The organism is Methylobacterium sp. Leaf361, assembly GCF_001424445.1.
Taxonomy (GTDB): domain Bacteria; phylum Pseudomonadota; class Alphaproteobacteria; order Rhizobiales; family Beijerinckiaceae; genus Methylobacterium.
In genome coordinates this window covers 111,674-222,006 of sequence record NZ_LMPY01000045.1, presented here as the reverse complement: position 1 = coordinate 222,006, position 110,333 = coordinate 111,674, and the positions used below count along the sequence as shown (strand labels likewise).

Annotated in this window: 107 protein-coding genes, 3 tRNA genes, 1 other RNA gene and 3 pseudogenes (1 of these 114 cut by a window edge); 54 read left to right on the top strand and 60 right to left on the bottom strand. The window is 71.7% G+C overall.

Features of this window, described 5'->3' with window-relative positions:
- The first annotated feature begins 12 nt into the window (after window positions 1–12).
- Both ASG32_RS24800 and ubiA read left to right on the top strand, forming a co-directional pair.
- Complete coding sequence (locus ASG32_RS24800; RefSeq protein ID WP_020090668.1) at window positions 13–492, top strand: hypothetical protein; 480 nt, start codon at window positions 13–15, stop codon at window positions 490–492.
- Window positions 493–579: 87 nt separating this feature from the next.
- Window positions 580–1,527 (top strand): 4-hydroxybenzoate octaprenyltransferase, encoded by a 948-nt coding sequence (gene ubiA, locus ASG32_RS24795; protein WP_056531696.1) that lies wholly within the window; start codon window positions 580–582, stop codon window positions 1,525–1,527.
- A 15-nt stretch (window positions 1,528–1,542) separates the two neighbouring features.
- Here the strand turns inward: ubiA and ASG32_RS24790 are convergent, their stop codons facing one another.
- Complete coding sequence (locus ASG32_RS24790; protein ID WP_056531694.1) at window positions 1,543–1,998, bottom strand: DUF6101 family protein; 456 nt, start codon at window positions 1,996–1,998, stop codon at window positions 1,543–1,545.
- A 420-nt stretch (window positions 1,999–2,418) separates the two neighbouring features.
- On the opposite strand from ASG32_RS24790, the gene ASG32_RS24785 reads away from it, so the two are divergent.
- Complete coding sequence (locus tag ASG32_RS24785) at window positions 2,419–3,234, top strand: 3'(2'),5'-bisphosphate nucleotidase CysQ (RefSeq protein WP_056531692.1); 816 nt, start codon at window positions 2,419–2,421, stop codon at window positions 3,232–3,234.
- Between the two features lie 42 nt (window positions 3,235–3,276).
- Here the strand turns inward: ASG32_RS24785 and ASG32_RS24780 are convergent, their stop codons facing one another.
- A complete protein-coding gene (locus ASG32_RS24780) occupies window positions 3,277–3,513 on the bottom strand; it encodes a hypothetical protein (RefSeq protein ID WP_026604544.1) in 237 nt (78 codons plus the stop codon).
- A 216-nt stretch (window positions 3,514–3,729) separates the two neighbouring features.
- The gene (locus ASG32_RS24775) at window positions 3,730–3,939 is read right to left on the bottom strand and encodes a cold-shock protein (protein WP_012322269.1); all 210 of its coding nucleotides are present in this window, start codon (window positions 3,937–3,939) and stop codon (window positions 3,730–3,732) included.
- Window positions 3,940–4,256: 317 nt separating this feature from the next.
- Between ASG32_RS24775 and ASG32_RS24770 the strand changes: the two genes are divergently transcribed.
- Window positions 4,257–4,646 (top strand): hypothetical protein, encoded by a 390-nt coding sequence (locus ASG32_RS24770; RefSeq protein ID WP_020090673.1) that lies wholly within the window; start codon window positions 4,257–4,259, stop codon window positions 4,644–4,646.
- A 30-nt stretch (window positions 4,647–4,676) separates the two neighbouring features.
- Here ASG32_RS24770 and ASG32_RS24765 read toward each other — a convergent pair whose 3' ends face one another.
- Window positions 4,677–4,880, bottom strand: coding sequence for a hypothetical protein (locus tag ASG32_RS24765; protein ID WP_012322267.1), 204 nt, complete (start codon window positions 4,878–4,880; stop codon window positions 4,677–4,679).
- A gap of 165 nt (window positions 4,881–5,045) precedes the next feature.
- Here ASG32_RS24765 and ASG32_RS24760 point away from each other — a divergent pair, with 165 nt between their 5' ends.
- Window positions 5,046–5,624: a type 1 glutamine amidotransferase domain-containing protein gene (locus tag ASG32_RS24760; RefSeq protein WP_056531689.1), complete on the top strand. Its 579-nt coding sequence runs from the start codon at window positions 5,046–5,048 to the stop codon at window positions 5,622–5,624.
- Window positions 5,625–5,657: 33 nt separating this feature from the next.
- Here the strand turns inward: ASG32_RS24760 and ASG32_RS24755 are convergent, their stop codons facing one another.
- Complete coding sequence (locus tag ASG32_RS24755) at window positions 5,658–7,322, bottom strand: calcineurin-like phosphoesterase family protein (protein WP_056531687.1); 1,665 nt, start codon at window positions 7,320–7,322, stop codon at window positions 5,658–5,660.
- A gap of 215 nt (window positions 7,323–7,537) precedes the next feature.
- The gene (locus ASG32_RS24750) at window positions 7,538–8,836 is read right to left on the bottom strand and encodes a L,D-transpeptidase family protein (protein ID WP_056531685.1); all 1,299 of its coding nucleotides are present in this window, start codon (window positions 8,834–8,836) and stop codon (window positions 7,538–7,540) included.
- Between the two features lie 229 nt (window positions 8,837–9,065).
- On the opposite strand from ASG32_RS24750, the gene ASG32_RS24745 reads away from it, so the two are divergent.
- The 5 genes from ASG32_RS24745 to ASG32_RS24725 all read left to right on the top strand — a co-directional run bounded on the left by ASG32_RS24745 (window position 9,066) and on the right by ASG32_RS24725 (window position 13,827).
- Window positions 9,066–9,443, top strand: a complete 378-nt coding sequence (locus tag ASG32_RS24745; RefSeq protein ID WP_056531683.1) for a hypothetical protein — start codon at window positions 9,066–9,068, stop codon at window positions 9,441–9,443.
- 42 nt (window positions 9,444–9,485) lie between these two features.
- Window positions 9,486–10,460 (top strand): DUF1775 domain-containing protein, encoded by a 975-nt coding sequence (locus tag ASG32_RS24740; protein ID WP_056531681.1) that lies wholly within the window; start codon window positions 9,486–9,488, stop codon window positions 10,458–10,460.
- Window positions 10,461–10,497: 37 nt separating this feature from the next.
- Window positions 10,498–10,938, top strand: a complete 441-nt coding sequence (locus tag ASG32_RS24735; RefSeq protein WP_244492171.1) for a hypothetical protein — start codon at window positions 10,498–10,500, stop codon at window positions 10,936–10,938.
- Window positions 10,939–10,981: 43 nt separating this feature from the next.
- Window positions 10,982–13,117, top strand: coding sequence for a TonB-dependent receptor (locus ASG32_RS24730; RefSeq protein ID WP_056531678.1), 2,136 nt, complete (start codon window positions 10,982–10,984; stop codon window positions 13,115–13,117).
- Window positions 13,118–13,296: 179 nt separating this feature from the next.
- The gene (locus ASG32_RS24725; protein ID WP_020090682.1) at window positions 13,297–13,827 is read left to right on the top strand and encodes a DUF1465 family protein; all 531 of its coding nucleotides are present in this window, start codon (window positions 13,297–13,299) and stop codon (window positions 13,825–13,827) included.
- A 66-nt stretch (window positions 13,828–13,893) separates the two neighbouring features.
- Here the strand turns inward: ASG32_RS24725 and ASG32_RS24720 are convergent, their stop codons facing one another.
- The gene (locus ASG32_RS24720) at window positions 13,894–14,676 is read right to left on the bottom strand and encodes a MetQ/NlpA family ABC transporter substrate-binding protein (protein WP_056531675.1); all 783 of its coding nucleotides are present in this window, start codon (window positions 14,674–14,676) and stop codon (window positions 13,894–13,896) included.
- A gap of 355 nt (window positions 14,677–15,031) precedes the next feature.
- Window positions 15,032–15,280 carry a 50S ribosomal protein L31 gene (gene rpmE / locus ASG32_RS24715; RefSeq protein WP_012322259.1) on the bottom strand — a complete coding sequence of 83 codons (249 nt, stop codon included), beginning with the start codon at window positions 15,278–15,280 and terminating at the stop codon, window positions 15,032–15,034.
- 240 nt (window positions 15,281–15,520) lie between these two features.
- Here rpmE and ASG32_RS24710 point away from each other — a divergent pair, with 240 nt between their 5' ends.
- A complete protein-coding gene (locus tag ASG32_RS24710) occupies window positions 15,521–17,365 on the top strand; it encodes an ABC transporter transmembrane domain-containing protein (RefSeq protein WP_020090684.1) in 1,845 nt (614 codons plus the stop codon).
- A 72-nt stretch (window positions 17,366–17,437) separates the two neighbouring features.
- Here ASG32_RS24710 and ASG32_RS24705 read toward each other — a convergent pair whose 3' ends face one another.
- From ASG32_RS24705 to ASG32_RS24680, 7 genes are all read right to left on the bottom strand, one after another.
- On the bottom strand, window positions 17,438–17,884 hold the full coding sequence (locus ASG32_RS24705; RefSeq protein ID WP_056531673.1) for a methyl-accepting chemotaxis protein: 447 nt from the start codon (window positions 17,882–17,884) through the stop codon (window positions 17,438–17,440).
- Between the two features lie 279 nt (window positions 17,885–18,163).
- Window positions 18,164–19,177: a peptidoglycan -binding protein gene (locus tag ASG32_RS24700; protein ID WP_020090686.1), complete on the bottom strand. Its 1,014-nt coding sequence runs from the start codon at window positions 19,175–19,177 to the stop codon at window positions 18,164–18,166.
- Window positions 19,177–20,166 carry a MotA/TolQ/ExbB proton channel family protein gene (locus ASG32_RS24695; protein WP_020090687.1) on the bottom strand — a complete coding sequence of 330 codons (990 nt, stop codon included), beginning with the start codon at window positions 20,164–20,166 and terminating at the stop codon, window positions 19,177–19,179. Before ASG32_RS24695 ends, ASG32_RS24700 begins: the two co-directional genes overlap by 1 nt.
- 207 nt (window positions 20,167–20,373) lie before the next feature.
- Window positions 20,374–21,192 (bottom strand): TIGR00282 family metallophosphoesterase, encoded by an 819-nt coding sequence (locus tag ASG32_RS24690; RefSeq protein ID WP_012322254.1) that lies wholly within the window; start codon window positions 21,190–21,192, stop codon window positions 20,374–20,376.
- A 3-nt stretch (window positions 21,193–21,195) separates the two neighbouring features.
- On the bottom strand, window positions 21,196–21,813 hold the full coding sequence (locus ASG32_RS24685; RefSeq protein WP_056531671.1) for a 5-formyltetrahydrofolate cyclo-ligase: 618 nt from the start codon (window positions 21,811–21,813) through the stop codon (window positions 21,196–21,198).
- A non-coding RNA gene (ssrS, locus tag ASG32_RS32910) (6S RNA) lies at window positions 21,803–21,959 on the bottom strand. The genes ASG32_RS24685 and ssrS overlap by 11 nt, the downstream gene beginning before the upstream one ends.
- Before the next feature lie 69 nt (window positions 21,960–22,028).
- Window positions 22,029–22,283: a hypothetical protein gene (locus ASG32_RS24680; protein ID WP_056531670.1), complete on the bottom strand. Its 255-nt coding sequence runs from the start codon at window positions 22,281–22,283 to the stop codon at window positions 22,029–22,031.
- Between the two features lie 434 nt (window positions 22,284–22,717).
- Between ASG32_RS24680 and ASG32_RS24675 the strand changes: the two genes are divergently transcribed.
- The gene (locus ASG32_RS24675) at window positions 22,718–24,823 is read left to right on the top strand and encodes an exopolysaccharide transport family protein (RefSeq protein WP_056531668.1); all 2,106 of its coding nucleotides are present in this window, start codon (window positions 22,718–22,720) and stop codon (window positions 24,821–24,823) included.
- Window positions 24,820–26,118, top strand: coding sequence for a VpsF family polysaccharide biosynthesis protein (locus ASG32_RS24670; protein WP_056531666.1), 1,299 nt, complete (start codon window positions 24,820–24,822; stop codon window positions 26,116–26,118). Before ASG32_RS24675 ends, ASG32_RS24670 begins: the two co-directional genes overlap by 4 nt.
- 34 nt (window positions 26,119–26,152) lie before the next feature.
- Here ASG32_RS24670 and ASG32_RS24665 read toward each other — a convergent pair whose 3' ends face one another.
- Both ASG32_RS24665 and ASG32_RS24660 read right to left on the bottom strand, forming a co-directional pair.
- Complete coding sequence (locus ASG32_RS24665) at window positions 26,153–27,397, bottom strand: cellulase family glycosylhydrolase (protein WP_056531662.1); 1,245 nt, start codon at window positions 27,395–27,397, stop codon at window positions 26,153–26,155.
- Window positions 27,391–28,575: a DUF1972 domain-containing protein gene (locus ASG32_RS24660; protein WP_056531660.1), complete on the bottom strand. Its 1,185-nt coding sequence runs from the start codon at window positions 28,573–28,575 to the stop codon at window positions 27,391–27,393. The genes ASG32_RS24665 and ASG32_RS24660 overlap by 7 nt, the downstream gene beginning before the upstream one ends.
- Before the next feature lie 106 nt (window positions 28,576–28,681).
- Here ASG32_RS24660 and ASG32_RS24655 point away from each other — a divergent pair, with 106 nt between their 5' ends.
- Together ASG32_RS24655 and ASG32_RS24650 are read left to right on the top strand one after the other, a co-directional pair.
- Window positions 28,682–29,941 carry a glycosyltransferase family 4 protein gene (locus tag ASG32_RS24655; protein WP_056531658.1) on the top strand — a complete coding sequence of 420 codons (1,260 nt, stop codon included), beginning with the start codon at window positions 28,682–28,684 and terminating at the stop codon, window positions 29,939–29,941.
- A gap of 359 nt (window positions 29,942–30,300) precedes the next feature.
- Entirely contained in the window at window positions 30,301–31,299 is a 999-nt protein-coding gene (locus ASG32_RS24650) for a GNAT family N-acetyltransferase (protein ID WP_056531656.1), read from the top strand.
- A gap of 12 nt (window positions 31,300–31,311) precedes the next feature.
- Here ASG32_RS24650 and ASG32_RS24645 read toward each other — a convergent pair whose 3' ends face one another.
- Entirely contained in the window at window positions 31,312–32,649 is a 1,338-nt protein-coding gene (locus tag ASG32_RS24645; RefSeq protein ID WP_082558039.1) for a hypothetical protein, read from the bottom strand.
- A gap of 138 nt (window positions 32,650–32,787) precedes the next feature.
- Window positions 32,788–33,930 (bottom strand): aminotransferase class V-fold PLP-dependent enzyme, encoded by a 1,143-nt coding sequence (locus tag ASG32_RS24640; protein ID WP_056531654.1) that lies wholly within the window; start codon window positions 33,928–33,930, stop codon window positions 32,788–32,790.
- Between the two features lie 139 nt (window positions 33,931–34,069).
- On the opposite strand from ASG32_RS24640, the gene ASG32_RS34140 reads away from it, so the two are divergent.
- The gene (locus ASG32_RS34140) at window positions 34,070–34,210 is read left to right on the top strand and encodes a hypothetical protein (RefSeq protein ID WP_157862058.1); all 141 of its coding nucleotides are present in this window, start codon (window positions 34,070–34,072) and stop codon (window positions 34,208–34,210) included.
- Window positions 34,211–34,276: 66 nt separating this feature from the next.
- A complete protein-coding gene (locus ASG32_RS24630; protein WP_056531650.1) occupies window positions 34,277–35,149 on the top strand; it encodes a 4-(cytidine 5'-diphospho)-2-C-methyl-D-erythritol kinase in 873 nt (290 codons plus the stop codon).
- A 19-nt stretch (window positions 35,150–35,168) separates the two neighbouring features.
- Here the strand turns inward: ASG32_RS24630 and ASG32_RS24625 are convergent, their stop codons facing one another.
- Window positions 35,169–35,648 (bottom strand): hypothetical protein, encoded by a 480-nt coding sequence (locus ASG32_RS24625; RefSeq protein WP_056531648.1) that lies wholly within the window; start codon window positions 35,646–35,648, stop codon window positions 35,169–35,171.
- Window positions 35,645–37,462, bottom strand: a complete 1,818-nt coding sequence (locus ASG32_RS24620; protein WP_056531647.1) for a chloride channel protein — start codon at window positions 37,460–37,462, stop codon at window positions 35,645–35,647. The genes ASG32_RS24625 and ASG32_RS24620 overlap by 4 nt, the downstream gene beginning before the upstream one ends.
- A gap of 136 nt (window positions 37,463–37,598) precedes the next feature.
- Between ASG32_RS24620 and ASG32_RS24615 the strand changes: the two genes are divergently transcribed.
- Entirely contained in the window at window positions 37,599–38,027 is a 429-nt protein-coding gene (locus ASG32_RS24615; protein ID WP_056531645.1) for a helix-turn-helix domain-containing protein, read from the top strand.
- Between the two features lie 68 nt (window positions 38,028–38,095).
- Here the strand turns inward: ASG32_RS24615 and ASG32_RS24610 are convergent, their stop codons facing one another.
- Window positions 38,096–39,115, bottom strand: a complete 1,020-nt coding sequence (locus ASG32_RS24610; RefSeq protein WP_056531643.1) for a polyprenyl synthetase family protein — start codon at window positions 39,113–39,115, stop codon at window positions 38,096–38,098.
- A gap of 168 nt (window positions 39,116–39,283) precedes the next feature.
- Here ASG32_RS24610 and ASG32_RS24605 point away from each other — a divergent pair, with 168 nt between their 5' ends.
- Both ASG32_RS24605 and ASG32_RS24600 read left to right on the top strand, forming a co-directional pair.
- On the top strand, window positions 39,284–39,508 hold the full coding sequence (locus tag ASG32_RS24605) for a DUF2007 domain-containing protein (protein WP_026604550.1): 225 nt from the start codon (window positions 39,284–39,286) through the stop codon (window positions 39,506–39,508).
- Window positions 39,505–40,263, top strand: a complete 759-nt coding sequence (locus ASG32_RS24600) for a methyltransferase (protein WP_056531640.1) — start codon at window positions 39,505–39,507, stop codon at window positions 40,261–40,263. The genes ASG32_RS24605 and ASG32_RS24600 overlap by 4 nt, the downstream gene beginning before the upstream one ends.
- A 9-nt stretch (window positions 40,264–40,272) precedes the next feature.
- Here the strand turns inward: ASG32_RS24600 and ASG32_RS24595 are convergent, their stop codons facing one another.
- Both ASG32_RS24595 and ASG32_RS24590 read right to left on the bottom strand, forming a co-directional pair.
- Window positions 40,273–40,584 (bottom strand): hypothetical protein, encoded by a 312-nt coding sequence (locus ASG32_RS24595; protein ID WP_056531638.1) that lies wholly within the window; start codon window positions 40,582–40,584, stop codon window positions 40,273–40,275.
- Window positions 40,585–40,617: 33 nt separating this feature from the next.
- Complete coding sequence (locus tag ASG32_RS24590; RefSeq protein WP_056531636.1) at window positions 40,618–41,292, bottom strand: hypothetical protein; 675 nt, start codon at window positions 41,290–41,292, stop codon at window positions 40,618–40,620.
- A 405-nt stretch (window positions 41,293–41,697) separates the two neighbouring features.
- Here ASG32_RS24590 and ASG32_RS24585 point away from each other — a divergent pair, with 405 nt between their 5' ends.
- Genes ASG32_RS24585 through ASG32_RS24575 form a run of 3 tightly spaced genes read left to right on the top strand, consistent with a single transcriptional unit; the run spans window position 41,698 to window position 43,260 of the window.
- Complete coding sequence (locus ASG32_RS24585; RefSeq protein WP_056531634.1) at window positions 41,698–42,495, top strand: heme ABC transporter permease; 798 nt, start codon at window positions 41,698–41,700, stop codon at window positions 42,493–42,495.
- Window positions 42,496–42,505: 10 nt separating this feature from the next.
- Window positions 42,506–42,649 (top strand): heme exporter protein CcmD, encoded by a 144-nt coding sequence (ccmD, locus tag ASG32_RS24580; protein ID WP_056531632.1) that lies wholly within the window; start codon window positions 42,506–42,508, stop codon window positions 42,647–42,649.
- Complete coding sequence (locus ASG32_RS24575) at window positions 42,646–43,260, top strand: DsbE family thiol:disulfide interchange protein (RefSeq protein ID WP_020090709.1); 615 nt, start codon at window positions 42,646–42,648, stop codon at window positions 43,258–43,260. Before ccmD ends, ASG32_RS24575 begins: the two co-directional genes overlap by 4 nt.
- Window positions 43,261–43,263: 3 nt before the next feature.
- On the opposite strand, the gene ASG32_RS24570 is transcribed toward ASG32_RS24575, so the two are convergent.
- Window positions 43,264–43,878, bottom strand: a complete 615-nt coding sequence (locus ASG32_RS24570; protein ID WP_056531630.1) for a septation protein A — start codon at window positions 43,876–43,878, stop codon at window positions 43,264–43,266.
- An 87-nt stretch (window positions 43,879–43,965) separates the two neighbouring features.
- Between ASG32_RS24570 and ASG32_RS24565 the strand changes: the two genes are divergently transcribed.
- Together ASG32_RS24565 and ASG32_RS24560 are read left to right on the top strand one after the other, a co-directional pair.
- The gene (locus tag ASG32_RS24565; protein ID WP_042674895.1) at window positions 43,966–44,226 is read left to right on the top strand and encodes a type II toxin-antitoxin system VapB family antitoxin; all 261 of its coding nucleotides are present in this window, start codon (window positions 43,966–43,968) and stop codon (window positions 44,224–44,226) included.
- Window positions 44,223–44,609 carry a type II toxin-antitoxin system VapC family toxin gene (locus ASG32_RS24560; protein WP_348271899.1) on the top strand — a complete coding sequence of 129 codons (387 nt, stop codon included), beginning with the start codon at window positions 44,223–44,225 and terminating at the stop codon, window positions 44,607–44,609. The genes ASG32_RS24565 and ASG32_RS24560 overlap by 4 nt, the downstream gene beginning before the upstream one ends.
- Here ASG32_RS24560 and ftsY read toward each other — a convergent pair.
- Window positions 44,606–46,006, bottom strand: a complete 1,401-nt coding sequence (ftsY, locus tag ASG32_RS24555; protein ID WP_056531628.1) for a signal recognition particle-docking protein FtsY — start codon at window positions 46,004–46,006, stop codon at window positions 44,606–44,608. The two genes, ASG32_RS24560 and ftsY, sit on opposite strands and share 4 nt — an antisense overlap.
- Before the next feature lie 57 nt (window positions 46,007–46,063).
- Between ftsY and ASG32_RS24550 the strand changes: the two genes are divergently transcribed.
- The gene (locus ASG32_RS24550; protein ID WP_056531626.1) at window positions 46,064–46,738 is read left to right on the top strand and encodes an RluA family pseudouridine synthase; all 675 of its coding nucleotides are present in this window, start codon (window positions 46,064–46,066) and stop codon (window positions 46,736–46,738) included.
- Window positions 46,739–46,920: 182 nt separating this feature from the next.
- Here the strand turns inward: ASG32_RS24550 and mtaB are convergent, their stop codons facing one another.
- Both mtaB and dapF read right to left on the bottom strand, forming a co-directional pair.
- Window positions 46,921–48,147: a tRNA (N(6)-L-threonylcarbamoyladenosine(37)-C(2))-methylthiotransferase MtaB gene (mtaB, locus tag ASG32_RS24545; RefSeq protein ID WP_056531624.1), complete on the bottom strand. Its 1,227-nt coding sequence runs from the start codon at window positions 48,145–48,147 to the stop codon at window positions 46,921–46,923.
- Window positions 48,147–49,034: a diaminopimelate epimerase gene (dapF, locus tag ASG32_RS24540; protein WP_056531622.1), complete on the bottom strand. Its 888-nt coding sequence runs from the start codon at window positions 49,032–49,034 to the stop codon at window positions 48,147–48,149. Before dapF ends, mtaB begins: the two co-directional genes overlap by 1 nt.
- A gap of 195 nt (window positions 49,035–49,229) precedes the next feature.
- Between dapF and ASG32_RS24535 the strand changes: the two genes are divergently transcribed.
- The 5 genes from ASG32_RS24535 to tam all read left to right on the top strand — a co-directional run bounded on the left by ASG32_RS24535 (window position 49,230) and on the right by tam (window position 53,581).
- Window positions 49,230–49,997: a GyrI-like domain-containing protein gene (locus ASG32_RS24535; RefSeq protein WP_056531620.1), complete on the top strand. Its 768-nt coding sequence runs from the start codon at window positions 49,230–49,232 to the stop codon at window positions 49,995–49,997.
- A gap of 161 nt (window positions 49,998–50,158) precedes the next feature.
- Window positions 50,159–50,920, top strand: a complete 762-nt coding sequence (locus ASG32_RS24530) for a Fe-S cluster assembly protein HesB (RefSeq protein WP_056531618.1) — start codon at window positions 50,159–50,161, stop codon at window positions 50,918–50,920.
- A 93-nt stretch (window positions 50,921–51,013) separates the two neighbouring features.
- On the top strand, window positions 51,014–52,078 hold the full coding sequence (gene trpS / locus ASG32_RS24525) for a tryptophan--tRNA ligase (RefSeq protein WP_020090717.1): 1,065 nt from the start codon (window positions 51,014–51,016) through the stop codon (window positions 52,076–52,078).
- A complete protein-coding gene (locus tag ASG32_RS24520; protein WP_056531616.1) occupies window positions 52,075–52,776 on the top strand; it encodes a haloacid dehalogenase type II in 702 nt (233 codons plus the stop codon). Before trpS ends, ASG32_RS24520 begins: the two co-directional genes overlap by 4 nt.
- A 22-nt stretch (window positions 52,777–52,798) precedes the next feature.
- Window positions 52,799–53,581, top strand: coding sequence for a trans-aconitate 2-methyltransferase (gene tam, locus ASG32_RS24515; RefSeq protein ID WP_056531614.1), 783 nt, complete (start codon window positions 52,799–52,801; stop codon window positions 53,579–53,581).
- Window positions 53,582–53,602: 21 nt separating this feature from the next.
- Here tam and ASG32_RS24510 read toward each other — a convergent pair whose 3' ends face one another.
- The 11 genes from ASG32_RS24510 to aroQ form a co-directional block, all read right to left on the bottom strand.
- Window positions 53,603–55,678 carry a methyl-accepting chemotaxis protein gene (locus ASG32_RS24510; protein ID WP_056531611.1) on the bottom strand — a complete coding sequence of 692 codons (2,076 nt, stop codon included), beginning with the start codon at window positions 55,676–55,678 and terminating at the stop codon, window positions 53,603–53,605.
- A gap of 220 nt (window positions 55,679–55,898) precedes the next feature.
- Entirely contained in the window at window positions 55,899–56,552 is a 654-nt protein-coding gene (locus ASG32_RS24505; protein WP_020090721.1) for a pyridoxamine 5'-phosphate oxidase family protein, read from the bottom strand.
- A gap of 166 nt (window positions 56,553–56,718) precedes the next feature.
- Window positions 56,719–57,738: a ketol-acid reductoisomerase gene (gene ilvC / locus ASG32_RS24500; protein ID WP_056531609.1), complete on the bottom strand. Its 1,020-nt coding sequence runs from the start codon at window positions 57,736–57,738 to the stop codon at window positions 56,719–56,721.
- Window positions 57,739–57,750: 12 nt separating this feature from the next.
- The gene (locus ASG32_RS24495; protein WP_107351996.1) at window positions 57,751–58,407 is read right to left on the bottom strand and encodes a TetR/AcrR family transcriptional regulator C-terminal domain-containing protein; all 657 of its coding nucleotides are present in this window, start codon (window positions 58,405–58,407) and stop codon (window positions 57,751–57,753) included.
- A gap of 83 nt (window positions 58,408–58,490) precedes the next feature.
- On the bottom strand, window positions 58,491–59,135 hold the full coding sequence (locus ASG32_RS24490; protein WP_056531604.1) for a glutathione S-transferase N-terminal domain-containing protein: 645 nt from the start codon (window positions 59,133–59,135) through the stop codon (window positions 58,491–58,493).
- 125 nt (window positions 59,136–59,260) lie between these two features.
- Window positions 59,261–59,803, bottom strand: coding sequence for an acetolactate synthase small subunit (gene ilvN / locus ASG32_RS24485; RefSeq protein ID WP_020090724.1), 543 nt, complete (start codon window positions 59,801–59,803; stop codon window positions 59,261–59,263).
- Between the two features lie 56 nt (window positions 59,804–59,859).
- Window positions 59,860–61,635, bottom strand: coding sequence for an acetolactate synthase 3 large subunit (locus tag ASG32_RS24480; RefSeq protein ID WP_056531601.1), 1,776 nt, complete (start codon window positions 61,633–61,635; stop codon window positions 59,860–59,862).
- 435 nt (window positions 61,636–62,070) lie between these two features.
- Entirely contained in the window at window positions 62,071–63,516 is a 1,446-nt protein-coding gene (locus ASG32_RS24475; RefSeq protein ID WP_056531599.1) for an amidase, read from the bottom strand.
- Between the two features lie 207 nt (window positions 63,517–63,723).
- Window positions 63,724–64,803 carry a dihydroorotase gene (pyrC, locus tag ASG32_RS24470; protein ID WP_056531597.1) on the bottom strand — a complete coding sequence of 360 codons (1,080 nt, stop codon included), beginning with the start codon at window positions 64,801–64,803 and terminating at the stop codon, window positions 63,724–63,726.
- A 13-nt stretch (window positions 64,804–64,816) separates the two neighbouring features.
- Window positions 64,817–65,518 (bottom strand): orotate phosphoribosyltransferase, encoded by a 702-nt coding sequence (locus ASG32_RS24465; RefSeq protein ID WP_056531596.1) that lies wholly within the window; start codon window positions 65,516–65,518, stop codon window positions 64,817–64,819.
- A 143-nt stretch (window positions 65,519–65,661) separates the two neighbouring features.
- Window positions 65,662–66,111 (bottom strand): type II 3-dehydroquinate dehydratase, encoded by a 450-nt coding sequence (gene aroQ / locus ASG32_RS24460; protein WP_056531594.1) that lies wholly within the window; start codon window positions 66,109–66,111, stop codon window positions 65,662–65,664.
- Window positions 66,112–66,286: 175 nt separating this feature from the next.
- On the opposite strand from aroQ, the gene ASG32_RS24455 reads away from it, so the two are divergent.
- From ASG32_RS24455 to ASG32_RS24445, 3 genes are all read left to right on the top strand, one after another.
- Entirely contained in the window at window positions 66,287–67,129 is an 843-nt protein-coding gene (locus ASG32_RS24455) for a 3-keto-5-aminohexanoate cleavage protein (RefSeq protein ID WP_056531592.1), read from the top strand.
- A 49-nt stretch (window positions 67,130–67,178) separates the two neighbouring features.
- Complete coding sequence (locus ASG32_RS24450) at window positions 67,179–67,700, top strand: hypothetical protein (RefSeq protein ID WP_056531590.1); 522 nt, start codon at window positions 67,179–67,181, stop codon at window positions 67,698–67,700.
- Window positions 67,701–67,798: 98 nt separating this feature from the next.
- A tRNA-Gly gene (locus ASG32_RS24445) sits at window positions 67,799–67,872 on the top strand.
- Between the two features lie 44 nt (window positions 67,873–67,916).
- On the opposite strand, the gene ASG32_RS24440 is transcribed toward ASG32_RS24445, so the two are convergent.
- The 3 genes from ASG32_RS24440 to ASG32_RS24430 form a co-directional block, all read right to left on the bottom strand.
- A complete protein-coding gene (locus ASG32_RS24440; protein WP_056531588.1) occupies window positions 67,917–68,669 on the bottom strand; it encodes a helix-turn-helix transcriptional regulator in 753 nt (250 codons plus the stop codon).
- 92 nt (window positions 68,670–68,761) lie between these two features.
- Window positions 68,762–69,352 (bottom strand): class GN sortase, encoded by a 591-nt coding sequence (locus tag ASG32_RS24435; RefSeq protein ID WP_056531586.1) that lies wholly within the window; start codon window positions 69,350–69,352, stop codon window positions 68,762–68,764.
- Window positions 69,349–71,538: a marine proteobacterial sortase target protein gene (locus ASG32_RS24430; RefSeq protein ID WP_056532069.1), complete on the bottom strand. Its 2,190-nt coding sequence runs from the start codon at window positions 71,536–71,538 to the stop codon at window positions 69,349–69,351. The genes ASG32_RS24435 and ASG32_RS24430 overlap by 4 nt, the downstream gene beginning before the upstream one ends.
- Before the next feature lie 249 nt (window positions 71,539–71,787).
- Here ASG32_RS24430 and ASG32_RS24425 point away from each other — a divergent pair, with 249 nt between their 5' ends.
- From ASG32_RS24425 to ASG32_RS24395, 7 genes are all read left to right on the top strand, one after another.
- Complete coding sequence (locus ASG32_RS24425; RefSeq protein ID WP_056531584.1) at window positions 71,788–72,519, top strand: NUDIX domain-containing protein; 732 nt, start codon at window positions 71,788–71,790, stop codon at window positions 72,517–72,519.
- Window positions 72,520–72,592: 73 nt separating this feature from the next.
- The gene (locus ASG32_RS24420; RefSeq protein WP_056531582.1) at window positions 72,593–73,579 is read left to right on the top strand and encodes an SPFH domain-containing protein; all 987 of its coding nucleotides are present in this window, start codon (window positions 72,593–72,595) and stop codon (window positions 73,577–73,579) included.
- A gap of 11 nt (window positions 73,580–73,590) precedes the next feature.
- Window positions 73,591–74,484, top strand: coding sequence for an NAD(+)/NADH kinase (locus ASG32_RS24415; protein WP_056531580.1), 894 nt, complete (start codon window positions 73,591–73,593; stop codon window positions 74,482–74,484).
- A 536-nt stretch (window positions 74,485–75,020) separates the two neighbouring features.
- Window positions 75,021–76,073, top strand: a complete 1,053-nt coding sequence (locus ASG32_RS24410) for an ABC transporter substrate-binding protein (RefSeq protein WP_056531578.1) — start codon at window positions 75,021–75,023, stop codon at window positions 76,071–76,073.
- A 4-nt stretch (window positions 76,074–76,077) separates the two neighbouring features.
- Complete coding sequence (locus ASG32_RS24405) at window positions 76,078–77,007, top strand: ABC transporter permease (protein WP_020090739.1); 930 nt, start codon at window positions 76,078–76,080, stop codon at window positions 77,005–77,007.
- Window positions 76,997–77,803, top strand: coding sequence for an ABC transporter ATP-binding protein (locus ASG32_RS24400; RefSeq protein ID WP_056531576.1), 807 nt, complete (start codon window positions 76,997–76,999; stop codon window positions 77,801–77,803). Before ASG32_RS24405 ends, ASG32_RS24400 begins: the two co-directional genes overlap by 11 nt.
- Window positions 77,804–77,829: 26 nt before the next feature.
- Window positions 77,830–79,371, top strand: a complete 1,542-nt coding sequence (locus tag ASG32_RS24395) for an amidohydrolase family protein (RefSeq protein ID WP_056531575.1) — start codon at window positions 77,830–77,832, stop codon at window positions 79,369–79,371.
- Between the two features lie 22 nt (window positions 79,372–79,393).
- Here the strand turns inward: ASG32_RS24395 and gudD are convergent, their stop codons facing one another.
- From gudD to kdgD, 3 genes are all read right to left on the bottom strand, one after another.
- Window positions 79,394–80,743 carry a glucarate dehydratase gene (gudD, locus tag ASG32_RS24390; protein WP_056531573.1) on the bottom strand — a complete coding sequence of 450 codons (1,350 nt, stop codon included), beginning with the start codon at window positions 80,741–80,743 and terminating at the stop codon, window positions 79,394–79,396.
- Window positions 80,744–80,837: 94 nt separating this feature from the next.
- Window positions 80,838–82,193 carry an MFS transporter gene (locus ASG32_RS24385; RefSeq protein ID WP_056531571.1) on the bottom strand — a complete coding sequence of 452 codons (1,356 nt, stop codon included), beginning with the start codon at window positions 82,191–82,193 and terminating at the stop codon, window positions 80,838–80,840.
- A gap of 98 nt (window positions 82,194–82,291) precedes the next feature.
- On the bottom strand, window positions 82,292–83,206 hold the full coding sequence (gene kdgD, locus ASG32_RS24380; protein WP_056531569.1) for a 5-dehydro-4-deoxyglucarate dehydratase: 915 nt from the start codon (window positions 83,204–83,206) through the stop codon (window positions 82,292–82,294).
- A 107-nt stretch (window positions 83,207–83,313) separates the two neighbouring features.
- On the opposite strand from kdgD, the gene ASG32_RS24375 reads away from it, so the two are divergent.
- A complete protein-coding gene (locus tag ASG32_RS24375; protein ID WP_056531568.1) occupies window positions 83,314–84,216 on the top strand; it encodes a LysR family transcriptional regulator in 903 nt (300 codons plus the stop codon).
- Between the two features lie 110 nt (window positions 84,217–84,326).
- A complete protein-coding gene (locus ASG32_RS24370) occupies window positions 84,327–84,614 on the top strand; it encodes an MTH1187 family thiamine-binding protein (RefSeq protein WP_056531566.1) in 288 nt (95 codons plus the stop codon).
- Between the two features lie 153 nt (window positions 84,615–84,767).
- Here the strand turns inward: ASG32_RS24370 and ASG32_RS24365 are convergent, their stop codons facing one another.
- Window positions 84,768–84,941 (bottom strand): metallothionein, encoded by a 174-nt coding sequence (locus ASG32_RS24365; protein WP_020090747.1) that lies wholly within the window; start codon window positions 84,939–84,941, stop codon window positions 84,768–84,770.
- Window positions 84,942–85,097: 156 nt separating this feature from the next.
- Here ASG32_RS24365 and ASG32_RS24360 point away from each other — a divergent pair, with 156 nt between their 5' ends.
- Together ASG32_RS24360 and ASG32_RS24355 are read left to right on the top strand one after the other, a co-directional pair.
- Entirely contained in the window at window positions 85,098–87,416 is a 2,319-nt protein-coding gene (locus ASG32_RS24360) for an FdhF/YdeP family oxidoreductase (protein WP_056531563.1), read from the top strand.
- Window positions 87,417–87,461: 45 nt separating this feature from the next.
- Complete coding sequence (locus ASG32_RS24355; protein ID WP_056531561.1) at window positions 87,462–88,832, top strand: pentapeptide repeat-containing protein; 1,371 nt, start codon at window positions 87,462–87,464, stop codon at window positions 88,830–88,832.
- 21 nt (window positions 88,833–88,853) lie between these two features.
- Here the strand turns inward: ASG32_RS24355 and ASG32_RS24350 are convergent, their stop codons facing one another.
- A complete protein-coding gene (locus ASG32_RS24350) occupies window positions 88,854–89,324 on the bottom strand; it encodes a MarR family transcriptional regulator (protein WP_056531559.1) in 471 nt (156 codons plus the stop codon).
- A 123-nt stretch (window positions 89,325–89,447) separates the two neighbouring features.
- Window positions 89,448–90,902, bottom strand: a complete 1,455-nt coding sequence (gene selA, locus ASG32_RS24345) for an L-seryl-tRNA(Sec) selenium transferase (RefSeq protein ID WP_056531557.1) — start codon at window positions 90,900–90,902, stop codon at window positions 89,448–89,450.
- 192 nt (window positions 90,903–91,094) lie between these two features.
- Between selA and ASG32_RS32905 the strand changes: the two are divergent.
- From ASG32_RS32905 to ASG32_RS24325, 6 genes and pseudogenes are all read left to right on the top strand, one after another.
- Window positions 91,095–91,688 (top strand): annotated as a pseudogene (locus ASG32_RS32905) (sugar phosphate nucleotidyltransferase); the annotation flags it as partial.
- Between the two features lies 1 nt (window position 91,689).
- Window positions 91,690–92,292: pseudogene (locus ASG32_RS32900) on the top strand (sugar phosphate nucleotidyltransferase); the annotation flags it as partial.
- Window positions 92,293–92,331: 39 nt separating this feature from the next.
- A pseudogene (gene cpsB, locus ASG32_RS32895) lies at window positions 92,332–92,769 on the top strand (mannose-1-phosphate guanylyltransferase/mannose-6-phosphate isomerase); the annotation flags it as partial.
- 1 nt (window position 92,770) lies between these two features.
- The coding region (locus ASG32_RS35365; RefSeq protein ID WP_157862125.1) for a cupin domain-containing protein at window positions 92,771–92,983 on the top strand (213 nt) is incomplete at its 5' end.
- 125 nt (window positions 92,984–93,108) lie between these two features.
- Window positions 93,109–94,122 carry an SDR family oxidoreductase gene (locus tag ASG32_RS24330; protein WP_056531553.1) on the top strand — a complete coding sequence of 338 codons (1,014 nt, stop codon included), beginning with the start codon at window positions 93,109–93,111 and terminating at the stop codon, window positions 94,120–94,122.
- Window positions 94,123–95,046: an alpha/beta hydrolase gene (locus tag ASG32_RS24325; RefSeq protein WP_056531551.1), complete on the top strand. Its 924-nt coding sequence runs from the start codon at window positions 94,123–94,125 to the stop codon at window positions 95,044–95,046.
- A 36-nt stretch (window positions 95,047–95,082) separates the two neighbouring features.
- On the opposite strand, the gene ASG32_RS24320 is transcribed toward ASG32_RS24325, so the two are convergent.
- Window positions 95,083–96,045: a phytanoyl-CoA dioxygenase family protein gene (locus ASG32_RS24320; protein WP_056531549.1), complete on the bottom strand. Its 963-nt coding sequence runs from the start codon at window positions 96,043–96,045 to the stop codon at window positions 95,083–95,085.
- Between the two features lie 364 nt (window positions 96,046–96,409).
- Here ASG32_RS24320 and ASG32_RS24315 point away from each other — a divergent pair, with 364 nt between their 5' ends.
- Window positions 96,410–96,727 (top strand): hypothetical protein, encoded by a 318-nt coding sequence (locus tag ASG32_RS24315; protein WP_170855074.1) that lies wholly within the window; start codon window positions 96,410–96,412, stop codon window positions 96,725–96,727.
- A gap of 556 nt (window positions 96,728–97,283) precedes the next feature.
- Window positions 97,284–98,024 carry a class I SAM-dependent methyltransferase gene (locus tag ASG32_RS32890; RefSeq protein ID WP_082558038.1) on the top strand — a complete coding sequence of 247 codons (741 nt, stop codon included), beginning with the start codon at window positions 97,284–97,286 and terminating at the stop codon, window positions 98,022–98,024.
- A 307-nt stretch (window positions 98,025–98,331) separates the two neighbouring features.
- On the opposite strand, the gene ASG32_RS34135 is transcribed toward ASG32_RS32890, so the two are convergent.
- The 10 genes from ASG32_RS34135 to ASG32_RS24270 all read right to left on the bottom strand — a co-directional run bounded on the left by ASG32_RS34135 (window position 98,332) and on the right by ASG32_RS24270 (window position 107,162).
- Complete coding sequence (locus ASG32_RS34135) at window positions 98,332–98,577, bottom strand: hypothetical protein (RefSeq protein ID WP_157862057.1); 246 nt, start codon at window positions 98,575–98,577, stop codon at window positions 98,332–98,334.
- A gap of 148 nt (window positions 98,578–98,725) precedes the next feature.
- Window positions 98,726–99,034: a hypothetical protein gene (locus ASG32_RS24310; RefSeq protein WP_157862056.1), complete on the bottom strand. Its 309-nt coding sequence runs from the start codon at window positions 99,032–99,034 to the stop codon at window positions 98,726–98,728.
- A gap of 77 nt (window positions 99,035–99,111) precedes the next feature.
- Window positions 99,112–99,333, bottom strand: coding sequence for a hypothetical protein (locus ASG32_RS24305; protein ID WP_056531546.1), 222 nt, complete (start codon window positions 99,331–99,333; stop codon window positions 99,112–99,114).
- Window positions 99,334–99,690: 357 nt separating this feature from the next.
- Window positions 99,691–99,766: transfer RNA gene (locus tag ASG32_RS24300), tRNA-Val, on the bottom strand.
- A 61-nt stretch (window positions 99,767–99,827) separates the two neighbouring features.
- Entirely contained in the window at window positions 99,828–100,547 is a 720-nt protein-coding gene (locus ASG32_RS24295) for an aspartate/glutamate racemase family protein (RefSeq protein ID WP_056531543.1), read from the bottom strand.
- 83 nt (window positions 100,548–100,630) lie between these two features.
- Complete coding sequence (lon, locus tag ASG32_RS24290; RefSeq protein ID WP_056531541.1) at window positions 100,631–103,057, bottom strand: endopeptidase La; 2,427 nt, start codon at window positions 103,055–103,057, stop codon at window positions 100,631–100,633.
- A 246-nt stretch (window positions 103,058–103,303) separates the two neighbouring features.
- Window positions 103,304–104,575, bottom strand: coding sequence for an ATP-dependent Clp protease ATP-binding subunit ClpX (gene clpX / locus ASG32_RS24285; RefSeq protein WP_020090762.1), 1,272 nt, complete (start codon window positions 104,573–104,575; stop codon window positions 103,304–103,306).
- Window positions 104,576–104,759: 184 nt separating this feature from the next.
- The gene (locus tag ASG32_RS24280) at window positions 104,760–105,386 is read right to left on the bottom strand and encodes an ATP-dependent Clp protease proteolytic subunit (RefSeq protein ID WP_012322036.1); all 627 of its coding nucleotides are present in this window, start codon (window positions 105,384–105,386) and stop codon (window positions 104,760–104,762) included.
- 126 nt (window positions 105,387–105,512) lie between these two features.
- Complete coding sequence (gene tig, locus ASG32_RS24275; protein ID WP_056531539.1) at window positions 105,513–106,946, bottom strand: trigger factor; 1,434 nt, start codon at window positions 106,944–106,946, stop codon at window positions 105,513–105,515.
- A 131-nt stretch (window positions 106,947–107,077) separates the two neighbouring features.
- A tRNA-Leu gene (locus ASG32_RS24270) sits at window positions 107,078–107,162 on the bottom strand.
- A 148-nt stretch (window positions 107,163–107,310) separates the two neighbouring features.
- On the opposite strand from ASG32_RS24270, the gene ASG32_RS24265 reads away from it, so the two are divergent.
- Window positions 107,311–108,813, top strand: coding sequence for a multicopper oxidase family protein (locus tag ASG32_RS24265; protein ID WP_056531536.1), 1,503 nt, complete (start codon window positions 107,311–107,313; stop codon window positions 108,811–108,813).
- A 28-nt stretch (window positions 108,814–108,841) separates the two neighbouring features.
- Here the strand turns inward: ASG32_RS24265 and ASG32_RS24260 are convergent, their stop codons facing one another.
- Window positions 108,842–110,333 carry the 3' portion of a bifunctional ADP-dependent NAD(P)H-hydrate dehydratase/NAD(P)H-hydrate epimerase gene (locus ASG32_RS24260; protein ID WP_056531534.1) on the bottom strand. It continues 11 nt past the right edge of the window, so only the last 1,492 of its 1,503 coding nucleotides appear in the window; its start codon lies beyond the right edge, outside the window — the gene reads right to left on this strand; it ends in the stop codon at window positions 108,842–108,844.

Here is a 110,333-nt window from a genome sequence, read left to right as displayed (position 1 = left end):
GGGAGTCGCGGAATGGCGAAGGGGAGTCTGAAGCTGGGGGCGGCGGTGCTGGTCGGCACCGTCCTGTTCGGCACGGCGGCGTTCGCGCAGAGCGCGGCACCGGAATGCGGTGCCATCCAGAAGACCCTGGCCGAGCGCAAGGCTCTGGTCGGCCGCGCCAATGCGGCGTCGCAGTCCAAGAAGAAGATGACCCCGCAGGAGGCCTGCGCCCTGTTCGGGAAGCTCCAGTCCAACGGCGCGGAGGGCATCAAGTGGATCGCCGCCAACAAGGAATGGTGCTCGATCCCCGATTCCTTCGCCGAGGGCTTCAAGGCCGACCACGTGAAGGTCAGCGGCATCCGCACCAAGATCTGCAGCGTCGCCGCCCAGGCGACCAAGATGGAGGCGCAGGCCCGCGCCCAGGCGCAGGCCCAGGCGGGTGGCGGCGGCGGCGGGCTGCTCGGCGGCCCGGGCTTGACCGGAAGCTTCAAGCTGCCGCAGGGCGCTCTCTGAGATCGTCTGAGAGGATCGCGGATCCGGCGCGGGTCCCCCTCGGCAGCGGCGGGGGACTCACGTGCGGGACGACCGGAGATCCGACCGATGAACGGCACGGTGTTTGACGACGGGCGGCCGGCCGACGCGGTCTCCGGGCACTGGGTCGACCGGCGGGCGCCCCGGCCCTGGCGCCCGTACCTGCGCCTGGCCCGGATCGACCGGCCGATCGGCTGGTGGCTCCTCCTCCTGCCCTGCTGGTGGTCGGCCGCCCTGGCGGCGATCGCCGCGGACCAGGCCTTTCCCGACCCCTGGCACTGCCTGCTCTTCCTGATCGGCGCCGTGGCGATGCGCGGGGCGGGCTCAACCTACAACGACATCGCCGACCGCGATCTCGACGCGCAGGTCGAGCGCACGCGCCTGCGCCCCCTGCCCTCGGGCCAGGTGCGGCCGCGCCACGCCGCCCTGTTCCTGGTGATCCAGGCCCTGATCGGGCTGGCCGTCCTGCTGCAGTTCAACGCGGAGGCGGTGATCATCGGTCTCTGCTCGCTGCTGCCGGTGGCGATCTACCCGTTCATGAAACGGGTCATGCCGCTGCCGCAGGCGATCCTGGGACTGGCCTTCGCCTGGGGGGCTCTGATGGGCTGGGCCGCGGTGTTCGCCCGCCTCGATCCGCCGGCGCTCCTGCTCTACGCGGGCGCCCTGTGCTGGGTGATCGGCTACGACACGATCTACGCGGTGCAGGATATCGAGGACGACGAGATCGCGGGGATCCGCTCCTCGGCCCGCCTGTTCGGCCGGCACATGCGGCTCGCCGTCGGGCTCTGCTACGCGCTGGCCGCCCTGTTCGTGGTGCTGGCCGCGCGCGGGGCCGGAGCGGGGCTCGTCGGGTATCTGGGGGTCGCCGCCTTCGCCGGGCACCTCGCCTGGCAGGTCCTGTCGCTGCGCGAGCGCGACGGGCGCGGGGCTCTCACGCTGTTCCGGTCGAACCGGGATGCGGGCCTGATCCTGTTCGTCGGCCTCACCGCCGACGCGCTGCTGCGCAACTTGTTCTAGGGGCCGTCGGCACCCTCAGGTGCGGGCGATGATCTCGTTCTCGCCGCGGAAGATCTGCGGGCGCGCGGGGAGCCGGCCGGTCTTGCGGCGGGCCAGGAAGCGCGGGCGACGGCGGCCGAGACCGGCGTGGCGGCGACGGATGCGGACCTGACCGAGAATCAGCCGGCCGATCTGCTGGGAGACCGGGACGAGGAGGCCGTCCTCCCGGACGATCATCCGCACGAGGCCCGCCCGCGCCGCGATGTCGCGCCACAACGCGACCACATCGTCCTCCTCGAAGCTGCCGAGGCGCTGCAGCACGTCGCCTTCGGCGTCGACGAGGATCAGGCTGAACCGGTCGGCGCCCACGATCTCCGCGTCCTCGGTGGCGTAGGCGAGCGCGATCCCGACGGCCCGGCGCGCGCCGGGGGCGCGGCCGATCACCGGCAGCGGCGAAGCGACGAAGCGGGGCGCGGTGTCGGCACCGTGCATCGGGTGTCCTGCGTGGCTTTTGTCCGTGGCCGGGGAAGTGTTCATCGGTCCGAGTCCCTGGAGCAAGTGGCGACCCCTGTCGGGCCGTCCGTTATGCCAAGCAAAATCGCACCCGAACTCCTCCGCACCGCTTAAGAGCCGTCGTTAAGCGAATCTGGACAGCGCTGTCATTTGCGGAATGCTCAATGCTTCCTTGAATGCTCAACGTTTCCTTGCGCAGATCGGTCGTTATCGATCGATGAACCAGCATCCTTGTGGCGCTGCGGGCGCCGCCGTACAACGGGGCGACCGGGCGCGCGATCCTCCGCGCCGGGTCTTCTCAGCCCGACCGGGTGAGCCCAAGCGGGCCCGGACGTCCGCCCGCCGGACGGGCGGGCCGGCGGGGCCCTCGCGGGCCGCACGGATTCCACGCGGAGCGCGATGCCAGAGCCTCTCACCGACGATGCCGTATCCGCCCTGATGCCGGAGTTGCGCGCCGTGATGCGCGAGGCCGCCGACATCGCGCGGCCGTTCTTCAGGCTCGGCGGGCAGACTTCGGCCCGCATCTGGTCGAAGGCCGGCGGCTCGCCTGTGACCGAGGCGGACGTCGCGGTCGATGCCTTCCTGAAGGTGCGTCTGAGCGCCCTCGTGCCGCGGGCGGCATGGCTGTCGGAGGAGACCGCCGACGACCCGGCGCGCCTCGGCCACGACCTCGTGTGGATCGTCGATCCGATCGACGGGACGCGGGCGTTCCTGTCGGGCCATCCGGACTGGTCGATCGCGGTGGCGCTCCTGTCGGGCGGCGAGCCGCTGATCGGCTTCGTCCACGCGCCGGTGGGCGACGCGGATTACGAGGCCGTGCGCGGGCGCGGCGCGACGCGGAACGGCGAACCGATCCGCGTCGATACCAGGCAGAGCCTGCCCGGCGCCCGCGTCACCGGCCCGAAGCCGATGCTCGACCGCCTGGCCCGGGGCGCCGGAGCGGACCCGGATTTCGAGGTGATCGCGCGGATCCCGTCCCTCGCCCTGAGGCTCGCCCGCGTGGCGGACGGGACGGTCGATATCGGGATGATTTCCGGGAATGCCCGCGACTGGGACCTGGCCGCCGCCGACCTCGTTCTGCGCGAGGCGGGCGGCGTGGTCTGCGATTTCTCCGGGGCGGCGACGCCGTACAATCGCGCCGACCCAGTGCACGGCGAGTTGCTCGCCGCGCCGGTGGGTCTGCGCGACCCGGTGCTCGCCGCCTGGGACCGCTGAGGCCGGAACCTCGGACGATCCCGCGGAGAGCGGATGACGACCTCAGGCCGTCGCGGTCTCGCGGATCTTCACCGCGGCGGGCGCGAGCCCGAGACGCTCGGCGAGATGCCAGTGGAGCTCACGCGGGGAGTGGTAGTTGTAGGACCGGTCGATCAGGTCGCTGAGATCCGCCCCGGTCTGGTCCGCGGTCATGGCCCGCGCCAGCTTGCCGACCCGGAAGGTCGGGGCATCGGTGACGGGGGAACGGACGCCGCGGCGCCGTGTGTACTCGAATAACATCACTGTCTTTTCTTTTCTGGACCGGACGTTGGCTGCGCCCGGCGTCGTTTCTGGGATATTGCCTCCGACGCGACCGGAACCCGGGCAGTCTCGCCCGGGCGGGCAGCGTCGGAAGGGGGAACCGCGTCTGGCGGCCGCTTCATGCGCCACCCGCAATCCTCAGTTGCACACTTCGGCGCACTGAGGGCGCGGGAGGCGCCTCGGAACCCGCGACGGTCAGGCCGCCTGCAGGTTGCCGGCGGCGTCCTTGCCGCTGCGCTTGTCCGTGAGGATCTCGTAAGCGATCCGCTGGCCTTCGATCAGGTTGCGCATCCCGGCGCGCTCGACGGCCGAGATGTGGACGAACACGTCCTTGCCGCCATCGTCGGGCTGGATGAAACCGTAGCCCTTGGTCTCATTGAACCACTTCACAGTGCCGGTATTCACGTAGTGTACCTCGTTCGTCCATAGGCCATCCGCGCGGCACGAGGGCCGCGTGATGCACCACGGTCTTTCTGGATTTGGCCAGTGTGGCGGGGCGCGAGGCGCTGAACCTTGAACAGCGTCAGCCTCGGTGGATAAGCCCCCCGAGGACGTATTTAGGCGCAGGCTGCGGCCGCAACAAGGCATGGGCGGCGTATCATCTGCGTCGCAGGCCGGGATCGGGAGCGGGCCGAGCGGCACCGCCCCCTGTGATTCCGGGCATTCACGATGCATATACGGAATGCGCTCAAGCAGTTAAGGCGCGTGGCTCTGGACGATACATGGCAGGCATCTCGGTCTCGCTGGACGGTGCGAACATCCAGCTCTCCTTCCAGAAGGATGATCAGGCGACGGCGGTGGTGATGGATGCCCGCGCCGCCCGGGCGCTGGTGCGCGCCGTCGGGCAACTCCTCACGGCGATCGACGATACGGACGAGCCCGACATGGCCGACGAGATGGGCGACGAGGAGGTCGCCATGCTCGACGTGACGTCGTCGGCCATCGAGGTCGGTACCGACGACGAGGGCCAGGCGGTGGTCGCCCTGCAGGCCGGCGCTCTGCCGCCGTTCCAGCTCCGCCTGACGGACGAAGAGGCCCGCCACGTCGTGACGAGCCTCTCCGAGATCCTCAATGCCCCGCGCGACGTGCGGACCTCGCACGGCGGTCACTGACGGCCGGGCGCTTGGCCGTCGCGAGCGCCGTCACATGCGCGTCCCGGGATCCGTCGGCGTGCCGGGGAAGATGTCCGGCTCGGAGCCCGGACCGCCGGGTTCGCCGATCCCCGGATCGTTCACCGGATAGGGCGTGCGCGGGCCGGTCGGGCCGATATCGGGCTCCTCTTCGGGCGTCGGTGGGGGCGGCGGCAGGTCGCCGGGCGTGGGCTCGGGAAGGCCGGGATTGGCCATGACGCGACTCCTGGTGGCTGGGATGGGGACCAACGGGCCGCCTTCGCGGGGGTTCCGATCACCGGTCCGGCGTCCGCTCCCGGACGCGGCCGGGCGGCGGAGGGCCGCGGGAACGGGCGGCACGAGCCTCCGTTAGCCGGGCAGATCCCCCGACCGGAGACCGCCATGCCCGACATCCGCCAAGCCAAGATCCTGATCCTCGCCACCGACGGCTTCGAGGAGAGCGAGCTGACCGTCCCGCAGGCCAAGCTGGCCGAGGCCGGCGCCGCGGTGACCGTCGCCGCCCCGCAATCGCGCCAGAGCAAGGGCACGATCCGCGGCTGGGACAAGACCGATTGGGGCCGGGAGGTCGCGGTCGACACCGACCTGGAGCAGGTCGACCCGGCATCCTACGACGCTCTCGTCCTCCCGGGCGGCCAGATCAACCCGGACAAGCTCCGGCTCGAGCCCCGGGCCCTCGCCCTGATCAGGAGCTTCCTGACCTCCGGCAAGGTCGTGGCCGCGATCTGCCACGCCCCGTGGCTGCTGATCGAGACCGGCGCGGCCAAGGGCCGCGACCTGACCTCGTTCAGCTCGATCCGGACCGACGTGATCAATGCCGGCGGCCGCTGGCACGACAAGGACGTCGTGACCGATCACGGCATCGTCACGAGCCGCAATCCGGGCGACCTCGACGCGTTCTGCGCGAAGATCGTCGAGGAGATCCAAGAGGGTGGCCACGGCGCCCGCCAGCTGGCGGCGTGATTGGCGCGGGCGCCGGACGACCGGCGCCCGTGCTCAGCCGCGGCCGCGCTCGCCGGTGACTTCCAGCACCGTGCAGCCGCGGATCGGGCGGCCGTACTCGTCCGCGCCCTCCACGGTCACCCGGTGGGCGCCGGGGGCGAGGTCGTCCGGGAGCCGCGCCGTCCAGATATGGGTCGAGGGCACCGCCTTCACCCAGCTCTTCTTCGTCTCCGGGTAGCGCTCGTAGAGCTCGGTGACGAACGGGTCGGGGCGGCGGGTGCGCCCCATCGGCCGGGGCGGTGCGTCCCCGACCCGGAACGCGAGCCGCGTGCGCGGGCCGCCGTCGAACACGTTCACCACCAGGGTCGTGTCGGCGAGCGCGTCCTGCGGCACCGGCGGCCGCAGCCCCTGCACCGGCCGGGTCCAGCGCACCACCTCGGGCGCGCCGGCCCGCAGCTCGCTCTCGAACAGGATCCGCATGGTCTCGTCCGGCTGCCCCTGCGCGGCGACGTAGCGCGTCGTGTAGTCGGTGCCGCGGATCGACAGGACGTGGAACCCGTTCGGGGTGCCGTCGCGGCTGTCGGCCGAGGGGATGCCCGTGCGGGTGTCGGGACCGCTCCACCACGAGCCCGAGACGGCGGTGAGCACGTGATGGTGGTGCCCGTCGGCGAGGTAGTGGTGCTCGGTCGTGTGGGTGTGGCCGGCGAGGCTCAGCACCTTGCGGCCGGCGAGCAGGTCGAGGAGCGCGGCGCGGTCCGTGGTGTGGGTGCGGGGCTCTTCGGGGCCGGTCTCGGTGTGCAGGGGGATGTGCATGGCCAGCACGATCAGGTCGTCCCGCGGGATCTCGGCCAGGAGGTTGCGCAGGAAGGCCAGGCCGCGGTCGCCGATTCGGCCTCGGTAGGTGTTGGCGCCCACCGGCACCGGCGGCCCGAGCCACTCGACGTTGTCGAGCATCACGAACCACGCCCGGCCGTGCCGGAACGCGTAGGTCGGCGCGCCGAACACCCGCTTCCAGGTCTCGCGGCTGTAGCGCGCGTCCGGCGCCTGCATGTTGAGGTCGTGGTTGCCCGGCAGGCTGTACCAGGGCAGGCCGATCCGCCCGACGATCCGGTTGGACCGGCCGTAGAGCGAGAGATCGTCGAACAGCACGTCGCCTGTGGTCAAGCCGAAGGCGGCCGGGATCGCCATGGCGCGGGCGACCGCGGTGTCGCGCACGTGGTCGAGTTCGAACCGGCTCTCGGGCTGGGGATCGGTGAACAGCACGACGTCGAAGTCGTCCGGCTCGTCCGCCCGGGTCAGGGTGAAGTCGATCGAGGCCGGGAGCGGCCCGGTGGGCGCGAGGCCGCGATAGCGCAGGCCCAGCTCGGCGGGCGTGCCCCCGGGCTGGTGGATGTAGGAGTGGCGCGGCACGTTGTCGGCGTCGCGCGGCAGGGCGTAGCCCGGCGGCTTGATGACGAAGACCGCGCCGTCGCCCGACATCGGCAGGCGGTATCGGCCCCGCTCGTCGGTCCGCGCGATCTCGCGACCGTTGGACACCAGCACGCCCGGCAGCGGGACCGGCTCCCCGCCGGCCGCGTCGCGCGCGGAGACGATCCCGGTGGCCTCGGCGGCCTCGGCGGGCTCCTGCGCGCCGGCCCGGCCCGCGACGAGGCCGAGGGCGGCGGCGCCCGCCATGGTGCTCCGGCGGGTCAGGCCTCCGGGCTGGGTGTCGCGCGACATCGATGGCTCCTGCACGGCTTCGCGGCGCGGCGTCCCGCGGGAGGCCGGCAACCGGCATCCGGGACGCTGCCTGCGCGGCCAATCAGACGCGTTTGACCTCCGGATGACAGGCGCGGCCCCGAACGCGCGAGGCCCGCGCCTCGGCAGAGGTGCGGGCCTCGGATCGGGTTCGACGGGCGGGCGTCGCCGGGAGCGGCCGGCGCCCGCGGGTCCGACTACTCCTCGTCGCCGGGCTCGAAGGTCTGCGGCATCGGCTCGGCGCTGGCGACCGGGGTCGGCGCGCCGATGGTCGAGGGCACGTTCACGCCGTCACGCTTGTAGATGTCGTCGCGGAACTGGACGATGCCGTCCGGGGTCGACCAGGCGGTGATGTAGGTCCAGTAGACCGGCACCGGCTGGGAGATGTTGGCGTCGATGCGCTTGCCGCTCTCGATCGCCTCCTCGACCTTCTGTCGGTCCCAGCCGGGCGTGTCCTTCAGCAGCCACGTGATGTACTCGCGCACGTTCTGCACGCGCACGCAGCCCGAGGAGATGAAGCGGAAATCGTCGCCGAACACGCCCTTGGTGTTCGTGTCGTGCATGAACACGCCGTAGGGATTCGGGATGTTGATGCGGACGATGCCCATCGAGTTGAAGTCGGCGCCCGAATCCTGCCGGTAGGTGTAGCGGGTGCCCTCGTCCGAGAACCAGTTCACCAACTTCGGCGAGACCTCGGACCCGTTCGACAGGATCCGGATCTTGTTGTCCGTGAGGTAGTTCGGATCCTTCTGCATCTTCGGGATCAGGTCCTTCTTCACGATGGAAGCCGGGACCGTCCAGGTCGGGTTGAAATTGATCTGCGTCGCCTTGGTGTTCATGATCGGCGACTGGCGGTCGATCTTGCCCACGCCGGCGGCGTGGAGCGTGACGACCTGACCGTTCTCGACCGTCTCGACGAGCGCGGCCGGGATGTTGGTGATCACGAAGCGCCGGCCGAGATCGCCCGAGTAGGAGCGCAGGCGCACGACGTTGATCTCGAGCTGGCGCAGGCGCACGTCGGCGGGCACGTTCATGGCCTGCTGGGTGGCCATCGTCATCGCGCCGGTCTGGCTGAGGCCGTGCCGGGCCTGGAACCGCTTCACGCCCGCGGCAACGTACGAATCGTACACGCCCGAGCCGCCCGCGGCCGGATCGAGGTCGCCGGTGACGATCAGGCGCTGGCGGATGGCCGCCACGGCCGGGCCGCGCGAGCCGATCCGCAGGTGGTCGGCGCCGGAAACCTGCCGCCAGCCACCGCGGGCGACGATGTCCTTGTAGCGCTCCACCATCTGCTCGGTGGACGTCACGGTCTGGGGCGAGAGGATCGGCACCGTCTCGCGCTGCACCTGCATGCCGGCGGGTGAGGCGTAGTCCTGCGCCCACTCGGCCTGGGCATAGTTGCCCTGATCGCGGGCTTGGGCGCCGCCGATGCCGAGCGCGCCGAGGGCGGCGACGCCGAGGATCGCGGGGAACCGGTTTTGTGCCTTCTTGCGCATCGGTCGCTGGCTCTGGTCCGGGGTTCGTCAGGTCGTGACGGGAGCGGATTGTCTCGGGCGCCACGGTGTCGGGATGGCGTTAAGACTCCCTATCGAAGGGGCCGGAATGTGGCATCGCCGTGCGCCAGCGCACGCGGCGTCCCTCTGCGGCACCCTGGCAACAGCCATCGCCGCGCCGGTGTGGCAGGGATGCCATAGCGGTCCGGTTCGGACGGCGCGCGGGAGCAGCATGGATTCGGGCGAGGCCCTTTCGGATCGACGTGTCGGGCCGGCCCTGCGGGCCGTCGTCGCCCTGCTGGCGCTCTACGCCCTGCTGCTCCAGGCCTTTCTCGGCGGCCTGATGCCGATGCCGGCGGCGACCGACGGCCTCTGCGCGCAGCATGCCGACACGTCCGCTCCACCGGGCGCGCCCGTCCCCCACGACCACGGCGATTGCTGCACGGCGGCCCAGGCCACCGGCCCGGCGCTCCCGCCGCGCCCCCCGTCCGTCGGCTTCCGATGGGTCGCGACCGCGGACCTGCGGCCGGCCTGGCCCCTCAACCGGAGCGTCGGCGCCCGCGCGCCGCCCGGCACCATCGCGTCCCCGAGGGGGCCGCCGACCGCCTGAGCGATCACCACCTCTCGGATCCCTCAGGACGGATGTATTCCCATGAAGACCCTTGTCTCGGCCGCCCTCGGCCTCGGGCTGCTCGCCTCCGCGGCGCAGGCCCACGCGGTGCTGGAACGCAAGCAGGCAGCCCCCGGCGCCTCGTATCGCGGCGTCGTCCAGATCATGCACGGCTGCAACGGCAAGCCGACGACGCGCGTGAGCGTCACCATCCCGGAGGGCCTGATCGGCGCCAAGCCGATGCCGAAACCCGGCTGGACCCTCGCGACGACGCGCGGACCCTACGCCAAGACCTACGCGACCCATCACGGTACGGCCGCGGAGGGCGTGACATCGATCACGTGGAGCGGCGGCTCCCTTCCGGACGATCAGGTCGACGAGTTCACCTTCCTGTCGCAGGTCGCCGGCACCTTCGAGCCCGGCGCGACCGTCTACGTCCCGGTCCAGCAGGATTGCGCGGAGGGCAGCTATTCCTGGTCGGAGATCCCCAAGGCCGGTCAGGACGCCCACGACCTGAAGGCGGCCGCGCCGTCCTTCCGGATCGTCCAGGTCGCCCAGGCGGGCGGCGCGCCGGCCGCGGGGACGGCCGCGGCCGCGACGACCGTGAAGGCCGGTGACCTGACGATCGAGACCCCGTGGCTGCGCGCCACGCCGAACGGCGCCAAGGTCGCCGGCGGGTACGTGCGCATCACCAACACGGGGAGCGCGCCGGACACGCTCACGGGCGCCACGGTGCCGTTCGCCAAGAGCAGCGACATCCACTCCATGTCGATGGAGGGCGGCGTCATGAAGATGGCGCCGGTCACGAACGGCCTGACCATCAAGCCCGGCGAGACCGTGGAGCTGAAGCCCGGCGGCTATCACCTCATGTTCGAGGACCTGACCGGCGCGCCGAAGGCGGGCGAGACCGTCGCGGGGACGCTGACCTTCCAGCGGGCCGGCGCCGTGCCGGTGACCTTCACGGTGGCGCCGATCGGCGCGGGCGCACCGGGCGGCCAGCACCAGCACCAGCACTAGCAGCCCGGGACCGAGCTTCGGCCGCCGGGCGACAGTCGTGACGCGAGCAGATCCACGAGGCCGGGCCGCCGCGGCGCCCGGCCGTCGCGGCCGCGCGGACCTTCGGGTCGCCCCCGCGCGGCCGGCGCGCGCGCTCGCCCGGATCGTGGCGCTCCTCGCCCTCTACGCCCTGGCGCTGCAGGGCGTCCTCGGCGGCCTGGCCTCCGCCGCCGCGGGGCCGGACCACGTCCTCTGCCTCGCCGACGGCGGCCCGACCGATCCGGCACCGGCCGGCAAACAGCTGCCGGCCCCTCACCGCGGGGATTGCTGCGTCGCCTGCCACGCGGCCGGCGCCGCCAACCTGCCCGCGCCGTCGGCCGTCGCCGCCGTCCCGGTCGCCCGAGCCGTCGCGGCCGCCGCCCCCCGGCCGCGGCGCGTCGCCCTCCCGCGGGCGCCCCCGCGTCCCGGCCTCGGAGCTCGCGCCCCGCCCGTCGTCTGACCGATCGCCCCGCCTTCCCGATCGCCAGACACGGATCCACACCATGCCCCGCCAGTTCCGGGCCGGCCGACGCGCCGCGCTCCTGCTGTTCACCTGCGCGACGCCGGCCGCGGCCCAGGCACCGTCCGCCGCCTCGGTCACCCTGTCCGAACTCAGCGTCGTCGGCGCCGCCGCGACGGACGCGCCGTCGGACGAGACCCGCGGCTCGCTCTCGGTGCCGAGCGTCGACCGCCAGAGGGCCGCCCTCGCGGGGACCGTCGGCTCGGTGGCCTTCGTCGACGCCGCGGCCCTCCAGGATCGCTACACCAACACGCTCCGCGACGTGCTCAAGGACGTGCCCGGCGTCTACGTGCAGGAGCGCTACGGGCAGGAGCTGCGCCTGTCGGTCCGCGGCTCCGGCATCGCCCGCGCCTTCCACCTGCGCGGGCTGGAGTTGCTGCAGGACGGCATCCCGCTCAACCTCGCGGACGGGAGCGGCGACTTCTATCAGGTCGACCCGCTCGCCCTGCGCTCGGTGGAGGTCTACAAGGGCGGCAACGCCCTCACCTTCGGGGCGACGACGCTCGGCGGCGCCGTCAACGCCGTCACGCCCACGGCCTACACCGCGCTGGCGCCCAACATCCTGCGGGTCGACGGCGGCAGCTTCGGCACGATCCGCGAACAGGCGCAGATGTCCCGCATCGACGGGCCGCTCGACGGGCTGGTCAACGCGACGCTGACCAATTCCGACGGGTTCCGCGCCCACGAGGCCCAGGCCACGAAGAACTTCAACGCCAATATCGGCTACCGGATCGCCCCCGACATCGAGACCCGCTTCTATCTCGGCACCTACATCACCGATCAGAAGCTGCCGGGCACCCTGACCCTCGGCCAGAGCCTCTCGACGCCGACGCTGGCCAACCCGACGGCGATCACCGGCAACCAGTCCCGCAAGGTCGAGACGGAGCGGATCGCGAACCGCACCTCGTTCCTGCTCGACGTGGGCAAGCTCGACGTCGACACCTGGGCGATCCACAAGAGCCTGTACCACCCGATCTTCCAGGCGATCGACCAGGACGGCTGGACCTACGGGATCAGCCCGCACTGGGCCGGGACCTTCGATCTCGGCGGCTTCCGCGACGACGTGGTGCTGGGCTTGCGCGCCTTCGCGGGCCAGAACTCCGCGCTGCAATTCGTCAACGTCCGCGGTCAGCGGGGGGCGCAGACGCTCAACGCCCTGCAGAGCGCCTCGAGCGTCGAGGCCTACGGCGAGAACCGCTTCTGGTTCCTGCCGGACGTGGCGCTGATGACCGGCGCGAAGGCGTTCTCGTCGAACCGGACCTTCAGCGACAAGGGCGGGCTGCCGGGCAACCCGAGCCCGCGCTTCGCCGACGTGACCTACGCGGGCGTCAACCCGAAGGTCGGCCTGCTGTGGCAGCCGCGGCCCGACATCCAGATCTTCGGCGACGTCGTCCGGTCCCGGGACGTGCCGGACTTCTCCGACCTCGTGCAGCAGAACCTCCTGAGCACGACCTTCGTGCCCCTGCGGGCGCAGCGCGCCTGGACCTACGAGGCCGGCGCCCGCGGCCGCGTCGACCGCCTCGCCTTCGACGTGACGCTCTACCGCTCGGACCTGCGCGACGAGCTGATCAACTTCGCGACCAATCCCGGCCTCAACATCCCGGCCGCCACCTTCAACACCCCCCGCTCCGTCCACCAGGGCGTCGAGGCGGCGCTCACCCTGGACCTCGTCCGCGACCTCGCGGCGGCGGGCGACGGGCTCAGCGTGACCCAGATCTGGACCCACAACGACTTCCGGTTCGTCGGCGACCCGGTCTTCGGCAACAACCGCATCGCCGGGATCCCGGCGGACGTGCTGCGCACCGTCCTGAGCTACCGGCACCCGCGCGGCTTCCACGTCGCGCCGTCGCTCGACTGGGTGCCGCAGGGCGCCTTCGCCGATCACGCCAACACCCTGCGGGCGCCCGGCTACGCCCTGCTCGGCGTCGAGGCCGGCCTCGATCTCGCCGACGGCGTCGCCCTGTTCGTGGATGCCCGCAACCTCACAGATGCCCGCTACGTCTCGGACATCGCCGTGGTGGCGAACGCCGCCGCGACGGCCGGAGGGCCGGCCGCGCTGGCCGCCTTCTACCCCGGGAGCGGCCGCAGCGTCTTCGGCGGTATCCGCGCCTCGTTCTGAGCGCGGGTGCCGCCATCCGCGGCACTTCTCCAGATCCCGGGCGGCGGGTTAAGGTTAAAAAAACATGAACCCTGCTGTCCGGGCCAATCGGCGCTAGGATTGCGGCGTCGTCCGAAAGCCACGGACGGAGCGTCCCGGATCGGAACGAGCCGGGCCGTCGGACGGCACAGGAGAGGCAGATGAACGGCTTCGATGTCACGTTCCGGGACGATCAGGACTGGGTCGATTTCGGCAGGTCCTACGTCAACTCGGAAGCCTTCAAGGCGCTGTTCCGCGACGGGATGACCCTGGTCGAGGAGACGGCCGCCTATCTCGACGGCGAGGGCCGCGACGAGTCGCGCCTCGTGTCCCGGGACGCGACGCTCAGCTACGCGGCCGAGAGCATGCGCCTGACCACGCTGCTGATGCAGATCGCCTCGTGGCTGCTGGTGCAGCGCGCCGTCGCCGAGGGCGAGATGACCCCGGCCGAGGCCCTCCTGGAGAAGCACCGGGTCAAGCTCGGCACGGCCGAGCCGCCGAAGCAGCAGGATTTCAACCTGCTGCCGATGCGCCTGCAGCAGCTGATCCTCCGGGCCCGGCGCCTGCACAGCCGCATCCTGCACCTCGACGCGCTGATCGCCGAGGACCGGCCGACGCCCCAGCCGGTGGAGAGCCCCGTCGCCGCGCAGCAGGGCCTGCTGCGGATGGCGTTCCGGATGAGCGAGGGCTGAGCAAGAGCCGGGCGACGCTCCGGGGGGCGCCGCTGCCGCGCAGGGCCGGCGTGCCGGCCCCGACGCTCAGAACGCCGGGAACTGGCCCGGGAACTGCTCCTTCAGGATCTGGCGGATCGCGTCGTTCTGGAAGGCGCGGACCAGCTTCGGCACCCAGGGCTTGCCCGTGTCCGCCTCGCGGACCACGATGACGTTGTTGTAGGGGTTGTCGACCTTGGACTCGATCGCGATGGAGTCCTTGCCGGGGATCAGGCCGGCATCGACGGCGTAGTTGGTGTTGATCACCGCGGCGTCGAGATCCTCGAGGCTGCGGGGCAGCTGCGCGGCGTCGACCTCCTGGAACTTCAGGCGCTTGGGATTGTCGACGACGTCGAAGACCGTCGGCAGCAGGCCGACCCCGTCCTTCAGGCGGATCAGCTTCTCGGCCTGCAGCAGCAGGAGCGCCCGACCGCCGTTCGACGGGTCGTTCGGGATGCCGATCTGCGCGCCGTCCTTCAGGTCCCCGACGGCCTTGACCCGCTTGGAGTACAGGCCGATCGGCGTCACGATCGTCTCGCCGACGGGGACGATCTTGTAGCCGCGCGCCTTGATCTGGTTGGCGAGAAACGGCTTATGCTGGAAGGCGTTGGCGTCGAGGTCGCCGGACTGGAGCGCCTCGTTCGGCAGCAGGTAGTCGGAGAACACCACCAGGTTGATGTCGAGCCCGTCGCGGGCCGCGATCTCCTTGGCCTTCGCCCAGAGGACTTCGGCATCCCCGCCCATGATGCCGACCTTGATCTTGTCCGCGGCCATGGCCGGCGCGATGGCCAGACCGACCAGGGCGAGGAACAGCAGCAGCAGACGTCTCATCGGATCTCGATCCTAGCAGTGCGTCCGGAGAGCCTCGGCCCCCGGACAGGCGGGCCGCCCGCGCGGCGGAGTTCCGGCGAACCGCGGGTGACCGGGGAAGGATACGACGGCCCGGCCGCGCTTTGAATGCGCCGGCGGCGGCCGGACCCGGCCGCGGAGGCCGCGGGTGCGCCCCGACCGAGAAGAAGCGTTTCCGCCCGCCGGCCCGGACGCGCGGTTCGCGCCAAGATCCGGGCGATCTTCGCAAACCCGTCCTGTGGATAACGCGCGCGGCCGCGCGACGCCGCGCACGAAAACGGGCGGCCCCGCCAGGGACCGCCCGTCTCGAACAGCGTCGCCGTGACGGCTGCGGCGATCAGCGCTTGCCGAGGTTGCCGAACCGCGAGTTGAAGCGCGACACGCGGCCGCCGCGGTCGAGCATCTTCTGCTCACCGCCGGTCCAGGCCGGATGGGTCAGCGGATCGATGTCGAGATTGAGGGTGTCGCCCTCCTTCCCGTAGGTCGAACGGGTCTGGTACTCGGTACCGTCCGTCATCACGACCTTGATGAAGTGGTAATCGGGGTGCTCAGTCCCCTTGGCCTTCGCGGCCGCGTCCTTCGCCATGACCTTGGTCCCTGTCTGGCACGCCGGCGGGAAGCGCAGGAGGCGCCGCCCGGCCCGGAATGCGGAAGATGTCACCGGTTGCACCGAACCATGGGTTCGTGGCAACGGCACGTCCAAGCCGACCGTGGTGGCGGCCCGCGGCCATTGAACACACGCAATCGGATGAGCGGCGGCCTATACCGCAGCCGCTCCCCGGTCACAAGCGCCGCGGACCGGGAGAACGACAACACGTGAGGCGTGATGGCCCGTAAGACCAAGGCGGCCGCGGCCGGCCGACCCAGAGCCCCGCTGAGCGCCCTCCGGCCGCTCCTCCCCTTCGCGCTGCGCTACCGCGCGCGGATCGCCGCGGGGCTCGTCGCCCTCATCTGCGCGTCGGCCTCGACGCTGGTCGTCCCGATCGCCATGCGCCGGGTCATCGACCACGGCTTCACCGCCGACGGCTCGAACGTGATCGACGCCTATTTCCTCGCCTTGCTCGGCGTCGTCGCGGCCTTCGCGCTGTCGAGCGCGGCCCGCGTCTACACGGTGGTGACGCTGGGCGAGCGGGTCGTCGCAGACCTCCGCAGCGCCGTCTTCGCGCGGCTGACCCAGCTCGATCCGGCGTTCTTCGACCGGGCGCAGTCCGGCGAGATCGTCTCGCGGCTCACCGCGGACGCGACGCAGATCAAGTCGGCCTTCGGCGTCTCGGTCTCGATCCTGCTGCGTAACCTGTTCCTGTTCGTGGGCGCCACCGCCATGATGGTGGTGACGAGCCCGCGCCTGTCGGTGATGGTGCTGGCCGCGATCCCGATCATCGTCTTCCCGCTGATCGTGTCGGGCCGCGGCGTGCGCCGGCGCTCCCGGGCGGCCCAGGACCGGCTCGCCGAGGCCTCGGCCTACGCCGCCGAGGCGGTCGGGGCGGTGCGGACGATGCAGGCCTTCGGCCGCTCCGACTCGACGGCGGCCCGGTTCGCGGCGGCCTCCGAGGAGGCCTACGGCGCCGCCCAGGCCTCGATCCGGGCCCGCGCGCTGCTCACCGGCGTCGCGATCTTCCTGATCTCGGCCTCGGTGGTCGGGGTGATGTGGTACGGCGCCCAGGGCGTCCTGAACCACACGATGACGGGCGGCGAGCTCTCGCAGTTCGTGCTCTACGCCGTGTTCGGCGCCGGCGCCCTCGGGCAGCTCTCCGAGGTCTACGGCGACCTCGCCATGTCGGCCGGCGCGGCCGAGCGGCTCACCGAGATCCTCGCCGCGGAGCCGGCGATCCGCGCGCCGTCCCCGGCCCTGCCGCTGCCCGAGCCGGCCCGGGGCGCGGTGGCCTTCGAGGACGTGCGCTTCGCCTACCCCACCCGCCCGGAACACGCCGCCCTCGGCGGCCTCAGCTTCGCGGCCGCGCCCGGCGAGCGCATCGCCATCGTGGGCCCCTCCGGCGCGGGCAAATCGACGGTGTTCCAGCTGCTGCTGCGCTTCTACGACCCGCAGGGCGGCCGGATCCTGGTCGACGGCGCCGACATCGCCCAGGTCGATCCCGAGCGCCTGCGCGCCCGCATCGCCCTGGTGCCCCAGGACCCCGTCGTGTTCTCCGGCACCGTCACCGAGAACATCCGCTACGGCCGCCCGGAGGCCGGCGAGGCGGAGGTCCGGCGCGCGGCCGAACTCGCCAACGCGCACGGCTTCGTCTCGGCCCTGCCGCAGGGCTACGCGACCCAGGTGGGCGAGCGCGGCGTGACCCTCTCGGGCGGCCAGCGGCAGCGCATCGCCATCGCCCGGGCGATCCTCAAGGACGCGCCGATCCTGCTCCTCGACGAGGCCACCTCGGCCCTGGACGCCGAGTCCGAGCGCGCCGTCCAGGCCGCCCTCGCCACGCTGATGCAGGGCCGGACCACGCTGGTGATCGCCCACCGGCTCGCCACGATCCGCGCCGCGGACCGCATCCTGGTCCTCGACGACGGCCGCATCGTCGAGACCGGAACCCACGAGAGCCTGCTGGCCCAGGGCGCGCTCTACGCCCAGCTCGCGAACCTGCAGTTCACCGACGCGCTGGACGAGACGGCGCGGGGCAAGGAGCCCCGCAGCCGGGGCGAGCGCCTGCCGGTCGCCGAGTAGCCGGGCCGCGCCCGGAGCCGCCCGGGGCGGCGCCCGTCCGCGCGACGGATCGCCGGCGCCGGGTGCGCAGCCTCAGTGCGCGGACGCGGCCTGGCGCTGCCCCCGGGTCGCGGTATCCTGTGCCCGCTCCGCCGCGGCCTGGATCTGGCCGACCTGGGCCACGATCGTGTCGGTCGCCCGCACCATCTGCCCGGCCAGGTCCCTGACCTCCGCGGCCGCGGCCGCGAAGCCCCGGCCCTCTCCGCCGTCGCGGGCCGCCTCGATCGCGGCCCGGAGCGCCATCAGGCTGGTCTGACCGGCGATGCCGGCCAGGAGGCCGGTCGCCGCGTCGGCCGCCGCCGCGGCGGACGCGGCGTCGTCCGCGGCCGCCACGCCCGCGTGCAGGTCCGTCAGCCCGTCCTCGAAGACCCGCACGGCCGCGGCGATCGCGCTGGCCTCGTCCCGCAGGGCGACGTGCGGCCGGGGGTGATCGTCGGCTCCGGGCCGAACCGCGTTCAGGGACAGGCTGAGCTTCGACATCGATACGGTCTCCCTGGATCGGCCGCACCATGGGACGTCAAGGATAACGATGCGTTAATCCAGCAGAGCTGCGGCGCGCACAGGAGAAATCGGCGCCCGCCGGAACAATTACCGCCTATCTCTTCCGGATTCTGGTGTTCGAAGCTCTCGTAAGACGATCGGATGCTGGCCTGATCGGCACATGCACCTGGGAATGCGGAGCGAGATCGCCGCGAAACTGGTCACCGGACGCGGGCCGCGCGCCGACACCCCCTGCGGCGCCGCGGCGGTCCGACAGCGCTAGCGCTCGGTGAGCTTCATCTCGATCCGGCGGTTGCGGGCGTAGGCTTCCTCGGTCGCCCCGGCTTCGAGGGGCTGGAACTCACCGAAGGCGCCCGCGAGGAGGTGCTGCGGCGGTATCCCCTTGCCGGCGAGGAACTGCACCACCGCGATGGCGCGCGCCGCCGAGAGCGACCAGTTCGACGGGAACTGCGACGTGCTGATCGGGCGCGCGTCGGTGTGCCCGTCGACGCGGAGCACCCAGGGCAGATCCGCCGGGATCTGCTTGGCGAGCTCCGAGACCGCGCCGGCGATGCGGTCGAGCTCCGGCCCGGCCTCGGGCTTGAGGGTCGCGGAGCCGGCCGGGAACAGCACCTCGGATTGCAGCACGAAGCGGTCGCCGACCACGCGGATGTCGGGCCGGTTGCCGAGGATCTGCCGCAGGCGGCCGAAGAAGTCGGACCGGTAGCGGGCCAGCTCCTGGACCTTCTGCGCGAGGGCGACGTTCAGCCGGCTGCCCAGCTCGGCGATCCGGGCCTGGGATTCCTTGTCGCGGCTCTCGGAGGCCGCGAGGGCGTCCTCCAGGGCGGCGAGCTGGCGGCGCATGGCGCTGATCTGCTCGTTGAGCAGGTCGATCTGGGACTGCGCCCGCCGGGTCGCGCCACGCTCGGTCTCCAGCTGCTTGTCGAGGGTGCCCGCCGCGCCCTGGCTGACCGTCGCGGCCTCGGCCTGCACCTTGGCCCGGTCGCGCTCGGCCTCGACGCCGGCGAGCGTCGTGCGGAGATTGCGGGCCTCCTCCTCTTGGTTGCGGCGGTTCGTCCGCTCCAGGGCGAGGAGGTCGGTGAGGTCGGCGATCTGGCGGTTGAGCCTGGCCAGGGTCTCGTCCCGTCCGGTCAGCTCCTGCGACAGGAAGAACTGCCCGACCACGAAGACCGTGAGCAGGAAGACCACCGACAGCAGCAGCGTGGCCAGCGCGTCGACGTAGCCGGGCCAGACGTTGAGCGTCCGCCGGGTCCGGGTCGCCGTGGAGGCCACTAGACGCGCTCCCGGCCAAGCCGGTCCAGCACCTGCTTCAGCTCGCGCTCGCGGCTCGCCTGCGCCTCGACCCAGTCGCGGATCATCTGCTGCTCCGCGCGCATGTGCTGGACGAGGCCCTGGATGCCCTCGGCGAGGTTGGTCATCGCCTGGGTCGCCGCGCGGCTGCCGCCGCCCTCGGCCACCAGGGCGCTCAGGCGGTCGACCGCCTCCTTCAGCTCCTGCGTGCCGGCGGCCGGCCGCGCCGCGGTCGCCGCCGCCGCGACCGGCGCCGTCTCCGGAGCTGCCGCGCCGGACATCAGCCAGTCCTGCAGCTCGTTGTGGAACCGGGCATGGGCCTGGCCCGCCTGAAGTTCCAGGAAGCCGGTGATCAGCGACGAGGCGAGGCCGAACAGCGAGGCCGAGAAGGCCAGACCGATGCCCGAGAGCGGCACCGCGAGGCCCGATTTCAGCTCGTCGAACATCACGCCGGCATCGCCGCCGCCGCGCATGCCCTTGATGACGCCGCCGACTGCCGACAGCGTGTCGATGAGGCCCCAGAAGGTGCCGAGCAGGCCGAGCAGGATCAGGATGCCGGAGATGTAGCGCAGGATCTCGCGGCCCTCGTCGAGGCGCACCGCGATCGTGTCGAGGTAGCCGGTCGTCCCCGGCAGGGTGGCTCCGCCGGCCCGCGCGGCGATCATCGGCGCCATCGGCGCCAGCAGGGCGGGCGGCTTCTTCACCTGCGCGCCGCCCGCGACGGCGTTGACGTAGGCGGTCTCGCGGAACAGCCGGACGACCTGCCCGAAGGCGATCAGGACGGCGATCAGCAGCACACCGAGGATGAGCCCGTTGAGCCCGGGATTGGCCAGGAAGGCCGGTGTGATCTGCCGGAACAGAATGAAGGCCAGGAAGCCTACAAGGATCAGGAAGATGACCATCCGCCCGAGATAGATCCCGGGCTGTGCCAGCGGCCCATTCTTGTCGTCGCCGGTTTCTCGGGCGGCCATCGATCGTTCTAGCCTGATCTCACCACGCGGCAGCCGGCCATCGGCGCCCCTCGGGGGGCACTGTGGGGGTAGGCCCGCACGCGATCAAGTCTCGGGAAGGTCATCGCGGAGCTATGCCCAGGCCGATCGAGACCAGTCCCGCACAAAAGGCTTAGCGGCCCGCGACCGCCTTACGCCAAACCGGCATCCACCGGGCCGGACAGGGCGCTAATCCCAGAAATGCGGCGCGGTCTCCTCGAGATTCGGCCCAAGGCGGAGGGCCGCGACCCGCGTGGCGAGGCCGCGCGCGTCCGTCTCCACCGCGATGCCGCACAGGGTGCCCTCGCCGACGGCGACCTCCCAGCGGGAACCGGGCGTCTTCTGGATCATGCGGCGGATCGGCTCGTCCTTCTGCATGCCGATCACCGAATCGTAATCGCCGCACATGCCCGCATCCGACATGTAGGCCGTGCCGCCGGGCAGGATCCGGTGATCCGCCGTGGGCGTGTGCGTGTGCGTCCCGACGACGAGGCTCGCCCGGCCGTCGAGGTAGTGGCCGAAGGCCTGCTTCTCGCTCGTCGCCTCGGCGTGGACGTCGACGATCACCGCGTCCGCCGCCGCGCCGAGGGGGCAGGCGGTGAGCTCGCGCTCCACCGCCGCGAAGGGGTCGTCCATCGCGTCGAGGAAGACCCGGCCCATCACGTTGACCACGAGGACGCGGGCGCCGCCCTGGGTCTCCACGACTGTGGCGCCGCGGCCCGGGGTGCCGGGCGGATAGTTCGCCGGCCGCACCAGGCGCGGCTGGCGGGCGATGAACACCATCGCCTCGCGCTGGTCGAAACTGTGGTTGCCGAGGGTGACCGCGTCGGCGCCCGCCTGGATCAGCTCGTCGCAGATCGTCTCGGAGATGCCGAAGCCGCCGGCCGCGTTCTCGCCGTTGACCACCACGCAGTCGAGGCGCCAGCGCTCCCGGAGCCGCGGCAGGTGCTCGCACACCACGGTGCGGCCCGAACGCCCGACGACGTCGCCGAGGAAGAGCAGGCGCATGGGTCAGGCGGTCCTGTCGCAGCGGATCACGCCGGCTTCGGTGATCACGAACTGGAGGGGTCGATCGTGCGGCTCGGCCGGCACGCGCGCCACCTCCTGGGCGGCGAAGCCGATGCCGACGGTCAGGACGGGGTTCGTCCGGGACAGGCGCGCGATCGCGCCGTCGTAGTAGCCGCGGCCGTACCCGATGCGCTGCCCGGTCCGGTCGAAGGCCGCGAGCGGCACGATCAGCGCGTCGGGCTCCACCGGCGGCAGCGACGGGTCGGGCTCGCTGAGGCCGAACCGGCCGGCGACGAGGGCGTCGCCGGCGCGCCATTCCCGGAACACCAGGCCGTCCGGCGTGACGTGCGGCAGGGCCACGGCCTGCCCGCGGGCGCGCAGGCCCTCGGCGGCGGGCCGGGGATCGACCTCGCTGCGGATCGGCCAGAAGGCGCCCACGAGACGGGCCTGGGCGAGCTCGGGCAGCGCGAGGAGCGCGGTCCCGATCGCCGCCGAGGCCGCCTGCCGGGCCGCGGGATCGAGGGCGTCGCGGGCGGCGAGGGCCGCGGCGCGGAGTTCCGCCTTGCGGGCGGCGTCCGGAGCCTCGGTGCCGGTTCTGGGAGAGGTCGGGTGCGGAGCCACGTGAGCCGTTGGAGGATCGATCCCGGGAAACCTACAGCGTAGGTGGGCGCCGTGTTGGCCAAGTCCAGGGACGAGGCCAGGGACAGCTCCCGAGGGAGTCGATAAGGCCCCGGGGATAGTGCTCCTGACGAACTCTGCAGCCCCGCTCCCATCATGTAGCGGTCCCGGCGCGTTCCCGCCAGGGCCGCGCGCCGCAAAATCCGCGGGCCGATCCGTCAGGCCGGCCCGCCCGCCCCGTCCTTCGTCCCGGCGGCCCGCGCCCGGGCCACCGCCAGGATCGCGTTGCGGCCCTCCTGGTCGGCGATCGACTGCCACAGGCCGATCAGCTCGCTGAGCTCGGCCAGCGGGCGCGGCGCCGGCGCCCCGAAGAAGGCGGCGAGCGGGACGCCGGTCGCGACCGCGATCCGACGCAGGCGGGCGCTGGCGTCGCGCCGGCCGCCGCCCCGGTCCTCGACGCCGATCGCTTCCATGGCAGAGCACCTGAATTAGAGTACAGACCGCAGCTTGAAGCGATTGTTGCGTCTCGGAAGAGCCAATACAATTTATCCGATCGGGGAATAGAGCAGCCCGAAGGCGTTATCCACGCCGATGTCTGAACGCATGGGTCTGGGTCGGCGGGCGCTGCGGCAGCGCGGCGTGCGGGACATCCGGACGGTCCCTCGGCGGCCCGCCGCGATGCGACGCCGCGTCCGCGCCGCCGACACGCTGCAGCAACACCGGGACCGCGATGAACGAGGCGTGCGCGGGAGCGCGCCGCGCGGATTTGATTTACCACGCTCCCAGTCATCCGGGCCGCTCGGGCGCGGATCGCGGTCCCGATCCATTGTCAGGAGGCTGCGCGACTCTTGCAGTGGGGAAGGCACCCGCGAGGGACCGACCAGGTTTGAGACGACGGTGACCGATCGTGGCACAGATCGACCATAACATCGCTGTCGCGACGTGGCTCACCCCCGTGCAGCCGGCCCATCCCGTGCGTCCGGGCCCCAACCGTCCCGACACGACGGCCGAGCTGGGCGACCTGTGGCGGATCCTGTGGCGGCGCAAGCGGCTGGTCCTCGGGACGGCGCTGCTCCTCGGCCTGCTCGCCCTCGCCTACGCGCTGATCACGCCCTCCCTCTACACTGCCACCGCGCAGATCCTGATCGATCCCCGCGACCGCCAGGTCGTCTCGAACGACGTCAACCCCGCCGGGCTGTCGCCGGACGGCGGCATCGCCCAGGTCGAGAGCCAGGTGAAAGTGATCGAGTCGGACGCCGTGCTGGGCCGGGCGGTCGATCAGGTCGGGCTCGCGACCGCGCCGGGCTTCGGCGCGCCGCAGGACGGCGTCGTCACGCGGGCCCTCGGCGAGCTCCGCGCGCTGGTGGCCGGGCCGAGGGCGGAGCGGCCCGTCGACGCCCGCGGCCGGGCGCTGGACCAGCTGCGGCGGCGGCTCGCGGTCAAGCGCGCCGACAAGGTCTTCGTCATCGATCTCGTGGTCACCACGACGGACCCCGACCTCTCGGCGCGGATCGTCAACGCCATCGCGAGCGCCTACCTGACGGACCAGACCGACGCCCGCTCGGACGCCGCCAAGCGCGCCGCGGGCGAGCTGCGCGGCCGCCTCGACGAGCTGCGCAACGCGGTCAACGTCGCCGACAAGAAGCTCGAGGATTACAAGGCGCGCAACGGCCTGATCGCGTCGAGCGGCCGGCTCGTGAACGAGCAGCAGCTCACCGACCTGAACGCGCGGCTGGTCGCCGCGCGGGCGCGGACCGCCGACGCCAAAGCGCGGCTCCAGGGGATCCGGGAGGCGCGCGGGCAGGCGATCGGGTCCGGAGCGATGCCGGAGGCGGTCCAGTCCTCGGTGATCGAGCGCCTGCGCGGGCAGTACGCGGAGCTCGCCGCCAAGGAGGCGGACCTGCGCACCAATCTCGGCGAGCGCCACCCGTTCATCGCCGCGGTGCGCGCCCAGATGCAGGACGTCCGCCGGCTGATCGACGCCGAGCTGAACCGCATCGCGGGCGCGGCGGAGACCGAGGCCCAGCGCGCCCAGGCCAACGAGCGGACCCTCGCGGCGGAGCTGGAGCGCCTGCAGCGGCAGTCGGCGGTGAACGCCCAGTCGTCGGTGCAGCAGCGCGAGCTCGAGCGCGAGGTCGACGCGGCGCGCTCGGTCTACAACGCCTTCCTGGTGCGCGCCCGGGAGATCAAGGAGCAGACCAGCATCGACAGCTCGAACGCCCGGATCATCACCGCGGCGCGGCCGCCGCAGGATCCGAGCTGGCCGCCGCGGCTGATCCTGGTCGCCGCCGCCCTCGCGGGCGGCCTCGGCCTCGGCGCCGGCCTCGCGCTGACGCGGGAATATCTGGCGCCGACCGTGCTCTCGCCGCGGCAGCTGGAGCGGCTGTCGAACGCCCCGGTGGTGGCCGTGCTGCCCGGCCTGCGGCCGCGGGGCGCGAGCGCGAGCGCCGCGAGCCTCACCCTCGACCACCTGGCCGCGACCTCCGGCGCGAGCGGCCACGCGCTGGCGCTGCTCGTCACCTCGGGCGAATCCGACGAGGCCGAGCGCCAGGCGGTGATCGGGCTGCTCGCCGCGGTCGCCGTCGCGCGCGGCGACCGCGTCCTGCGCGTCGACGCCGACCTGCGGGCGGACGGCTCCGGCACCGGCGGCCTCCTCGACGTGCTCCGCGGCGAGCAGAGCCTCAACGCCGTGACCCGGACGGACCCGGCCTCCGGCGCCCGCCGGGTCGGGCTCGGCGACACCGAGAAGCCCCTGCGCGATGCCCTGACCCCCGCCAATGTCGAGCGCTTCATCGCGGGCGTGAAGGGACGCTTCGACCTCGTGCTCGTCGACGGCGGCGTGCTGACCGAGAACCTGCGGCTCGGTCCCCTGGCGGCCGCCGCCGACCGGCTGCTGCTCGTCGCCTGCAACGGCGCGACGCGCCAGCGCGACCTGATCGACCTCGTCGACACGTCGGAGGCGCTGGGCCGGCCGATCTCGGGCTCCCTGCTCCTGACCCGGCGCAAGGCGTGAGGACCCTCCGGCAGACCGGCTTCGCGCGCCGCCACGATCCGGCGGCGCGCACGGGTCCGGTGCTGCGCGCCCTGCTGCGGGCGGAATCGGTGGCGCTGTCGGTCTGGGCCCTGCTCCTCGTCGGGGTCTCGGGCGGCCTCCTGTGGGTGCTCGGCCTCAATTACGAGGGGATCACCGGCTCGGCCGCCTCGAAGATCCACCCCGCAACCTACTTGGCGGTCGTCCTGATCGGCTGGACCCTGATGCGCGCGGGCAATCCGGTGATCCCGGTGGCCGGGGCGCTGAACCGGCGGCCGGCCAGCGTGCTCCTGGCCGCCTGCGGCGTGCTGCTCCTCGCGCTGATCGCGGCCCGGGGCGGCGCGGGCCTCGCCGGCTCCATCGACACCTTCGTGCTCGCCGGCCTCGTCCCGATCCTCCTGATGGACCGGGACGCCGAAACGCTCGGGCGGCTGGAGACGATCTTCCACCTCGTGATGCTCGCCAACGCCCTGCTCGGCCTGTTCGAGCTCGCGAGCGGCCAGCGTTTCTTCCCCTACCGGTTCGACGGCGTGGCGTTCGAGTCCGACACCCGCTCGGCGGCCCTCCAGGGCCACCCGCTGGCCAACGCGACCATGACGGCGTGCTACATCCTGGCGCTCGCGAAGGGCGGCGGCCGCCTGGCGCCGATGCCGCGCGCCGCCATGATCGTCCTCCAGCTCGTCGCCCTGGTCACGTTCGGGGGCCGCTCGGCCACCGTCACGACGCTGATCCTCGGCGGCGCTGTCGGGCTCGTGTCCCTGAACCGCACCCTGCGCACCGGCCGCGTCCCGCTGGCGGCGGCGGCCTGCGCGTGCTTCGCCCTGACGCTGCTGCCCGTGCTGGTCGCGGTCCTCGCCTCGGCCGGGTTCTTCGACACCCTGCTGGACCGGTTCGTCTCGGACGGCGGCAGCGCGCAGGCCCGGGTCGACATGCTCACGGTGTTCGACGCGATCCCGTTCCGGCAGCTCCTGCTCGCCCCCGACTTCCTGCAGGTGAACACGCTGCGCCGGATCTACGGCCTGGAATGGGGCATCGAGAACTCGATCATCTCGGCCGTGCTCTACCACGGCATCCTGGTCACGGGGGTGCTGGTGATCGCGGTGGGGCTCTACCTCGCGGAGATCGCGCGGGATTGCCGGCGCGGCGTCTGGCTCCCGATCCTGGCCTTCGTGATCCTCGTGAACACGTTCGAGGGCCTCGCCGGCAAGACGACCCTGCTCGCCAAGTTCGCCCTGATGCTCATCGTCCTGTTCCCGCCCCTTCCGCGCCGCGGCTGAGAGGGCCCGAGCCGCGGATCGGTCGGGGACCGCCTCAGGGCCGGGCCCGCAGCCCGAGCGCCGCGATCAGGGCGGGATCGGCGACGTGCGCGTCGTCCATGAGGCCGAGGCCGTCGAACAGGTTCCAGAACGACCACGCGAACCCGTTCGCCTCCGCCGCCAGCCGCACGTCCCGGATGTAGGCGGCCCGGTCCGGCGCCCGGGACGCCGTGAAACGGGCGTCGGTGCGCAGGGCGCCGAACTCGCCCATCAGCACCTGCCCGCGCGGGATCCCGTAGAGGTCCGCCCAGGTCGCCACCGGCGCCATCGCGTCGGCGATGTAGGCCGGGCCGGGCGCGGCCTCGAAATACGCGTGCAGTTTCGCCTCGATCACCGCGCGGTCGCGCGCCTTCTCGGCCTGCGGCACCGTGCGGTCCGTCTCCATGCGCGCCCGCACCGCCGCGAGGGTCTCGCGCAGCGTGCCGCGGCTCCCGGGCCAGGGCACGGCGGTGAGCCAGCGGTAGAACGGCTCCTCGGTGAGCCAGGTCGCCCCCTGGTGGGAGAACAGGTACGGCTCGTAGAAGTGGAAGGTGTAGAGGAGCGGCGCGAACCGCGCGAGCGCGGCCGGATCCAGAGCCGTCAGGCCGGCGACGAGGCCGCCGCAGGAGCCGGTCGCCACCAGGGTGAGCGCCGGCGCGGCCGCGCGGGCCGCGGCCAGGAGCCCGTCCTGCACCCGGTTCCAGGCGCCGCCGCCGCAGGCCTGCGGCGGCTCGTTCACCGGCTCCAGGACCACGCGGTCCGTGCCCTTCCGCGCGCACAGGCGCGCGAGGTCTCCGACGAGGTCGCGATAGGCCGCGAAGAGCGGCGCCCGGTCCGAGCCGTAGAACGCGTCGGGCGTGTAGTGGTGGGTCGCGGCGTTCGCCTGGACATTGACCAGGACGCGCAGCCCGGCCGCCAGCGCCGCGTCGACGGCCTCCGACAGGGTGCCGAGGAGTTCGGCGCGCCGCGGCCCCGTGAAGGCCACGAACGGCCCGGGATCGAGGGGCAGGCGCACGAAGTCGAAGCCGAACCCGGCGATCCGGGCGAGGTCGTCGCGGGTCGGCACCGGCCGGCCGGCCTGGAAGGGCGGCCACGCGTAGTCGGTCCGCGGGGGCGGGTACTCGGTGGTCAGCGAGAACCAGGGCCAGAGGGCGATGCCCCGGCGCAGGGCGACCGGCGCGGGACTACCCTGGACGGGCCGGACACCCGCACCCGCCGCGAGGGCGCCGGCGAGCACCGACCGCCGGCTGGGGCCTACCATCTCGGACCGGCCGGAGCGGCGACGGGCTCGGCCGCGGTGGCGCGCGCCGCGCGGTCCGGGGCCGGCGGGTAGCCGCCGACACGGCGCAGCGCGTCCTCGTAGGAGGCCAGCACGGCGTCCCAGCGGAACTGCTCGGCGCGCGCCCGCGCGGCCGCGCGGCCCGCCGCGACCGCGGCCCCGTCGGAGAGCACGCGCTCGATGGCCGCCGCGCAGCTGTCCGGATCCGAGAAATAGAATTGCGCGTCCCCGGCCGTGCCCCGGTTGAACGGATTGTCGTGGGCGACCACGGCGTTGCCCGCCCAGAGCGCCTCGACCAGCGACGGGTTGGTGCCGCCCACTGTGTGGCCGTGGAGATAGGCCCGCGCGTGGACCCGCAGGGCCTGGACCTGCTCGGGCTCGTAGATGGCCCCGGGGAACAGCACCTCCGGCGAGGCGGCCGCCTCCACGGCGCGATGGTACGGGTTGCCGACCCGCAGCGTGCCGAGCACCACCAGCCGCACGCCGCGGGCACGGCGCGAGAAGGCCTCGACGAGCGTCAGGATGTTGTTGTCCGGCTCGATGCGGGCGATCGAGACGAGGTAGCGGTCGGGCTCGAGGCCGAGGGGCGGCGGCCCGACATCGGCCGCCGGGGGATCGCCGCCGTACGGGATGGTCGCGATGGCGCCGCGCGGCCTGCGACGGGCGAGGTGGTCGGCGATGACGGGATGGTCGGCCACCAGCCGCTGCGAGGACCACGCGGCGATCCACTCGCTGACGTAGAAGAAGGCGCGCACGGGCAGCGACCATTTCGGACGGCGCCACTCGATCCCGTCCATGTTGGTCAGGATACGCCCGCCCCGCGCCCGCAGGTAGGGCAGGAACGCGGCGCCGTTGTAGCCGAGCACGAGGCAGACGCCGCCGCGGGTCGCGGCGTCGTGGGCGCAGATGGCGTCGAAGGCGAGCGTCGCGACGGGACCGCGCAGGCCGATCTCCACGGTGATCAGTTCGGCGCCGTTCCAAGTGCTCCGCACGATGCGGTCCCGCACCGCCTCGACATCCCTCTGGCAGTACACGCCGACCTGCCAGCCGCGTTCGACCAAGTAGAGTGCGAGACGTTCCGCGAAAGTCTCGAAACCACCGTGGGCGGCCGGGATACCGCGCGTGCCGAGAATAAGTAGTTTCGGTGCGCGGTCAGGCATGAAACTTCCTTTCCAATGTGTCGGCCCTATTGTAGATCCGAAAGATACAATCCCGACGACCGGCTTCTACAACTGCTAGTTGTTTATTCAATACAGAAATCATCTTATGGTAGACAATTTTGGACTGAGAGCGGCGCGCGACAGCGATCGTGCTGCCGCCCCCGCGCTGCGGGCCGTCGCCAACGCCGCGGCGGAGCTTCGGATCACGTGCGTCCACCAGGGATTCGAGCTGTACGGCTCGGATCGCTGCTTCATCGAGACCGTCCGCACGATCCGGGCCGCCCATCCGGGTGCGCGGATCGACGTGGTGCTGCCGCGACGCGGGCCGATCGTGGCCGCGCTGGAGCCCTTCGCCAGCGAGATCGTGATCGCCCCGCTCTGGATCCTGCGGCGCAAGAACCTGGCGCGCCTCGTAACCCTGGGTCTGATGGCTCTGCCCATCGCGATGATCCGTGCGTGGCGCCGCATCCGCGCGAGCGACCTCGTCTACATCAACACCACCGTGGTGGCCGACTACTTGCTGGCCGCCCGGCTGGTCCCCGGCCGGAGCGTCGTCCACGTCCACGAGATCCCCGAAGGCACCGTGCTGAAGGTCCTGCGCGGGCTGATCCGCTGGAGCGGCGCCAACGTGGTGTTCAACTCGCGCGCCACCGAGCGGGCCTACGCCCTGCCCCGCGGGGCGACCGCCCGGGTCGTCTACAACGGGATCGCGGGTCCCGCCGAGCCGAATCGGAGCGCCTACGACGGCTCCCGCCCGCTCCGCGTGCTGATGCTCGGCCGGATCAGCCGGATCAAGGGCCAGGACGTCCTCGTGGAGGCGCTTGCCTCCCTGCCGGAGCCCGTGCGTCGGCGGATCGAACTGCGCATCGTCGGCAGCGCCTTCGAGGACGAGGCCCGCGAGCGGGCCCTGGTCGGGCGGATCGCCGAGGCGGGGCTCGCCGCGCAGGTCACGCTCGAGCTGTTCGTGGCCGATCCCACCGTTCTCTACCGCTGGGCCGACGTGGTCACGATGCCGTCGCAGCGGCCCGAATCCCTCGGCCGCGTGGCGATCGAGGCGATGTCCTACGGCGTGCCGCCGCTCGTCACGGCGATCGGCGGCCTGCCCGAGGTGGTGGAGGACGGGAAGACCGGCTGGATCGTCCCGCCGGGCGGCCCGGAGCCGATCGCCGCCGTGCTGGCGGATCTGGTCGCCGACCCGGCGCGCTGGCGCGACTTCGGCCGGGCGGCCCGGGCGCGCTACCTGAGCCTGTTCTCGGAGGCCTCGGCGGCGGAGGGCATCGAGGCCATGGTCCGGACGACGCTGCGCCGCCCGACGGCGACGGATCCGTCCCGCGCCGCGGACGCGCCGGCGCGACCGGCCGCCTAGGATCCCCGCGCGTCCCCGTGGGACCGGCGTCGGTCCGGAACGGGCGTCCGCCCTGAGCGCGGGCGCCCTCGGCGTTACCGGGACGACCTCCTGCTCGCCCGCGGTCCGTGGCCAAGCGCCGCGGCCGGGCCTGCTGCCGGCGCCGCGCAACGACCGGCCCGGGCGCGTCCCCTCACCGGCCCCAGCCGCCCGGGCACCGGGGGCCCGCTCACGACGCAGCGGAAACCGACCCGCGCGGCCGCCGTCACCCTGTGGACGATCGGCCGCGCGAGGATGCAATGCGGTGGCGCCTGACCGATGAGGCGTGCGGCGCGGGAAACCCTGCCCGGCCGGGACGGGGCGCGAGGACGAGGAGCGACATGGCGGCCAAGCTCGCGGTTCAGGAGACCGCGGATGCCCTGGACTGGGACCGGCGGGTCTGGGCCTGCCCGGGCGCCAACATCTATTGCGGCAGCCCCTGGGGCACCTACAAGGCGCGGCGCGGCCTGGAGGTGCGGCGGGCGGTCGTGTCCGGCGACGGCGCGGACCTCGCCTTCGTCCAGTGGCAGACGCGCCGGAAGGGGCCGGCGCGGTTCATCCACGTCCAGGGCGGCCCGCTGCTGACCGCCGCGGGCGCGCACCGCGCGGAGGCGGTGTTCGCCGCGTTCATCGACCACCTCGCGCTCGGCCGGCTCGACGTCCTCGCCGTCGACTACGAGCAGTTCGAGACCCGCGACGCGACGCTGGCGCTGCTGATGCACGGCTTCGCCCCGGTGATCGGCGCGCCCGACCACACCCTCGAACTCGACCTGACCCAGGATCTCGACGCCATCCAGGCCGGCATGGAGCCGCGCTGGCGCAAGGCCCTGCGCAAGGCCGAGCGCAACCCCGAGGTAATGACGCACTTCCTCGAGGACAGGGCCGAGCGCCTCGAAGCCTTCGACGACTTCACCGCGATGTTCGCGGCCCTGCGCGAGCGCAAGGGCTTCGCCACGACGCTGCAGCCGCAGGCCTACCGCGACATCGCGGCCGAGGACGAGCATCTACTGTTCCTCGACGTCCGCGAGAACGGGCAGCGCGTCCTCGTGCGGATCGCGCACCTGTCGGACAGCCGCTGCACGGATTTCTACACGGCCTCGAACGAGCGGGCCCGCGCGACAGGCGCCGCGACCCTCGCGGTCTGGCGCTTCGTGGAGCGGGCGAAGGCGGAGGGCTGCCGGGTCTTCGATTTCGGCGGCATCGATCCGGCGGCGAACCGGCCCGTCTTCGAGTTCAAGCGCGGCCTGTGCACCGACGTGGTCCAGCACAACCCGCTCTGGGTCTACAGCCGGACGCCGGCGCTTCGGAGACTGGCGCCGGCCCTGCTCGCGCTGCGCTGAGCGACGGGCCGGTCACGGGGCACCGATGGGCCGCGCCGGCCCCGGGCGCCGCGCCAGGGTCCGGAAGGCCGAGACCGACCAGACCAGCGTCGCCACCTCGGAGGCCAGCAGGCCGGCGAGCGCGGTGGCGGGCGGCAGCAGCAGGAGCGCCGGCACCATCACGGCCATCCCGAGGGCGGCGCTCGCCACCGCCCCCGCCGTGATGGTCCGGAACGCCGCCGAGGCCTCGAGATAGGCCCGCGGGATCGCGTAGAGCAGCGACACGGTCACCACCGCCCAGACACCGAGCCCGATCCAGCCCATCGGCTGCGCGGCGAACCGGCCCTTGAACAGGATGTCCTCGACCAGCGGCAAGGCGGCCGCCATCACCGCCCCGTAGGCGAGACAGGCGCTGCCGAGCAGGATTCCGTTGCGGACGACGAGCCGGCGGGCGGCATCGACCTGCCCGGCCGCGAGCAACCGGCTGATCTCGGGCAGGATCATGTTCAGCAGCGCGCTCGCGGGGATGCGCAGCGGCGCGTAGAGCACGATCGTGGCGGCGATCGGCGCGTAGGCGGCAGGGCCGGCCAGGAGCGCCAGCAGCAGGGTCAGCCCCTGACCCTGGACCGTCAGGCTGGTGACGCCGGCGAGCGACCACGCCAGGGTCCGCCAGATGGCCCGGTAGCGGGCGCGCGCCCGCGCGTGCAGCGAGAAGCGGATCCGCTCGCGCAGCGCCGCGTAGGCCACGGCGATCGCGACCGCGTGCGCGAGCGCGATCGCCGTCAAGGCCCCATCGAGAAGGGCCGTGCCCTCCCCGTTCAGCCAGCGCGCGACGAGGAGACCGCCGCAGATTGCGTAGACCAGGTCGCTCAGGCCGGCGATCCGGGGCCGGCCGCGGGCGAGGAGCACGATCCGCAGGTAGCTGCGGAAGGCGTAGAGGCCCACGAAGGCCCCGGCCGCGAGGGCACCGAGGCCGATCACCGGGATCAGCAGAAGGCCGACGGCGGCCGCCATGAGGCCGGAGACCAGCACCGCGCCCGAGCCGAACATCACGTCGTAGCCGAGCGCCGCCGGACGCCCCAGGCTCCGGGCGACGTGGATCGTCGCCGGGACCGCCACCAGGGCCCGGATGTAGGTGATGCCGACCGCCCCGACCGCGAAGACGATGGCGAACAGGCCGTAATCGTGCGCGCCGAGCGCGCGCACCAGCAGGATGTTGAGGAGGAAGTGGAACAGGCTCTGGGTCAGCTCGCCCGACAGGATCACGGCGAACCGCCCCGAGAGGACGGCACGCATCGGTCCGGGCAGGCGGAGGCGGCCGGCGCCCGGGAGCCGGAGCCGATCACCGGGACGCGGCATCGAATCGGTCATGTGGGGGTGGACGGTCTCCGTGTGGGCGCGCGGGCCGTGCCCGGGCACCGGCGCCGGGAAGCGGTCGGCGGCGCAGCATCGTCTCGCGACTCTCTCCCGGCCCGGCGCTCATGCCGGAGCGTCCGTTTCCGGACCGTCTCAGGTGATCCCCCGGAAGGCCCCGGACAGTGCGGCGAGGCAGCGCGCGAGGTCGTCCTCGTCCGCCCAGACGTGCGGGCTGATGCGCAGCGCGCCGGAGCGCTCGCTCACGTAGACCCGGTCCCGCTGCAGGCGATCGACGAGGTCCGTCGGCAGACCCGCGGGCGGCCGCAGACCGAGGATGTGCGGCGCCCGCAGGGAAGCCGGCAACGGCGCCAGGCCGAGGCCGGCGGCCCCGTCCGCCAAGCGGTCCGTCAGCCCGCGTAGCCGGGCGGCGACGGCCGGCACGCCCCATTCGGCGATCTGCTCCAGCCCGGTCACGGCCATGAACAGCGCGACCGGATCGTTGAGCTCGCCCCGGTCGTAGCGGCGGGCACCGGCGGCCGGCGGGCGGTTCCCTATATTCTCCTCGATGGCCGCCCCGTCCTGCCGGTGCGGCGCTGCGTACAGGAAGGCAAGACCGTACGGTCCGAGAGCCCACTTGTAGGTCGGGAAGGCCAGGAAGTCCGGGCGCCACCGGGCGACGTCGACCGGCACGGCGCCCACGGCCTGCGTGGCGTCGATCACCAGGGCCGCGCCGGCGGCGTGGACCGCGGGAGCGAGCCGGTCGAGGTCGATCAGGCTGCCGTCGGTCCAGTGCAGCGGGGTCAGGGTGGCGAGGGCGAGCGGCGGGGCGCCCGGCCGGTCGATCGCGGCCGCGACCGCCGCGGTCCAGTCGCCGTCCGGAGGACGCGGCACCTCCTCCACCACCAGACCCTGCCGGTCGGCCAGCCGGTCGAAGGCGAAGCGCAGGGACGGGAACTCGTCGGCCACGCGGAGCAGGCGCCCGCCCGACCTCAGGGTCAGGTTGCGGGCGGCCACCGCCATGGCGTGGCTGACCGCGCCGACGATCGCGATCTCGTCCGCGCCGGCGCCGATCAGCCGGGCGGCCGCAGCGCGCGCCCGCTCGGCCCAGGGCGGGACCGCCGTGCGGGGATGGTCCCAGGGACGGCTCTTGACCAGGATCCCCGCCTCGCCCGCCGCGCGCACGGCCCGCGGCAGCGGCGACCAGGCGGCGGCGTCGAGGTAGCTGACGTCGGCGGGCATCTCGAAGAGATGGCGCTGGCACGGGAGCGCCGCGGCGACGGATTCGGTGAACGCCATGATGCGCGACAGCCTAGAGGATCGGATCCGCCGGCACTACGGCCCGGACTCCATCGCGCGGCGCCCAGGCCGCAGGCCGGCGCGTCCCGGTCCGCGCGGGTCGGCGGCGGCGTGCCCCCTGGCGGACCATCGCATCCTGGTGCTCCAACGCTCCGGCGCCCTGTCGAGCCTCGCGGGACACGACGGGCTGACGGAGCTCGCCGAGGATCTGACCGTGATCCGCCCGAACGACGCCCGGCCCGACCGGCCGCGCCGGGTGTTCGGCGGGGGCGGCAGCTGAGCTGTTGTTCCGGGCCGCGAGCCTGTAGAGCCTCGGGACACATCGCCACGACCCGACCGAGACCCCGTGACCCTGCTCGCCGATCGCGCCCCCGCCAAGGTCAACCTGACGCTCCACGTCCTCGGCCGCCGCGTCGGTGACGGCTACCACGTGCTCGAGAGCCTCGTCGCCTTCGCGGTCACGGCCGACCGCCTGACGCTGGATCCCGCGGCACCGCTCAGCCTGACCGTCAGCGGCCCCACCGCCGGCCCCGCCGGCCCGACGGACGACAACCTCGTCCTGCGGGCCGCCCGGGGGCTCGCCGCCCGGGTGCCGAACCTGCGCCTGGGCGCCTTCCACTTGGTGAAGCGCCTGCCGGTCGCGGCGGGGATCGGCGGCGGCTCCTCCGACGCCGCCGCGGCCCTGCGCCTGCTGGCGCGCCTCAACGGGCTGCCCCTCGACCACGAGGCCGTCGGCGCGGTGGCGCGGGAGACCGGCGCCGACGTGCCGGTCTGCCTCGACCCGCGGGCCCGGATGATGCGCGGCGCGGGCGAGGCGATCGGGCCGGTCCTCGGCCTCGCACCGCTGCCCGCGGTGCTGATCAATCCCGGCGTTCCGGTGCCCACCGCCCCGGTCTTCAAGGCGCTGGGCCTGAGCGTCGGCCAGGATCTCGCGGGCGCGCCGCACCCGACGATCCCACGGGCCATGGCGAGCGACCCGCTGCTCCTGGCCCTGGCCGGGGCCCGCAACGATCTGGAGGCGCCGGCCCTGACCGTGGCGCCGGTGATCGGCGACGCGCTGGCGGCCCTCCGCGCCCAGGGCTGCCGCCTCGCGCGGATGTCGGGCTCCGGCGCGACCGTTTTCGCGCTGTTCGCTGACCGGCGCGCGGCCGTCCGGGCCGCCGCCGCCCTGCGCGCCGCCCATCCGGGATGGTGGGTGGCGCCGACCTTCCTGCGCTGACCCGGCCCGCGGGCGGCGTTCAGCCGGACTCCGCCTCGTACACCGTCACGACGCCGCGGCCCTCGGGCACCATCACGCGCCAGCCGCGCGCCCGCGGCAGGTCGCCGGGATCGATCGCGCTGGCCCGACCGGTCCCGACATCGAAGGTCGCGAGCCGGCCGTCCGAGATGCGTCCGCGCAGATGCGCCCGGCCGTCGCCGAGGTGGAGCGCGGCCGGAGCGGCGGTGACGCCGAGGGCGACGTCCGCGAGGGCGCCGCTCGGCGCCGGGACGGCCCCCGGCAGCGCCAGCACGTCGGCCTCGGGAGCGATCTCGGACGCGACCCGCAGGTGGCCGTCGCCGGCGTGACGGCGGTTCAGCAGCAGGGCCTCCCGACGTCCCTCACGCTGCACGACGAGGGCGAGATCCGGCGCGTCCCGGCCGGCGATCAGGTAGACGCTGCCCGGCGCGAGCCGAGCGAGGCGGGTGGTCCGGCCGGGACGGTGCAGGTCCAGGGTCATGCTTCCATCCGCGCGCGCCGCTCACCCCGCCCCTTCCGGTAGAACGCGCGACGCTCGGCTTCGGCCCGAACCACGGTGGCGCGCACCTGGAGCAGGTCCTTGCGGGTCAGGAGCCCGACGAGGCCGCCGGTGCGCGGATCGGTGACCGGCAGGCGCCCCTGCCCGGCCGACAGCATCACGTCGAGGGCGTGCGAGACCACGTCGCCCGGATGAACGACGGCGAGATCGGCGTCAGAGACGCGCTCGCCGAGGGTGCCGGCCTCGGCCTCGCCGTCGCGCTCCTCCAGGGTCCAGCGCAGGGCGTCGCTGCGCGAGACGAGACCCACGGGCCGGCCCGCGCCGTCGACCACCGGATAGGCGTGGTGGGCACCGGTCTCGATCGCCGCGAGGGCGTCGGCCAGGGGCAGGTCCGCGTCGAGGGTCTCGACCGTGCGGGTCATCACCGCCTCGACCCGGGCGAGTTCGTAGGGATCGATCCCGTATTCCCGGGTCACGTGCTGCCCGCGCCGGGCGATCTTCCCGGTCAGGATCGAGCGCTTGAGGAGGAGCACGGTCACCGCGTAGGCCGCCATGGTGGCGGCGAGCAGCGGCGCCAGGGCGGCGACGTCGCCGGTCACCTCGACGGCGAAGACGACGCCGGTCAGCGGCGCCGGCAGGGTGCCGCCGAGCATCGCCGCCATGCCGATGAGCGCCCAGAAGCCGTGGGCGCCCGGCAGGAGGAGGCCGATCAGCCAGCCGACGGCGCCGCCGAGGATCAGCAGCGGCGCGAGCACGCCTCCGGACGTGCCCGACGACAGGGCGGCGAGCCAGATCACCGCCTTCACCACGAGGATCAGCACGACGGCGCTCGCCAGCATGTGGCCGGAGAGCAGGTCGTGGATGACGTCGTAGCCGACGCCGAGCGCCCGGGGCTCCACGAGGCCGCCCAGCCCGACCACGACGGCGCCGAGGGCGGGCCACCACATCCAGTGCAGCGGAAGCCGCCCGAAACCGTCCTCCAGCGCGTAGAGCGCTCGGGTCAGCCCCCCCGAGATCAGACCGCAGGCGACCCCGAGCAGCGCGCAGGCGGGCAGCCCCCACCAGGGCAGGGCCGGATTGTCGGCGAAGGGGAAGAGCGGGCCGGCGCCGAACAGGGCCGGCCGCCAGCAGGCCGCGGTGACCGCCCCGACGGTCACCGGGACGAGGCTGCGCGGCCGCCACTCGAACAGCAGGACCTCCACGGCGAGCAGCACGGCCGCCACGGGCGTCCCGAAGATGGCGGTCATGCCGGCCGCCGCGCCCGCCACCAGCAGGGTCTTCCGCTCGGCGGCGCTGAGATGGAAGAACTGGGCGAAGAGCGAGCCGACCGCGCCGCCCGTCACGATGATCGGCCCCTCGGCGCCGAACGGGCCGCCGGTGCCGATCGCCACCGCCGAGGAGAGCGGCTTGAGCACGGCGACCTTGGGCGACATCCGGCTGCCGCCGATCAGGATCGCCTCCATCGCCTCCGGGATCCCGTGGCCGCGGATCTTCTCCGAACCGTAGCGCGCCATGGCGCCGACGATCAGCGCCCCGATCACCGGGATCGCCACCATCCAGGGCCCCGGCGCCGCGCCTGCCAGGGAGGTCAGGTCGGCGTCGAGCCGGCCGTACCAAGCGAGGTTGGTCACGAGGCCGATCAGCGTGAGCAGGATCCAGGCGGTGCCGCTGGCGGCGGTCCCGGTGACGACCGCCATGCCGGCCAGCGTCAGGACCCGCCGGTCCGCGCTGAAATCTCCCAGCGCCCGCCGCGACGGCCTGCCGTCCCCGCTGTCGCTCCCAGTCCCGCCGATCATCAGGGCCTCCTTTCGCCGCGGCGGCACTTATGTCGTGATCCGATATATTCGACAATGGCTCGACCGTTGCAGCCGGGACAGGACTGCCGATACGACGCAGCATCGGCGGCTCGGACGATTCACCACGGAGGCGATCATGGAGGCCGATGCCCCCGGAACGGCGGCACTGTCGCGGGAGCAGTACGCGGCGCTGGCGGATTTCCGATTCCGTCTCCGCCGCTTCCTGGCGTTCAGCGAGGCCGCGGCGGCCCGGGCGGGGCTGCCGCCGCAGCAGCATCAGGCGCTGCTGACGCTCGCGGGCCACGTCGGGCGCGCGCCCGCCACGGTCGGCCTGCTGGCCGAGCAGCTGCTCATCGCCCCCCACAGCGCGGCCGAGCTGGTGTCCCGCATGGTCGAGGCCGGCCTGCTGACCAAGACCCGCGCCGTCGAGGACAGGCGGCGCAGCGAGCTGTCGCTGACGCCGCGCGCCGAGGCCCTGCTGCGGACCCTCACGGACGCGCATCTCGCGGAGCTGCGCGACCTCGCCCCCGCCCTCACCGAGGCCCTCGGGCCCGCGACGCGGTGAGGCCGACGCGCGCCGTCAAGCTGGCGGAGGTCGGTGGCCGTCGACGCGGGAGCCGAGGGCGCCCGCCCTCAGCGCGCCCGCGCCACGCAGAACTCGACGGCCCCGAGGAGCGCCGCCTTGACGGGCCCGTCCGGAAAGATGTCGAGGGCGGCCCGGGCCTCGGCGCCGTAATGGTGGGCGCGGGCCACGGTCTCCTCCAGGGTGCCGTGGCGCTGCAGGAGGTCGAGGGCGGTCTCCAGGTCGGTCTCGCCGATCTCGCCCTGCTGCAGGGTGCGCCGCCAGAAGCCGCGCTCGCCCTCGCTGGCCCGGCGATAGGCCAGCACGATCGGCAGGGTGATCTTGCCCTCGCGGAAATCGTCGCCGACGTTCTTGCCGAGCTCCGCGGAGGTGCCGCCGTAGTCGAGCACGTCGTCGATCAGCTGGAAGGCGATGCCGAGATTCATCCCGTAGGACCGGGCGGCCGCCTGCTCGGCCTCGGGCCGACCGGCGAGCACCGGACCGACCTCGCAGGCGGCGGCGAACAGCTCGGCGGTCTTGCCGCGGATCACCGCGAGGTAGGCGGCCTCGTCGGTCTCCAGGTTCTTGGCGTTGGTGAGCTGCATCACCTCGCCCTCGGCGATCACCGTGGCGGCGGCCGAGAGGATGTCGAGCGCCTTGAGCGAGCCGACCTCCACCATCATCCGGAAGGCCTGGCCGAGCAGGAAGTCGCCGACCAGCACGGAGGCCTCGTTGCCCCACTTGATCCGGGCCGCGACGCGGCCGCGGCGCATGTCGCTCTCGTCGACCACGTCGTCGTGGAGGAGCGTCGCGGTGTGCATGAACTCGACGCTGGCGGCGAGCTTCACGTCGCCGTCGGCGGCGCCCGCGTAGTCGCAGAGCCGGGCGCAGGCCAGCGTCAGGATCGGGCGCAGGCGCTTGCCGCCGGAGGCGATCAGGTGGTTGGCGACCTCGGGGATCATCGCCACGTCCGATCCCGTCCGCGACAGGATCGTGGTGTTGACCCGCGCCATGCCGTCGGCCACCAGCGCGACGAGGTCGTTGAGCCCCGCCTCCGCCTCGGGCTTCGGATTCTCGATGGAGAGGGCCATACCCAAGATCCGTGACCTCCAGACCGGTCGCCCCGCAGGGGGCGGGCGATCCCTTCGCACGCGCCCCGCGGCGCCGCAACATCGTCGCCGGCCGGATATGGGGTGTCGCCAGCGCGGATCTCACGCGACGAAACCGCCGATCCCCGCCCGTTCCGGAGCCGCGCCGCGATGATCGAGCTGATCCGGGCCAACGACGTCGTGCTGATCGGGTTCGCCCGCTCGGTCCTCGAGGCGGCCGAGATCCCGGTCCTCGTGGCCGACAGTCACATGAGCCTGATGGAGGGGTCGATCGGCGTCTTCGGCCAGCGCCTCCTCGTGCCGCGCGACCACGAGGCCCAGGCCCGCCGCCTGCTGACCGATGCCGGCATCGCCCACGAGCTGCGCCAGCCGTGACGGCCGAGGCCGACAGCGGCGCCGATCCCTTCCTCGGCGGCCGCCTGCGCCTGCACCAGCCGCCGCGGGGCGCGCACCGCGCCGGGACCGACGCGGTGCTGCTCGCCCGGCTGCTCGCGCCGCGGGCCGGGGACCGGCTCTGCGACGTCGGCGCCGGGACCGGCGCCGTCGGCCTCGCCTGCGCGGCCCTGGCGCCGGGGCTCCGGCCGACCCTGGTCGAGCGCGACCCGGCACTCGCCGATCTGGCCCGCGCCAACGCGGCCCTCAACGGCATCGACGCGCGGATCGTGGTCGCCGACGTGCTGGCCCCCGCGGCGGAACGCCGCGCCGCCGGTCTGCTGCCGGACAGTTTCGACGTCGTGCTCACCAACCCGCCGTTCTTCGCGGCCGGCGATCACCGCGCCTCGCCGCATCCGGGCCGCGCCGCCGCCCACACCTTCGCGGGCGGCGATCTCGACGCCTGGATCCGCGCCTGCACGGCGATCCTGCGGCCCGGCGGGCGCCTGGGCCTCATCCACCGGGCGGACGCCCTCCCGGCCTGCCTCGACGCGCTCCGGGGCCGCTACGGCGGGCTGGCGATCCGCCCGGTCCATCCCCGCGGCGACGTGCCCGCGATCCGCGTGCTGATCGCGGCGACCCGCGGCAGCCGCGCCTTGTTGAGCCTGCTGCCGCCCCTCGTCCTGCACAGCCCCGACGGCACCTTCACCGACGAGGCCGAGGCGCTCCATCGCGGCGCGCCGTGGCCGGCACCCTGATCGCCCGCGTCACGCCGCGAGGGCGGCGGGCTCGGCGTCGCGGATGCCGAGGAACCGCTCGACCTCCGGAAGGTCCGGGAAGGCGAGGAATTCCGGGCGCAGCGGCTCGGGCAGGCCCTCGAAGTTGAGCCCCGGGAACGTGTCGGGATGTGGGTAGAGCTGCCAGGCCGCGCCGGGCTCGACCGGAGGGAACAGGATCGCGACCTTCTCGGCGCCGAGGCGGACGATCCGCGTCGGGCTGTACGACAGGGTCTCGATGCTCCAGCCGCGGTGGGAATCCCGGCGGGCCTTCATGGTGCGGCGGCTCGTCGCGCGATGCATGGCGGTCTCCTTCGGTGGGGGATGGAAGCGGGATCAGGCGGCGCTGCGGCGTCCGGCGCGCTTCGGCCAGCCGAGCGCCACGAGGCGGGCCTTGGCGTAGTCGCGCACCTCGTCGCGGGTGCCGGGCGGCATCGTCGCCAGGACGGCCTGGGTGGCGCCGTCCAGCATCAGGTCGGTGACGGCGTTGATGGTCTCGGCCTCGTCGATGCGGCGCTTGAGGTCGCCCTCGGCCTCGGTCACCTCGTCGAAGGCGGGCGCCTCCTCGAAATCCTCGTCGACGGCCCGGACCGGGACCTGATGGGCCCGGAACTCGTCGGCCTCCTCCTCGGAGTAGACGAGGCCGTGCAGCTCGATGAGCTTGAGGATGACGCGGTCCTTCCCGCGCTTCTCGGCCATGGCGTAGACGTAGGCCGCCTGCTTGCCCGAGACGCGGTAGTTCACGTTGACCAGCGCCTCGCCCATGGACCACTCGACCCGCTCGGTCCCGGGCTTCGCGCCGGGCAGCCGGCCGGTCACCAGGATCACGGCCTCGTCGCGCTCGGCCCGGATGACGGTCGGCGGCTCGAACACGATGCCGGCCTGGGCGGCGATGCGCTCCAGGGTCTTGTGGTAGATGACGGCGGTCCCCTGGACGCGCCAGACGTTGCCCCCGAAGGGCTCGCCGTAGCGGACGAGGATGTCGGCGATCTGCTTGTCGGCGGTTCGCATGGGGCGCTCGGTCCGTCAGGGTGAGGTCGCGTCGTCCACAGCTTTTATCGGGGACGCTCTTTCGTTCTCTTTTTGTTCACATCTATATGCGCAATCCGCCCGCGATGCGCAAGGCTCGGACGCGAAAAGCTGCGGCCGCGGACGTGCGTCATCGTCGGACCCGTGCGGGCGTGGCGCGGGTCCCCGCTCCCGTGCGGGAGAGCGCGTGCGTCGCGGACATCTCAGGAAGACGGCTCGTTGTCGGCGCAGTCGTACAGCAGCCTTTCGGATCCGAAGGCCCGACGGGGTCCGGCCCGGCGCACGATGCCATTGCGGCACCCCCGCCGCCTGCGCCGCCGACCCGCATTGTTGCTGCACCGCACCCTAGGCTAGACCGCTTCCACGATGTCCGAGACAGCTGCCGCGATGACGCCTTCCCTCTGGACCCGCCTGTCGAACCCCAGCCACTTCATGCGGTGGTCGGGGGCGCTCGTGCCGTGGCTGACGGCCCTGTCCCTCGGCGTGCTGGCCCTGGGCCTGTACCAGACCTTCTTCGTGGTGCCGCCCGACTACCAGCAGGGCGAGACGGTGCGGATCATGTACATCCACGTCCCGGCGGCGTGGCTCGGCGTGTTCTTCTACGGCGCGATGAGCGTGTCGGCGATCGGAACCCTGGTCTGGCGCCACCCGCTGGCCGACGTCGCCCAGCGGGCGGCCGCGCCGATCGGGGCCGCCTTCACGCTGATCTGCCTCGTGACCGGCTCGCTGTGGGGCAAGCCCATGTGGGGTACCTACTGGGTCTGGGACGCGCGCCTCACCTCCATGCTGATCCTGCTGCTGATCTACTGCGGCATCATCGCCCTGTGGCGGACCCTGGAGGATCCGAACCGCGCCGCCCGCGCGGTCGCGATCCTGACGCTGGTCGGTGCCGTGAACCTGCCGATCATCAAGTTCTCGGTGAACTGGTGGTCGACCCTTCACCAGCCGGCCTCGATCCTGCGCATGGGCGGCTCCACCATCGATCCCTCGATGCTCCACCCGCTGCTGGTCATGATCGCCGCCGCGACCCTCGGCGGGATGACCCTGCACCTCTACACGATGCGCACCGAGATCATGCGCCGCCGGGTGCGGACGCTGACGATCCGCGAGGCCGAGCGCCTCGACCGCGCCCAGCCGCGCCTCACCCCGACACCGGCCGCGATGCCGGTCGGGCAGCCGGTCTAGGAGGACCGCGATGGATCTCGGGTCTCACGGCAGCTTCATCCTGGCCGCCTACGCGTTCACGGCGGTGGTGATGGTCGCCCTCGTGGGCAACGCCCTGCGCGACCGACGGGCGCAGCGGCGCGCCCTCAGGGGCTTCGGCGAGGACCGGCGATGAGCGCGCCCCTCGACGACACCGCCGGCCGGACACCGCCGGTCCGCCGCTCGCTGCTGCTGATCCTGCCGGCGCTCGTCTTCGCGGCGCTCGCCGCCGTGCTGTTCCTGCGCCTGCGCTCCGGCGCCGACCCGGCCGCCCTCCCCTCCGCGATGATCGGCAAGCCGGTCCCGCGCTTCGACCTGCCCGCGGTGCCGGGGCTGACCGCCAACGGCGCACCCGTGCCCGGCCTGTCGAGCGCGGACCTCAAGGGCCAGATCACGGTGCTCAACGTCTTCGCCTCGTGGTGCGCGCCCTGCCAGGTGGAGCACCCGATGCTGATGCGGCTGGCGAAGGAGCCCGGCATCCGGCTCGTGGGGATCGACTACAAGGAGCCGAACCCCGAGGCCGGCCAGCGCTTCCTGACCCGGCACGGCGTGCCGTTCAGCGCGGTGGGAGCCGATGCCGGCGGCCGCGCGGCGATCGATTTCGGCGTCTACGGCGTGCCCGAGACCTTCATCATCGGGCCCGACGGCGTGATCCGCGACAAGCTGGTCGGCATCCTCACGCCGGAGAATTTTTCCAGCGTGCTCGCCCGCATCCGCGCGGCCGGCAAGGTCGCGGCGGCGCAGTAGGCGTCACGCCTCCGGCTGCGCCTTCTTGCGCTCGTAGCGGGTGAGCAGCGGCGTCTGCGCGAGGGCGAACAGCACGGTGATCGGCATGATGCCGAACACCTTGAAGTTGACCCAGAAATCCTCCGTCTGGGTCCGCCAGACCAGCTCGTTGAGCGCCGCCAGCACGAAGAAGAACACGCCCCAGCGGAAGGTGAGCTTCCGCCAGCCCTCGTCGGTAAGGCTGAACATCGAGTCGAGCACCACCGACAGCAGCGAGCGCCCGAACACGAGGCCGCCGAGCAGCACGGTGCCGAACAGGGCGTTCACGATGGTCGGCTTGACCATGATGAAGGTCTTGTCCTGCAGCGCCAGGGTCAGGCCGCCGAACACCACCACCACCACGCCGGACACGAGCGGCATGATCGGCAGGCGGCGCACCATCACGTAGTGGATCGCCAGAGCCACCACGGTCGCCGCGATGAACACGCCCGTGGCCACGAACAGCTTCTGGTCCGGGGCGACGCCGAACTTCTCGGAATAGGCGTTGCCGAGGAAGAACAGCACCAGCGGCCCGAGTTCCAGGGCCAGCTTCACGAGCGGCGGCAGGTGGCGGTGCGAGGGGACGGATTCGATCTGCATACGCTCGGTTGGCTCGGCTGCGGCGCTCACGGTAGGCTGAGAGCGTCGGACGGGATTCGCCGGGGTGTGTGTAACGCGGAGCGGGCGATGTCCATCACGATCGAGAATGCCGAGATCGAGGCGCTCCTGGCCGACCTCGCGGAAACCACCCGGCGGCCGGCGCCGGATCTGCTGCTGGACTTGCTGCGGCGGGAGCGGGAGCGGATCAACGACGAGGCGGCGCGCCGCATCGCCGAAGGGCTGGCCGCCGATGAGGCGATGCGCCGTCGCCTCAACGCGAGCCCGCTCGTGGACGCGCGTCCGATCGACGAGATCCTCGCCTACGACGAACACGGTCTGCCAGTGTGATCGTCGTCGATTCTTCGGCCTTCTTGGCGATACGTTTCGATGAGCCGGAAGCCGACGATTTCTCCCGTGCTATTGCCCGCGCAGACGGGATCGCGATGGCGGCAGCGACCTACCTCGAGTGTGCGATCGTGGCGATGCGCGCGGCGGACGGTCGTGCGGCGCTCGACGCGTGGATCGGGGCGCGACGCATATCGGTCGTGCCGGTCAATTACGCGCACGCGCAGATGGCCGCCGACGCTTTCGCCCGCTACGGCAAGGGTCGGCACCCGGCCGGGCTGAACTTCGGCGACTGCTTCGCCTACGCGCTCGCCCGGTCGCTTAACGCGCCGCTCCTATTCAAGGGCGAAGACTTCGCCCGCACCGACGTGCTGCGCGCCGCCTAATCCTTCTCCAGCCCGGCGATCGCCCGGGCGAAGTCGCGGGCCGCGAAGGGCTCCAGATCCTCCACGCCCTCGCCGACGCCGATGAAGTGCACCGGCAGGCCGAACTTCGCCGCCAGTGCCACCAGGATGCCGCCCCGGGCGGTGCCGTCGAGCTTGGTCATCACCAGGCCCGAGACCGGCGCGGCCTGCGAGAACAGCTCCACCTGGCTGAGCGCGTTCTGGCCGACCGTGGCGTCGAGGACGAGGAGCGTGGCGTGCGGCGCCTCAGGGTCCTGCTTGCGCAGGACGCGGACGATCTTCTCCAGCTCGGCCATCAAGCCGGCCTTGTTCTGGAGCCGGCCGGCGGTGTCGATCAGAAGCACGTCGGTGCCGGCGGCGCCCGCCTGCTTCAGGGCGTCGAAGGCGAGGCCCGCCGCGTCCGCCCCCTGCGCGCCGCTCACCACCGGCGTGCCGGTGCGCGCACCCCAGACCTTGAGCTGGTCGATCGCCGCCGCGCGGAAGGTGTCGCCGGCCGCGAGCATCACGGTGCGCCCCTCCGCCCGCAGCTTCGAGGCGAGCTTTCCGAGCGTCGTGGTCTTGCCGGCGCCGTTCACGCCGACCGTCAGGATCACGAAGGGCTTCCGGGCGGCATCGATCGTCAGCGGCACCGCAACCGGCTCAAGCGCCCGCTCCACCTCCGCGGCCAGGATCGCCCGGACCTCGTCGGGCGAGATGCCCTTCTCGTAGCGGCCCTTGCCGACGGCCTCCGAGACCCGCATCGCGGTCTCCAGGCCGAAATCGGCCTGGATCAGGGCGTCCTCCAGATCCTCAAGGGTCGTGGCGTCGAGCTTGCGCTTGGTGAACAGGCCCGTGACCCGGTCGGACAGCGCCGACGAGGTCCGCTTCATCCCGGAGGTGAGGCGGCTCCACCAGCCCTTGGCCTCCGGCTCGCGGTCCGGCCCGGCGCCGGCGTCGTGCGCGAGGGCGGCGGCGCTGTCGACCGGCTGGATGTCGGGCTGGGAATCGGGTTGAATCTCGGGCTGCACGTCGGCAGCCGGCTCCACCACCGGCTCGCGGTTCATATCACCCGTATCGACCGGGTCGGCGCCGTGCGCGGGATCGTCACCGGCGGTGCCGGCCGGCGGACGCTCCGGCTCGCCCTCCACGGGCAGCAGGTCCGCACCCTCGACCGCGTCCGGGACCGGCTCCCCGGTCTCCTCGGGCGGCAGCGGGACGTGGGTGACATCTTCCGCGGCGGTGGCGAAGTCCGGCTCCCCCTCGGAGGGCGAGGCCGCCCCGGCCGGAAGCTCGGCCTCGGGCTTGTCCTCGGCCTGATCCTCGGCTCTGTCCTCGGGCGCGGGCTGGCCTTTGCGCCCGAACAGGCGTCCGAACCAGCCGGGCTTCTCCTCGCTCGCCATGAAATCGCGTCCTCGCCCCACCTTGCCCCGCCGACACCGACCCTCTAGCGGATCCGGATGTCCAACGCCTTCGACATAGGCGCGCGCCTCCTCTACCGCGATGCCCTGCTGCTCGTCATCGACAAGCCGGCGGGTTTACCGGTCCATCCGGGCCCCCGCGGCGGCGAGACGCTCACCGACCACCTCGACGCGCTCCGGTTCGGCCTACCCCGCCGGCCGGAGGCCGCGCACCGGCTCGACCGCGACACCTCCGGCTGCCTCGCGCTGGGCCGCCACGCCAAGTCTCTGGCGCGGCTCGGGAAGCTCTTCTCCGGCAGCGCCGTCGACAAGACCTACTGGGCGATCGTGGCCGGCGGTCCCGCCGAGGAGGAAGGCAGCATCGACCTGGCGCTGGCCCGCCGCTCGGACGATCCGCGCTCATGGTGGATGAAGGCCGACCCCGCGGGGGACCCGTCGCTGACGCACTGGCGGGTGCTCGGCCGCGCCGGCGGGCGGACCTGGCTGGAGCTGAAGCCGGTCACCGGCCGGACCCACCAGCTCCGGGTCCACTGCGCCGCCTCCGGCTGGCCGATCCTGGGCGACGCGGTCTACGGCGGCGCGCCCCGCGGGAGCGCGCTGCACCTCCACGCGCGGGCGCTGTCGATCCCGCTTTATCCTAAACGGGAGGCCATCACGGTGACGGCGCCGCCGCCGCCGCACGTCGCCGAAGCCGTCGCGTCGATGGGCGCGTGAGCCTCGCATCATCGCGAGCGCAGCGAAGCGACCCAGGGCAGCGCGACATCGGGAGACCTGGCGCCGCTGGATTGCTTCGCTCCGCTCGCAAAGACGGCGGCGGGCACGATTGAACATGCGCCTGGACCGCATCCGTCCTTTCGGGGCCGGCACGGAGCGTCACAGGCCAGGAAGACCGGGCGCTAGGCGCCGATCAGCCGCGCCCCGTCGTGCCCCGCGATGGCGATGCTGTGGAACGTCCCGGGCGCCTCATCGGCCGGCAGCCGCACGGCCGTGAAATCCACACTCCGCCCGACGCCGCCGCGCTCCGCCAGCACCGTGAGGCGGCGGCCGACCTGGGCGTCGAGGTGCCGCCGCAGGGCACCCGCACCCGCCTCGCGCAGCCGCGCCGCCCGCGCACGGATCACGTCTGGCGCAACCGGCGGCATGCGCGCGGCCGGCGTGCCGGGACGTGGGGAATAGGGGAAGACGTGCAGGTGCGTCAGGCCGCATTCCGCCACGAGGTCGAGGGAGCGGGCGAACTGCGCCTCCGTCTCGGTCGGGAAGCCCGCGATCAGGTCGGCGCCGATCACGATGTCGGGTCGCAGCCGCCGCACCGTCTCGCAGAAGCGGATCGCGTCGGCGCGCAGGTGCCGGCGCTTCATGCGCTTGAGGATCAGGTCGTCGCCGGCCTGCAGCGACAGGTGCAGGTGCGGCATGAGCCGCTCCTCCTCGGCGATCGCCGCCAGCAGGGCGTCGTCGGCCTCGACGGAATCGATCGAGGAGAGGCGCAGGCGCGCGAGGTCGGGCACCGCCCGGAGGATCGCCCGCACGAGACCGCCGAGGGTCGGGGCCGGGCCGGCGAGGTCGCGGCCGTAGGCGGTGAGGTCGACGCCGGTCAGCACCACCTCGCGCCCGCCCCGGGCCACGAGGGTCTCGACCTGCGCGATCACGTCCGCCTCCGGCACCGAGCGGGAGACGCCCCGCCCGAACGGGATCACGCAGAAGGTGCAGCGGTGGTCGCAGCCGTTCTGCACGGGCACGAAGGCGCGGGTGTGCCCGGCGACCGCCTCGACCCGCGTCGGCTCGGCCGTTCGCGCCGTCATGACGGCGCCCGGGCCGGTCGCGGCCGCCGACCAGCCTTCCGGCCGCAGCTTCTCGGCGTTGCCGACGAGGCGCGCGACCTCCGGCATGGCCGCGTAGGCCTCTGTCTCGACCTCGGCGCCGCAGCCGGTGACGACGATCTCGGCGCCGGGCCGCTCCCGGGCGATGCGCCGGATCGCCTTGCGGGCCTGCCGCCCGGCCTCGGCGGTCACCGCGCAGGTGTTCACCACCACCCGGTCGCGCCCGTCCGCCGCCGCGTGGACCCGCAGCGCCTCGGACTCGACGGTGTTGAGGCGACAGCCGAAGGTGAGGGTCTCGACCGCCATCAGGCCGCGCTGTCGAACAGCTCCGGCGCCAGGGTCCCCTCGGCGACGAGCGCGACCGGACCGGTCATCAGGACGTGGTCGTCGGCGCGCCACTCGACGAACAGCTCGCCGCCCGGCAGCGCGACGCTGGCCTGCCGGCCGATCATCCGCAGGCGCGAGGCGGCCACCACGGTGGCGCAGGCGGCGGTGCCGCAGGCGAGCGTCAGCCCGGCCCCCCGCTCCCAGACACGGAGCTTGATCGTCTCGCGGCCCGTCACCTGCGCCACCGAGATGTTGGCGCGCTCCGGGAACAGCGGGTGGTTCTCCAGCATCGGGCCGATCCGGGCGAGGTCGAAGCTGTCCGGATCCTGCTCCACGAAGAACACCGCGTGCGGGTTGCCCATGTTCACGGCGCCCGGCGAGTGCAGGATCGGGTCGTCGATCGGGCCGATCTGCAGCTCGATCCGCCGGGTATCGGGGAACGGCTCGGACAGGGGAATCTCGTCCCAGGCGAGCCGCGGCCGGCCCATATCGACCGTGAAGCCGCGTTCCGAGACGCGGCGCACTCCGAGCAGGCCGGCCTTGGTCTCCAGGGTGAGCCGGCCGCCCTCGGCCGGCCGCGCCATGGCCGGGTCGTCGAGCATCGCGTAGGCGACGCAGCGCGTGCCGTTGCCGCAGGCGCCCGATTCCGAACCGTCGGTGTTGTAGATGCGCATGAACGCGTCGGTGCCCGGGCTCACGGGATCGTGCAGGACCATCAGCTGATCGAAGGTCGAGCCGGGATCCTGGGCGATCGCCCGCGCCTCCTCGGGCCGGACTTTCGCCGCGGAGCCGCGCAGGTCCAGCACCATGATCGCGTTGCCGGCGCCGTGCATCTTCAGGAAGCGTCTGTGGGCGAGTGCGCTCATGCGGTCCCGCGGTTGGAGGAAGGCGCGGGCTATATCGCAAAAGCCGTTGCCCGGCGCGAGGGGTGCCACGGCGTGGCAGATGCGCCGCACCCGCGGCTCTCGTCCGCGGCGCCCTCGCGGGCCGTCCCGTTCGCCACTAGGTTACGCCGCGGGAGCCCGCGCGATCATCCGTGGGCCTCGACCGGAGCGCCCTACGTGATCCGCCTTCGTCCGCTCGTCGCCCTCTCGGCCGCCCTCGTGCTCGCGACGGCCGGCCCGATCGCCGCCCAGCAGCAGCCCGCGCCGCCGCCCTCCACGGCGCCCGCGCCGGCCCAGACGAACCCGCTGCCGACCACGACCGCGCCGAACCCGGTCGCCGACCCGGACAAGAGCGCGGCCCCGGCCCCGCAGCAATCGGTGGCGCCCCCGCCCGCGGGCCAGTCTGCGGCGGGAACGCCCCCGGCCACGAGCACGGGGACACCCGGCCGGCCCACGCTCATCGAGAAGGCCGGCGAGCCCGGCGACGTCGACGAGGTCACCCTCCCGGCCAAGCCCGCCGCGATCCTGTCCGGCAAGACCAAGTGGGAGGAGGCCGTGCCGAACCTGAAGCAGGCCTTCGCGCGGATCGAGGCCGACCTCGCCAAGCTCGGCGTCGCGCCGGCCGGCCGGCCGCTCGCGGTCTTCACCCGCACGGACGACGACGGCTTCGAGTTCGAGGCGATGGTCCCGGTGGCGGCCGCGCCGAGCCCGGCACCGGCCGAGACCGACGGCCTGCGCTTCGGCACGACGCCCTCCGGCAAGGCGCTGCGCTTCGCCCACAAGGGCTCCTACGAGTCGATCGACAGCACCTACGAGACGCTGACCGCCTACCTCGATGCCAAGGACATCGTCGTGCAGGACCGGTTCGTGGAGGAGTACGCCACCGACCTCAAGGACAGCACCGACGACAGTCTCGACGTGAACATCTACGCGCTGGTGAAGTAGGCGAGCGCGGGCCGGCGGCGGCGCCCTTCGGTCGCGACGGCCGCCTCGGAATCGAGCGCGCCCTGCTCTCCGCTGGAAGCGCGCGGACCCGACGATGCGGACAGATCGCCGCTGCCCCGTACCGGCAGGAACAGGGGCGGCGGCTGGCGGATTCGCCCGACATGCCCGCCGCCGACCTCAGATCCGCGACCGTCCCGCGTTCACGCCGCAAGGCGGTCCCCGCCGTCGCGGATCCGGCGCTGGCCGAGAAGGCGCTCGCCGTCCACGCGCGGCTCCGCCCGGTCTACGGCTGCCCGATCCCGTACTTCCACAGCCTCGATCCGGTCAGCGAGCTCGTCTCGTCGCTCCTGTCGCACCGGACCCGCAATGCCGAATCCGGCCGGGCCTTCAAGGCGCTGCGGGCGCGCTTCCCCGACTGGGACGCGGTCCTCGACGCGGACGTGCCGGAGATCGAGGCCGCCATCGCGGGCGTGACTTGGCCGGAGCTGAAGGCGCCGCGCATCCGCGACGTGCTCCGCGCCCTGCGCGACCGGCACGGCAGCCTCGACCTCGCCTTCCTGGCCGACATGGAGGTCGAGGCGGCGCGGGAATGGCTGCAGGCGATCCCGGGCGTCGGGCCGAAGACCAGCGCGGCGGTCCTGTCCTTCTCCACGCTGCGGATGCCGGCGCTGCCGGTCGACAGCCACCATCACCGGGTCGCCCAGCGCCTCGGACTGATCGGCAGGCGGGTCGATGTCGGCCCGTCGCACCCGATCCTGCGAGCGCAGCTCCCCGCGGACTGGAGCGCGCAGGACCTCTACGACAATCACGAGATCCTGATGCTGCACGGGCAGAAGGTCTGCCATCATCATCGCCCGGCCTGCGGGCGCTGCGTCCTGGTCGACCTCTGCCCCAGCGCGAAGCTGCCCACGCGGGAGCCGTGAGCGCGTCCTTGACCATTCCGGCCTACGGGTGCGAGTAACCGCGCGCCCGGACGGCGCGGAGCCCCGGTCTTCCCTCGCTCAGGATCGGCGCCGATGGCCGCGTTCACCGAATTGGTCTTCTCGGGCGTCCAGCCCACCGGCAACCTGCACCTCGGCAACTATCTCGGGGCGGTGAAGCGCTTCGTGGAGATGCAGGAGCGCGACGCGCAGTGCCTGTACTGCGTGGTCGACCTGCACGCGATCACCGTCTGGCAGGATCCCGAGGCCCTGCGCGGCCAGATCCGCGAGGTCACGGCCGCCTTCCTCGCCGCCGGCATCGATCCGAAGCGCTCGATCGTGTTCAACCAGAGCCAGGTGCCGCAGCACGCCGAGCTCGCCTGGGTGTTCAACTGCGTCGCCCGCCTCGGCTGGCTGAACCGCATGACCCAGTTCAAGGAGAAGGCCGGCAAGGACCGGGAGAACGCCTCGATCGGCCTCTACGACTACCCGGTGCTGATGGCGGCCGACATCCTGGCTTACCGGGCGACCCATGTGCCGGTCGGCGAGGACCAGAAGCAGCACCTGGAGCTGACCCGGGACATCGCACAGAAGTTCAACACCGATTTCTCGGGGTCGATCACGGCGCACGGCCACGGCGACGCGTTCTTCCCGATCACGGAGCCGCTGATCGGCGGCCCGGCCGCCCGGGTCATGTCGCTGCGCGACGGCACCAAGAAGATGTCGAAGTCGGACCCGTCCGACAACGCCCGCATCAACCTCACGGACGACGCGGACGCCATCGCCCAGAAGATCCGACGGGCCAAGACCGATCCCGAGCCCCTGCCCTCCGAGGTGGCGGGCCTGAAGGAGCGGCCCGAGGCCGACAACCTCGTGGGGATCTACGCGGCGCTCGCCGGCATCACCCGCGAGGACGTTCTGCGCGATTTCGGCGGGGCGCAGTTCTCGACCTTCAAGCCGGCTCTGGCCGACCTCGCGGTGACGAGCCTCGCGCCGATCGCCGAGGAGATGCGCCGCCTCACCGCCGATCCGGGCCATATCGACGCCGTGCTGGCCGACGGCGGCGCCCGGGCCGAGACCATCGCGGCGCAGACCCTCGACGCGGTCAAGGACATCGTCGGCTTCGTACGGCGCGGTCCCAGCCTGCAGGCGGTGCGGTGACCGTCCGGGCGCTGGTCTTCGACGTCTTCGGGACGCTGGTCGACTGGCGCTCCGGCGTCGCCCGCGAGGCGGCGCGGCTGCTCGCGCCCGTCGCGCCGGACCTCGATGCCGGCGCCTTCGCCGACGCGTGGCGGGCCCGCTACAACCCGTCGATGGAGACGGTGCGCTCCGGCGCCCGACCCTACGTCGACCTCGACACGCTCCAGGCCGAGTCGCTGCCCGGCGTGCTGGCGCAGTTCGGCATCGCGGGCGTCTCCGAGGCCGTGCGGGGCGAGCTTGTCCAGGCATGGCACCGGCTCGACGCGTGGCCCGAGGTGCCGGACGCGCTGCGACGCCTGCGCGAGAAGCACCTCCTGGCACCGAACTCCAACGGGCATGTCCGGCTGATGGCCGACCTCGCCCGCCGCAACGGCCTGATCTTCGATGCGGTGCTCGGCGCCGGCTATTCCCGCGACTACAAGCCGAAGCCGGCGCTCTACCGCGACGCGGTCGCGGCCTTCGGCTTCGCGGCCGGCGAGACCATGATGGTCGCCGCCCACTCGAACGACCTCGCAGCGGCCGCCAGCCACGGGCTCGCCACCGCCCACCTTGCCCGCCCGCACGAGCACGGCCCGGCCGGCGGCGAGACCGCGCCGACGGTGCCGGTGACCCACGCGGCGCGGGATCTGGCAGACCTCGCCGACCGGCTCGGCTGCTAAGGACTTTTCACGGAAGGGTGCCATGGCCGACTGGAACCCCGCCCTCTACACCCGCTTCGAGGACGAGCGGACCCGCCCCGCCGCCGAACTCCTCGCCCGCGTGCCCCTCGACGCACCGCGGCTCGCCGTCGATCTCGGCTGCGGGCCCGGCAACTCGACCGCGCTGATCGCGGCGCGCTTCCCCGACGCGGAGGTGATCGGCCTCGACACCTCGCCGGCCATGCTGGAGAGCGCCCGCGCCCGGCTCCCGGACCTCGCCTTCGCGCTGGCCGACGCCGCGACCTGGATACCGGACCGGGCGCCGAACCTGATCTACACGAACGCCGTCCTGCAATGGCTGCCGGACCACGCGACCCTGCTGCCGCGGCTGTTCGGTCTCCTCGCCCCGGGCGGCGTGCTCGCCGTGCAGATGCCCGACAACCTCGCGGAGCACACCCATCGCCTGATGCGCGCGGTCGCGGCGGACGGCCCCTGGGCGGCCGCGATCGGCGATCCCGCCGTGGCCGGCCGCCTCGGGCGGATGCTGGAACCCGCCGCCTACTACGACCTGCTGGCGCCGCGCGCCGCCGAGGTCGATGTCTGGCGCACCGCCTACCACCACCGCATGGCGGACGCGGCCGCCATCGTGGACTGGGTCAGCGCGACCGGGCTCCGGCCGTTCCTCGACCCGCTGGATCCGGAGGAGCGGGCCGGCTTCCTGGCGGCCTACACCCGCGCGATCGACGCCGCCTACCCGCCGCGCAGCGACGGGCGGCGCCTGCTCGCCTTCCCGCGCGTGTTCATCGTCGCCCGCAAGGCGCCGTAGCGCGGGCCGGCACGGCGACCATCAGGCCGCGCGCACCGTTCCGAGGAAGCGGCCGACCTCCGCCCGGAGATGCGCGGATTGCCGCGACAGGTCCGCGGACGATTCCAGCACCTGACCGGCGGCAGAGCCGGTCATGTCGGCGGCTTCGGCCACGCGGGCGATGTTCGTCGTCACCTCGCCCGTGCCGGCGGCGGCCTGGGTCACGTTGCGGACGATTTCCTGGGTTGCCGTGCCCTGCTGCTCGACCGCGGCCGCGATCGTCGTGGCCGCCCCGCTGATCTCGTCGACGCGCGTCGTGATGCTGCCGATCGCCGAGGCCGCCTGCTCGGTCGAGGCCTGGACGCGGGCGATCTGGCCCGCGATCTCCTCGGTGGCCCGTGCGGTCTGCTCGGCCAGCGCCTTCACCTCGGCGGCCACGACCGCGAAGCCCCGGCCGGCCTCGCCGGCGCGGGCCGCCTCGATGGTGGCGTTCAGGGCCAGCAGGTTGGTCTGGCCGGCGATGCCGCTGATCAGTGCCACAACATCACCGATCTTCATCACCGCCGCGCTCAGATCCTCCACCAGCCGCACCGTGCGCCCGGCCTCGTCGGCCGCGGCCCGCGCGAGTTGCGCGGATCCCTGGACCTGACGCCCGATCTCCTGCACCGAGCTGCCGAGCTCCTCGGCCGCCGAGGCCGCGGCCCGGACGTTGGCGGCGGCCTCCTCGGCCCCGGCCGCGACGGTGGTCGACTGGCCGGCGGTCTCCGACGCCGTGGCGGCCAGCGCCCCGGCCGTGGCCTGCAGCGCGGTGGCCGCGTCCGTGACCGTCGCGACGATGCCGCCGATGGCCTGCTCGAAGCTGTTCGCTAGGTCCGCGGTCACCCGCTTGCGGTCCCGGTCGGCCGCCGCCTGAGCCTCCGCCCGCGCCCGCGCGTCGGCCTCCGCCTGCGCCCGCAGGCCGTCGCGCAGCTTCAGCACGGCACGCCCGACCAGTCCGACCTCGTCGCGGCGCCGCGCCTCGCGCACATCCGCCCCGTAATCGCCCGCGGCCATGTCGCCGATGGTCCGGCCGAGGCCGCGGATCGGCGCCCCGACGAGACGGTGCAGCGCGCCGAAGACGGCCGCGCACCCGATCAGCACGCAGAGGACCGAGATGCCGATCAGCGTCGCGCGCGCCCGATCGGCGGCGGCCGTGAGCGTCGCCACCGGCACCGCGACGACGATCGCCCAGCGGTCGGGCGTCTCGCCCGCCTGGATATGCTGCGCCATGTAGCGCCACGGCGCTCCGTCCGGGCCCGGCGCGTCGGTCACCACCACGGCTCCCGCCGCGATCGCCTGTCGGGCCGCGTCGGCCGCCGACGCGTCGAAGCCGTGCATCGGCTTCCCGGCCGCCGCGCCGGTCGGATGCGCGACGGTCGTTCCGCTCGCCGAGACCACGGCGAGGTAGCCGGTCCCGAACGGCCTCACCGCCCCGAGGGCGGCATTCAGGGACCCGAGATCGATGTCGACGCCGGCGGTGCCGCGATACGTGCCGTCCACGCTGATCGGCGCACCGAAGGACATCATGACGACGTCCTTTCCGGCCACCGGGTAGATGTAGGGTTCGATGGCGACCAAGCGATTCAGCCGCTTCGGCCGGAGGTAATAGGCGCCATCCGGCTCGGCCTCGTAGCCCGTGAGGACCTCGCGCTTGATCGTGCCGCTCCCGCGGTTCCAGTAAGGCATGAAGCGACCGCTCGCATCCGAGGAGGCCGTGCCGGCGAACGCGCGGTCGCGCCCATCCAGAGCGTTCGGCTCCCAGCCCGTCCAAGTGGCGATCAACTCGGGGTTGGCGCGCAGAAGCTCGCGCAGCAGCGCGTCGTAGATGTCCCGGTCCTGGATGCGGCCGGCGCGCAGGGCCGACGCGGAGGCCGCGATGCTCTCGGCAGTCTTGGCCGCTACCGCGAGGCGGAAGCGGACCTCGCGCGCCTCGTTCGACAGCGTCTCCGACTGTATCTCTGCGGCCTGCTCATCGAAGGACGCGTCGATTCTGCGGGCGAGAAAAGTCGTCCCACCCGCGAACACCGCAGCGATCAGGATGCTGCAGATCAATGCAACACGCAGCGGGAGCGAAACCATGGTCTTAACGGTCCGGGTAAAGATGCGATCGGCAAATTTGCACGAAATTTATGGCTCTGCACTCACATCGTCAAGAATTTTTTAGACCATAACACTATCAAGCGCGAAAATTTTTTTATCAATATGTGATGCGGCAGCTTTATAATCAACATCATCTTATTTGACGAAAATTGAGTTCCGCACCGGCCGCCCGGGACGGCGGGGCGGCCGGAATGGACGATCAGGCCTCGCCGCGGGCCATCAGCGCCTCGTACTCCGCGACCTCCAGCCGGCCCTCTTGGGCGACGCGGGCCTTGTCGGCATCGCTGATCACGTCGCCCGCGAGGTCGAGGCGCTTCCAGGCGGCGAGCGGGGTCTCGCGGCCGGGACGCGGCACGTACTTGTTCTGCTCGAGCTTCTGATACTTGTGGATGTAGCGCGGGCAGTTGATCCAGATCTTCGTCACCGCGACCTTCACCAGGTACTTGGCCTCGGTGTACGCGGCCAAGAGGGCGTCGTCGCGCAGCAGCGTCGCGTGGCCCTGGACGCGGATCCGGTGGGGCGTCTCGAAGTCGATGAACAGCAGGCCGACCTTGGCCTGCCCCTCGATGTTGCCCATCGAGTAGAACATGCCGTTGCCGTCGAAGCCCGGGAAGACGAGCGTCTTGTCGTCGAGCACCTTCACGAAGCCCGTGGGACCGCCCTTGTAGGAGACCGTCGGCATGCCGTCCGGGTCGACGGTCGAGAGGAAGAACATGTCGCGGGAGCCGATGAAGGCGGCCTCGTCCGGCTGGACGGTCTCGTGGACCCAGTCCTCGTCGAGACGCACGGCGAGCTTGGTGGTGCCGAACTCCTCCTGCAGCGCCCGGTGCGCGTCGGAATAGAGCGATGCCATGCGTGTCCTCTCCGCTTGCCGGTCCTCGTACGCGCGGGACCGCTGGCGGGCTTATGGCCGGGACACCCTGTGTCGGGCAACCCGGAACGCGAAGGGCCGGCCACGCCTCCGCGTGACCGGCCCCGCGCGTGCGCGGCCGGGCCGGGCCCGACCGCGCGGATGCGGATCAGTTGCGGGTCTTGTCGACCAGCGCCTTCTCGGAGATCCACGGCATCATGCCGCGGAGCTTGGCGCCGACCTCCTCGATCGGGTGGGCGGCGAGCTTGGCGCGGGTCGCCTTGAACGAGGTCTGGTTGACCTTGTTCTCCAGCATCCAGTTGCGCGTGAAGGTGCCCGACTGGATGTCGTTGAGCACGCGCTTCATCTCGGCCTTGGTCTCGGGCGTCACGATGCGCGGGCCGGTGACGTACTCGCCGTACTCGGCCGTGTTGGAGATCGAGTAGTTCATGTTGGCGATGCCGCCCTCGTAGATGAGGTCGACGATCAGCTTCACCTCGTGGAGGCACTCGAAATAGGCCATCTCGGGGGCGTAGCCCGCCTCGACCAGGGTCTCGAAGCCGGCCTTGATCAGCTCGACGAGGCCGCCGCAGAGCACGGCCTGCTCGCCGAACAGGTCGGTCTCGCACTCCTCCTTGAAGGTCGTCTCGATGATGCCGGCGCGGCCGCCGCCATTCGCCGAGGCGTACGACAGCCCGAGGTCGTGGGCGTTTCCGCTCGCGTCCTGCGCGATGGCGATCAGGGTCGGCACGCCGCCGCCGCGGAGGTACTCGGAGCGCACGGTGTGGCCGGGGCCCTTCGGGGCGACCATCAGGACGTCGAGGTCCTTGCGCGGCTCGATCAGGTTGAAGTGGACGTTGAGGCCGTGGGCGAACAGGAGCGCGGCGCCCTGCTTCATGTTGCCCTCGAGGGACTCGCGGTAGATGTCGCCCTGCAGCTCGTCGGGGGTCAGCATCATCACCACGTCGGCCCACTTGGCGGCCTCGGCGACCGACAGGACCTTGAAGCCCTCGGCTTCCGCCTTCTTGGCGGTGGCGGAGCCCTCGCGCAGCGCGATGACGATGTCCTTCACGCCGGAATCGCGCAGGTTGAGCGCGTGGGCGTGGCCCTGGCTGCCGTAGCCGACGATGGCGACCTTCTTGCCCTTGATCAGGTTCAGGTCGGCGTCGCGATCGTAATACACCCGCATGTCTGTCTCCTCTTAGACTTGGTGTTTCGGGTCGGGTCTGGCCCGGCCGTAGAGGGCCAGGAACTGCTCGACGGCGCGGCCCGCGTCGCGCCGGATCTCGGCCCCGTCGAGGTCGAGGGTCTCGCCGAGCAGAAGGCGGATCTGGATATCCCGGCCGACGAGGCCGAAGAAGGTGCGGAAGGCAGCCTCGCTGTCGGCGAAGCTCAGCAGGCCGGCGGCGCGCCCCGCCTCCAGCACGGGCTTCACCCGCTCGCCGATCGCGAAGCGCCCGTTCGCCAGGACGATGCCGCCGAGATTGCTCTTGCGCGAGCCCGCATGCGCGATGGCGATGCGGTTCAGCGCCACCGAGGTCGGGCCGGTGATGACCTCAAGCCACGTCACGGCGAAGTCCTGCAGGCGCTCCCGCAGGGTCGCGCCGTCGAGCACCTGAGCGCTGTCGTGGCCGGCATGGACCCGGGAGGCCTGCCAGCGCACCGTCGCGGTCAGCAACCCGTCCCGGTCGCCGAACCACTTGTAGAGCGTCTCCTTCGAGCAGCTGGCCCGGCGCGCGACGGCGTCCATGGTGAGCTGCTCGCCGTCCTCGACCATGAGGCCGAGCACGGCGTCCAGCACCGCCTGCTGGCGTGCCGACGGCTCTTCCCGTTCTGCTGTCGCGCTGGCCTGCATCATCTCGAATGGCGTACCGTACCGTACGGTACGCGCTTTAGGCCGATTCGTAGGGCGCGGCAAGGGGGTGCCGTGCCCGCACCTCGCTAGCGGGGGAGCGGCAGCCCTTCGCGGGCGAAGACGGCCTGGACAGCCGGGCGCTCGGCGACCCGGCGCGCATGGGCGGTCCAGGCCGGGAAGCGCCCGGCCATGTCGAACCGGAGCACCGGGCCGTTGGCCCAGAACCAGAAGACCGTCAGGTAGGCGTCGACGACGCTGAACCGGTCGCCCACCGCCCAGCCGCCGTGCGACAGGCGCACCTCGGTCATGGTGGCGAGGTCCGCGTAGGTGTTGGCCGCCTTCGCCTTGATGCCCTCGAAGGCGCTCTCGTCCTCGGTGTAGCGCTCGGGCCGGCGGACATGGGCGTAGGTCACGTGGTGGTTGCAGGCGAGCCAGCCGAGCCACTCGTCAGCGGCGGCCTGCTCGCGGAGATCCGTGGGCCAGAGCCCCTTCTCCGGCACCTGACGGGCGACGTGGCGCATGATGGCCGCGCACTCGGTGAGCACCCAGCCGTCCTCGGTCAGCGCCGGCACGCGGCCGCGATCGTTGATCGCGAGGTATTCCGGCCGGCGCTGGTCGCCCGCGGCGAGATCGAGCTTGAGGCCCTCGTAGGGCAGCCCGGCTTCCTCCAGGATGATGTGGGCGGCGAGCGAGCAGGCGCCGGGGGCGTAGTAGAGGGTGCGGGCGGTCATGGGGGGTCCTTGATCGACGAACACGGGCGCAGCGTTTTCAGCGACAACGGCCAGCCGGCTGTCGCCTTCAGAGCCGGTAACGTCTTCCGGCTCCCCCGAGCACCGACTGGCCGCGCGCCAGAAGCTCAGAGCGGCTCCGCCCCGCGCCCCATGGCGGAGATGCCCGTCCGGCAGATCTCCACCAGCCCGATCACGCTCATCAGGCGCACGAACCGGTCGACATCCTCAGTAGCGCCGGTCAGCTCGAACACGAAGGAGTTGAGCGTGGCGTCCAGCGTCTTGGCGCCGAAGGCGGCGGCCAGCCGCAGGGCCTCGCTGCGGTGCTCGCCCTCGCCCTTCACCTTCACGAGGCAGATCTCGCGCTCGATGGCGTTGCCCTGGAGCGTGAGGTCCACGACCCGATGCACCGGCACCAGCCGGTCGAGCTGCGCCTTGATCTGCTCGATCACGGCGTTCGTCCCGGTGGTCACGATGGTGATGCGCGAGATGTGGCGCGCCTCTTCGGTCTCGGAGACCGTCAGGCTCTCGATATTGTAGCCGCGGCCGGAGAACAGGCCCGAGATGCGGGCGAGCACGCCGGGCTCGTTGTCGACGATCACCGCCAGCGTGTGCCGGTTCACCGGCTCGACGCGGACGGCATCGGGGTAGTGGGTGTTCATCGCGTTCATCGCCGGCCTCGTCCTCGTCGTATCGCGGCCCGGCGGTGACGCCGGGCCGCCCGCCCTCACACCAGCATCTTGCCTTCCTCGGAGATCACGTCGCCGAGCTCGACTCCGGTCTCGCCGAGGTAATCGGACAGGAGCATCTCGTTGTGCGCCTTGCCCGACGGGATCATCGGGAAGCAGTTCTCGGTCTTGTCGACGATGCAGTCGAAGATCACCGGGCCGTCATGGGCGAGCATCTCCGCGATGGCGCCGTCGAGGTCGCCCGGCTTCTCGCAGCGCATGCCCTTGGCGCCGTAGGCCTCCGCGAGCTTCACGAAGTCCGGCAGGCTCTCCGAGTAGCTCTGCGAGTAGCGCGAGCCGTGCAGCAGCTCCTGCCACTGCCGGACCATGCCCATGTACTCGTTGTTCAGGATGAACACCTTGATCGGCAGGCGGTACTGCACCGCCGTCGACATCTCCTGCATGTTCATCAGGATCGAGGCCTCGCCGGCGATGTCGATCACGAGCCCGTCCGGGTGCGCGAGCTGCGTGCCGATCGCCGCCGGCAGGCCGTAGCCCATCGTGCCGAGGCCGCCCGACGTCATCCAGCGGTTCGGCTCGTCGTACTTGAAGTACTGGGCGGCCCACATCTGGTGCTGACCGACCTCGGTGGTGATGTAGGTCTCGCGGTCCTTGCAGGCCTCGTAGAGGCGCTGCACGGCGTATTGCGGCTTGATGATCGTGCCCGACGGCCAGTAGGCGAGGCAGTCCCGCGCCTTCCAGGCGCTGATCTTCTGGAACCACGGATCGAGGTTCGACTTCTCGGGCCGCGACGGCAGGGCGCGCCACGCCTCCAGCATGTCGCCGAGCACGGAGGCGCAGTCGCCGACGATCCCGACATCGACCTTCACGACCTTGTTGATCGAGGAGGCGTCGACGTCGATGTGGATCTTCTTGGAGAAGGGCGAGAACGCGTCGAGGCGGCCGGTGATCCGGTCATCGAACCGGGCGCCGACGCAGATCATCACGTCGCACTCGTGCATCGCGAGGTTGGCCTCGTAGGTCCCGTGCATGCCGAGCATGCCCAGGAACTTCTCGTCCGTGCCCGGATAGGCGCCGAGCCCCATCAGGGTCGAGGTGATCGGGAAGCCGGTCTCGCGGACGAGCTCGCGCAGCAGCCGCGAGGCCTCCGGGCCCGAGTTGATCACGCCGCCGCCGGTGTAGAAGACCGGCCGCCGTGCGGTCGCCATCAGCTCGACGGCCGCGCGGATCCGGTCGGCGTCGCCCTTCACGGCCGGGCGGTACGTCTTGTGGCTCGCGATCTCCGGGCGCTCGTAGAGGCCGGAGGCGAACTGGATGTCCTTGGGCAGATCGACGACGACCGGGCCCGGCCGGCCGTTCGCCGCGACGTAGAACGCCTCGTGCAGGATGCGCGGCAGGTCGTCGATCGATTTGACCAAGTAATTGTGCTTTGTGCAGTGGCGCGTGATGCCGACCGTGTCGCATTCCTGGAACGCGTCGGTGCCGATCAGGTGCGTCGGAACCTGGCCGGTGATGCAGACCAGCGGGATCGAATCCAGCATCGCGTCGGTGAGCCCGGTGACGATGTTGGTCGCGCCGGGGCCCGAGGTGACGAGGACGCAGCCGACCTTGCCGGACGAGCGGGCGTAGCCCTCCGCGGCGTGGACGGCGCCCTGCTCGTGGCGGACGAGGATGTGCTTGACGGCGTTCTGGTGGAAGAGCGCGTCGTAGATCGGAAGTACGGCGCCGCCCGGGTACCCGAACAGCGTGTCGACACCCTGATCCTGGAAGGCCCGGATGACCATCTCGGCCCCGGTCATGACCTCGCCGCCCATGCTCGTCTCCTCGCGCTCTCCGAGGCCACCGCGATCCCATGATCGCCGCCCTGCCCCGTCCTCTCTCCCGGCACCCCCGTCACGCGGGGCGGTCTCCGCCTCGCCCGAAGGTACCTCTCGCCTCGGTCACCCGTCTGCGCCGATCCCATGCCGCCCTGGAGCGGGCAACAAAAAAGGGCCCCGAGGGACCCTGCATGCGCCACCGCTCGGATCGCGACCCTCGTTCAGGGCCGCCCCGTCGGTGACGCTACCGCTACAATAAGGACCGTCGTCATCGGAAACCCGAAACTGCCCCGCGGCGGCCCCATGATCCGGAACTGGCTCATAGTCGGCGCGCGAAGTGTCGGGCCTCTTAGCGGAGAGCGCGGAGCCGGTCAACGCGTCCGTGCGTGCAATCGCGCTGGTTCCGCGCCGGTTGAGTGCCGGAGCCGCGGCTCACTGCAGCGGCGGCGGGTAGCGGCGCACCCAGCCGCTCGCCGCGTCGTAGGCGGCGCCGAGCTGCAGGCAGGCGAGCTCGCCGTGGTTCGGACCGACGATCTGGATGCCGGTGGGCAGACCGGCCTCGCCGAAGCCCGCCGGCACGGCGAGCGACGGGAGGCCCGACATCGTCGCGGGGATCGTGATCTGCATCCAGCGGTGGTAGGTGTCCATCGCCCGTCCGCCCACCGTCTCGGGCCAGCGCAGGCCCTTGTCGAACGGGAAGACCTGGGCGCTGGGCATGACCACGTAGTCGTAGGTCTCCATGAAGCGGCGCAGGGCCTCGTACCAGCGGGTGCGCCCCTCCAGCGCCGCGATGATCCGGTCGGCGCCGAGCGCCAGCCCCCGCTCGACCTCCCAGGCCGCCTCCGGCTTCAGCAGGGCCCGGTGGCGGGGCTCGTCGTAGAACGGGCGGAGGTTCGCCGCGACGGTGAAGGCCCGCAGCACCAGCCAGTCCTGCCAGAGGGTCTCCATGTCGTAGCGCGGCATCGCCTCCTCGACGGTGCAGCCGATCTCCGCGAAGGTGGCGAGCGCCGAACGCCCGACGTCGAGCACGCCGGGATCGAACGGGATCTGGCCGCCGAAATCCCCGAGCCACGCGATCCGGGTCCCGCGGAAGTCGCGGGCGAGCGGGCTCGCGAAGGCGGACGGGTCCTGCCGAATGGCGTTCGGGCAGCGCGGGTCGTAGCCCGCCAGCACCGAGAGCATCAGGCCGATATCGCCGGGCGTGCGCCCGATCGCCCCGAGCACGCCGAGGTTCGGGCTGAACACGTCCTTGGCCTCGGCGGGGATCCGGCCCCAGCTCGGGCGCAGGCCGTAGCAGTTGTTGAAGGCCGGCGGGTTGCGCAGGGAGCCGGCATGGTCGCTGCCGTCGGCGACCGGCTGCATCCGCAAGGCGACTGCGACCGCGGCGCCGCCGCTCGAGCCGCCCCCGGTCTTGGCCGGATCGTAGGCGTTGCCGGTGGCGCCGTAGACCGGGTTGAAGCTGTGCGAGCCCAGGCCGAACTCGGGGATGTTGGTCTTGCCGATGAAGATCGCCCCGGCGGCGCGCAGGCGCGTCACCATGATCGAGTCGGTGTCGGCGACCCGGTCGGCGAAGATCGGGGAGCCCTGCGTGAACCGCAGGCCGCGGACCGGATCGAGATCCTTCACGGCCAGCGGGAAGCCGTGCAGCGGCCCGACGGCGTCCCCCCGCGCCAGCGCGGCGTCGGCGGCCTCGGCCTCCCGCAGGAGCGCGGCATCGTCGGCGAGGCCCACGAGGGCGTTCACCTGCGGGTTGATCCGATGGATCCGCTCCAGATAGGCGCGCATCACCTCCGCGCAGGAGACGACCCGACCGCGAATGGCGGCCGCGAGGTCCACCGCGCCCATGGCCGTGATGCCGTCCTGTCGCGCGTCCTGCATCGTACCTTCCTCCGGATCAACCGAAGATCGGTAACCGGAGGTTGGATCCAGGCAAAGATGGCTTCGGCTGATTGGATGGAGTGCCCATCATCGTCGTTGCGAGCGCAGCGAAGCGATCCAGTGTCGCGAGACGATCACCGATGTCGCGCATCCCTGGGTCGCTTCGCTGCGCTCGCGATGACGGAGCGCACCCATCGCCCTGATTCGTTATACCACCGACCAGGGCAGCGTCTCCTCGCCGCGGAACACGACGACGGCCGTGTCGTCGACCGCGACGGCCTCGGCGATGCGGCTTTCCCGCCGCTCCAGGGTCACGGTCCCGGCATTGGGCTCCAGCCCGTGGAAGCGGGCGCCGTTGAGCGACGCGAAGGCCTCGAACTTGTCGAGCGCGCCCTCCTCGTCGAAGACCTGCACGTAGGTCTGGAGCGCGGAAGGCCCGCAGAACACGCCGGCGCAGCCGCAGGACGCCTCCTTGGCGCCGCGGACATGCGGGGCCGTGTCGGTGCCGAGGTAGAAGCAGGCCTCGCCGGAGGTCGCGGCCTTGCGCAGGGCGAGCCGGTGCCGCTCGCGCTTGGCAACCGGCAGGCAGTACAGGTGCGGGCGCAGCCCCCCCTGGAAGATGTGCGTCCGGTTGATCACGAGGTGGTGCGGCGTGATCGTCGCCGCGCACCGGCCGCGGTGCTCCCGGACCACGTCGAGGATCTCCGCCGTGGTGGCGTGCTCGACGGTGACCTTCAGCCCCTGATGGCGAGCGAGCAGCGGGATCAAGCTGCCCTCCATAAAGGCGGCCTCGCGGTCGAAGATGTCGATCTCCGGGTCGGTCGCCTCACCGTGGATCAGGAGCGGCATGCCGATCCGCTCCATGCGCTCCAGGACGGGGGTAATGCCGACGAGGTCCGTGACGCCCGCGTGCGAGTTCGTGGTCGCCCCGGCCGGGTAGAGCTTCGCAGCGACCCAGACCTTCTCAGCGAAGCCCCGCTCGATCTCGTCCGGGTCGGTGTCGTCCCGCAGGTAGCAGGTCATCAGCGGGGTGAAGTCCATGCCGGCGGGCAGGGCCGCCAGGATGCGCTCCCGGTAGGCCTGCGCCGCGGCGACCGTTGTCACCGGCGGCACGAGGTTCGGCATGATGATGCCCCGGGCGAACTGCGCCGCCGTGTAGGGCAGCACCGCCTTCAGCATCGCGCCGTCGCGCAGGTGGATGTGCCAGTCGTCCGGCCGCCGGATCGTGATCCGGTCGACGGTCTTCGCGGCCTGGCGCTCGGCGGGAAACAGGTCGGCGACGCTCATCGCGAGATGCCCCTCAGGCCTGGCCGAAGGCGGAGATGCCGCCGTGGGCCGCCGACCATTCCGCCGGCGCGTTGAGGAAGCGCTCGACCTCGGCCAGCGTCTTCGGGTCGAAGGTGCCCATCTCCTTGGCCACCGCCAGCACGTCCCACCACGTGGTGAGATAGTGGAGCTTGATACCGATCTCCTCCATCAGCGCGGCGCTGTCGGGGAAGATGTCGTAGTAGAACAGCACGAAGCAGTGATCGACCTGGGCGCCCGAATCGCGGAGGGCCTTGCAGAAATTGACCTTGCTGCGCCCGTCGGTGGCGAGGTCCTCGACGAGCAGCGTCCGGGCGCCCTCGACGATCTCGCCCTCGATCTGGGCGTTGCGGCCGAACCCCTTAGGCTTCTTCCGGATGTACTGCATCGGCAGCATCATCCGGTCGGCGATCCAGGCCGCGAACGGGATGCCGGCGGTCTCGCCGCCGGCGATGTGGGTCAGCTTCTCGTAGCCGATCTCGCGCACGATGGTGGCGGTGGCGAAATCCATCAGCGTCGAGCGCAGGCGCGGGAACGAGATGATCTTCCGGCTGTCGGTGTAGACCGGGCTCGCCCAGCCCGAGGTGAACTTGAACGGCTCGTCCTTGTAGAAGAGCACCGCCTCGATCTCGAGGAACATCTTGGCCGCCTCGCGGGCGATCACTTTCCGGTCGAGGGGCAGGAAGGGGCTGGTCATGCGGCGTGCGCGCTCCGCTTGGGGCGCTCTCCGGGGCCTTGAGAACCGGTCCGGCCAGAGAGATCGCGTGGGAATAGGGCCTGACCGCCCTCCTCCGCCCTGTCTCCGCCAGCGTCAACCCTGATCGCGGCGCTATCCGCGCCTCACGCAGGTCTGCCGGCCCGCAGATGCGCGAGGTGCCGGATCGCCAGGGCGTATCCGTGCGTGCCGAATCCCGCCAGCACGGCCGTGGCCGCGAGCGAGATGTAGGAATGGTGGCGGAAGGCCTCGCGGCGGTGGACATTCGAGATGTGGCACTCGATCACCGGCACCTCGCAGGTGTTCAGCGCGTCGAGGATGGCGACCGAGGTGTGGGTGTAGGCACCCGCGTTGATGACGATGCCGGCCGAGCCAACGCGGAACTCGTGGATCGCGTCGATCAGCACGTGCTCGGCGTTGCTCTGGCGGAATTCGACCGCGAGGCCGAGGCCGGCGGCCGTCTCGCGGCACAGGGCCTCGACGTCGGCCAGCGTCTCGCGGCCGTAGATCTCCGGCTGGCGCTTGCCGAGCAGGTTCAGGTTCGGCCCGTTCAGGACCAGGACGGTGTCGTTCATCGTGTGCCTCGCGGGTCGAGAGGTGCGGCAAGCGCCCGCAAGACTCAAGTCCGTGCTGTCATCCGGCCGGAGATGTCCCGCACACGGAGCTGCCGCCCGCGCCGGGCGGTTCAGATCCGGATCCCGCGGCGCTATCCCGGTCGCGGAAGCCCGATGCGGCAGGGAGGACAGGCGAATGGCAGGATCCCGGAGCGACGCGCCCGTGGTGATCGCGGTGGCGATCACCGGCTCGGTGCCGCGCAAGACCGACAACCCGGCCGTTCCGGTCACCGTGCCCGAGCAGGTCGAGTCGACGCAGCAGGCCTTCGAGGCCGGCGCCACGCTCTGCCACATCCACGTGCGCAACGACGACGAGTCGCCCTCCTCCGATCCGGACAGGTTCGCCGCCGTGCAGGAGGGGCTGCGCCTGCACTGCCCGGGGATGATCGTGCAGTTCTCGACGGGCGGGCGCGGGCGGGACCCGGCCGCCCGCGGCCTCTCGCTCAAGCACCGGCCCGACATGGCCTCCCTGTCCACCGGCTCGGTGAACTTCCCGACGATCGTCTACGAGAATTCCGCGAGCCTCGTGACCGACCTCGCCGGCCAGATGAAGCAGTACGGCGTCCGTCCCGAGATCGAGATCTTCGACCTCTCGCACCTGCACGGCGCCAAGCGGCTGGTGGAGGCGGGCCTGATCGACGCGCGACCGCACGTGCAGTTCGTCATGGGCGTCCAGAACGCGATGCCGGCCGAGGAGCACCTCCTCGACATCCTGCTCGCCGAGACCCGGCGGATCCTGCCGGAGGCGACCTGGACGGCGGCCGGGATCGGGCGCAACCAGGCGATCGTGATGGACTGGGCGCTCGCCCGCGGGGCGGACGCGGTCCGCACCGGCCTGGAGGACAACATCCGGGTGACGAAGGACCGTCTGGCGGCCAGCAACGCCGAACTCGTCGGCCTCGCCGCCGAGGCAGTGGCGCGCCACGGCCGCCGCGTCGCCACGCCCGCGGAGGCCCGCGCCGCCCTGGGCCTGGGTTGAGCGGGCACGGATGTTGCCGCGGTCGCGCGGTGGAGACGGCGCCGGATGCATGCGCCTCACGGCACGCACGCCGTCCCGACCGCGATCCCTGATCGTCGGCTGCGCCGCCGCGGCCTGCGCGTTCCTGGTCGTGTCCTCGGAGGCTCCCGGTCAGGCAGGTCCGGGATCGGCGGAGGCGCTCGTGAACGGGATCCAGACCATTCGGCGCGGCGACACCGTCACGAAAGTCGACCGGACCGGCAAGGGTGCGGTGCTGTGCATGCGCGGCATCCTGCAGGCGATGCGCGCCGTCGGACAGGCGTGCCACGACGGCGCCGACCCGGACTTCCAGCAGGAATTGCGCGCCGCGCTCGCGCGCATCGATCGGTTCATCGCCGACAACGCCCCGGACAGGGCCGTCCCGTCGCGCGACGGGACGACGGAACCGGAGCAGCGGCCCGGCGCGGTCTGCGGCCGCGACGCGGAGGCCATGTACGAGGCCCTGCGGACCGGCGGCGCCGCGGGCCTGCGCGCCCAGGTCGACGACCTGCTCTCGATCCCGCGCGAGCCGGTCATGAATCCGTGCCTGTGAGCCGGCTAGCGACGAAGTGGACTCGGGACGTCGCTCGCGCGGCGGCGATCCCGACCCACCTTCTCACGGCCGACCCGGCGTGCTAACGATCCGCCCGCGCGGGTGTAGCTCAATGGTAGAGCAGCAGCCTTCCAAGCTGAATACCCGGGTTCGATTCCCGGTACCCGCTCCAAGCCCGCCGCGCGCCGCGCCTTCGGGCTCATCCGTCAGATCCCGTCAGGCGACGCCCGTGAAGAAGGTGGCGTAGCCGTCGTCGTTCACCCGGGCGAGATAGGCCCGGTACGGACCGTAGCCCGGCTCCTCCGGCCCGATCCGCCCGTACCCGTGCGCGCCCGCCTGCTCGGGCAGCAGCGCCAGGGGCGCCGCGGCCGGGGTCAGCTGCGTGCCGCGCCCGGCGTGGAGCGTCGTCAGGACCCCGTACATCTCGCCCTGGATGTTGGGGCGGCACAGCACCGCGAGGCGGTGCTGTCCGTGCCAGTTGGTCACGAGGTAGATCATGCCCGACTGGCTCGGCACGGCGACGCTGCCGGACTGCGCGAAGGGCGCGTCGAGCCGCTCGGCCTCGCGGAACACGAGGCGGGCCGCGTCCGCGTCCCAGGCGATCTCGGTGCGGTAGGCGAAGATCGCGCCCGCCGACCCGAACGAGGGCCGCAGGGTGAGGTAGCGCCCCTCGATCCAGGCGACGCTCTCCCGCGAGTAGGAGCCGAGCTCGTCGGGCGCGTGACGGGCCGCCTCCGGGGCCGGGCGCGCCGTCTCCTGGCGCAGGGACTGGCCCAGGGCTTCCTCCAGGCGGATCGTCGTCGCCAGGGTGAAGGGCCTGCGGCCGGCGAGCGCCTTCTCCAGGGTCGAGATGCTGATCCGGGCCTCCTCGGCCAGCGTCTGCCGGGAGATGCGCCGGCGGGCCAGCGCCTCGCGCACGGTCTGGGCAATGGCGCGGCTCTGCGCCTCGGACAGTTCGATCTCGCTCACAGGCACGGCTCGCACGGGCTTGACCCGCACAGATCCGCACGAAACCGCACATTCGCGCAAGCGCGGCCAAGCTGATCGTCCACGCCGAGCCGTCAGGAACGCCCCGGCTCCGGGGCCAGCTCGGTCTCGACGATCAGCCGGAGCGGACCGGCCTGCAGCGCCTCCAGGGGCCAGCAGGTGACGAGGTCGAGATGCCGCCCCGGGGCCTGCGGGTCGATGCCCGAGGCGTCCCAGCGGGCCACCCGCGTGCCGGTGACGCGGAAGCGCAGAATCCGGCCGTCGCGGCCGGTCACCGTGACGGGATCGCCGGGCCCGAGCTGTCCCAGCACCCCGAACTGCGTGTCGCGGTGGGCGGCGATGACCGCGGTGCCGGGCGCGCCGGCCTCCGGGGTGCCGTCCAGGTGGCCGGGGCCGAAGGCCAGGGCCTGGCCGCTCCCGCCCCGCAGCACCACGAAGCTGCGGCCCGCGACGGTGAGCCGGGCGACCGGCTCGGTGTCGGCCCAGGGCCAGGGCCGGGCGGGCCGACCCTCGGCCAGGGTGCGGGCGAAGGCGCGCTCCAGCAGCAGCTGGGCCAGGGCGGCCTTGGCGGGGATCCAGGCGGCCTGCGCCGCGAGCCCGAGCCCCGCGAGGGTGAGGAGGGCCGCGAGGGCCCTCCCCAGTCCGGTCACCGTGCGCCGGCTCATCGCGCGTCCCCGGTCCGCCGGCCGCCGATCGTCAGGCCGGTGCCGAGCAGGAGACCCAGCAGGGCGAGGAGCAGGCCCAGGCCGAGCTGCGCCACGATGCCGGCCCCGGTCCGCGGCAGGTCGACCGCCGCGCCCTCGGCCCGGATCGGCACGATCCGCGCTGCCCCGTCGTCGGCGGGCGTGGCGCCCGGCCGGTGTGTGCCGAACACATTGGCGAAGTCCCAGCCCGCCGGCAGGTTCAGCGGCAGGTCGGCGGCGACGAGGGGCGTGCCGGGCGCGCGGCGCGGCGTGGCGTCGACGGCCACGAGGCTGGTCAGCCGCGTGGTCAGGCCGTGCTCCAGGGCCAGCGCCAGGATGGCGGCGTCGGCCGCGTCCGCACCGAGGCGCCCCGTGATGCGCGCAGTCTCGGTCTCGCCGATCCGGGACCGCGCCCAGACCTTGGAGATGCCGGCGCCCGCACCCGCCTCGGCGAGGGGGAGCGTCCGGGTCCATGTCCGGCCGCCCACCCGGCCCGAGACGGTCACGGTCCCGCGGGCCGTTTCCTCGGCCGCTCCCGGCAGAAGCGCGGCGAAGACCAGCGGCTCGCCGCGATACAGGTCGGGCAGCGCATCCGGCGTGACCTCGACGCCCGGGACCGAGAAGGTCGCGGTCAGATCGGTGACGGCGGGGGATTCCAGCTTCTCGTAGAGCGCGCGGGTCCGCTCGCCGACCTGCGCGAGGTCGCGGATCTCGGTGAAGCTGCCGCGTCCGATCTCGGCGGCGTGGCGCATCAGGTGGCCGTTGGGCGCCGAGCCGATGCCGACCATGAACAGGCGCGTGCGCCCGAGATTGGCGTGGATCGCCGCGAAGATCCGCTCCTCGTCGCCGACGGCGCCGTCGGTGAGGAACACGACCTGCCGGACGCGCCCGTCCTCGGGGTGCGGGTCGGCGAGGGCCGCCTTGAGCGGCGCCAGCATCTCGGTGCCGCCGCGGGCTTCCAGAGCGGCGACGAAGGCCTGGGCCTGCGCCAGGGCCTCCGGCGTCGCCGGGACGGGCGCGGGATGCAGCGCGTCCCAGGTGTCGTCGAAGCGGATGACGTTGAAGCGGTCCGACGGGGTCAGGCGGGCGAGACCGGCGAGCAGCCCGGCCTTGGCCTGCCGCATCGAGGCGCCCGACATCGAGCCGGAATTGTCGATGACGAAGGTGACGTCGCGCGCCGGCCGGGCGGCCATGTCGGTCTCGATCGCCGGCGGGCTCACGGCGGCCAGCAGGTAGGTCCGGCCCGCCACGGTCTCGCGGAACAGGCCGAGGCCGGGCACCCGGCTCGGGACCGGCGCCCAGGTCAGCTCGAGGTCGCGGTCGGCCGGGACGACGCCGTCGGTGAGCGTGACGGTCCGCGCCTCCGGGCCGGTCTCGGTCACGCGGATCGCGTGGGTCGCGCTGCGGACGTCACCGACGGGGAAGCCCGCCTTCAGCCGCACGGTGACGGCGACCGGGTTGGTCGGCGACGACAGGGCCGGGTCGAGCACCGGCGGGCTGATCCGGGCGCGATCCGGAACCGGGTCGCGGGCCTCTCCGGCCACGCCGTCGAGGGAGACCGCGTCCACCGGGGCGGGGGCGGGATTGTAGCGGGGCGCGACCACCAGGGGCAGGCGCAGCGTCCGCGTCTCGCCCGAGACGGGGATCGTCTGCTGATAGGTGATCTGGACCACCACCGTCTCGCCGGGGCCGATATTGGCGACCGCGTTGGTGAAGACGTTGGGCCGCTCCTGCGCGGTCAGCGCCGCCGACTGCCCGGCCGCCTTCGCGGCCTCGTAGGCGCGCTTGGCCGCCGCCCGCTCGCGGATGTCGGCGACGATCACGCGGGAGCCGACGACGAGCTTCATCCCGTCGACGGCCGCGTCCTCCGGCAGGGGGTACAGGTAGGTGCCCTCGACCCAGTCCGCCGTGACGTTGCGGAAGGCCTGGGTGACGGTGGCCCGGGCGGTCGGGCCGCTGACGTCGACGCTGATGTCGGTCGCCAGTTGGACGGCCTCGACCGGCGCGGTGCCGGCCGGCCCGCGCAGCGTGAGGCCGCCCCGGTCTCGGCCCGGCGCCGCGTGGGCCGAGGCCAGCATGATGAGCAGCGCCAGCAGCGCGAGGAAGAGCGGTGACAGCGCGGCGTTGCGGGGGGGCTCGACCGCGGATCGTGGAGCGAAGAACGGCATCGGGGAAACCTCCTGCGCCGGCGGATCGATGCCGGCTCGCCGCTGAAGCTCCCGCGCCAGCCCCTCCGTCGCCACGAGAAGCTTCGCCCTTTTCCAGGCTCGGACCGCACCGGCCGGCCGTGCCCGGGCGGATCTGTGCGGAGCCGGTGCGGAGCTGTGCGTTCCGCGGCGCTTCACGGCGAATCCGCTCTCGGCTTGACATATGCGCAATCTGCGTCTTAGTTATGCTCAACTTGAGTAGAAAGACCGATGACCGAGTCCGAGTTCCTGGCAGGCTATGATCCTGCGGCCTACGAGCGGCCCGCCCTGGCGGTCGATCTCGTCCTGCTGGGGATCCGGGCGGGCCGGCTCGCCGCCCTCCTGCTGCGGCGGGGCCAGCAGCCGCAGGCGGGCCTCTGGGCCCTGCCGGGCGGGTTCGTGGGCATCGCCGAGACCCTCGACGCCGCCGCGGAGCGCGTCCTGCGCGACAAGGCCGGCATCGGGCGGGCGCGGCTCGAGCAGCTCTACACCTTCGGCGCCGTTGATCGGGATCCGCGGATGCGGATCGTCTCGGTGGCCTACCTGGCGCTGCTGCCGGAGGCGGCCTTCGCCGAGGCCCTGGCGGGCGGTGCCGGGCTCGCGGCGGCGGCGCTGGTCGTGCCCTGGGCGGGCGAGTCCGGCGGCCCGGTCTCGGCCGAGGCGGAGGACGGCGCACCCCTCGCCCTCGCGTTCGACCACGCCGACATCCTCGCGCTCGCCGTGAAGCGGCTGCGCGGCAAGCTCGACTACACGGATGTCGGCTTCGCGCTGCTCCCGGAGCACTTCACCCTCCGGCAGCTTCAGGACGTGCACGCGGCGATCCGCGGCGCGCCCCTCAACAAATCCGCCTTCCGGCGCCGCATGCGCGACCGGGGCTGGATCGCGCCGACGGGCGCCCGCGAGGCCGGGACGGCGTTCCGCCCCGCCGAACTCTTCCGCTTCGACAGGTCAGGCCAGTTCTAAGCCTTTGTTTCAACGCGCTCTCTTGAGCCGAACCGGTATCCACTTCGGCGGAGAGCGCTTCGAGGAGCCCATCATGGCCACGGTCCGCAACATCGGTGTCATCGCCCAGCTCCGGAGCGAGGCGAGCAGCCACATCATCCGCTTCCGCAACGGCCGTGTCCGGCAGAGCGGGCGGGGTCTGGTCTTCTGGTTCCGGCCCGAGACCGCCAGCATCAGCGAGGTGCCGGTCGACGACCGCGAGATGACCCTGTTCGTCCGCGGCCGCAGCCGGGACTTCCAGACCGTCGTGGTCCAGGGGACGATCGGCTGGCACGTCGTCGATCCGGAGCTGCTGGCGAGCCGCGTCGACTTCTCGATCGACCTCCGAACCGGGCGCCTGCAGGGTGAGCCGATCGAGCGGATCGAGGCGCGCCTCGGCGGCATCGCCAGCCAAGCGGCGCTCCAGTATCTCGGGGCGAGCCCGATCGGCGCCCTCCTCGACGCGGGTCCGGAGCCGCTGCGCGCCGTGCTGGAACGGGTGCTGTCCGACGCCCCGGCGCTGGCCGAGATCGGCGTGGCGGCGGTGTCTGTGCGGCTCACCAACCTCGCGCCGACGAGCGAGCTGGAGCGCGCCCTGCAGACCCCGACCTTCGAGGCCCTGCAGCAGAAGGCCGACGAGGCGACCTTCGCGCGGCGCGCCCTGGCGGTCGAGAAGGAGCGCGCCATCGCGGAGAACGAGCTCGCCACGAAGACCGAGCTGGCCCGGCGCGAGACCGTGCTGATCGCGCAGGAGGCCGAGAACGCCCGCGACCGCGCCGCCGGCGTCGCGGAGGCGCGGGGCCTGGAGGCGGCCGCGGAGGCCGAGCGGATCCGCCTCGTCGAGGGCGCCCGGGCCGACGCGGAGCAGCGCCGCGCCGCCGTCTACCGGGACATGCCGCCCGCCGTCCTGCTCGGGCTGGCGGCCCGGGAACTCGCCGGCAAGCTGGAGACGATCGAGCACGTCAACGTCACGCCCGACCTGCTGGCGGCCGTCCTCGGCGAGTTCCGGGGCGCGCTGTCCCCGCGGCTCGCGCCGCGCTGAGGAGGCCCGCCATGCCGGCCGTCACACCCCGCGTGGTCTTCGTGATCCGCGACACGGATTACGAGCTGCTCATCGCCCGGCACGCGACTCGCGGCCAGGTCCGGTTCTTCCTAGAGAGCCGGGGCCAGACGCTCGCCGAGGTCGAGGCGCGCCACGCGCAATTCCAGGCCGTGCTCGCCGAGGCCCGGTCCGCCGTGCCCCTGGACTGGCGGCAGGCCCTGGTGCGGCGCCCCGACCTCGACCGCTTCCTGTTCGCCCCCGAGGACGTGGTCGTGGCCGTGGGGCAGGACGGGCTCGTGGCCAACGTCGCCAAGTACCTCGACGGGCAGCCGGTGGTCGGCGTCAACCCGGCGCCCGACCTCTACGACGGCGTGCTGGCCCGGGCGCGGGTCGAGGCCCTGCGCGCCCTGCTGCCCGCCAGCGCGGCCGGCGCCGCCCCCCTCCAGCGGCGCACCATGGTGCAGGCGACCTTCGACGGCGGCGAGCGGCTGCTCGCCCTGAACGAGATCTTCGTCGGCCACCGCAGCCACCAGTCGGCGCGCTACCGCATCGACGACGGGGTGCGGGCGGAGGACCACTCGTCGAGCGGTCTGATCGTGGCCTCGGGCACCGGCCTGACCGGCTGGGCGCGCTCGATCAGCGAGGCGACGCACCTCACCGTGGAGGTCGGCATCGAGGAGGCGGCCTTCGGCTACTGGGTGCGCGAGCCGTTCCCGAGCGTCGCCACCGGCACCGACCTCCGCGGCGGCAAGTTCGCCGGCTCGCCCCTCACGGTGGTGTCGCGGATGAACGAGGGCGGCGTGGTGTTCTCGGACGGGATCGAGCAGGATTTCGTCGCCTTCGACTGGGGGCGGCGGGTGAGCCTCGCCCCGGCCGACCGCACCTTCAACCTCGTGGCCGCGTAGCGCGGCGCCGACCGGGCGCCCGACGACCGCCTGTGCGCGAGGCTCGGGATGCTGCCCGAGGGCCCGCTCCGCGCGTTCTTCGTCCGCGCGGGACCGGCATTGGCCAAAGAGCCCGGCTGAACACGCCGGCGGCAGACAGCCGCTTTCGCGGGCGTCGAACAGGTCGATGCGACACCTCCGTCATCACGAGCGCAGCGAAGTGACCCAGGGCAGCGCCATGTCCGGAGGCGTGGCGCGGCTGGATTGCTTCGCTCCGCTCGCAATGACGGCGGTGCCGTTCCTCGACAGCGCCGACGGGCGAGGCGCGCCGCCAACACCGCAGATTCCCGCGTCTGGCACGCTTCTTGGTTCGTATTCACCAGCGCAGCGTCGCCCCGGCGGCGGCTAGAGGTTGGCGTGCCGTCGATGTGGTGAGGTGCCGGGCGACCGGATCTCCGCGACTGCCTTGAGCCTGTCCCGAGCTCCGATCCCTCCGTTTCAGCACCGGCACGCGCCGTCCGGCGGATCGCGCGATCCGCCCTCTGAGGAGAGTCGATATGTGCGACCGTCACGGCGATTATCGCGTCCCGGATCTCACGCGGTTCAAGCCCAGTCGCAGGCGCTTCCTCGGCGGGACCGCCGCCGCGCTGACCCTGGCGGTGGGCCCGGGCCTGACCGGCCCGGCCGCGGCGGCCACCGGCATCCGCGCGACCCACGGCACCGGCTTCTGCAACCTCAACTTCTTCCTGGCCGAGGCGATGCAGCTCGCCAAGGATGACGGGCTGACCATCGACTTCGTCAACACGCCGACCTTCTCGGATCAGGTCACCTTCCTCGGCATGGGCCAGGTCGATGCCGGCGTGATGCCCTACACGAGCTTCATGGCCCTCTACGACGCGGGCGCCCCGGTGAAGATCGTGGCCGGCGGCGGCATCGAGGGCTGCGTGCTCGTGGCCCAGCCCGGCCTCGACAGCCCGGAGAAGCTCAAGGGCAAGACGCTCGGGACCTTCCAGCTCGATACGCTGGAGGTGCTGCCTTACGACTGGCTGAAGAGGAACGGTGTCGCCTTCAAGGACATCACGGTCCGTTACATGGGCTCGACCCCGGAGGCCGTGGAGGCGTTCCGCGCCGGGGCGCTGGACATCATCTCGACCATCGAGCCCTACGGCACGGCGCTGCTCACCGACGTGAAGGGCGCGGTGAAGCTCTCCGACGGGACCGACATCTACGGCAAGGGCTACACCGACTGCGTGCTGGCGGTCCGCAACGAGCTGATCGCCAAGAACCCGGCCGCCGTGAAGGCCCTGATCAAGGGCATGATGAAGGCCCAGGCGCTGGCGGAGGGCGACCCCCAGGCCGCCCTGAACAAGCTCGTCGGCTCCTACTACAAGACCTCGATGAGCAACGCCCAGCTCGCCATGGGCCGGCAGCCCTCGGTGGTGGACGCCCGTAACCAGACGCAGTTCATCCTCGACCGGACCGATTCCGTCGCCGAGATGGGCTACATCAAGAAGAAGCCCGGCCGGGACGCGATCGACTGGACCCTGCTGGAACAGGTCATCGCCGAGAACCCGGACCTCTACGGCAAGCTCAAGCTGAAGTCGGCCTGAGCGGATGGCCACCTTCCTCGCCCGCGCCGCCGCCGTCCCGCAGGACCGGCCGCGCCTCCCGCTCGGTCAGCGCCTCGCGCTGCCCGAAGGGCTCGTCCCCCTGCTCCGCCGGATCGGCTGGATGCTGGTCTCGGTCGGCTGCTTCGCCGGCCTCTGGGAGCTGCTCTGGGCGCTCGGCATCGCCGACGCCAAGCTCCTGCCGCCGCCGCACATCTTCCTCGGCAACCTCGCCGAGCAGGCGCGCTTCTTCAACACCGCGCAGCGCTGGCAGATCGGCACCGGGATGAATACCGGCCCCAGCCCCGCCATGGCGGTGCTGATCACCGTGCTCGCCTCGACCGGCCGGGTGCTGGCGGGCCTCGCCCTGGCCGCCTCCCTGTCGATCCTGGTCGGGGTGGCGATCCGCTACTTCAAGCTGTTCGAGCGGCTGACCCTGCCGACCATCACACTCCTGGCGCCGGTCTCGCCGATCGCGTGGCTGCCGGTGGCGATCTTCATGTTCGGGATCGGCAACGCCCCGGCGATCTTCATGGTGTTCATCGCCCTGTTCTTCACGATGGTGCTCTCGACCATCCAGCAGATCGACGGAGTCAACCGCAACTACATCAACGTCGCCCGGACCATGGGGGCGTCGAAGCGCCAGATCTACGCGCGGGTGATCGTCCCGGCGATCCTGCCGGGGCTGCTCGCGGTGCTGCGCCTCAACCTGTTCGGCGCCTGGATGGTGGTGCTCGTCGCCGAGGCGACCGGCGTGGGCTACGGGCTCGGCCAGGTGATCATGCTGGCGCGCAACACCTTCAACCCGTCGCTCGTGTTCTTCACCATCACGCTGATCGGCCTGCTCGGCTTCGCCTTCGACCTGCTGTTCCGGCTGGTCCAGCGGCGGCTGCTGTACTGGCTGCCGCGCGACGCGGGGGCCTCCCTTGGCCTCTGATCCCGCATCCCATGACGCCGTCTCGTGCCGCGGCGTCGCCAAGGTCTGGGCGGCCGGCACCGCCCGCGCCCACGAGGCCCTGCGCGACATCGACCTCACCGTGCGGCCCGGCGAGTTCGTGGTGTTCCTCGGCCCCTCGGGCTGCGGGAAGAGCACGCTGCTCTACCTGATCGCCGGGCTCGAACCCGCCTCCGGGGGCGAACTCCTGGCCTTCGGCGAGGCCGTCACCGGCCCGTCGCCGGAGCGCAGCCTGATCTTCCAGGAGACCTCGCTGCTGCCCTGGCTCAGCGTCTGGCAGAACGTCAGCTTCGGCCTGTCGCTGAAGAGCGTGCCGGAGGCCGAGCGGCGGAGCGTCGCCCGGGCCGCGCTCCAGCGCGTCGGTCTCGCCGAGGCCTTCGACAAGCGGCCGGACGAGCTGTCCGGCGGCATGCGCCAGCGCGTGGCGGTGGCGCGGGCGCTGGCCATGCGCCCGAAGGTGCTGCTGATGGACGAGCCCTTCGCGGCGCTCGACGTCCAGACCCGCCAGAAGATGCAGGACTTCCTGCTCGACGTCTGGCGCGACAGCGGCGCCTCGGTGCTGTTCGTGACCCACCACATCGACGAGGCGGTGGCGCTCGCCGACCGGGTGGTGGTGTTCACCGCCCGCCCCGGGCGGATCAAGACGATCGTCCGCAACGAACTCGCCCGCCCGCGCGACCCGTTCTCGCCCGAGGCGGAGGCCTTGCGGCGGCACCTCACCGAGCTCCTGCGCGACGAGGTCGACCGGGCCTTCGCCGAGCAGGAAGCGCTCGTCTGACACACTCCCCCAACACGGACACGACCATGGCCACATCGCTGATCCGCAGCCGGCGGATGATCACCCGTACCCTCGACCACGATCGCTGGGAGGAGATCGCCGACGGCGCGGTCCTTCAGAAGGACGGGGTCATCGCGACGGTCGGCACCTACGCGGACCTGCACGCCCGCTACCCCGACGCCCCCGTGATCGGCTCGGGCCGCGAGATCCTGCTGCCGGGCTTCGTCAACGGCCACCACCATGTCGGCTTGACGCCGGTGCAGCTCGGCTCTCCCGACATGCCCCTGGAGCTGTGGTTCGTCACCCGGATGGTGGCGCGCAACCTGAACCTCTACCTCGACACCCTGTACTCGGCCTTCGAGATGGTCGGCTCCGGGATCACCACGGTCCAGCACATCCACGGCTGGATGCCCGGCAGCCTGGAGGAGGTCGAGGCGCGCTCCAACGAGGTGCTGCGCGCCTACCGCGACCTCGGCATGCGGGTCTCGTACTGCTTCGCGGTCCGCGACCAGAACCGCCTTGTCTACCAGGCCGACATGGACTTCGTGGCGAGCCTGCCGGCGCCGCTGCAGGACCCGATGAAGCGCTGGTTCGAGCGCTTCCAGATGTCCCTGGAGGACAACTTTTCGCTGTTCCGCAGCCTGCATAGCGGCCAGGCCGGAGCCGCGCGGGCCAAGATCCAGCTCGCGCCCGCCAACCTGCACTGGTGCTCCGACGTGGCCCTCGAGGGGCTGGCCGGCCTGTCCGAATCCTACGACGTGCCGATGCACATGCACCTCGTCGAGACCGCCTACCAGAAGGCCTACGCGGAGAAGCGCGGCGGCGGGACCGCGGTCGAGTACCTCGACCGGTTCGGCATGCTGGGACCCCGCCTGACGCTCGGCCACGGCGTCTGGCTCAACGAGTCCGACATCGACCGGGTGGCGGCGACCGGCACCTGCATCTGCCACAACTGTTCCTCGAACTTCCGGCTGCGCTCCGGCGTGGCGGCGCTCAACCGCTTCGAGGCGAAGGGGATCAACACGGCGATCGGCCTCGATGAGGCCGGCATCAACGACGACCGCGATATGCTGCAGGAGATGCGCCTCGTGCTGCGCGCCCACCGGGTGCCCGGCATGGACGAGGCCGACGTGCCGAGCATGGCCCAGGTGCTGCGCATGGCGACCGTCGGCGGCGCCCGTACCACCCCCTACGGCGACAGCCTCGGCACGATCGAGGTCGGCAAGGGCGCCGACATGGTCCTGATCGACTGGGACCAGATCGCCTACCCGTATCTCGACCCGGAGACGCCGCTCCTCGACGCGGTGATCCAGCGGGCCAAGACCGGCGGCGTCACCGCGGTGATGTGCGAGGGTGAGGTGCTCTACGCGGACGGCCGCTTCACCCGGGTCGACCGCGACGCCGCCCTGAAGGCGCTCCACGACGACCTGTCGCGGGCGCTCTCGGACGACGAGGTCGAGCGGCGCCAGCTGTCGAAGGCGCTGCTTCCCCACGCGCGGCGCTTCTACGCCGACTACATCGACCCGTCGCGGCACGAGCCGTTCTACCGCCCGAGCTCGCGCGTCTGACGGCGCGGGCCCGGACCGCGCTTCAGCGGACCAGGCAGGGCTTCTTGTTGTCGAAGGTCCAGCCGGGGATCAGGAACTGCATGGCGGCCGCGTCGTCGCGGGCGCCGAGGCCGTGGTCGCGGTAGAGGGCGTGGGCCTCCTCCACCGCCGACATGTCGAGTTCGATGCCGAGGCCCGGCCGCTCCGGCACCCGCACGAGGCCGCCGCGGATCGCCAGCGGCTCCCTGGTCAGGCGCTCGCCGTCCTGCCAGATCCAGTGCGTGTCGATCGCCGTGACGTTGCCGGGCGCCGCCGCGGCGACGTGAGTGAACATCGCGAGCGACACGTCGAAATGGTTGTTCGAGTGCGAGCCCCAGGTCAGGCCGTGGTCGCGGCACAGCTGGGCCACCCGGACCGAGCCGGCGAGCGTCCAGAAATGCGGGTCGGCCAGCGGGATGTCGACGGCGCCGAGCTGGATCGCGTGGTTCATCTGGCGCCAGTCGGTGGCGATCATGTTGGTGGCGGTGGGCAGGCCGGTGGCGCGGCGGAACTCGGCCATGATCTCGCGGCCCGAGAACCCGCCCTCGGCGCCGCAGGGATCCTCCGCGTAGGCGAGGACGTGGCCCTGGCCCTTGCAGAGGCGGATCGCCTCCGCGAGGGACCACGCGCCGTTCGGGTCGAGCGTCACGCGGGCCTTGGGGAAGCGCTCGCGGATCGCGGTGACGGCGGCGATCTCGTCCTCGCCGCGCAGGACGCCGCCCTTCAGCTTGAAGTCGTTGAAGCCGTACTGGTCGTAGGCGGCCTCGGCGAGCCGGGCTACGGTCTCGGGGGTCAGCGCCTCCTCGTCGCGCAGGCGGAACCAGCCGTCGCGGGCCGTCGGCGCGCGGTAGCCGAGATCCGTGCGGGTGCGGTCGCCGACGTAGAACAGGTAGCCGAGCATCTCGACGGCGTCGCGCTGCTGGCCCTCGCCCAGGAGCGCCGCGACCGGCACGTCGAGGTACTGGCCGAGCAGGTCGAGGAAGGCGGATTCGACGGCCGTGACCGCGTGGATGGTGATGCGCAGGTCGAAGGTCTGCAGGCCGCGCCCGCCGACGTCGCGGTCGGCGAAGCGCGTCCGCATGGCGTTGAGCACCGCATTCCAGGCGCCGAGCGGCTGCCCGACGACGAGGTCCCGGGCATCCTCCAGGGTCTTGCGGATGCCCTCGCCGCCGGGGACCTCGCCGAGGCCGGTGGCGCCGGTGGAGTCGGTCAGGATCACGAGGTTGCGGGTGAAGTACGGGCCGTGCGCGCCCGAGAGGTTGAGCAGCATGCTGTCGTGGCCGGCCACCGGCACCACCGTCATGGCGGTCACGGTCGGCGTGTGGCGGGCGGCGTGGCGACTGTCATTCAGCATGGCGTCCTCCTCGGGGGCCCCCGGCCGGTCTGCGCCGGGCGCGAGGCGGGATCGATGCGGGGCCGGACCGGCCGGGGCCGGTCCGGCGTGCGGGTCAGTGGGCCTTGAGCTCGACGCGGCGGATCTCGCCGACCACCACGAGGTAGCAGAAGCAGGCGACGAGGGCGTTCAGGCCGACGAAGACCAGCGCGCCGTTGAACGAGCCCGTGCTCTGGACGATGTAGCCGATCGCGATCGGCGTGGTGATGCCGGCGGTGTTGCCGAAGGTGTTGAACAGGCCGCCCGAGAGGCCGCCGCTCTCCCGGGGCGAGGTGTCGGCGACGACCGCCCAGCCGAGCGCGCCGATGCCCTTGCCGAAGAAGGCGAGCGCCATCAGGCCGACCACCAGGGCGTCCGCCTGGACGTAGTTGCAGCCGATGATGCTCATCGACAGCAGCATGCCGCCGACGATCGGGATCTTGCGGGCCGCCGTCAGCGAGAAGCCGCGGCGCAGGAGCATGTCGGAGATCACGCCCCCGAGGATGCCGCCGATGAAGCCGCAGAGCGCCGGCAGCACCGCCGCGAAGCCGGCCTGCAGGATCGACAGGCCGCGCTCCTTGACGAGGTAGACCGGGAACCACGTCAGGAAGAAGTAGGTCAGCACGGTGATGCAGTACTGGCCGACATAGATGCCGAGCAGCATCCGGTTGGCGAGCAGCTGGCGCAGCGTCCGGCCGGCATCGCCCTGCTTGGACCGGCCCTGGCCGTCCATGTCGAGCAGCGCGCCGCCGGCCTCGATGTAGTCCCGCTCCGCCTGGTTCATCGACGGGTGGTTCTTCGGGCTGTCGACGACGCGCAGGCAGAGCACCGCGAAGGCGATGCCGAGCAGGCCCATGCTGGTGAAGACGTGGTGCCAGCCGAAATTGTGGACGATCCACGCCATCAGCGGCGTGAACAGCACCGTGGCGAAGTACTGCGCCGAGTTGAAGAACGCCGAGGCCATGCCGCGCTCCCGGGTCGGGAACCATGCGGCCACGATCCGGGCGTTGGCGGGGAAGACCGGCGCCTCGGTGAGGCCGACGGCGAGGCGCAGCGCGAAGAGCAGCACCACGGCGGTCAGGCCGGTGAAGAAGCCGACGGCGCCCTGGACCAGCGTGAAGGCCGACCAGAGGGCGACGGCGGCGGCGTAGACCCACTTGACGCTGTAGCGGTCGAGGAGCCAGCCACCCGGGATCTGGGCGAGGACGTAGGACCACGCGAAGGCCGAGAAGACGTAGCCCATCTGGACCGGCGAGAGGCCGAGTTCCTTGGCCATGTCGGGGCCGGCGATCGAGATCGTCGCGCGGTCGGCGTAGTTGATGGTGGTCGCGGCGAACAGCATCGCGACGATCAGCAGGCGGACGCGGGTGCGGCGCTGCGCGTCGGCGGCGGCGAGCAGGGTGCTCGGCGCGCCGGTCGAACTGGCACTCATGGACGTTCTCCCTGGCTCGTCGCCGCCCGGTTGATCCGGGAGGCGGGTCGTGGCCGCCGTTGGCTCGGCGGGTCTATCTTGGGTGTCCAGGCGGGGGCTCAGCGCCGGTCGCCGATCAGGGCAGTCAGCTCGGCGCGCTCGGCCGCGTCGAGCTCGGTCAGCGGCGGCCGGACCGGGCCGGCGTGGCGACCGACGGCGCTCATGCCCGCCTTGACGATCGAGACCGCGTAGCCGCGCTTGCGGTTGCGGATCGCGATGTAGGGGAGGACGAAGTCGCGCAGCTCCCGGTAGACCGCGTCGCGGTCCCGGCGGCGGACGCTGTCGTAGAAGGACAGCGCCCATTCGGGCAGGAAGTTGAAGATCGCCGAGGAGTAGGTGGTGACGCCCATCTCCACGTACGGCAGCGCGAAGGTCTCGGCGGTGGGCAGGCCGCCGACATAGGTCAGGCGGTCGCCCAGGGCCGCGTAGACCCGGGTCATCAGCTCGACGTCGCCGACGCCGTCCTTGAAGCCGACGAGGTTCGGGCAGCGCTCGCACAGGCCGGCCAGCGTCTGCTCGTTGAGCTGGGCGTTGGCGCGGTTGTAGACGATGATCCCGAGGGAGGTCGCGCGGCAGACCGCCTCGATATGGGCGGCGAGCCCGGCCTGCTCGGAGCCGACCAGGTAGGGCGGCAGCAGCAGGATCCCGTCCGCGCCGGCGGCCTCGGCGGCCCGGGCCATCTCGACCGCCAGGGCGGTGCCTTGGCCGGCGGGGGCGATGACCGGGGTCCGGCCGCGGGTCTCCTCGACGGCGGCGCGCAGGACGCGGTCGATCTCGGCGGGCGTCAGCGAGAAGAACTCGCCGGTGCCGCCGGCGGCGAACAGGCCCGACACCCTGTAGTCGGCGAGGCGCCCGAGATTGTCCCGGTAGGCGGTCTCGTCGAAGCTGAGGTCGTCGCGGAAATGCGTGACCGGGAAGGACAGCAGGCCGGAGCCCAGCACGCGCGCCATCTCGGCCGGGGTCATGCTCGCCATCACTTCTCTCCCTGATACGCACCGTTCGGTGTCGCGTCCGGGGTTAGGCGCCAGCGTTACATGCGTCCAACGTTGATTTTGGCTGGATTATCCCAGATCCTGCATCAATGTTCGATCTCGGCCATGCCCGCAGCTTCGTCGCCGTTGCCGAGGAGATGCATTTCGGCCGGGCCGCGGCCCGGCTGCACCTCACCCAGTCGCCCCTGTCGCGGCAGATCCAGATGCTGGAGCAGACGCTGGGCGTGACGCTGCTGGAGCGGACCACCCGGGCGGTGCGCCTGACCCCGGCGGGCCGGACCTTCCTGGCCGAGGCCTACCGGGTGCTGGCGGCGGCCGAGAACGCCGCCCGCATCACGCGGCGCGCCGCCCGCGGCGAGAGCGGGGTGCTGCGCCTCAGCTTCACCGCCGCCTCGGCCTACCGGACGCTGCCGCAGGTCGTCGCCCATGTCCGCCGGACGCTGCCCGAGGTCGACCTCGTGCTGGAGGAGATGGTCTCGGACGAGCAGATCCTGGCGCTGGGCGAGAACCGCACCGATCTCGCGATCCTGCGGCCGGCGCCGGTCCTGCAGGATCCGAAATCCGCGATCGCCACAGCGCCGCTGGCGCGCGAGCGGCTCCTGCTCGCGGTCCCGCGCGGGCACCGCCTCGCGACGGCGCGCGACCCGACCCTGCGGGACCTCGACGGCGAGGCCTTCGTGACGTGGTCACCCCGGGGCGGGCGCTACTTCATCGACCTGCTCGACCGTCTGTTCGAGGCCGGGGGCGTGCAGCCGCGGATCGTGCAGCGGGTGAACCAGGTCCACGCGATGCTGGCCCTCGTCGGCGCCGGCATCGGCGTCGCGCTGGTTCCGGGCAGCGCCAGGGGCAACAGCATGGCCGACATCCGGCTCCGGCCGATCGCCCTGCCGGCCACGACCGGGCCGGAGCTGTGGCTCGCGTGGCGCAGCGACAACGCCAATCCCTGCCTGCCCTCGGTGCGGGCGGCGGCGCTGGAGACCGGCGAGGCGTGACCGCCGGCGCCGGCCTGGAAAGTCGGTGCGGCCGGCGATAGGCTGCGCGCTCGCCCCGCTTCCGGTCGCGCAGCCGGCCGGGGCCGCCCCTCCCGGATCAGGCAGGCACCATGAAAGTTTCGGCCGACCTCTGCATCGTGCCGATGGGCGTCGGCCCGTCGGTCTCGCCCTACGTCCGCGAGATCAAGGGGATCATCGAGTCGAGCGGCCTCACCGCCACGATGCATCCCAACGGCACGAACATCGAGGGCGAGCTGTCGGAGATCTGCGCGCTGGCGGAGCGGTGCGAGGCGAGGCTCGCCGAGCTCGGCGTCCAGCGGACCTTCTTCACGCTGATCTTCTCGACGCGCCGCGACAAGGACCAGTCGATGGCCGACAAGCTCGCCGCGGTCTCCTGACCGCGACCGCCGCGGCGCGTCATCCCGGGGTCGTTCTCCGAACCCGCGCCGAATGAGGTGCGGGTCCCCGCTCGTGCGGGAGAGGGGGCGCGTCGCGGCTGGCTCGACCGGTGACGCGTCCTCCGGACCGTCGCGACGCGAACGAGAAAAGCCCTAGCCGTGGCAGGCGCAGCCGGCGTGCTCGCAGCCGGCGTGATCCTTGTGGCCGTTCGCGCAGTCGTCGCAGCAATAGGCCTTGCCGTCCCGCGACACGGCCTTGGCGACCGGGATCACGCAGACGCAGTCCTGGCAGGCGCACTTCACCATCTCGACGTCGACGCTGGCCATGATTTCCTCCTCCGGCGGGACAGTCCGCATGTCGACGTTAGAGCCGCTGCGGCGGCGAGGAAACCCTTCTCCGGGCGCGGTGACGCGCCCGTGATCCCATTCGCCCGCTCGCGCGTTCCCCAGGTCCGGTGCTCGCTGCGCCGGGTGGAGGGCGCCATGGCCGATCAGAACACCGACGACGTCCGGATCGAGCCCTATGACGGGCCTGCGGGCGGCTGGGGCTCGGCCCGCTCCCTCGTCGAGATCCTGACCCGCGAGGGCGTGCCGGTCACCGGGTCGGCGATGCTGCTCAAGCAGAACAAGCCGGACGGCTACATGTGCACCTCCTGCGCCTGGGCGAAGCCCGCCAAGCCGCTGGCGTTCGAGTATTGCGAGAACGGCGCCAAGGCGACGGCCTGGGAGCAGACGCGCCGCCGCGCGACGCCGGACTTCTTCGCCGCGCACACGGTGACGGAGCTTCTCGGCTGGAGCGACTACGCGCTGGAGGAGCAGGGCCGCCTGACCCACCCGATGCGCTACGATCCGGCGACAGACCGCTACCGGCCCGTCGCCTGGGCGGAGGCCCTGGCCGAGATCGGCCGTGAGCTGAAGGAGCTGCGCGCGCAGGACCCGCGGTCGGTGGTGTTCTACGCCTCCGGTCGGGCGTCGCTGGAGACGAGCTACATGTGGGCCCTGCTCGCCCGGCTCTACGGCAACAACAACCTGCCCGACTCCTCCAACATGTGCCACGAGCCGACTTCGGTGGCGCTGCCGCAGTCGATCGGCGCGCCGGTCGGCACGGTGCTGCTGGAGGATTTCGAGACCACAGACCTGATCTTCTTCTTCGGCCAGAACGTCGGGTCGAACTCGCCGCGGATGCTGCACCCGCTCCAGGAGGCGCGGCGCCGGGGCGCGCAGATCATCACCTTCAATCCGCTGCGCGAGCGCGGGCTGGAGCGCTTCACCGACCCGCAATCGCCGGTCGAGATGCTCACCCGCTCGTCCACGAAGATCTCGACGCAGTACCATCAGGTGAAGGCCGGCGGCGACCTCGCGGCGCTCACCGGCCTGTGCAAGGCGCTGATCGCCCTCGACCGGGCCGCGGAAGCCGCCGGCCGGCCGCGGGTGCTCGACCACGCCTTCATCGCCGAGCACACCCACGGCTTCGAGACCTTCGTCGCCTTCTGTGACGGTCAGGACTGGGCCGCGCTGGAGCGGCGCTCCGGCCTCACCCGGACTGCCCTGGAGGCCGCCGCCGAGGTCTACGCCCGCGCGAAGGCGGTGATCGGCATCTACGGGATGGGCCTGACCCAGCACCGCAAAGGCACCGAGACCGTCCGCATGCTCGTGAACCTGCTGCTGCTGCGCGGCAATATCGGGAAGCCCGGAGCCGGGATCTGCCCAGTGCGGGGCCACTCGAACGTGCAGGGCCAGCGCACCGTCGGCATCACCGAGAAGCCGGAGCTGGCGCCGCTGGACAAGCTGCGGGAACTCTACGGCTTCGAGCCGCCGCGGGAGAAGGGCCTCAACACCGTCGAGACCTGCGAGGGCGTCCTCGACGAGCGTGTGAAGGCGTTCATCGGGCTCGGCGGCAACTTCCTGCGGGCCGTGCCCGACACCGCCCGGATGGAACCGGCCTGGCGGCGGCAGCGGCTCACCGTGCAGATCTCGACCAAGCTCAACCGCTCGCACCTCGTGACCGGCGCCGTCGCCTACGTCCTGCCCTGCCTCGGCCGGATCGAGATCGACCGGCAGGCGAGCGGCCCGCAAGCCATATCGATGGAGAGCTCCACCGCCCAGTTCCACGGCTCGCGGGGCGTGGCTGACCCGGTCGGACCGCACCTGCGCTCCGAGCCCTGGATCGTGGCGGAGATCGCCAAGGCGACCCTGCCGCCCAATCCCCGCATCGACTGGGATGCCTGGGTCGGCGACTACGCCCGGGTGCGCGACGCGATCGAGGCGACCTATCCGAGCGTGTTCCACGACCTGAACGGCCGCATGTTCCACCCGGGCGGCCTGCTGAAGCCGCTGGGCGCCCGCGACCGCAAGTGGGAGACCGACACCGGCAGGGCGAATTTCGCGGTCCCCGAGGGCTTGGAGGCCGATCCGGACCTGCCCGACCGGGGTCCAGAGGTGCTCGACCTCATCACGCTGCGCTCGAACGACCAGTTCAACACCACGGTCTACGGCTACGACGACCGCTTCCGCGGGGTGAAGGGCACCCGGGACGTGCTGTTCATGAACCGCCGGGACATCGCGCGGCTGGGGCTGAGGGACGGGATCAGCGTCGACGTGGCGACCGAGGCGGACGACCAGGTGACGCGGCGCGTCGGCGGGCTGCGGGTGATCGCCTACGACATCCCCGAGGGCAACTGCGCCGGATACTACCCGGAGTTGAACGTCCTGCTGCCGCTCTGGCACTACGACGAGCAGTCCAAGACTCCCGCCGCCAAGGCGATCACCGTGCGGGTGACGGCCGCGACCGCCGCACCCTGAGCGGAGCGTCTGGCGTCCGGTCGCGCCTTCCGGCAAGGAACGACCATGGACCAGGCGACTCCTCCCGACGCGCGACCGGACGCTCCGGTGGAATCGCGGCTGCGCGCGCTCGTCGGCCGGATCGCCGCCGGGGCGCCCCTGCGCGAGCCGGGCGCGGACCTGTCGCAGCTGAGCGCCGGGCCGGGCGCCCTCGCGGATGTGCCGGAGGCCGGCCTCGTCAGCGACGCCGAATCAGGCGGCCTCGCGCTCGCCGGCGCGGACCTGTCCCGCGCCCGCATGGAGGAGGCCGATCTCTCCGGCGCGAACCTGCGCGGGGCGAGCCTGTCCGGCGCGGTGGGGCGCTCGACCCGCTTCACCGGGGCGATCCTGGAGGCGGCCGACCTGTCGGAAGCCGATCTCTCGGGGGCGGACTTCACCGGCATCGTCGCCGGGCAGGTGAAGTTCGCCGGGGCGATGCTGGAGGATGCCCGGTTCGGCCAGGCCGCGATGCGCTTCGCCGACCTGTCCGGCGCCCTGCTCGACGGGACCGACTTCACCGGCGCCGATCTGTGGGGCGCGGATTTCTCCGGGGCGGACGCGGACGACACGGTCTTCCGCGGGGCGCGGCTCGACGAGGCCAAGCTCGCCGACGCCAACCTGACCCACGCGGATTTCGCCGAGGCCAGCCTGACCAAGGCGAGCCTCGCCGGCTCGCGGCTGCGGGGCGCGCACTTCACCGGCGCGAAGCTCGACGGCGCCGATCTCTCGGGGGCGGATCTCTCCGACACCGACCTCGTGCGGCTCAACCTCGCCACCTGCCGGTTGCGGCACGCGCGCTTCGCCGGCGCGTGGCTCAACGGCACGCGGATGAGCGTGGAGCAGCTTGGCGGCGCGGTCGGCGAGGAAGTGGCCGGCGCCTACGACGCCGCCCAGGCCAGCTACCTCGCCCTGGAGCAGAACTGGAAGAGCATCGGCAGCCACGACGCGGCGAGCTGGGCCTACAAGCGCGGCCGCCGGATGGGCAGGTTCCACGCCGGTCAGCAGGCCCGCGCCGCCTGGTCCGACCGGGACTGGTCCGGATTCCTGCGGCACGGCTATCGCTGGACCGCCGACCGCTTCGTCGAGTGGCTGTGCGATTACGGTGAGAGCCTGTCGCGCATCGCCCGCGCCTTCGCGCTGCTGATCGTGCTGTTCGGCGGCCTCTTCGGCCTGACGGGCGGCCTGTTCATCGTGGAGGGACCGGAGGCCGGGCCGACCTACAATCCCCTCGATCTCCTGAGCTACAGCGCGCTCAACATGATGACCGCGAACCCGCCCGAGATCGGCTTGAAGCCCACCGGCCGCGTCACCAACCTACTGGTCGGCATCGAGGGCGGCGTCGGCATCATCCTGATGGGGCTGTACGGCTTCGTCCTCGGCAACCGCCTGCGGCGGTGACCCCGATCGCGTCCGGGCCGCTCAGTCGTTCACGCTGAGCCGCTCGATGACGAGGCTCAGATCCTTGCGCAGGGCGCGGATCTCAGGCTCGCTGAGTTCGAGCTGGCACATCACGCTCTCGCGGACCGAGACCGCGTCGGCGCGTAGGGCGGCGCCCTCTGGCGTCAGGGCGATCTCGACCTCGCGCTCGTCCGACTGGCGCCGGGTCCGGAGCAGGAAGCCCGCGCTCTCCAGGCGCTTGAGCACCGGTGTCAGCGTGCCGGAATCGAGGCGCAGGCGCCGGCCGATCTCGGAGACCGTGACGCCGTCCTGTTCCCAGAGCACCAGCAGGACCAGATATTGCGGATAGGTCAGTCCGAGCCGCTCGAGCAGCGGCCGGTACGACTTGGTCATCCGATGCGCGGCAGCATAGAGCGCGTAGCAGAGCTGGTTATCGAGAAGCAGCGGATCCGTCTCCGGCTGCGCCTCAGCCGTATCGGCAGTATACGCCATATCGTTCGCCCATCGCGGTCCACGCACCGCCATTCTCGACCGCGACCGCGGGTTCGTCACCATACCATAACACGGGATACCGGCGCGCAAGCTCCGGTCGTCCGGCCCGTTCTCTTAACAACCCTATGGGGTTCGTCTCGGTGTTCGTCCCCCGCCCGCGACGGGCGGGAGCGCCGCCAGGCTGTCGAGGAAGCCGGCCTCGTCCTCGAGCGTCCGGAGATCGAGGCGGACGGCCTCGTCGCTGATCCGGCCGATCACCGGCACGGGGAGCCGGCGCAACTCCTCGGCGAGCCGCCGGCACCGGCCGCCCGCGCCGCGGCTGCCCGCCGAGGCCGGCGCCAGGACCAGGGCGGCGCTGGGCAGCGTCTCCACCGGCAGTGCGCCGGATCCGATCTGGCTGATGCACTCGGCGACCGTGACCGCGGCGCGGCCGGCGAGCCGCTCCGCCACTGCGGGGGCGAGGCGCTCGGCCTGGGCGGCGATGCTGTCGCGGTCGCGGGTGAGGAGCCGCAGGGTCGGGAGATCCGCGCGCAGCCGCTCCGGGTGCAGGTAGAGCCGCAGCACGGCCTCGAGGGCCGCGTAGGTCATCTTGTCGACGCGCAGGGCCCGCTTCAGCGGATTCTTTCGCACGCGGGCGATCAGGTCCTTCCGGCCGGCCACGATGCCGCACTGGACCGCGCCGAGCAGCTTGTCGCCGCTGAAGGTGACGACGTCGGCCCGCTCCAGGGCGGCGCGGATCGTGGGCTCGGGGGGCAGCCCGTAGGCCGCGAGGTCGACGAGGCTGCCGCTGCCGAGATCGTCCGCCAGCGGTACGCCGCGCTCCCGGCAGAGGGTGTGGAGGGCCACGGGATCGGCCACCGCGGTGAAGCCCGCGATGGCGTAGTTGCTCGGGTGCACCTTCATCACGAGGCCGGTGCGGGGCCCGAGAGCCTCCGCGTAGTCGCGCAGGTGGGTGCGGTTGGTGGTGCCGACCTCGCGCAGGCGGCAGCCGGCCCGCACCATAACGTCCGGCACCCGGAACGAACCGCCGATCTCCACGAGCTCGCCGCGGGAGACCACGACCTCCTTGCGCATGGCGAGCGCGTTCAGCACCAGCAGCACCGCGGCCGCGTTGTTGTTGACCACCACCGCGGCCTCGGCGCCGGTCAGGCGGCAGATCAGGCCCTCGACATGGTCGTCCCGCTCGCCCCGGGCGCCGGTCTCGAGATCGAACTCGAGGTTGCTCGCCTGCACCATCACGGCGGCCACCGCCTCCGCGGCCGAGCGGGGCAGCAGGGCGCGGCCGAGATTGGTGTGCAGCACCGTGCCGGTCAGGTTGAAGACCGGCCGCAGCGACGGCCGGCGCTCGGCGGCGAGCCGCGCCGACGCCGCGGCCCGGATCGACTCCGCGTCCGGGACGGGGCCGCCCCCGGCCCGGATCTCGGCCAGCACCGCCCGGATCGCGTCCGTGAAGGCCGTCCGCCCGTAGGTCTCGAGCTCCGCCGCCGACGCGCCGCCGACGAGGCGCTCCACCGCGGGAATCCGGCGCGGGGACGGCGCCGGGTCGTCGGCCTGCGGGGTGGGGACGGGCGCGTTCATGGCAGGCCAGAGATATAACCATCCCGGTGCACGGAGCCAGCCCGTCGACGCGCGGATAATGCGCGCAGGTTGTTCCGGTCCCGGCCCGACGGTAAGGGCAGATCCTGAAATCGGCGCCCGAGAGTCCATCGCACCCGCGCGGGGCGGGCTCGGCCGCGCCAACACCGCCGAGCCTTCTCGGGAGACGTCACCATGTCCCGACCTTCGATCCAGATCCACCCGATGATCCTGTGCGGGGGGACGGGGACGCGGCTGTGGCCGGCCTCGCGGGAGAGCATGCCCAAGCAGTTCGCCCGTCTGGTCGACGCCGAGCGCTCGACCTTCCAAGCGACGCTGGCGCGGGTGTCGGACGCCACCGTCTTCGCCACGCCCACCGTCATCGCCTCGGCCGAGGCCCGCTTCATCGTCGCCGAGCAGCGCGACCAGCTCGGTCTCTCCGCCGACATCCTGCTCGAGCCGCAGGGCCGCGACTCCGCCGCCGCCGTTGCGGTCGCGGCGCTGCACGCCGCCGCCAGCGACCCGCAGGCCGTGGTGCTGATCATGGCYGCCGACCACGTCGTGCCCGACACGGCGGCCTTCGTSGACGCCGTGCGGCGCGCGGCCGCCGGCGCCCAGGCCGGCTACACGATGACGCTCGGCATCGAGCCCGACCGGCCGGCCACCGATTACGGCTACATCCGCCGCGGCGAGCCGATCGCCGAGGCCGAGGGCGCGGCCCGCGTCGCCCGCTTCGTCGAGAAGCCGGACCGGGCCGGCGCCGAGGCGCTGATCACCGACGGCGCCCTGNGACGCCGTGCGGCGCGCGGCCGCCGGCGCCCAGGCCGGCTACACGATGACGCTCGGCATCGAGCCCGACCGGCCGGCCACCGATTACGGCTACATCCGCCGCGGCGAGCCGATCGCCGAGGCCGAGGGCGCGGCCCGCGTCGCCCGCTTCGTCGAGAARCCSGACCGGGCCGGCGCCGAGGCGCTGATCACCGACGGCGCCCTGTGGAACTCGGGCTACTTCCTGTTCCGCGCCGACCTGATGCTGGCCGAGCTGGAGGCGTTCGTCCCCGAGGTGTTGGCGGCCGCGCGCGCGGCCCTGGAGGCGGCGGTGACCGACCTCGACTTCGTCCGCCTCGACGCGGCGGCCTTCGCCCAGGCGCCCAAGATCTCGATCGACTACGCGGTGATGGAGCGGACCGCCCGGGCCGGCGTGCTGCCGGTGTCGTTCGCGTGGTCGGATGTCGGCACCTGGGACGCGGTCTGGCAGGTACTGGACCACGACGAGGCCGGCAACGCCGTGCGCGGCCGGGTGTCGCTGATCGGGACCAAGAACAGCCTCGTGCACAGCCAGGGCGAGGGCCTGACCGCGGTGGTGGGCCTGGAGGACGTGGTGGTGGTCTCGNCATGCCAGAGGAATTGCTGATCGATCTCACTGCGACCCGGCAACGCCGTGCGCGGCCGGGTGTCGCTGATCGGGACCAAGAACAGCCTCGTGCACAGCCAGGGCGAGGGCCTGACCGCGGTGGTGGGCCTGGAGGACGTGGTGGTGGTCTCGACCCCCGACGCGGTGCTGGTGGCGTCCAAGGCGCATTCCGGCAAGGTGAAGGAGCTGGTCGGCGCCCTGCGGGCGCAGGGCGCACCGGAGGCGGACGCGCACCTGCGGATGTATCGGCCCTGGGGCTGGTACCAGCGGATCGACCTCGGCGAGCGCTTCCAGGTGAAGCGGATCCAGGTGGTGCCGGGCGGGCGGCTGTCGCTGCAGAAGCACTACCACCGGGCGGAGCACTGGGTGGTGGTGCGCGGCACCGCCGAGGTCACGATCGACGAGCGGGTGGTGCTGGTCCACGAGAACGAGGCGGTCTACCTGCCGATCGGCTCGNGAGCACTGGGTGGTGGTGCGCGGCACCGCCGAGGTCACGATCGACGAGCGGGTGGTGCTGGTCCACGAGAACGAGGCGGTCTACCTGCCGATCGGCTCGATGCACCGGCTGGCCAACCCCGGCAAGATCCCGCTGGAGTTGATCGAGGTCCAGGTCGGCTCCTACACCGGCGAGGACGACATCATCCGCGTCGAGGACATCTACGGCCGCTGAGCGCCCGGCCGGGCAGCCTGCGACCCGATCACCCGCAGGCGCGCCCGGAACATGCGGCCACCCCGATCGATAGCCTAGCGTGTGGCCGCTCCCGTGCGGCCGCGCCGCAGCGTCGGGGATACCGCATGAAGCACAAGCCGCTCCGCGAGCAGGTCATCGTGATCACCGGCGCCTCGTCGGGCATCGGTCTCGCAACGGCCCGGATGGCGGCCGAGCGCGGCGCCCGGGTGGTGCTGGCGGCGCGCAGCGGCGACGCCCTGGCGCGCATCCGCGCCGAGATCGAGGGCGTCGGCGGCAAGGCGATCGACGTCGTCGCCGATGTCGGCCGGCGGGCCGACGTGCAGGCGGTCGCCGACCGGGCCGAGGCGACCTTCGGCGGCTTCGACACCTGGGTGAACGTGGCCGGCGGCTCGATCTACGGCCGGCTGCGCGAGATCAGCGATGCCGACCACGAGCGCCTGATCCAGACGAACTTCTGGGGAACCGTCTACGGCTCCCTCGTGGCGACCGAGCACCTGCGCCAGCACGGCGGCGCCCTCATCAACGTCGGCAGCATCGCCTCCGACCTCGCCTTCCCGTTCCAGGGCATGTACGCGGCCTCGAAACACGCCGTGAAGGGCTTCACCGACGCCCTGCGCATGGAGCTGATGGACGAGAACGCGCCGATCTCGGTGACGCTGATCAAGCCCGCCTCGATCGACACCCCCCTGCCCCAGCGGGCGCGCAACTACATGGACCGCGAGCCGAGCCTGCCGCCGCCGATCTACCCGCCGGAGGAGGTGGCGAACGCCATCCTGCACGCGGCCGTCCACCCGCAGCGCGACATCTTCGTGGGCGGGGCCGGCAAGGCCTTCGTGGCCGGCAAGGAATTCGCGCCCGGCGCCTACGACTATCTCGGCCCGGCCATCATCGCGCTCCAGAAGCGCCGGAGCGCGCCCCGCAACCCGGACGGCGCGCTGCACGCGCCGGTCTCGGCGGGCGAGACGCGGGGCGACCCGCCCGTCCCGGTCATGCGGACCAGCGCCTATACCCGCGCGACCCTGCACCCCCTCGCGGCGGCGGCCGGCCTCCTCGGCGTCGGCGCGGCCACGGCCTTCGCGGTGCTCGGCACCTCGTCCGGGCGCCGGCGGCGCCTGTAAATGGCTGTCGCGACGGAGACCCTGCCCGGCCCCGCCCGACCGGCGCGGGAGGCCGGGACCGGCACCGAGGCCGATCCCCGGATCGTGCCGCGCCGGATCGTGTCCCTGGCCGACGACCGGACGATCGCCTACGCGGAGACCGGCGCCGGGCCGGATCTCGTGGCGATCCACGGCACGCTGATGTGCCTGGAGGACGTCTGGCTCGGGCCCGTGCCGGCTCTGGCCGAGCATTTCCGCGTGGTCGCCGTCGACCGCCCGGGCCACGGCTTCAGCCGCCGGCCGCGCGGCGGCGGCGCCGACATCTGGGATCAGGCGGCGTCCATCCGGGAGGCGGTGCGGCGCCTCGGCCTGGAGCGCCCGGTCATCCTGGGCCACTCGTTCGGGGGCGCCGTCGCCCTCGCCTACGGCATGCTCCATCCGGACGAGGTGGCCGGCATCGTCGCCCTCGCGCCGATCTGCTTCCCCGAGCCGCGGCTGGAGCAGGTGCTGTTCGGGCCGCGGGCGCTGCCGTTCGGCGGCGACGCGCTGTCGGCGTTCCTGGGCGCCAGCAGCGACCGGGCGCTGCTCCCGCTCCTGTGGAACGCGATGTTCTTCCCCGAGGCGATGCCGGCGCGCTTCGCGCGGGACTTCCCCTTCGCCCTCGCGGGTCGCCCGGCGCAGATCACCGCCGAGGGCGAGGATGCGGGCTGGCTCTGGCCGGGGCTCGCGCGCAGCGTCCTCGGCTACCCGTCCCTGCGCCGGCCCACCCGTATCCTGGGCGGCAGCGCCGACCTGGTGGTGAACACCGAGTTGCACGGCCGGCGCGCGGCCGGCCTGATCCCCGGGGCGCGGTTCGAGTCCCTTCCGGGGGCCGGCCACATGCTGCACCACCTGCAGACCGACGCGGTCGTGCGCGCGGCCCTGGCGGTGCGGTCGGAGGCCTGACGGACCCGGTCACGAGCCCCGCGGGCGGGGCCTCCCTCAGCGGATGAGCGCCTTGATCTGCTGCTTGGCGCCCGCCTTCAACCGGGCCAGCCCGCCGCGGGCCTGCCGCTCGCGCTCCTGCCGCAGCGTGCGCTTCTCGGCGTTCCAGGGATGCTCGTGGCAGAGCGTGTGCTCCGGCGCGCGGACCCCGAAGCCGAGGGCGTAGGCGCGCCGCGGTCCGGCGCTGAGATTCGGCCCGGCGCAGTGCAGGGTCCGGCAATCGTGGAAGGTGGCGCCGCCCGCCGGGAGCGGACACGGGACCGCGCGCTCCACCGGAACGCCGAGGGCCTCGAGCCCGTGGATCCGCGGGTCGCCGCCGATGCTGCGATGGGGGAGGAGCGGCTCCCGGTGGCTGCCCGGGACGTAGAGCATGCAGCCGTTCTCCGGCGAGACGTCCTGCAGGGGCATCCAGACCGTGATCGCCCGGTAATTCGTGTAGGCGGCGTAGAACGCCTCGTCCTGGTGCCACGCGGTGGCGGCGCCGATCTTCGGCGGCTTGCGGATAGCGTGCTCGAAGACGAGGGCCGCGCGGTTCCCCAGGAGCTGGCGCGACATGGCCAGGGCGTTGGCCCGGAACAGGATGTCCCGGAGGAGCGGCTCGAAGCGGGACGGGTTGAGGAGCTGGGGCGAGCGCGCCTCGCTGGCGCCGCGGTCGACGTCGACGAGGTCGAACAGGCTCCCGTCCTTCCAGCCGCGCGCCTCCTCGAACAGACGGTCATAGGCGCCGCGCAGGGTCTCGAGCTCCTCGGCGGTGGAGATCGCCGGGACGGTGACGAACCCGTCGCGCCGGAACGCGGCGATCTCGTCGTCGGTCAGGATCCGCGTCGGGACGCGCGCCTGCGCGCGATTACCCACGATCCAGCGGATGAGCCGCGACCGTGCCTCGGCCGCGCGGGCGGAGAGGCCGTTCCCGGCATCGGCGACGCCGAGCCCCAGGCGATCCGGAATCGTGACTGGCATCGCACCCTCCGCTTCGAAGTGATTCCGCGAAGATGCCCACGTCTATTCAGAGGCTTACAGTACCGATTCTTAGGTATGACTGAGCGTCACGGCCTCAGGCATTTGCCTTCAGCTTCATCATGAACCACCTCCGGTTGAGATTTCCGGTTGCAGCTCTTTCCGGGGCCGGACGCGGCTGCCGGTCGCCAGCGGCGCTCCCGCTGACGGGCGATGCCGGCGCGGAAGCGCCGCGCCAATGCATCGGATTGATCGCATTTTCGGAACCATTTTCTTTCATGGCCGATATTTAATGCATCTGCGGGAGGTATTGATGAGTTCTGTGAAAGATCGGGGCGATCAATACGGACCGATTTCCCGGAGAGTGATGATGAATATCTTAACGAAAGCTGCCGCGGCCGTAGCCCTGGCGGCGCTGCCGGTCTCGGCCGCGCAGGCGATGCCGGTCGTGGCCGATCCGGGCCTCGCGGCGCCGATCACGCTCGTGGCGGGGGGATGTGGGCCGGGCGCCTGGCGCGGCCCCTGGGGCCACTGCCGCAGCACGCCCTATGTCGGTCCGCTGCCCGGCGGCTGGTATCAGGTGCGAGCGGGGAACGGCTGCCCGCCCGGCTACTGGCGCGGACCGTGGGGCCATTGCCGCAACACGCCGTATCACGGACGGCTGCCGAACGGCGGCTACCGGTAGCCGCCCGCCCTCACCGTCGACGGAGGCCGGCGCCGGAGCGCCGGCGGGCGGTGAGGGACTCGAACTCCTGACCCTCTCCGTGGAAGGATTGGCGTTCCCAGGCCGTAGAGCGACGGCACAGGAAAAAACGTAGCGGGCCATCCGGAGCCCCGTCGGGCCTTCGTTTCCGGAAAATATCCGGAGACCTGTTCCGGGCCGGTTCGTCGGATGCTCCCTGTGTTCTACAGCGCACCCATGTCGGCCCGTAATTGGTCACGCGGTCCTCGCACCCGGCTTGTCGCTCGACGGCTTCGGCCTTGTCGCCATCGTCTCTATCGCCGCAGTCCGTTACAACTGCGCGACCCCGGCGCGGATCTCGGCCAGCTTGTCGGCAAGCTCTCGCATAGACCTATGGACGATTGAAAAACCCTATTGGCGGACCTCTGACTTCTTGACTGTTGTTTGTTTATTTGTCACTCATGAATGCTAATTTTTCCATATTTTTGAGCTTCAAAATCTGCTGACGGATCGGCCCTAAGCCGATTCCAGAAATGCCTATAACAACGCAGGCGACAGAATGGAGTTTCTGAACATGACACATACTCGCGAGGCCGTCGCCGGACTCAGCAAACAAAATGTTTCTTCTCTGAGGTATAACAGCAGAAACAATAATCGATACGAAAGCACGGGATTATTGATTTCGTTTATGAAAAAAAATAAAAAGCTATTAGATGTTGGATGCGGAACAGGGACGATCACATCCACACTGAGAGACGCGCTGTCTCTTGATGTAGTTGGCGTTGAGCCTCATCCCGAGAGAGCCGAGCAAGCGCGCACAGAAGGATTAAATGTCATCACTGGTGTTTATGATCAAACTTTCGCACAAAGAAACGGAAAGTTTGACTACATCTTATTTGCAGATGTTTTAGAGCATCTTGTAGACCCAGCAGAAATGTTGAGAGAAGTAAAAAATTCGCTGGCGCCAGATGGTCGCGTGCTGGCCTCTATTCCAAATGTTGCGCATTGGAGCGTAAGAGCGCAATTATTATTCGGAAATTTTAACTACAAGCCAACCGGGATAATGGATGCTACACATCTCCGATGGTTCACGCGCAGGAGTGTACGTCGTTTGTTCGAGGCGGCGGGATATGAAGTTGAAGATATTCGCGGCGCCGCGGGTGGTTGGATGGGCGTATACCGCTACACGCCCTTTCGCTTTCTCCCTCAAGATCAGAAGAGTTTTGTGCTCGGCCAGCTCTGCAGGATCGCGCCCGCCCTTTTTTCAGTTCAACATGTGATAAAAGCGCGGCAAAAGTAATATTTAAGCCGTAATTAAGGTTATTATTCTGCACTTATGTGCATGATCCTGTGTCGCTTTTCGACGGAGTTCCTGTCTGCCTTCCGCCCGACCGCCCCGAGACACGGTCTCCACAACGCCGCGCAGATGCTCCGGGAGGTGGTGGCCATAGACCTGCTCCACGAGTTGCTCGTTGGTGCCGAGCGCTCGAGCAACCTTGCCGAACGGCACGCCCGCCCTCATGGCCCCCCGTCGCGAAGGTGTGGCGCAGTGCGCGCGGCAGTTCAGCCAGGTCGAGTTGGCGCCCGACAATGCCTGATTGAACTCATCAATAATAGTGACGACGAATTACCAGCGCGACGAGGGCAGCAACGGCTCCCAAGGACGCCCCGATTGGCGTGAAAAGCAAAACGACCATATAGCCGGCCGTGCCCTCGCGCTGAGTTACCTTCATGATGTCAACATACCAAGCACCGACGAGAAAACCCAGTATTCCACCCACCACTGCCCCGCAAATAGCGGCACCTAGATACACAAAAATCGAAAATAAAATCTGATTGAACGCCATCGACACGCGAGCCCGCCCTCGAATCAGGGCGAAGCATCCGAAGATCCTCCTGTTTTTGCAACAGGCTCACTCTCAAATTGTGTCCTAGTACTGATATTCGCCCTCGCCAGATTTATCGATGCCTCCACAGGCGCGCCGCATCGTAGCGGGGCAGCTAGCGTCCCGTTCGCTTCAACGTCCCTTGGAACTCACACGAGGCGCCGTGCCACATCGTGCAGCCCTGCTCTTCCAGGACGACGGACCGGAAATCCGAAGCGTAGCGGGCGGTGATCCGGCAGGTTTGCCCACCTTCGGTTTTGCGGAAGACGACCGTGTCGGGTCCGGTCGGCCGCCCTTTCATCGTCACCTCACCGCCGCAGCCCTTGGTTCCCGTTGAGAACTGGGCCGTGAAGCCGGCTGCGCCCGCGGCCTTCACCTCGACGCCCTGCTCGTAGCCGTCCTCCTGGTGCTCGAAGGTGCCCACCGCCCTGGCTCCGGGGCCCGCAGCGTGCGCGACCGTGGAGACGAGCAAAGGGAGGAGGATCGCGAGCCGGCGGAGCATTACCGCACCTTATCAGATCGAGGAGAGCGATAGCCCTGGGCGGCCCGCACGATGATCGCCACGACGCTGACGGCCAGCAGCAGGATCAACGCCTCGTAAGGCCACGACCCGAGCCACGATGCGACCGCGTCCGGCATGTGACGCACGAGCGTACGCACGATGCCCGCGGCGAGCGCGATCAGCGTGACGAGGCCGAGGGCGAATTGAAGCCAGCGGGGCATGCGGCTTAGGTTAGCACGCCCCGCCAAGCCGGTCAGCGGGCAGCCTGCCGCTCGAACTGGATCCCGCATCTCTTCTGGACGGAGACCTTTTCCAGCGCCTTCATCTCGCCCTTGAGGCGCACCAGCTCGGTCCGGCTCGGCGTGTCCTAGGACCGGGCCGTGGAGGCGCAGCAGCGCAAGCGCGACGGCCAGAAGATGACCGAGGCGCTCGAGCCGTCGACCGCGGCTTCACCAGTCCTCTCCTGTGGGCCGCGGCCTAGCCGGAACCACGGTGCCGTAAGGCGCCGTCAGAACAGTTGTTGAGGCCGGAATTTGCCGGCCTCACATCAGCAAACAATGGAAAACGAGAAACAATCTTGGTGGGCGGTGAGGGACTCGAACCCCCGACCCTCTCCGTGTAAAGGAGACGCTCTACCAACTGAGCTAACCGCCCGGCTGGCGACCGTTACGGCATGGTCCCGGTCCGGTGCAAGGGTCCGCACCCCGGATCCTTATCAGGGATCGATGAGCCGCGTCGCCAGCGCGGGTGTCAGGCCGGTGCTCTCGACAGGGTCAGGCCTCGACGGGGCCTGCCCGAATGCGCCCGCGGCCAGAACCGCGCGGGTCCCCGCCTCGACCGAGCAAATCACCGGAACGGGAACCTGCGGAGCGATCCGCGCGGCGAGCCCGGCCAGACCGGCACCGCCCAGGATGACCGACTCGGCGCCGGCCCCCGCGCAGGCGCGGCAGGCTTGGGCGAGGATCTCCAGGGCCGCGTCCGGGTCACGGGCGATGGTGCCGCCGCTCGGAGCCACCGTGCGGAGGGCCGCGAGGGCGTCGGCGAGGCCGAGCGCCGCCACGAACTCCCGCAGCATCGGCTCCCAGGCCGCGCCCCCGGTGACGATCCCGAAGCGACCGGAGGCAGCGGCCTCGCGGCAGGCCGCCTCCGCCATGCCGATGACCGGTACCCGCAACAGCTCACGCAGGGCGAGGAGGCCCGGATCACCGAAGCAGGCCAGGTAGACCGCATCGCAGCCGGCGCCGTGCTCCGCGAGAGCGTCGAGGGCCGCGTGGCCGGCGATCGCCGCCGCCGCCCGGCTCGCGATGTAGCGGGCTCCGAACCGGCCGGTGACGGCGCGCAGCTCCGCACGGCCGCCGAGCTGAGTGCGGACATGGCCGGCGACGAGATCGGTGACGTGCGCACTCGTGTTCGGGTTGATCAGCAGGATGCGCATCCGGGCCTCCGCGCTCGCGTCCGCGCATGAAAAAGCCCCCGGGGCTCGGGGCACCGGGGGCTCGTCTCAATCGATCGGGCGGCTCAGTGCGCCACGAAGGCGGCGCCGTCCTCTTCGGTCCGGGCGGGCTTGGCCACCGGGAGCGGCTCCTCCCACTCGATCGCCTCGGGCTGACGGACCAGCGCCTTCTCCAACACCTGATCCATCCGCGACACAGGCACGATCTCCAGCCCGTTCTTCACGCTGTCGGGCACCTCGGCGATGTCCTTGGCGTTCTCCTCGGGGATCAGCACCGTCTTGATGCCGCCGCGCAGCGCGGCGAGCAGCTTCTCCTTCAGGCCGCCGATCGGCAGAACCCGGCCGCGGAGCGTCACCTCGCCGGTCATCGCGACGTCGCGACGGACCGGGATCCCGGTGAGCGTCGAGATGATCGCGGTGGCCATGGCGATGCCGGCCGACGGACCGTCCTTCGGGGTCGCCCCCTCCGGAACGTGAACGTGGATGTCGCGCCGGTCGAACAGCGGCGGCTCGATCCCGAAATCGATCGCCCGCGAGCGGACGTAGCTCGCCGCCGCCGAGATCGACTCCTTCATCACGTCCTTCAGGTTGCCGGTGACCGTCATCTTGCCCTTGCCAGGCATCATGACGCCCTCGATCGTCAGCAACTCGCCGCCGACCTCGGTCCAGGCCAGACCCGTCACCACGCCGACCTGATCGTCCGCGTCGATCTCGCCGTAGCGGAACTTCGGCGGGCCGAGGAAGACCGGAAGGGTGTCCGGGGTCACCGCGACCGACTTGGTCTTGGTGATCAGGATCTCCTTCACCGCCTTGCGGATCAGGTTGGACAGCTCGCGCTCCAGGTTGCGGACGCCGGCTTCCCGCGTGTAGCGGCGGACCAGCATCATCAAGCCATCGTCGTCGATCGACCACTCGTGCGTCCCGAGGCCATGCTTCTTCAAGGCGTTCGGGATCAGGTGCTTGCGCGCGATCTCAACCTTCTCCTCCTCGGTGTACCCGGCGATGCGGATCACCTCCATCCGGTCCATGAGCGGGCCCGGGATGTTGAGGGTGTTGGCCGTGGTCACGAACATCACGTTCGAGAGGTCGTAATCCACCTCCAGGTAGTGGTCGTTGAAGGTGCTGTTCTGCTCAGGGTCGAGAACCTCGAGGAGCGCCGCCGACGGATCGCCGCGGAAGTCCATGCCCATCTTGTCGATCTCGTCGAGCAGGATGAGCGGGTTCGAGGTCTTGGCCTTGCGCATCGACTGCACGATCTTGCCGGGCATCGAGCCGATATAGGTCCGGCGGTGACCGCGGATCTCGGCCTCGTCGCGCACGCCGCCGAGCGACATCCGGACGAACTCGCGACCCGTCGCCTTGGCGATGGACTTGCCGAGCGAGGTCTTGCCGACGCCGGGAGGACCGACGAGGCACAGGATCGGGCCGGTGAGCTTGTTCGCACGCTGCTGCACCGCGAGGTACTCGACGATCCGCTCCTTGACCTTGTCGAGGCCGAAATGATCCTCGTCGAGCAGCGCCTGGGCGCCGAGCAGGTCCTTCTTGATCTTCGAGCGCTTGCCCCACGGGATGCCGAGCATCCAGTCGAGGTAGTTGCGCACGACGGTCGCCTCGGCCGACATCGGCGACATCTGGCGCAGCTTCTTCAGCTCGGCGGTGGCCTTGTCGCGGGCCTCCTTGGAGAGCTTGGTCTTCTCGATCTTCTCTTCCAGCTCGGCCAGCTCGTCGCGGCCATCCTCGGAGTCGCCCAGCTCCTTCTGGATCGCCTTCATCTGCTCGTTCAGGTAGTACTCGCGCTGGGTCTTCTCCATCTGCCGCTTGACGCGGGTCCGGATGCGCTTCTCCACCTGGAGCACGGAGATCTCGCTCTCCATCAGCGACAGCACGCGCTCGAGGCGCTGCGCCACCGTGGGGGTCTCCAGGATGCCCTGCTTGTCGGAGATCTTGACGAGCAGGTGCGAGCCGATCGTGTCGGCGAGCTTGGACGGCTCGTCGATCTGGGTCACGGCGGAGACGACCTCGGGCGAGATCTTCTTGTTCAGCTTGACGTAGTTCTCGAACTCCGAGAGCACGGAGCGCGCGAGCGCCTCGGCCTCGACGCGGTCGCCGAGCTCGTCGTGGAGCGCCTCGGCGGTCGCCTCGTAGAACTCGTCCGAGCGGGTGAAGTCGACGACCTTGGCGCGGCCGACACCCTCGACCAGCACCTTCACGGTGCCGTCGGGCAGCTTCAGCAACTGGAGCACCGAGGCGAGCGTGCCGATCTTGTAGATGGCGTCGGTCGCCGGGTCGTCGTCGCCCGCGTTGATCTGGGTGGCGAGCAGGATGTGGCGGTCGGTGCGGACGGCCTCCTCGAGGGCGCGGATCGACTTCTCGCGGCCCACGAACAGGGGCACGATCATGTGCGGGAAGACGACGATGTCGCGCAGGGGGAGGACGGCGTAGGTGCCCGTCGAACCCGGGACCACCGGCTGGCGCGATTTCGACTGTGACATGTGACTTCCTCTCAGGGACGCCCAGGTTCGACGCCCCCATGCACGGAGCGCGCCTACAGCCGGGTGCCGACCGGGCCGCGAGGGTCGGATTTCGCTAACTTTGCGGCTGGCGACGCGGACCGGACCTCGAAGGAGCGTGCGGCCACCGCGCTGAGCCTGAGGTGGCTGCGAGGAAGCGCGTTTTCAAGGCGATCCCCGCAGCGCGCCCGGCCTGGGCCGGGCGCCTGATGCAACCCTGCCGAGTGCCTACGCGCTGACGCTCGCGGGCGTGTCCTTGTTGCGGTCGCCGTGGATGTAGAGGGGGCGCGACTTGCCCTCCACCACCTCCGGACCGATGACCACCTGCTCCACGGACTCGAGGCCCGGCAGGTCGTACATCGTGTCGAGCAGGATGGTCTCCAGGATGGAGCGCAGGCCGCGGGCGCCGGTCTTGCGCTCGATCGCCTTGCGGGCGACGAGCGACAGCGCCTCGTCCTGGAACGTCAGGTCGACGTTCTCCATCTCGAACAGCCGCTGGTACTGCTTGACCAGGGCGTTCTTCGGCTCCTGCAGGATCTTCTTGAGCGCGGCCTCGTCGAGGTCCTCCAGGGTCGCCAGAACCGGCAGACGGCCGACGAACTCGGGGATGAGGCCGAACTTCAGCAGGTCCTCCGGCTCGACCGAGCGGAAGATCTCGCCGGTGCGGCGGTCGTCCGGGGCCTGCACGGTCGCGCCGAAGCCGATCGAGGTGCCCTTGCCGCGCTGGGAGATGATCCGCTCCAGCCCCGCGAAGGCGCCGCCGCAGATGAACAGGATGTTGGTGGTGTCGACCTGCAGGAATTCCTGCTGCGGGTGCTTCCTTCCGCCCTGGGGCGGGACGGAGGCGACCGTGCCCTCCATGATCTTCAGGAGCGCCTGCTGCACGCCCTCGCCCGACACGTCGCGGGTGATCGACGGGTTGTCGGACTTCCGGGAGATCTTGTCGATCTCGTCGATGTAGACGATGCCGCGCTGGGCCCGCTCGACGTTGTAGTCCGAGGCCTGGAGCAGCTTGAGGATGATGTTCTCGACGTCCTCACCGACGTAGCCGGCCTCGGTGAGCGTCGTGGCGTCCGCCATGGTGAACGGCACGTCGAGGATCCGGGCCAGCGTCTGCGCGAGCAGGGTCTTGCCCGAGCCGGTCGGCCCGATCAGCATGATGTTGGACTTGGCCAGCTCGACGTCGTTGTGCTTCGTCGCGTGGGCGAGCCGCTTGTAGTGGTTGTGCACCGCGACCGAGAGGACCTTCTTGGCGAAGTCCTGGCCGATGACGTAGTCGTCGAGGACGCGGCGGATCTCCTTGGGGGTCGGCACGCCGTCGCGGCTCTTCACCAGCGAGGATTTCGACTCCTCGCGGATGATGTCCATGCACAGCTCGACGCACTCGTCGCAGATGAACACCGTGGGGCCGGCGATCAGCTTGCGGACCTCGTGCTGGCTCTTGCCGCAGAACGAGCAATACAGCGTGCTCTTCGAGTCGTTGCCGCCAGTCTTGCTCATATCGGTCTCCGATTCCTCGCGTCCGCCGCCGGCAAGGGGCGGACGCGCATCGCATGAATGTAGGGGGCCCGTTTAAAGAAACAGTGTGCTGCGCGCCTTTGACCGAAGGGCCCGAACCTCGATGCAAACACGCTGCCGCGGCGGGATCAAGGCCGCGCCGCGGCGGTCAGGCGACGCGGGCCGGTCAGGCGGCCGCCGGCTCGGGACGCTTCTCGATCACCTCGTCGATGAGCCCGAACTCCTTGGCCGCGTCGGCGGTCATGAAGTTGTCGCGCTCCAGCGCCGTGTGGATCGTGTCGTAGTCGCGGCCGGTATGCTTCACGTAGATCTCGTTCAGGCGCCGCTTCAGCGCCTCGATCTCGCGGGCGTGGATCAGGATGTCGGTCGCCTGCCCCTGGAAGCCGCCAGACGGCTGGTGGACCATGATCCGGGCGTTCGGCAGGGCGAAGCGGTGGCCCGGCTCGCCGGCGGTGAGCAGAAGCGAGCCCATCGAGGCGGCTTGGCCGACGCAGAGGGTCGTCACCGGGCAGCGGATGAACTGCATCGTGTCGTAGATCGACAGGCCCGAGGTGACCACGCCGCCGGGGGAGTTGATGTAGAAGGAGATTTCCTTCTTCGGGTTCTCCGCCTCGAGGAAGAGCAGCTGCGCCACGATCAGCGACGCGCCGTAATCCTCCACGGGGCCGGTGAGGAAGATGATGCGCTCGCGGAGCAGGCGGGAGTAGATGTCGAAGGCGCGCTCGCCGCGGCTCGACTGCTCGACGACCATCGGCACGAGCGCGTTGTTGTAGACGTCGATCGGATCTCTCATCTCATCCTGCCCCGGAGTGAGGCCCGGGGCTGCCGCGAATCAGGGCAGCCCCGGGCATGTCAGCGAACACCGGCGATGCTTAACCATCGCCTAACCCTTGCCCGCCGTCCTGGGACAGAGCGGGACTCAGTCGGCCTTGGCTTCGGTCTTGGCGTCGGTCTTGGACTCGCCCTTGGCCTCGGCCTTGTCTGCCGGCTTGCCGCCGGTCGTGTCGTCGTCATCTTCGTCCGCGAAAAGCGCCTCTTTCGAGACGGGCTCCTCGACGAGCTTGACCTGCCCGAGGACGTGGTCGACGACCTTCTCCTCGAACAGGGGCGCGCGGAGTTCCGCGAGCGCCTGCGCATTCTTCCGGTAGAAGTCCCAGACCTGCTGCTCCTGGCCCGGGAACTGCCGGACCCGGGCGATGAGGGCCTGGTTCACCTCCTCGTCCGAGACCTTGATATCGGCGCTCTCGCCGACCTGCGCAAGCACGAGACCGAGACGGACGCGCCGTTCCGCGATCTTCCGGTACTCGGCCTGGGCCTTCTCCTCGGTGGTGTCCTCGTCCTCGAAGGTCTTGCCGCGGGTCTTGAGGTCCTGCTCGACCTGGGCCCACACGGCGGCGAATTCCTGCGCGACCAAAGACGGGGGCAGCTCGAAGGCGTACTTGCCGTCCAGCGCGTCGAGGAGCTCCTTCTTGAGCCGGCGGCGCGAGGCGGCCTCGAAATCCCGGCCGATCGCCTCGGACACGGCTTCGCGGAGCTTCTCCAGCGACTCCATGCCCATGGACTTGGCGAGCTCGTCGTCGATCTTGGCCTCGCCCGCCGCCTGGATCTTCGTGACGGTCACGTCGAATTCGGCGTCCTTGCCGGCGAGGTGCTCGGCCCCGTACTCGGCCGGGAAGGTGACCTTCACGAGGCGGTTGTCGCCGACCTTGGCGCCGACGAGCTGCTCCTCGAAGCCCGGGATGAACGAGCCGGAGCCGAGCTCCAGGTCGATGCCCTCGCCCTTGCCGCCCTGGAACTCCTCGCCGTCGATGCGGCCGACGAAGTCGATGGTGACGCGGTCGCCGCTCTGGGCCTCGGCGCCCTCCTCGCGCTCGGTGAACGGACGGCTCTGGCCGGCCATGCGCTCCAGGGCCTCGTCGACCTCGGCGTCGGCGGGCTTGGCCACGAGCTTGGTCAGGCTGACGTCGGAGAGGTCGGCGAGCTCGAAGCTCGGCATCACCTCGAGGGCGACCTTGAAGGCGAGGTCGCCCTTGGCGTCGAGCGCCTTCTCGACCTCGGCCTGGTCGGTCGGGAACTCGACCTGCGGCTCCAGGGCGAGCTTGAGGCCGTTATCGGTGACGATCTGGCGGTTCGCCTCGTTGACGGCGTTCTGCACCACCTCGGCCATCACGGAGCGGCCGTAGACCTTGCGCAGGTGCGCGACCGGCACCTTGCCGGGACGAAAGCCCTTGAGCTGCACCTTGTCCTTCATGCCGGACAGCTCGTTGGTCAGGCGCTCCTCGAGTTCCTGGGCGGCCAGCAGAACCTGAAACTCGCGCTTCAGCCCCTGGGCGTTGATCTCGGTCACCTGCATCGTCGTCGTCGCTCTTCAAAGAAACCTGGGTTCGCCGGCCGGGCCGGCGTCGTGCTCGCGCGGACCGGGATGCCGAGATGTCGGGTACGGGGCGGAGGGTCCCAAGGGGACCGCAACCTCAGCAGAGGTCCTGGTGCGGGCGGAGGGGCTCGAACCCCCACGTCTTGCGACACTGGAACCTAAATCCAGCGCGTCTACCAGTTCCGCCACGCCCGCGCGCGCCGACATCCGGCGCATCGCCGGCCGCCGGAAGCGCGCCCTATAGCATGGGCCGGCGGGCCCGCAGCAAAAAACTTGCCCCTGTGGCGCGGGAGCCCGCGCGCCGCTAAGGAGCGGATCCGTCGCGAGCCGCAGCCGAGATCCCATGCCGCCATCCCGCACCGTGCCGCCGACCGATTCGCGCGCCGGCACGCCGTCGCGCCGAACCCTGCTCGCCGCCGCGGCGGCCTTCGGGCTCGCGCCGGAGGCCGCGCGGGCGCAGGCGCCGGCCGCCGCGCCGGGGACATCCGCGCCCGTCCAGCCTGAGCCCGCGGCCGCGCCGGCGGCCCTGCCGGCGGCGCCCGGGAAGGCCCGGTTCAGGCCGGACCCCGCGCCCGAGACGCCGGTCTGGTGCTTCGACGGCAAGGTCCTGCCGCCCGTGGTCCGGGTGAAGCTCGGGCAGGCGTTGCGCCTCAAGGTCGAGAACCGGACCGACAAGCCGCTGTCGCTCCACTGGCACGGGGTGCGCAACGTCAACGCCATGGACGGCGTCGGCGGCGTGACCCAGGCGCCGATCCCGCCGGGCGGCGACTTCCTCTACACTTTCACGCCGCCGGATGCCGGCTCCTACCTGATCCGGCCCCTGGTCGTCGGCGGGGCGAGCGAGCCGTCGGGCCGGGGCCTCGCGGGCATGCTGGTCGTCGAGGAGACGAACCCGCCCGCGGTCGACGCCGACGTCAGCGTCGTCCTGCAGGACTGGCGGCTCCAGGACGACGGCACCCTCATGCCGTTCGGGCAGACGGCGCTCGCGGCCGCGAACGGGCGCCTCGGCAACCTCGTGACCGTCAACGGCAAGCCGGTGCCGGGCGCCTTCGAGGCGAGACCCGGCTCCCGAATCCGCCTGCGTCTCGGCAATGCCTGCAACGCCCGGGCAACGCGCATCAAGTTCGAGGGCGTGAAGGTCTACGTGGCGGCGGTCGACGGCCAGCCCACCGACACGTTCGAGCCCCTGCGGGCGACCCTGCCCTTCCCGCCCGGCACCCGCTACGACCTGCTGGTCGACCTGCCGGAGGAGGAAGGCGCCACCTGCGAGATCCACGCGCTGATCGGCAAGGGCCTGGTCCTGGCGAGCGTCGTCACCAAGGGCGCCCGGATCACCGAGAAGCGGCCCCCGATCGGGCCGATCGGCGAGAACAAGCGCCTGCCGGCCGAGATCAAGCTCCAGAACGCCCTGCGCCGCGACGTGGTGATCACCGGCGGCGCCTTCGTGCCAAAGGGTAAGGACGGGGCCAAGGACGGCACCAAGGACGGCACCGCGCCCGACCCGGTCTACACGGGCGACCCGCAGAAGATCTGGTCGGTGAACGGCGCGAGCGGCACCGCCGGCCTCGCGCCGATCTTCACGGTGAAGCGCGGCCAGGTGGTGGTGCTGGCCCTGCGCAACGAGACCGCCTTCCCGCAGGCCCTGCACCTGCACGGCCACTGCTTCCGCCTGCTCCACCCCCTGGACGACGGCTGGGAGCCCTACTGGCTCGACACGTTCCAGCTCCTCGAAGGGCGGACCGCCCGGATCGGCTTCCTGGCGGACAATCCGGGGCGCTGGCTGATCAGCGCCACGGTGCTGGAGCGGTTGGACACCGGCCTCTGGACGATGTTCGAGGTCACCTGAGCGGTCAGCCGCCGGGTCAGCCGCGGGGTCAGCCGCCGCTCGACGCGACGAGGTCGCGCAGCACCGCCGGCATCAGCTCGGGGATGTCCTCGGCGATCAGGCCCGGCCCGTGGCGCAGGCCCGCATCCCCGTGAAGCCAGACGCCGGCCGCGGCGGCCGCGAAGGGCTCCATGCCCTGCGCGAGCAGGCCGGCGATCAGGCCGCCGAGCACGTCCCCGGACCCAGCCGTCCCGAGATAGGGGCTGCCGTGGTCGTTGATGGCCGCACGGCCGTCGGGGGCCGCGATCACCGTGTCGGCCCCCTTGAAGACCACCACGGCGCCGGTGAGCGCGGCCGCCGCGCGGGCCCGGGCGACCTTGTCGGCGCCCTCGGCCATCGCGTCCGTCCCGTCGAAGAGCCGCGCGAACTCGCCGGCATGCGGGGTCAGCACGGCCCGCGCGTCCCCGTCGGCGAGATGGGCGGCGAGCAGCGGCGCCTTGCCGGCGAAGCTCGTCAGCGCGTCGGCGTCGAGGACGAGGCCGCGCCCGGCCGCGGCCGAGACGGCCACGCGCTCCCGGGTCGGCTCGCCGGTGCCGAGCCCGGGTCCGGCCAGGATCACGTTCAGCCGCTCGTCGGTGAGCAGGTCGTCGAGGTCGTCGGCGCTCTCGCAGGGCCGCAGCATGATCGCCGTGAGGTGGGCGGCGTTCTCAGGCAGCGCGGCGGTCGGGGACGCGACGGTGACGAGCCCGGCGCCGACCCGCAGGGCGCCGCGGGCGGCGAGCCGGGCGGCGCCGGTCTTGGTGGCCGGCCCGGACAGGACGAGGGCGTGGCCGCGGGTGTACTTGTGGCTCGCGCCAGTGAGGCGCGGGAAGTCCCGGCCCCACAGGTCGGGCCCGTTCCGGTCGAGGGGCGCGCGGGCGGCCAGGCCCGCCTCCAGCGCCGCCGGGCCGGTCCCGATATCGGCGAGGCTGAGCTGGCCGCACAGGCCCCGCCCGGGCTGGAGCAGGTGCCCAGGCTTGAAGGTCACGAAGGTCACGGTCTCCACTGCCCGGATGGCGGCGCCGCGCACCGCGCCGGTATCGCCGTCGACCCCGCTCGGCACGTCGACGGCGAGCACCGGCATCCCGGCCTCGTTCACCGCCTCGACGAGCGCGCGGGCGGCGCCGTCGAGGTCGCGCGACAGGCCGGCGCCGAACAGCGCGTCGATCACGAGGTCGCCGGACGGCAGCGCGCCGCCCGCGGCCGGGCGCACTGGCCCCGTCCAGGCCGCGGCCGCGAGCGCGGCGTCCCCCGTCAGCGCCGACACCGCGCCGAGGCAGAGGAGCTCGACCGCGTAGCCGGCTTCGGCCAGCAGGCGCGCGGCCACGTAGCCGTCGCCGCCGTTGTTGCCAGGGCCACACAGGACGACGACGCGGCCACCCGCCGGGAGCCGGGCCCGGGCGCGGGCGGCCACGGCGGCCCCGGCCGCCTCCATCAGCGTCAGGCCCGGCTTTCCGCCCTCGATTGCCGCGGCATCGACCCGCCTCATCGCCGCGACCGTC

Bases quoted from the DNA above. Each gene is read 5' to 3' on its own strand.
- ASG32_RS24800 (WP_020090668.1), top strand. From the start codon at position 13: ATGGCGAAGGGGAGTCTGAAGCTGGGGGCGGCGGTGCTGGTCGGCACC.
- ubiA (WP_056531696.1), top strand. From the start codon at position 580: ATGAACGGCACGGTGTTTGACGACGGGCGGCCGGCCGACGCGGTCTCC.
- ASG32_RS24790 (WP_056531694.1), bottom strand. From the start codon at position 1,998: ATGCACGGTGCCGACACCGCGCCCCGCTTCGTCGCTTCGCCGCTGCCG.
- ASG32_RS24785 (WP_056531692.1), top strand. From the start codon at position 2,419: ATGCCAGAGCCTCTCACCGACGATGCCGTATCCGCCCTGATGCCGGAG.
- ASG32_RS24780 (WP_026604544.1), bottom strand. From the start codon at position 3,513: ATGTTATTCGAGTACACACGGCGCCGCGGCGTCCGTTCCCCCGTCACC.
- ASG32_RS24770 (WP_020090673.1), top strand. From the start codon at position 4,257: ATGGCAGGCATCTCGGTCTCGCTGGACGGTGCGAACATCCAGCTCTCC.
- ASG32_RS24765 (WP_012322267.1), bottom strand. From the start codon at position 4,880: ATGGCCAATCCCGGCCTTCCCGAGCCCACGCCCGGCGACCTGCCGCCG.
- ASG32_RS24760 (WP_056531689.1), top strand. From the start codon at position 5,046: ATGCCCGACATCCGCCAAGCCAAGATCCTGATCCTCGCCACCGACGGC.
- ASG32_RS24755 (WP_056531687.1), bottom strand. From the start codon at position 7,322: ATGTCGCGCGACACCCAGCCCGGAGGCCTGACCCGCCGGAGCACCATG.
- ASG32_RS24750 (WP_056531685.1), bottom strand. From the start codon at position 8,836: ATGCGCAAGAAGGCACAAAACCGGTTCCCCGCGATCCTCGGCGTCGCC.
- ASG32_RS24745 (WP_056531683.1), top strand. From the start codon at position 9,066: ATGGATTCGGGCGAGGCCCTTTCGGATCGACGTGTCGGGCCGGCCCTG.
- ASG32_RS24740 (WP_056531681.1), top strand. From the start codon at position 9,486: ATGAAGACCCTTGTCTCGGCCGCCCTCGGCCTCGGGCTGCTCGCCTCC.
- ASG32_RS24730 (WP_056531678.1), top strand. From the start codon at position 10,982: ATGCCCCGCCAGTTCCGGGCCGGCCGACGCGCCGCGCTCCTGCTGTTC.
- ASG32_RS24725 (WP_020090682.1), top strand. From the start codon at position 13,297: ATGAACGGCTTCGATGTCACGTTCCGGGACGATCAGGACTGGGTCGAT.
- ASG32_RS24720 (WP_056531675.1), bottom strand. From the start codon at position 14,676: ATGAGACGTCTGCTGCTGCTGTTCCTCGCCCTGGTCGGTCTGGCCATC.
- rpmE (WP_012322259.1), bottom strand. From the start codon at position 15,280: ATGGCGAAGGACGCGGCCGCGAAGGCCAAGGGGACTGAGCACCCCGAT.
- ASG32_RS24710 (WP_020090684.1), top strand. From the start codon at position 15,521: ATGGCCCGTAAGACCAAGGCGGCCGCGGCCGGCCGACCCAGAGCCCCG.
- ASG32_RS24705 (WP_056531673.1), bottom strand. From the start codon at position 17,884: ATGTCGAAGCTCAGCCTGTCCCTGAACGCGGTTCGGCCCGGAGCCGAC.
- ASG32_RS24695 (WP_020090687.1), bottom strand. From the start codon at position 20,166: ATGGCCGCCCGAGAAACCGGCGACGACAAGAATGGGCCGCTGGCACAG.
- ASG32_RS24690 (WP_012322254.1), bottom strand. From the start codon at position 21,192: ATGCGCCTGCTCTTCCTCGGCGACGTCGTCGGGCGTTCGGGCCGCACC.
- ASG32_RS24680 (WP_056531670.1), bottom strand. From the start codon at position 22,283: ATGGAAGCGATCGGCGTCGAGGACCGGGGCGGCGGCCGGCGCGACGCC.
- ASG32_RS24665 (WP_056531662.1), bottom strand. From the start codon at position 27,397: ATGGTAGGCCCCAGCCGGCGGTCGGTGCTCGCCGGCGCCCTCGCGGCG.
- ASG32_RS24660 (WP_056531660.1), bottom strand. From the start codon at position 28,575: ATGCCTGACCGCGCACCGAAACTACTTATTCTCGGCACGCGCGGTATC.
- ASG32_RS24655 (WP_056531658.1), top strand. From the start codon at position 28,682: ATGGTAGACAATTTTGGACTGAGAGCGGCGCGCGACAGCGATCGTGCT.
- ASG32_RS24650 (WP_056531656.1), top strand. From the start codon at position 30,301: ATGGCGGCCAAGCTCGCGGTTCAGGAGACCGCGGATGCCCTGGACTGG.
- ASG32_RS24645 (WP_082558039.1), bottom strand. From the start codon at position 32,649: ATGACCGATTCGATGCCGCGTCCCGGTGATCGGCTCCGGCTCCCGGGC.
- ASG32_RS24640 (WP_056531654.1), bottom strand. From the start codon at position 33,930: ATGGCGTTCACCGAATCCGTCGCCGCGGCGCTCCCGTGCCAGCGCCAT.
- ASG32_RS24625 (WP_056531648.1), bottom strand. From the start codon at position 35,648: ATGACCCTGGACCTGCACCGTCCCGGCCGGACCACCCGCCTCGCTCGG.
- ASG32_RS24620 (WP_056531647.1), bottom strand. From the start codon at position 37,462: ATGATCGGCGGGACTGGGAGCGACAGCGGGGACGGCAGGCCGTCGCGG.
- ASG32_RS24615 (WP_056531645.1), top strand. From the start codon at position 37,599: ATGGAGGCCGATGCCCCCGGAACGGCGGCACTGTCGCGGGAGCAGTAC.
- ASG32_RS24610 (WP_056531643.1), bottom strand. From the start codon at position 39,115: ATGGCCCTCTCCATCGAGAATCCGAAGCCCGAGGCGGAGGCGGGGCTC.
- ASG32_RS24605 (WP_026604550.1), top strand. From the start codon at position 39,284: ATGATCGAGCTGATCCGGGCCAACGACGTCGTGCTGATCGGGTTCGCC.
- ASG32_RS24595 (WP_056531638.1), bottom strand. From the start codon at position 40,584: ATGCATCGCGCGACGAGCCGCCGCACCATGAAGGCCCGCCGGGATTCC.
- ASG32_RS24590 (WP_056531636.1), bottom strand. From the start codon at position 41,292: ATGCGAACCGCCGACAAGCAGATCGCCGACATCCTCGTCCGCTACGGC.
- ASG32_RS24585 (WP_056531634.1), top strand. From the start codon at position 41,698: ATGACGCCTTCCCTCTGGACCCGCCTGTCGAACCCCAGCCACTTCATG.
- ccmD (WP_056531632.1), top strand. From the start codon at position 42,506: ATGGATCTCGGGTCTCACGGCAGCTTCATCCTGGCCGCCTACGCGTTC.
- ASG32_RS24575 (WP_020090709.1), top strand. From the start codon at position 42,646: ATGAGCGCGCCCCTCGACGACACCGCCGGCCGGACACCGCCGGTCCGC.
- ASG32_RS24570 (WP_056531630.1), bottom strand. From the start codon at position 43,878: ATGCAGATCGAATCCGTCCCCTCGCACCGCCACCTGCCGCCGCTCGTG.
- ASG32_RS24565 (WP_042674895.1), top strand. From the start codon at position 43,966: ATGTCCATCACGATCGAGAATGCCGAGATCGAGGCGCTCCTGGCCGAC.
- ftsY (WP_056531628.1), bottom strand. From the start codon at position 46,006: ATGGCGAGCGAGGAGAAGCCCGGCTGGTTCGGACGCCTGTTCGGGCGC.
- ASG32_RS24550 (WP_056531626.1), top strand. From the start codon at position 46,064: ATGTCCAACGCCTTCGACATAGGCGCGCGCCTCCTCTACCGCGATGCC.
- mtaB (WP_056531624.1), bottom strand. From the start codon at position 48,147: ATGGCGGTCGAGACCCTCACCTTCGGCTGTCGCCTCAACACCGTCGAG.
- dapF (WP_056531622.1), bottom strand. From the start codon at position 49,034: ATGAGCGCACTCGCCCACAGACGCTTCCTGAAGATGCACGGCGCCGGC.
- ASG32_RS24530 (WP_056531618.1), top strand. From the start codon at position 50,159: ATGCCCGCCGCCGACCTCAGATCCGCGACCGTCCCGCGTTCACGCCGC.
- trpS (WP_020090717.1), top strand. From the start codon at position 51,014: ATGGCCGCGTTCACCGAATTGGTCTTCTCGGGCGTCCAGCCCACCGGC.
- tam (WP_056531614.1), top strand. From the start codon at position 52,799: ATGGCCGACTGGAACCCCGCCCTCTACACCCGCTTCGAGGACGAGCGG.
- ASG32_RS24510 (WP_056531611.1), bottom strand. From the start codon at position 55,678: ATGGTTTCGCTCCCGCTGCGTGTTGCATTGATCTGCAGCATCCTGATC.
- ASG32_RS24505 (WP_020090721.1), bottom strand. From the start codon at position 56,552: ATGGCATCGCTCTATTCCGACGCGCACCGGGCGCTGCAGGAGGAGTTC.
- ilvC (WP_056531609.1), bottom strand. From the start codon at position 57,738: ATGCGGGTGTATTACGATCGCGACGCCGACCTGAACCTGATCAAGGGC.
- ASG32_RS24495 (WP_107351996.1), bottom strand. From the start codon at position 58,407: ATGATGCAGGCCAGCGCGACAGCAGAACGGGAAGAGCCGTCGGCACGC.
- ASG32_RS24490 (WP_056531604.1), bottom strand. From the start codon at position 59,135: ATGACCGCCCGCACCCTCTACTACGCCCCCGGCGCCTGCTCGCTCGCC.
- ilvN (WP_020090724.1), bottom strand. From the start codon at position 59,803: ATGAACGCGATGAACACCCACTACCCCGATGCCGTCCGCGTCGAGCCG.
- ASG32_RS24480 (WP_056531601.1), bottom strand. From the start codon at position 61,635: ATGGGCGGCGAGGTCATGACCGGGGCCGAGATGGTCATCCGGGCCTTC.
- ASG32_RS24475 (WP_056531599.1), bottom strand. From the start codon at position 63,516: ATGCAGGACGCGCGACAGGACGGCATCACGGCCATGGGCGCGGTGGAC.
- pyrC (WP_056531597.1), bottom strand. From the start codon at position 64,803: ATGAGCGTCGCCGACCTGTTTCCCGCCGAGCGCCAGGCCGCGAAGACC.
- ASG32_RS24465 (WP_056531596.1), bottom strand. From the start codon at position 65,518: ATGACCAGCCCCTTCCTGCCCCTCGACCGGAAAGTGATCGCCCGCGAG.
- aroQ (WP_056531594.1), bottom strand. From the start codon at position 66,111: ATGAACGACACCGTCCTGGTCCTGAACGGGCCGAACCTGAACCTGCTC.
- ASG32_RS24455 (WP_056531592.1), top strand. From the start codon at position 66,287: ATGGCAGGATCCCGGAGCGACGCGCCCGTGGTGATCGCGGTGGCGATC.
- ASG32_RS24450 (WP_056531590.1), top strand. From the start codon at position 67,179: ATGCGCCTCACGGCACGCACGCCGTCCCGACCGCGATCCCTGATCGTC.
- ASG32_RS24435 (WP_056531586.1), bottom strand. From the start codon at position 69,352: ATGAGCCGGCGCACGGTGACCGGACTGGGGAGGGCCCTCGCGGCCCTC.
- ASG32_RS24430 (WP_056532069.1), bottom strand. From the start codon at position 71,538: ATGCCGTTCTTCGCTCCACGATCCGCGGTCGAGCCCCCCCGCAACGCC.
- ASG32_RS24425 (WP_056531584.1), top strand. From the start codon at position 71,788: ATGACCGAGTCCGAGTTCCTGGCAGGCTATGATCCTGCGGCCTACGAG.
- ASG32_RS24420 (WP_056531582.1), top strand. From the start codon at position 72,593: ATGGCCACGGTCCGCAACATCGGTGTCATCGCCCAGCTCCGGAGCGAG.
- ASG32_RS24415 (WP_056531580.1), top strand. From the start codon at position 73,591: ATGCCGGCCGTCACACCCCGCGTGGTCTTCGTGATCCGCGACACGGAT.
- ASG32_RS24410 (WP_056531578.1), top strand. From the start codon at position 75,021: ATGTGCGACCGTCACGGCGATTATCGCGTCCCGGATCTCACGCGGTTC.
- ASG32_RS24405 (WP_020090739.1), top strand. From the start codon at position 76,078: ATGGCCACCTTCCTCGCCCGCGCCGCCGCCGTCCCGCAGGACCGGCCG.
- ASG32_RS24395 (WP_056531575.1), top strand. From the start codon at position 77,830: ATGGCCACATCGCTGATCCGCAGCCGGCGGATGATCACCCGTACCCTC.
- gudD (WP_056531573.1), bottom strand. From the start codon at position 80,743: ATGCTGAATGACAGTCGCCACGCCGCCCGCCACACGCCGACCGTGACC.
- ASG32_RS24385 (WP_056531571.1), bottom strand. From the start codon at position 82,193: ATGAGTGCCAGTTCGACCGGCGCGCCGAGCACCCTGCTCGCCGCCGCC.
- kdgD (WP_056531569.1), bottom strand. From the start codon at position 83,206: ATGGCGAGCATGACCCCGGCCGAGATGGCGCGCGTGCTGGGCTCCGGC.
- ASG32_RS24375 (WP_056531568.1), top strand. From the start codon at position 83,314: ATGTTCGATCTCGGCCATGCCCGCAGCTTCGTCGCCGTTGCCGAGGAG.
- ASG32_RS24370 (WP_056531566.1), top strand. From the start codon at position 84,327: ATGAAAGTTTCGGCCGACCTCTGCATCGTGCCGATGGGCGTCGGCCCG.
- ASG32_RS24365 (WP_020090747.1), bottom strand. From the start codon at position 84,941: ATGGCCAGCGTCGACGTCGAGATGGTGAAGTGCGCCTGCCAGGACTGC.
- ASG32_RS24360 (WP_056531563.1), top strand. From the start codon at position 85,098: ATGGCCGATCAGAACACCGACGACGTCCGGATCGAGCCCTATGACGGG.
- ASG32_RS24355 (WP_056531561.1), top strand. From the start codon at position 87,462: ATGGACCAGGCGACTCCTCCCGACGCGCGACCGGACGCTCCGGTGGAA.
- ASG32_RS24350 (WP_056531559.1), bottom strand. From the start codon at position 89,324: ATGGCGTATACTGCCGATACGGCTGAGGCGCAGCCGGAGACGGATCCG.
- selA (WP_056531557.1), bottom strand. From the start codon at position 90,902: ATGAACGCGCCCGTCCCCACCCCGCAGGCCGACGACCCGGCGCCGTCC.
- ASG32_RS24330 (WP_056531553.1), top strand. From the start codon at position 93,109: ATGAAGCACAAGCCGCTCCGCGAGCAGGTCATCGTGATCACCGGCGCC.
- ASG32_RS24325 (WP_056531551.1), top strand. From the start codon at position 94,123: ATGGCTGTCGCGACGGAGACCCTGCCCGGCCCCGCCCGACCGGCGCGG.
- ASG32_RS24320 (WP_056531549.1), bottom strand. From the start codon at position 96,045: ATGCCAGTCACGATTCCGGATCGCCTGGGGCTCGGCGTCGCCGATGCC.
- ASG32_RS24315 (WP_170855074.1), top strand. From the start codon at position 96,410: ATGATGAATATCTTAACGAAAGCTGCCGCGGCCGTAGCCCTGGCGGCG.
- ASG32_RS32890 (WP_082558038.1), top strand. From the start codon at position 97,284: ATGGAGTTTCTGAACATGACACATACTCGCGAGGCCGTCGCCGGACTC.
- ASG32_RS24305 (WP_056531546.1), bottom strand. From the start codon at position 99,333: ATGCCCCGCTGGCTTCAATTCGCCCTCGGCCTCGTCACGCTGATCGCG.
- ASG32_RS24295 (WP_056531543.1), bottom strand. From the start codon at position 100,547: ATGCGCATCCTGCTGATCAACCCGAACACGAGTGCGCACGTCACCGAT.
- lon (WP_056531541.1), bottom strand. From the start codon at position 103,057: ATGTCACAGTCGAAATCGCGCCAGCCGGTGGTCCCGGGTTCGACGGGC.
- clpX (WP_020090762.1), bottom strand. From the start codon at position 104,575: ATGAGCAAGACTGGCGGCAACGACTCGAAGAGCACGCTGTATTGCTCG.
- ASG32_RS24280 (WP_012322036.1), bottom strand. From the start codon at position 105,386: ATGAGAGATCCGATCGACGTCTACAACAACGCGCTCGTGCCGATGGTC.
- tig (WP_056531539.1), bottom strand. From the start codon at position 106,946: ATGCAGGTGACCGAGATCAACGCCCAGGGGCTGAAGCGCGAGTTTCAG.
- ASG32_RS24265 (WP_056531536.1), top strand. From the start codon at position 107,311: ATGCCGCCATCCCGCACCGTGCCGCCGACCGATTCGCGCGCCGGCACG.